110 protein-coding genes and 3 pseudogenes (2 of these 113 cut by a window edge) are annotated in these 111712 nt (G+C 59.3%); 57 read left to right on the top strand and 56 right to left on the bottom strand.

Annotation, left to right across the window (positions count from 1 at the left end; genetic code table 11):
• On the bottom strand, positions 1-222 hold the beginning of the coding sequence (locus HU773_RS05835) for an amino acid ABC transporter substrate-binding protein (protein WP_057437889.1). The gene continues 807 nt to the left of window position 1, outside the view; the window shows 222 of its 1029 coding nt (coding positions 1-222); its start codon is at positions 220-222; its stop codon lies off the left edge, out of view.
• A gap of 151 nt (positions 223-373) precedes the next feature.
• Between HU773_RS05835 and HU773_RS05830 the strand changes: the two are divergent.
• The 3 genes and pseudogenes from HU773_RS05830 (at position 374) to HU773_RS05820 (ending at position 3871) form a co-directional block, all read left to right on the top strand.
• Positions 374-1297: pseudogene (locus HU773_RS05830) on the top strand (LysR substrate-binding domain-containing protein).
• Between the two features lie 1036 nt (positions 1298-2333).
• On the top strand, positions 2334-3602 hold the full coding sequence (locus HU773_RS05825; protein ID WP_186626328.1) for a 2-aminoadipate transaminase: 1269 nt from the start codon (positions 2334-2336) through the stop codon (positions 3600-3602).
• Complete coding sequence (locus HU773_RS05820) at positions 3590-3871, top strand: hypothetical protein (RefSeq protein ID WP_057960587.1); 282 nt, start codon at positions 3590-3592, stop codon at positions 3869-3871. Before HU773_RS05825 ends, HU773_RS05820 begins: the two co-directional genes overlap by 13 nt.
• A 32-nt stretch (positions 3872-3903) precedes the next feature.
• Here the strand turns inward: HU773_RS05820 and HU773_RS05815 are convergent, their stop codons facing one another.
• The 3 genes from HU773_RS05815 to HU773_RS05805 all read right to left on the bottom strand — a co-directional run bounded on the left by HU773_RS05815 (position 3904) and on the right by HU773_RS05805 (position 8712).
• Entirely contained in the window at positions 3904-5937 is a 2034-nt protein-coding gene (locus HU773_RS05815) for a c-type cytochrome (protein ID WP_057960588.1), read from the bottom strand.
• A gap of 164 nt (positions 5938-6101) precedes the next feature.
• Positions 6102-7709 (bottom strand): 5-guanidino-2-oxopentanoate decarboxylase, encoded by a 1608-nt coding sequence (locus tag HU773_RS05810; RefSeq protein WP_186626329.1) that lies wholly within the window; start codon positions 7707-7709, stop codon positions 6102-6104.
• A gap of 118 nt (positions 7710-7827) precedes the next feature.
• Complete coding sequence (locus HU773_RS05805; protein WP_057960590.1) at positions 7828-8712, bottom strand: LysR substrate-binding domain-containing protein; 885 nt, start codon at positions 8710-8712, stop codon at positions 7828-7830.
• 234 nt (positions 8713-8946) lie between these two features.
• Between HU773_RS05805 and HU773_RS05800 the strand changes: the two genes are divergently transcribed.
• The 8 genes from HU773_RS05800 to HU773_RS05765 all read left to right on the top strand — a co-directional run bounded on the left by HU773_RS05800 (position 8947) and on the right by HU773_RS05765 (position 16783).
• Positions 8947-9729 carry an ABC transporter ATP-binding protein gene (locus HU773_RS05800; RefSeq protein WP_186626330.1) on the top strand — a complete coding sequence of 261 codons (783 nt, stop codon included), beginning with the start codon at positions 8947-8949 and terminating at the stop codon, positions 9727-9729.
• 47 nt (positions 9730-9776) lie between these two features.
• A complete protein-coding gene (locus HU773_RS05795; RefSeq protein ID WP_057960591.1) occupies positions 9777-10550 on the top strand; it encodes a transporter substrate-binding domain-containing protein in 774 nt (257 codons plus the stop codon).
• Between the two features lie 18 nt (positions 10551-10568).
• Positions 10569-11282, top strand: coding sequence for an ABC transporter permease (locus tag HU773_RS05790; protein WP_057437878.1), 714 nt, complete (start codon positions 10569-10571; stop codon positions 11280-11282).
• Between the two features lie 12 nt (positions 11283-11294).
• On the top strand, positions 11295-11984 hold the full coding sequence (locus tag HU773_RS05785; protein WP_057437876.1) for an ABC transporter permease: 690 nt from the start codon (positions 11295-11297) through the stop codon (positions 11982-11984).
• A gap of 21 nt (positions 11985-12005) precedes the next feature.
• Positions 12006-13187, top strand: a complete 1182-nt coding sequence (locus HU773_RS05780; protein ID WP_057960592.1) for a pyridoxal phosphate-dependent aminotransferase — start codon at positions 12006-12008, stop codon at positions 13185-13187.
• A 132-nt stretch (positions 13188-13319) separates the two neighbouring features.
• Positions 13320-15056: an amidohydrolase gene (locus HU773_RS05775; RefSeq protein ID WP_120731706.1), complete on the top strand. Its 1737-nt coding sequence runs from the start codon at positions 13320-13322 to the stop codon at positions 15054-15056.
• Complete coding sequence (locus tag HU773_RS05770; protein ID WP_057960594.1) at positions 15053-15970, top strand: CobW family GTP-binding protein; 918 nt, start codon at positions 15053-15055, stop codon at positions 15968-15970. Before HU773_RS05775 ends, HU773_RS05770 begins: the two co-directional genes overlap by 4 nt.
• A gap of 108 nt (positions 15971-16078) precedes the next feature.
• Positions 16079-16783 carry a hypothetical protein gene (locus HU773_RS05765; protein ID WP_128593920.1) on the top strand — a complete coding sequence of 235 codons (705 nt, stop codon included), beginning with the start codon at positions 16079-16081 and terminating at the stop codon, positions 16781-16783.
• 680 nt (positions 16784-17463) lie between these two features.
• On the opposite strand, the gene cyoE is transcribed toward HU773_RS05765, so the two are convergent.
• Genes cyoE through cyoA form a run of 5 tightly spaced genes read right to left on the bottom strand, consistent with a single transcriptional unit; the run spans position 17464 to position 22288 of the window.
• Positions 17464-18351 carry a heme o synthase gene (cyoE, locus tag HU773_RS05760; RefSeq protein WP_029300217.1) on the bottom strand — a complete coding sequence of 296 codons (888 nt, stop codon included), beginning with the start codon at positions 18349-18351 and terminating at the stop codon, positions 17464-17466.
• A gap of 11 nt (positions 18352-18362) precedes the next feature.
• The gene (gene cyoD / locus HU773_RS05755; RefSeq protein WP_029300215.1) at positions 18363-18698 is read right to left on the bottom strand and encodes a cytochrome o ubiquinol oxidase subunit IV; all 336 of its coding nucleotides are present in this window, start codon (positions 18696-18698) and stop codon (positions 18363-18365) included.
• On the bottom strand, positions 18698-19324 hold the full coding sequence (cyoC, locus tag HU773_RS05750) for a cytochrome o ubiquinol oxidase subunit III (RefSeq protein ID WP_038446230.1): 627 nt from the start codon (positions 19322-19324) through the stop codon (positions 18698-18700). Before cyoC ends, cyoD begins: the two co-directional genes overlap by 1 nt.
• A 3-nt stretch (positions 19325-19327) precedes the next feature.
• Entirely contained in the window at positions 19328-21346 is a 2019-nt protein-coding gene (cyoB, locus tag HU773_RS05745; protein ID WP_057444528.1) for a cytochrome o ubiquinol oxidase subunit I, read from the bottom strand.
• Between the two features lie 3 nt (positions 21347-21349).
• Complete coding sequence (cyoA, locus tag HU773_RS05740) at positions 21350-22288, bottom strand: ubiquinol oxidase subunit II (protein WP_029300208.1); 939 nt, start codon at positions 22286-22288, stop codon at positions 21350-21352.
• Between the two features lie 27 nt (positions 22289-22315).
• On the opposite strand from cyoA, the pseudogene HU773_RS27605 reads away from it, so the two are divergent.
• Positions 22316-22530 (top strand): annotated as a pseudogene (locus tag HU773_RS27605) (hypothetical protein).
• A 77-nt stretch (positions 22531-22607) separates the two neighbouring features.
• Here HU773_RS27605 and HU773_RS05735 read toward each other — a convergent pair.
• The 3 genes from HU773_RS05735 to hmpA all read right to left on the bottom strand — a co-directional run bounded on the left by HU773_RS05735 (position 22608) and on the right by hmpA (position 25012).
• On the bottom strand, positions 22608-22928 hold the full coding sequence (locus tag HU773_RS05735; RefSeq protein ID WP_162947692.1) for a hypothetical protein: 321 nt from the start codon (positions 22926-22928) through the stop codon (positions 22608-22610).
• A gap of 155 nt (positions 22929-23083) precedes the next feature.
• Positions 23084-23590 (bottom strand): disulfide bond formation protein B, encoded by a 507-nt coding sequence (locus HU773_RS05730; RefSeq protein WP_057958354.1) that lies wholly within the window; start codon positions 23588-23590, stop codon positions 23084-23086.
• Positions 23591-23830: 240 nt separating this feature from the next.
• Positions 23831-25012 (bottom strand): NO-inducible flavohemoprotein, encoded by a 1182-nt coding sequence (gene hmpA, locus HU773_RS05725; protein ID WP_128593285.1) that lies wholly within the window; start codon positions 25010-25012, stop codon positions 23831-23833.
• A gap of 156 nt (positions 25013-25168) precedes the next feature.
• Between hmpA and norR the strand changes: the two genes are divergently transcribed.
• Complete coding sequence (gene norR / locus HU773_RS05720) at positions 25169-26710, top strand: nitric oxide reductase transcriptional regulator NorR (protein WP_057958352.1); 1542 nt, start codon at positions 25169-25171, stop codon at positions 26708-26710.
• Between the two features lie 57 nt (positions 26711-26767).
• On the opposite strand, the gene HU773_RS05715 is transcribed toward norR, so the two are convergent.
• Positions 26768-27679: a DMT family transporter gene (locus HU773_RS05715; protein ID WP_186625458.1), complete on the bottom strand. Its 912-nt coding sequence runs from the start codon at positions 27677-27679 to the stop codon at positions 26768-26770.
• A 136-nt stretch (positions 27680-27815) separates the two neighbouring features.
• On the opposite strand from HU773_RS05715, the gene HU773_RS05710 reads away from it, so the two are divergent.
• Complete coding sequence (locus HU773_RS05710) at positions 27816-28691, top strand: helix-turn-helix domain-containing protein (protein ID WP_186625457.1); 876 nt, start codon at positions 27816-27818, stop codon at positions 28689-28691.
• A 31-nt stretch (positions 28692-28722) separates the two neighbouring features.
• On the opposite strand, the gene dacB is transcribed toward HU773_RS05710, so the two are convergent.
• From dacB to HU773_RS05670, 8 genes are all read right to left on the bottom strand, one after another.
• Positions 28723-30177, bottom strand: coding sequence for a D-alanyl-D-alanine carboxypeptidase/D-alanyl-D-alanine endopeptidase (gene dacB, locus HU773_RS05705; protein ID WP_120731700.1), 1455 nt, complete (start codon positions 30175-30177; stop codon positions 28723-28725).
• A 69-nt stretch (positions 30178-30246) separates the two neighbouring features.
• Positions 30247-32670 carry a TonB-dependent siderophore receptor gene (locus HU773_RS05700; protein WP_081044176.1) on the bottom strand — a complete coding sequence of 808 codons (2424 nt, stop codon included), beginning with the start codon at positions 32668-32670 and terminating at the stop codon, positions 30247-30249.
• 110 nt (positions 32671-32780) lie between these two features.
• Complete coding sequence (gene ykgO, locus HU773_RS05695) at positions 32781-32930, bottom strand: type B 50S ribosomal protein L36 (protein WP_020297337.1); 150 nt, start codon at positions 32928-32930, stop codon at positions 32781-32783.
• Positions 32931-33032: 102 nt separating this feature from the next.
• Complete coding sequence (locus HU773_RS05690; protein WP_057958349.1) at positions 33033-34010, bottom strand: FecR family protein; 978 nt, start codon at positions 34008-34010, stop codon at positions 33033-33035.
• Positions 34007-34585 (bottom strand): RNA polymerase sigma factor, encoded by a 579-nt coding sequence (locus HU773_RS05685; protein WP_057958348.1) that lies wholly within the window; start codon positions 34583-34585, stop codon positions 34007-34009. The genes HU773_RS05690 and HU773_RS05685 overlap by 4 nt, the downstream gene beginning before the upstream one ends.
• Before the next feature lie 7 nt (positions 34586-34592).
• Entirely contained in the window at positions 34593-34919 is a 327-nt protein-coding gene (locus tag HU773_RS05680) for a DUF3325 domain-containing protein (protein ID WP_057437857.1), read from the bottom strand.
• Complete coding sequence (locus HU773_RS05675; protein WP_186625455.1) at positions 34919-36493, bottom strand: PepSY-associated TM helix domain-containing protein; 1575 nt, start codon at positions 36491-36493, stop codon at positions 34919-34921. Before HU773_RS05675 ends, HU773_RS05680 begins: the two co-directional genes overlap by 1 nt.
• The gene (locus HU773_RS05670; protein ID WP_057958346.1) at positions 36490-36792 is read right to left on the bottom strand and encodes a DUF3649 domain-containing protein; all 303 of its coding nucleotides are present in this window, start codon (positions 36790-36792) and stop codon (positions 36490-36492) included. Before HU773_RS05670 ends, HU773_RS05675 begins: the two co-directional genes overlap by 4 nt.
• A 211-nt stretch (positions 36793-37003) precedes the next feature.
• Here HU773_RS05670 and HU773_RS05665 point away from each other — a divergent pair, with 211 nt between their 5' ends.
• The 3 genes from HU773_RS05665 to fecA all read left to right on the top strand — a co-directional run bounded on the left by HU773_RS05665 (position 37004) and on the right by fecA (position 40869).
• Entirely contained in the window at positions 37004-37492 is a 489-nt protein-coding gene (locus HU773_RS05665; RefSeq protein ID WP_057958345.1) for a sigma-70 family RNA polymerase sigma factor, read from the top strand.
• Positions 37489-38433: a FecR domain-containing protein gene (locus tag HU773_RS05660; RefSeq protein WP_186625453.1), complete on the top strand. Its 945-nt coding sequence runs from the start codon at positions 37489-37491 to the stop codon at positions 38431-38433. The genes HU773_RS05665 and HU773_RS05660 overlap by 4 nt, the downstream gene beginning before the upstream one ends.
• Before the next feature lie 90 nt (positions 38434-38523).
• Positions 38524-40869 (top strand): TonB-dependent Fe(3+) dicitrate receptor FecA, encoded by a 2346-nt coding sequence (fecA, locus tag HU773_RS05655; protein WP_057958343.1) that lies wholly within the window; start codon positions 38524-38526, stop codon positions 40867-40869.
• 123 nt (positions 40870-40992) lie between these two features.
• On the opposite strand, the gene HU773_RS05650 is transcribed toward fecA, so the two are convergent.
• Together HU773_RS05650 and HU773_RS05645 are read right to left on the bottom strand one after the other, a co-directional pair.
• Positions 40993-41400: an HPF/RaiA family ribosome-associated protein gene (locus HU773_RS05650; RefSeq protein WP_057437847.1), complete on the bottom strand. Its 408-nt coding sequence runs from the start codon at positions 41398-41400 to the stop codon at positions 40993-40995.
• A gap of 212 nt (positions 41401-41612) precedes the next feature.
• Positions 41613-42560 carry a LysR substrate-binding domain-containing protein gene (locus HU773_RS05645; RefSeq protein WP_057437845.1) on the bottom strand — a complete coding sequence of 316 codons (948 nt, stop codon included), beginning with the start codon at positions 42558-42560 and terminating at the stop codon, positions 41613-41615.
• Positions 42561-42698: 138 nt separating this feature from the next.
• On the opposite strand from HU773_RS05645, the gene HU773_RS05640 reads away from it, so the two are divergent.
• From HU773_RS05640 to HU773_RS05630, 3 genes are all read left to right on the top strand, one after another.
• On the top strand, positions 42699-44075 hold the full coding sequence (locus HU773_RS05640) for an L-serine ammonia-lyase (RefSeq protein ID WP_057958342.1): 1377 nt from the start codon (positions 42699-42701) through the stop codon (positions 44073-44075).
• 60 nt (positions 44076-44135) lie between these two features.
• On the top strand, positions 44136-45425 hold the full coding sequence (locus tag HU773_RS05635) for a serine/threonine transporter (protein WP_186625451.1): 1290 nt from the start codon (positions 44136-44138) through the stop codon (positions 45423-45425).
• Positions 45426-45694: 269 nt separating this feature from the next.
• On the top strand, positions 45695-46012 hold the full coding sequence (locus HU773_RS05630) for a DUF3509 domain-containing protein (protein WP_057444533.1): 318 nt from the start codon (positions 45695-45697) through the stop codon (positions 46010-46012).
• Between the two features lies 1 nt (position 46013).
• Here HU773_RS05630 and HU773_RS05625 read toward each other — a convergent pair.
• A pseudogene (locus HU773_RS05625) lies at positions 46014-46223 on the bottom strand (phosphate-starvation-inducible PsiE family protein); the annotation flags it as partial.
• A 63-nt stretch (positions 46224-46286) separates the two neighbouring features.
• Between HU773_RS05625 and HU773_RS05620 the strand changes: the two are divergent.
• The 4 genes from HU773_RS05620 (at position 46287) to HU773_RS05605 (ending at position 50813) form a co-directional block, all read left to right on the top strand.
• Positions 46287-48029: a recombinase family protein gene (locus HU773_RS05620; RefSeq protein WP_096143411.1), complete on the top strand. Its 1743-nt coding sequence runs from the start codon at positions 46287-46289 to the stop codon at positions 48027-48029.
• 412 nt (positions 48030-48441) lie between these two features.
• On the top strand, positions 48442-48780 hold the full coding sequence (locus HU773_RS05615) for a hypothetical protein (protein ID WP_020301959.1): 339 nt from the start codon (positions 48442-48444) through the stop codon (positions 48778-48780).
• A gap of 69 nt (positions 48781-48849) precedes the next feature.
• On the top strand, positions 48850-49212 hold the full coding sequence (gene mobC / locus HU773_RS05610; protein WP_096143412.1) for a plasmid mobilization relaxosome protein MobC: 363 nt from the start codon (positions 48850-48852) through the stop codon (positions 49210-49212).
• Positions 49209-50813: a relaxase/mobilization nuclease domain-containing protein gene (locus tag HU773_RS05605; RefSeq protein ID WP_096143413.1), complete on the top strand. Its 1605-nt coding sequence runs from the start codon at positions 49209-49211 to the stop codon at positions 50811-50813. Before mobC ends, HU773_RS05605 begins: the two co-directional genes overlap by 4 nt.
• Positions 50814-51076: 263 nt before the next feature.
• Here HU773_RS05605 and HU773_RS05600 read toward each other — a convergent pair whose 3' ends face one another.
• The 3 genes from HU773_RS05600 to HU773_RS05590 are packed head-to-tail and all read right to left on the bottom strand — an operon-like array spanning position 51077 to position 52922.
• Positions 51077-51565: a hypothetical protein gene (locus HU773_RS05600; protein ID WP_186625450.1), complete on the bottom strand. Its 489-nt coding sequence runs from the start codon at positions 51563-51565 to the stop codon at positions 51077-51079.
• A 17-nt stretch (positions 51566-51582) separates the two neighbouring features.
• Positions 51583-51945, bottom strand: a complete 363-nt coding sequence (locus HU773_RS05595) for a hypothetical protein (protein WP_170949802.1) — start codon at positions 51943-51945, stop codon at positions 51583-51585.
• Positions 51942-52922 carry a RepB family plasmid replication initiator protein gene (locus tag HU773_RS05590; protein WP_096143417.1) on the bottom strand — a complete coding sequence of 327 codons (981 nt, stop codon included), beginning with the start codon at positions 52920-52922 and terminating at the stop codon, positions 51942-51944. Before HU773_RS05590 ends, HU773_RS05595 begins: the two co-directional genes overlap by 4 nt.
• 425 nt (positions 52923-53347) lie before the next feature.
• Here HU773_RS05590 and HU773_RS05585 point away from each other — a divergent pair, with 425 nt between their 5' ends.
• From HU773_RS05585 to HU773_RS05575, 3 genes are all read left to right on the top strand, one after another.
• Entirely contained in the window at positions 53348-53743 is a 396-nt protein-coding gene (locus HU773_RS05585) for a hypothetical protein (protein ID WP_130898288.1), read from the top strand.
• Between the two features lie 14 nt (positions 53744-53757).
• The gene (locus tag HU773_RS05580) at positions 53758-54195 is read left to right on the top strand and encodes a hypothetical protein (protein WP_020301966.1); all 438 of its coding nucleotides are present in this window, start codon (positions 53758-53760) and stop codon (positions 54193-54195) included.
• 341 nt (positions 54196-54536) lie between these two features.
• Positions 54537-55262 carry a hypothetical protein gene (locus tag HU773_RS05575; protein WP_096143418.1) on the top strand — a complete coding sequence of 242 codons (726 nt, stop codon included), beginning with the start codon at positions 54537-54539 and terminating at the stop codon, positions 55260-55262.
• Between the two features lie 268 nt (positions 55263-55530).
• On the opposite strand, the gene HU773_RS05570 is transcribed toward HU773_RS05575, so the two are convergent.
• The 5 genes from HU773_RS05570 to HU773_RS05550 all read right to left on the bottom strand — a co-directional run bounded on the left by HU773_RS05570 (position 55531) and on the right by HU773_RS05550 (position 58310).
• A complete protein-coding gene (locus HU773_RS05570; RefSeq protein WP_096143419.1) occupies positions 55531-55974 on the bottom strand; it encodes a hypothetical protein in 444 nt (147 codons plus the stop codon).
• A 245-nt stretch (positions 55975-56219) separates the two neighbouring features.
• Positions 56220-56657 carry a hypothetical protein gene (locus HU773_RS05565; protein WP_186625449.1) on the bottom strand — a complete coding sequence of 146 codons (438 nt, stop codon included), beginning with the start codon at positions 56655-56657 and terminating at the stop codon, positions 56220-56222.
• A 21-nt stretch (positions 56658-56678) separates the two neighbouring features.
• Entirely contained in the window at positions 56679-57509 is an 831-nt protein-coding gene (locus HU773_RS05560; protein ID WP_096143421.1) for a hypothetical protein, read from the bottom strand.
• Between the two features lies 1 nt (position 57510).
• Positions 57511-57984 carry a phosphate-starvation-inducible protein PsiE gene (locus HU773_RS05555; RefSeq protein ID WP_017848681.1) on the bottom strand — a complete coding sequence of 158 codons (474 nt, stop codon included), beginning with the start codon at positions 57982-57984 and terminating at the stop codon, positions 57511-57513.
• Positions 57985-58022: 38 nt separating this feature from the next.
• Positions 58023-58310 (bottom strand): phosphate-starvation-inducible PsiE family protein, encoded by a 288-nt coding sequence (locus HU773_RS05550; protein ID WP_186625448.1) that lies wholly within the window; start codon positions 58308-58310, stop codon positions 58023-58025.
• A gap of 334 nt (positions 58311-58644) precedes the next feature.
• Here HU773_RS05550 and HU773_RS05545 point away from each other — a divergent pair, with 334 nt between their 5' ends.
• Complete coding sequence (locus tag HU773_RS05545; RefSeq protein ID WP_003188807.1) at positions 58645-58905, top strand: YebG family protein; 261 nt, start codon at positions 58645-58647, stop codon at positions 58903-58905.
• A 32-nt stretch (positions 58906-58937) separates the two neighbouring features.
• Here HU773_RS05545 and HU773_RS05540 read toward each other — a convergent pair whose 3' ends face one another.
• On the bottom strand, positions 58938-59978 hold the full coding sequence (locus tag HU773_RS05540; protein ID WP_057958339.1) for a Leu/Phe/Val dehydrogenase: 1041 nt from the start codon (positions 59976-59978) through the stop codon (positions 58938-58940).
• Between the two features lie 185 nt (positions 59979-60163).
• Here HU773_RS05540 and HU773_RS05535 point away from each other — a divergent pair, with 185 nt between their 5' ends.
• Complete coding sequence (locus HU773_RS05535) at positions 60164-60967, top strand: SirB1 family protein (protein ID WP_057437838.1); 804 nt, start codon at positions 60164-60166, stop codon at positions 60965-60967.
• Positions 60968-61048: 81 nt separating this feature from the next.
• On the opposite strand, the gene HU773_RS05530 is transcribed toward HU773_RS05535, so the two are convergent.
• The 4 genes from HU773_RS05530 to hmgA form a co-directional block, all read right to left on the bottom strand.
• A complete protein-coding gene (locus HU773_RS05530; RefSeq protein WP_186625447.1) occupies positions 61049-62404 on the bottom strand; it encodes an MFS transporter in 1356 nt (451 codons plus the stop codon).
• Between the two features lie 67 nt (positions 62405-62471).
• The gene (gene maiA, locus HU773_RS05525; RefSeq protein ID WP_057958338.1) at positions 62472-63116 is read right to left on the bottom strand and encodes a maleylacetoacetate isomerase; all 645 of its coding nucleotides are present in this window, start codon (positions 63114-63116) and stop codon (positions 62472-62474) included.
• A gap of 12 nt (positions 63117-63128) precedes the next feature.
• On the bottom strand, positions 63129-64427 hold the full coding sequence (gene fahA / locus HU773_RS05520) for a fumarylacetoacetase (RefSeq protein ID WP_057958337.1): 1299 nt from the start codon (positions 64425-64427) through the stop codon (positions 63129-63131).
• Positions 64428-64430: 3 nt separating this feature from the next.
• Positions 64431-65714: a homogentisate 1,2-dioxygenase gene (hmgA, locus tag HU773_RS05515; RefSeq protein WP_057958336.1), complete on the bottom strand. Its 1284-nt coding sequence runs from the start codon at positions 65712-65714 to the stop codon at positions 64431-64433.
• Between the two features lie 119 nt (positions 65715-65833).
• On the opposite strand from hmgA, the gene HU773_RS05510 reads away from it, so the two are divergent.
• On the top strand, positions 65834-66622 hold the full coding sequence (locus tag HU773_RS05510) for an IclR family transcriptional regulator (protein WP_169990150.1): 789 nt from the start codon (positions 65834-65836) through the stop codon (positions 66620-66622).
• Between the two features lie 144 nt (positions 66623-66766).
• On the opposite strand, the gene HU773_RS05505 is transcribed toward HU773_RS05510, so the two are convergent.
• The 8 genes from HU773_RS05505 to HU773_RS05470 all read right to left on the bottom strand — a co-directional run bounded on the left by HU773_RS05505 (position 66767) and on the right by HU773_RS05470 (position 77191).
• Complete coding sequence (locus tag HU773_RS05505; RefSeq protein WP_186625446.1) at positions 66767-69307, bottom strand: LuxR C-terminal-related transcriptional regulator; 2541 nt, start codon at positions 69305-69307, stop codon at positions 66767-66769.
• Positions 69308-69460: 153 nt separating this feature from the next.
• Positions 69461-70828 carry a DUF1329 domain-containing protein gene (locus tag HU773_RS05500; protein ID WP_169990148.1) on the bottom strand — a complete coding sequence of 456 codons (1368 nt, stop codon included), beginning with the start codon at positions 70826-70828 and terminating at the stop codon, positions 69461-69463.
• Positions 70829-70858: 30 nt separating this feature from the next.
• Entirely contained in the window at positions 70859-72649 is a 1791-nt protein-coding gene (locus tag HU773_RS05495) for a DUF1302 domain-containing protein (RefSeq protein WP_186625445.1), read from the bottom strand.
• A gap of 483 nt (positions 72650-73132) precedes the next feature.
• Positions 73133-74044, bottom strand: coding sequence for an SDR family oxidoreductase (locus HU773_RS05490; RefSeq protein ID WP_057958331.1), 912 nt, complete (start codon positions 74042-74044; stop codon positions 73133-73135).
• Between the two features lie 198 nt (positions 74045-74242).
• The gene (locus tag HU773_RS05485; RefSeq protein WP_057958330.1) at positions 74243-75187 is read right to left on the bottom strand and encodes an alpha/beta fold hydrolase; all 945 of its coding nucleotides are present in this window, start codon (positions 75185-75187) and stop codon (positions 74243-74245) included.
• On the bottom strand, positions 75187-75969 hold the full coding sequence (locus HU773_RS05480; protein WP_057958329.1) for a class II aldolase/adducin family protein: 783 nt from the start codon (positions 75967-75969) through the stop codon (positions 75187-75189). The genes HU773_RS05485 and HU773_RS05480 overlap by 1 nt, the downstream gene beginning before the upstream one ends.
• Positions 75970-76122: 153 nt before the next feature.
• The gene (locus tag HU773_RS05475; RefSeq protein WP_057958328.1) at positions 76123-76809 is read right to left on the bottom strand and encodes an LrgB family protein; all 687 of its coding nucleotides are present in this window, start codon (positions 76807-76809) and stop codon (positions 76123-76125) included.
• On the bottom strand, positions 76799-77191 hold the full coding sequence (locus HU773_RS05470) for a CidA/LrgA family protein (RefSeq protein ID WP_120731676.1): 393 nt from the start codon (positions 77189-77191) through the stop codon (positions 76799-76801). The genes HU773_RS05475 and HU773_RS05470 overlap by 11 nt, the downstream gene beginning before the upstream one ends.
• Positions 77192-77283: 92 nt before the next feature.
• Between HU773_RS05470 and HU773_RS05465 the strand changes: the two genes are divergently transcribed.
• Positions 77284-78180 (top strand): LysR family transcriptional regulator, encoded by an 897-nt coding sequence (locus tag HU773_RS05465; protein WP_057437816.1) that lies wholly within the window; start codon positions 77284-77286, stop codon positions 78178-78180.
• Here the strand turns inward: HU773_RS05465 and HU773_RS05460 are convergent.
• The gene (locus tag HU773_RS05460) at positions 78161-78616 is read right to left on the bottom strand and encodes a flavodoxin (protein ID WP_057444540.1); all 456 of its coding nucleotides are present in this window, start codon (positions 78614-78616) and stop codon (positions 78161-78163) included. The two genes, HU773_RS05465 and HU773_RS05460, sit on opposite strands and share 20 nt — an antisense overlap.
• Positions 78617-78719: 103 nt before the next feature.
• Here HU773_RS05460 and HU773_RS05455 point away from each other — a divergent pair, with 103 nt between their 5' ends.
• Complete coding sequence (locus HU773_RS05455) at positions 78720-79187, top strand: PAS domain-containing protein (RefSeq protein ID WP_057437813.1); 468 nt, start codon at positions 78720-78722, stop codon at positions 79185-79187.
• A 58-nt stretch (positions 79188-79245) separates the two neighbouring features.
• Positions 79246-79851, top strand: coding sequence for a hypothetical protein (locus HU773_RS05450; protein WP_115127440.1), 606 nt, complete (start codon positions 79246-79248; stop codon positions 79849-79851).
• 2 nt (positions 79852-79853) lie between these two features.
• Here the strand turns inward: HU773_RS05450 and HU773_RS05445 are convergent, their stop codons facing one another.
• Positions 79854-80813, bottom strand: coding sequence for a MerR family transcriptional regulator (locus HU773_RS05445; protein ID WP_186625444.1), 960 nt, complete (start codon positions 80811-80813; stop codon positions 79854-79856).
• A 213-nt stretch (positions 80814-81026) separates the two neighbouring features.
• Between HU773_RS05445 and HU773_RS05440 the strand changes: the two genes are divergently transcribed.
• From HU773_RS05440 to HU773_RS05420, 5 genes are all read left to right on the top strand, one after another.
• Positions 81027-81587, top strand: a complete 561-nt coding sequence (locus HU773_RS05440) for a putative antibiotic biosynthesis monooxygenase (RefSeq protein WP_057958325.1) — start codon at positions 81027-81029, stop codon at positions 81585-81587.
• A gap of 61 nt (positions 81588-81648) precedes the next feature.
• On the top strand, positions 81649-82356 hold the full coding sequence (gene folM, locus HU773_RS05435; RefSeq protein WP_057437799.1) for a dihydromonapterin reductase: 708 nt from the start codon (positions 81649-81651) through the stop codon (positions 82354-82356).
• 55 nt (positions 82357-82411) lie between these two features.
• Positions 82412-82783, top strand: a complete 372-nt coding sequence (folX, locus tag HU773_RS05430; RefSeq protein ID WP_057437798.1) for a dihydroneopterin triphosphate 2'-epimerase — start codon at positions 82412-82414, stop codon at positions 82781-82783.
• A 23-nt stretch (positions 82784-82806) separates the two neighbouring features.
• A complete protein-coding gene (locus HU773_RS05425; protein ID WP_057437796.1) occupies positions 82807-83103 on the top strand; it encodes a DUF1244 domain-containing protein in 297 nt (98 codons plus the stop codon).
• Positions 83096-83434, top strand: coding sequence for a HopJ type III effector protein (locus tag HU773_RS05420; protein ID WP_120731674.1), 339 nt, complete (start codon positions 83096-83098; stop codon positions 83432-83434). Before HU773_RS05425 ends, HU773_RS05420 begins: the two co-directional genes overlap by 8 nt.
• Before the next feature lie 87 nt (positions 83435-83521).
• Here HU773_RS05420 and trxB read toward each other — a convergent pair whose 3' ends face one another.
• The gene (gene trxB, locus HU773_RS05415) at positions 83522-84484 is read right to left on the bottom strand and encodes a thioredoxin-disulfide reductase (RefSeq protein WP_057958322.1); all 963 of its coding nucleotides are present in this window, start codon (positions 84482-84484) and stop codon (positions 83522-83524) included.
• A gap of 294 nt (positions 84485-84778) precedes the next feature.
• Between trxB and cysZ the strand changes: the two genes are divergently transcribed.
• The 4 genes from cysZ to HU773_RS05395 all read left to right on the top strand — a co-directional run bounded on the left by cysZ (position 84779) and on the right by HU773_RS05395 (position 88354).
• The gene (cysZ, locus tag HU773_RS05410) at positions 84779-85546 is read left to right on the top strand and encodes a sulfate transporter CysZ (protein WP_186625442.1); all 768 of its coding nucleotides are present in this window, start codon (positions 84779-84781) and stop codon (positions 85544-85546) included.
• An 85-nt stretch (positions 85547-85631) separates the two neighbouring features.
• The gene (locus tag HU773_RS05405) at positions 85632-86609 is read left to right on the top strand and encodes a cytochrome-c peroxidase (protein ID WP_162947782.1); all 978 of its coding nucleotides are present in this window, start codon (positions 85632-85634) and stop codon (positions 86607-86609) included.
• A 78-nt stretch (positions 86610-86687) separates the two neighbouring features.
• Positions 86688-87866, top strand: coding sequence for a glycosyltransferase family 4 protein (locus HU773_RS05400; RefSeq protein ID WP_186625440.1), 1179 nt, complete (start codon positions 86688-86690; stop codon positions 87864-87866).
• Between the two features lie 116 nt (positions 87867-87982).
• The gene (locus HU773_RS05395; protein WP_186625437.1) at positions 87983-88354 is read left to right on the top strand and encodes a hypothetical protein; all 372 of its coding nucleotides are present in this window, start codon (positions 87983-87985) and stop codon (positions 88352-88354) included.
• 40 nt (positions 88355-88394) lie between these two features.
• Here the strand turns inward: HU773_RS05395 and HU773_RS05390 are convergent, their stop codons facing one another.
• The 3 genes from HU773_RS05390 to HU773_RS05380 form a co-directional block, all read right to left on the bottom strand.
• Positions 88395-89498, bottom strand: a complete 1104-nt coding sequence (locus tag HU773_RS05390) for an NADH:flavin oxidoreductase (protein WP_057437784.1) — start codon at positions 89496-89498, stop codon at positions 88395-88397.
• Positions 89499-89652: 154 nt separating this feature from the next.
• The gene (locus tag HU773_RS05385) at positions 89653-90135 is read right to left on the bottom strand and encodes a glutathione peroxidase (protein WP_057958318.1); all 483 of its coding nucleotides are present in this window, start codon (positions 90133-90135) and stop codon (positions 89653-89655) included.
• Between the two features lie 136 nt (positions 90136-90271).
• Complete coding sequence (locus tag HU773_RS05380; protein WP_017476012.1) at positions 90272-90757, bottom strand: FKBP-type peptidyl-prolyl cis-trans isomerase; 486 nt, start codon at positions 90755-90757, stop codon at positions 90272-90274.
• Here HU773_RS05380 and HU773_RS05375 point away from each other — a divergent pair.
• The 3 genes from HU773_RS05375 to yihG are packed head-to-tail and all read left to right on the top strand — an operon-like array spanning position 90726 to position 94124.
• Positions 90726-91064, top strand: coding sequence for a DUF3565 domain-containing protein (locus HU773_RS05375; RefSeq protein ID WP_081044174.1), 339 nt, complete (start codon positions 90726-90728; stop codon positions 91062-91064). The two genes, HU773_RS05380 and HU773_RS05375, sit on opposite strands and share 32 nt — an antisense overlap.
• A 60-nt stretch (positions 91065-91124) precedes the next feature.
• Positions 91125-93224: a phosphate acetyltransferase gene (pta, locus tag HU773_RS05370; protein WP_057958317.1), complete on the top strand. Its 2100-nt coding sequence runs from the start codon at positions 91125-91127 to the stop codon at positions 93222-93224.
• Entirely contained in the window at positions 93225-94124 is a 900-nt protein-coding gene (gene yihG / locus HU773_RS05365) for a 1-acylglycerol-3-phosphate O-acyltransferase, YihG family (protein WP_120731668.1), read from the top strand.
• Between the two features lie 167 nt (positions 94125-94291).
• On the opposite strand, the gene cysN is transcribed toward yihG, so the two are convergent.
• The 3 genes from cysN to HU773_RS05350 all read right to left on the bottom strand — a co-directional run bounded on the left by cysN (position 94292) and on the right by HU773_RS05350 (position 98035).
• The gene (cysN, locus tag HU773_RS05360; protein WP_186625435.1) at positions 94292-96190 is read right to left on the bottom strand and encodes a sulfate adenylyltransferase subunit CysN; all 1899 of its coding nucleotides are present in this window, start codon (positions 96188-96190) and stop codon (positions 94292-94294) included.
• 9 nt (positions 96191-96199) lie between these two features.
• Entirely contained in the window at positions 96200-97117 is a 918-nt protein-coding gene (gene cysD / locus HU773_RS05355; protein WP_057437780.1) for a sulfate adenylyltransferase subunit CysD, read from the bottom strand.
• A gap of 159 nt (positions 97118-97276) precedes the next feature.
• Positions 97277-98035, bottom strand: coding sequence for a Nif3-like dinuclear metal center hexameric protein (locus tag HU773_RS05350; RefSeq protein ID WP_057958314.1), 759 nt, complete (start codon positions 98033-98035; stop codon positions 97277-97279).
• Positions 98036-98137: 102 nt separating this feature from the next.
• Here HU773_RS05350 and algW point away from each other — a divergent pair, with 102 nt between their 5' ends.
• The 3 genes from algW to HU773_RS05335 all read left to right on the top strand — a co-directional run bounded on the left by algW (position 98138) and on the right by HU773_RS05335 (position 102208).
• Entirely contained in the window at positions 98138-99292 is a 1155-nt protein-coding gene (algW, locus tag HU773_RS05345; protein WP_057437778.1) for a Do family serine endopeptidase AlgW, read from the top strand.
• 75 nt (positions 99293-99367) lie between these two features.
• Entirely contained in the window at positions 99368-101476 is a 2109-nt protein-coding gene (locus HU773_RS05340) for a TonB-dependent siderophore receptor (protein WP_120731666.1), read from the top strand.
• A gap of 12 nt (positions 101477-101488) precedes the next feature.
• Positions 101489-102208, top strand: a complete 720-nt coding sequence (locus HU773_RS05335) for a DUF4198 domain-containing protein (protein ID WP_057958312.1) — start codon at positions 101489-101491, stop codon at positions 102206-102208.
• Between the two features lie 63 nt (positions 102209-102271).
• On the opposite strand, the gene hemH is transcribed toward HU773_RS05335, so the two are convergent.
• Both hemH and HU773_RS05325 read right to left on the bottom strand, forming a co-directional pair.
• A complete protein-coding gene (hemH, locus tag HU773_RS05330; protein ID WP_057958311.1) occupies positions 102272-103294 on the bottom strand; it encodes a ferrochelatase in 1023 nt (340 codons plus the stop codon).
• Between the two features lie 14 nt (positions 103295-103308).
• Positions 103309-104208, bottom strand: coding sequence for a TIGR01777 family oxidoreductase (locus HU773_RS05325; RefSeq protein ID WP_186625433.1), 900 nt, complete (start codon positions 104206-104208; stop codon positions 103309-103311).
• Positions 104209-104405: 197 nt separating this feature from the next.
• On the opposite strand from HU773_RS05325, the gene HU773_RS05320 reads away from it, so the two are divergent.
• The 9 genes from HU773_RS05320 to HU773_RS05280 form a co-directional block, all read left to right on the top strand.
• Positions 104406-105392 (top strand): NAD(P)/FAD-dependent oxidoreductase, encoded by a 987-nt coding sequence (locus tag HU773_RS05320; RefSeq protein ID WP_057437773.1) that lies wholly within the window; start codon positions 104406-104408, stop codon positions 105390-105392.
• A complete protein-coding gene (locus HU773_RS05315; protein ID WP_057437771.1) occupies positions 105389-105604 on the top strand; it encodes a TIGR02450 family Trp-rich protein in 216 nt (71 codons plus the stop codon). Before HU773_RS05320 ends, HU773_RS05315 begins: the two co-directional genes overlap by 4 nt.
• 122 nt (positions 105605-105726) lie before the next feature.
• The gene (locus tag HU773_RS05310; RefSeq protein ID WP_057958357.1) at positions 105727-106686 is read left to right on the top strand and encodes a YbgA family protein; all 960 of its coding nucleotides are present in this window, start codon (positions 105727-105729) and stop codon (positions 106684-106686) included.
• Between the two features lie 3 nt (positions 106687-106689).
• On the top strand, positions 106690-107625 hold the full coding sequence (locus HU773_RS05305) for a MerR family transcriptional regulator (protein ID WP_057958310.1): 936 nt from the start codon (positions 106690-106692) through the stop codon (positions 107623-107625).
• On the top strand, positions 107625-109070 hold the full coding sequence (gene phrB / locus HU773_RS05300) for a deoxyribodipyrimidine photo-lyase (RefSeq protein ID WP_057958309.1): 1446 nt from the start codon (positions 107625-107627) through the stop codon (positions 109068-109070). The genes HU773_RS05305 and phrB overlap by 1 nt, the downstream gene beginning before the upstream one ends.
• Positions 109063-109485 carry a nuclear transport factor 2 family protein gene (locus HU773_RS05295; protein ID WP_057437765.1) on the top strand — a complete coding sequence of 141 codons (423 nt, stop codon included), beginning with the start codon at positions 109063-109065 and terminating at the stop codon, positions 109483-109485. Before phrB ends, HU773_RS05295 begins: the two co-directional genes overlap by 8 nt.
• Positions 109482-110264, top strand: a complete 783-nt coding sequence (locus HU773_RS05290; protein WP_057958308.1) for an SDR family NAD(P)-dependent oxidoreductase — start codon at positions 109482-109484, stop codon at positions 110262-110264. Before HU773_RS05295 ends, HU773_RS05290 begins: the two co-directional genes overlap by 4 nt.
• Positions 110261-111508 (top strand): NAD(P)/FAD-dependent oxidoreductase, encoded by a 1248-nt coding sequence (locus tag HU773_RS05285; protein WP_186625431.1) that lies wholly within the window; start codon positions 110261-110263, stop codon positions 111506-111508. Before HU773_RS05290 ends, HU773_RS05285 begins: the two co-directional genes overlap by 4 nt.
• On the top strand, positions 111505-111712 hold the 5' end (the start) of the coding sequence (locus HU773_RS05280; protein WP_057958306.1) for a DUF1365 domain-containing protein. Its footprint extends 596 nt past the window's final position; 208 of the gene's 804 nt are visible here — the first part of the coding sequence; it begins with the start codon at positions 111505-111507; its stop codon lies beyond the right edge, outside the window. Before HU773_RS05285 ends, HU773_RS05280 begins: the two co-directional genes overlap by 4 nt.

Genomic DNA, 111712 nt, shown 5'->3' with positions numbered 1-111712 from the left:
AAACACGGCGGCGGCAACGGCATGGCACACATCAACGTCGATGCCGGTCATCTTGCCCTGGGCGTCCGGCACGCCGAAGCCTGGCAAGCCGTCGCTGACCCCACATTGGATAAAGCCCTTTTTCTGGATCGCGTCCAGGGTCGCGCCTGCGTGAGCGGTGCCGGCCAGGCCCAGGACAGTGGCGGCGGTGAGTGCTGCCAGGGTGGATTTCAGATGCTGCATGCAAGGCTCTCCGTGTTGGATTTTATTATTTGGCGCCGCAAACCCGGGCCAGTTTATTTATAGTGTTGCCGGTCAGTATCAACGGCTTTACACCTGGGTCACAAATGACGTTTAGGCAAAGGCTCCTTCCTGTTTGGAATGAACTCCCATGATCTCAAAACGCTTGACCCCTTCGATGACTGCCCTGCAATGCTTCGAAGCCGCTGCCCGGCACCTGAGCTTCACCCGTGCCGCCGAAGAACTGCACCTGACCCAAAGTGCGGTGAGCAAGCAAGTGGCGCAACTGGAGGAAATGCTCTGCCACAAGCTCTTCGAACGCGTGCGCCAGCGTCTGTACCTGTCGCCGGCGGGCTCGCTGTACCTGGCAGAAGTGCACAAGATCCTGACCCAGGTGGATATCTCCAGTCGCTAGGTCCTCACCTACGGTGGTGAAACCGAGGTGCTGCGCATCGCCACCCAACCGACCTTCGGCGACCGCTGGCTGGTGCCCAAGCTCAAGGACTTTGCCGCCCGTCATCCGAATATCCACCTGGATGTGCGCAACGAGCTCGAACCCTTCGACGTGCTGCAGGCCAAGGCCGATATCGCGTTCTTCTTCGGCCAGGGGTCATGGCCGGGGGCCACCTGCATTGAGCTGTTTCGCGAAGCGGTAGTGCCGGTGTGCGCACCGGGGTTTGTCGCCCAGGGCAGCGACGCTTCATCGCAACACACCTTGCTGCAATGCACCTCACGGCCCGAGGCCTGGCACGAGTGGTTCCTGGAACAGGGCCTGCATTCACAGAACAGCTACCACGGACCGCGCTTCGACACGTTCTACATGTGCATACGCGCGGCGCAATCGGGTTACGGCGTGGCACTGGTGCCGCACTACCTGGTGGCTGACGAATTGGCCCAGGGCAGCCTGGTGGTGCCATGGGACTATGCGATGCCCAGCAGTGGCGCGCACTTTATCGCCCATGCCGAGCATGCTGGGGAGATTCCCAAGGTGAAGGCGTTTTTGCAGTGGATGGTGGAGTACACCCACTCTCACTGTGGGGGCGGGCTTGCCTGCGATGGTGGTGTATCAGTCAACTGATGGGCTGCCTGATGCTCCCCCATCGCGGCATAGGTATCTACACACTCTCTTCTGGGTATGTGTACATATCCGTTGCTTCGGTAACGGCGGCTATTGGTTCCGCTCTTACAGCGGGTCACTTTTGGAAAAGAGCCCCAAAAGTAACCAAAAGGGCTCTTGCCCCACCACTCGGCACCTCGCCTAGGCTCGGTGTGCCCGTCATCCGACATTGATTTGGGGGGCCGCCGCGATGGGCCATCCATGGCCCAGCGCGGCTAACCCGGCGTCCTGCCGGGTTACCCCCAAATCAATGTCGGATGACGGCCAGCGTGGTTTAACGGGGCGCCTAAGATCAAAATCACAAGCAAAGCGAGGCGGCCTGACAGCCGACCTGATCGTCGAGATGTACGCATATACCTGTGGGAGCTGGCTTGCCTGCGATGGCGGTGTATCAGCCAATACATTTATCGACTGATACACCGCCATCGCAGGCAAGCCAGCTCCCACAGGGGGAATGCAGCTTCGCGCTCTGGCTCTGCTGTTGCTCTGCTGTTGCTCTGCTTTTGCTCTGCTTTTGATCTGGCTTTTGATCTTGATCTCAGGCGCCCCGTTAAACCACGATGGCCGCAGGCAGGTATTGCGCAGTGGGCACCCCGGCATGGATGCCGGGGTAGCCGCGACACGGCCAGGGATGGCCGATCGCGGCGGGCCCACGGAGCAATGCCTGACTGCGGGCATGCCGAGCCTAGGCGAGGCACCGAGTGGTGGGGCAAGAGCGCTTTGCTTACTTTGGCGCTCTTCCAAAGTGAGCCGCCGTAAGGGCGGAACCCTAAGTGGCCGTGACCGCAGCAACGGATATGTACACATCCCCAACAACCAAATCAACCAACCCATCTGCTGACTGATACACCACCATCGCGGGCAAGCCCACTCCCACCGCAAAGCCATTGCCACATCCCGATTTTTGCGAATGACCCGGCGACTTTATTTCGTTTGCCGGGCCACCGCGCTCGCGGCTTAGATAGGCGCAAACCGCCCCTTTGCGAGCCCGTGATCCATGAGCCACGAAACCATCAGCCAGTCGATTTCCATCGTCCATCCCATCTGCCTGAGCCACGGGCGCAACGCCGAAGTCTGGGACACCGAGGGCAAGCGCTATATCGACTTTGTCGGCGGCATTGGCGTGCTCAACCTCGGCCATTGCCACCCGACTGTGGTCGAGGCGATTCGCGAGCAGGCTACCCGGCTCACCCATTACGCCTTCAATGCCGCGCCGCACGCGCCCTATATCCAGTTGATGGAGCGCCTCAGCGCCTTTATCCCGGTGGCTTACCCGGTCAGCGGCATGCTGACCAACAGCGGCGCCGAAGCCGCCGAGAACGCGCTGAAGATCGTCCGTGGCGCCACCGGCCGCACCGCCGTGATTGCTTTTGACGGCGGCTTCCACGGGCGCACCCTGGCCACCCTCAACCTCAACGGCAAGGTGGCGCCCTACAAGCAAAAAGTCGGCGTGCTACCCGGCCCGGTTTATCACCTGCCCTACCCCAGCGCAGACAATGGCGTGACCACAGACGATGCACTCAAAGCCATGGAGCGCCTGTTCAGCGTCGAAATCGACATCGCCGACGTGGCCTGTTTCATCCTCGAACCGGTGCAGGGCGAAGCCGGTTTCCTGGCCCTCGACATTCCCTTCGCCAGAGCCCTGCGGCGCCTGTGCGATGAACACGGCATTCTGTTGATCGCCGACGAAATCCAATCCGGCTTTGGCCGCACTGGCCAGCGTTTCGCCTTCTCACGCCTGGGCATCGAACCCGACCTGATCCTGCTGGGCAAAAGCATCGCCGGCGGCGTGCCCCTGGGCGCCGTGGTCGGACGCAAGGCCTTGCTGGACAACCTGCCCAAAGGCGGCCTGGGCGGCACCTATTCCGGCAACCCGATCGCCTGCGCGGCCGCCCTGGCCACCCTGGATGTGATGAGCGACGAACACCTGCAAGCCTGGGGCGAACAACAGGAAGCCGCGATCTGCGGGCGCCATGCCGCCTGGCAGGCGAAAAAAATCTCGCCCTACCTCGGCCGCCTGACCGGCGTCGGCGCCATGCGCGGTATCGAGTTGGTCAACCCCGACGGCAGCCCAGCCAGCGCCCAACTCCAACAACTGCTGAACCTGGCCCGCGACGCAGGATTGCTGCTGATGCCCAGCGGCAAGGCCCGGCATATCATCCGCTTACTGGCCCCGCTGACCATCGAGCCGGCGGTGTTGGAGGAAGGCTTGGATATTCTGGAGAAATGCCTGGCACAGCTCGACGCGCCGGCATGTCGCAGATGACCCAGCGGGCTCTGGAGCGAGGCGATGCGGCTGTCACCCTCGGCCTGTCTGTGCTGCAGGTACTGGGTTTGGGACAGGACATAGCCCATATCGCCGCCAAAGGTGGCGATTGGCAACGGATACTGATTGCTCCAGGCAGAACATTGGGCGGCGCACGTCCAATGCGACGGCCACCTGCGGATCGCCAATGGCCGACATTGGCCAACGCCATGGACGTATCTCGTCAAGAACAGGATCGGATGAGCCGGGAATTCAGGCTGGCGCTGTAGGAGCCGACAAGTCGGCCCCTACAGGGTTGAGGTCAGTAACGCGCGTCCACCGGCTTACCGCCGTTCGGCCAGTCCTTCACCTTGTCCGGGAAGTCCGGGCGTGGTTTTTGCGAGAAGTAGGCGGCAACGTCTACCGCTTCCTGGTCCGACAAGCCGCCCTGGCCCAACGGGAATTTCTCGTGGAAGCCGATCGGCATATTGCGTTTGACGAACGCGGCCGCCGTGTAGGTGCGGGCCATGCCAGCGCCGATGTTGAAGGACTGGTCGCCCCACAACGGTGGGTACACCAGGCTGCCGTCGGCACGGGCCAGGCCCTCGCCGTCGCTGCCGTGGCACACCGCGCATTGCTTGGCGTAGACCTGCTCGCCATTGGCCAGGTCGGGCTTGATGGCCGGGTCGATCTTGCCGACACCACGGCCAGGGACTTTATCCTCGGGCTTGGTGTTGTTTTTCATCCAGTCGAAGTACGCCACCATCGCCTGCATATCCGCCGATTGAGGCTGTATTGGCTTGCCGTTCATCGAGCGGCGGAAGCAGCCGTTGATGCGCTCCTCCAGGCTCACCACCTTGCCGGCACGTGGGGCGTAGCTGGGGAAGAAGGCCGACACGCCCACAAACGGCGAGCCATCTGCCACGGTGCCAGCGTTGAGATGGCAACTGGTGCAGTTCAGCGCGTTGCCGACATTGTCTGGCAGCAGTTCCTTGGTTTGCAGGTGCAGGCGCATGCCGCGGACCACTTGATCGGCATTGGATGCTGCCAGCAGGTTGGCCAGGCGCGGCGTCTCGAACGCCGAGGAGTCGGTGCTCACCGGGTTGAGTTGGTCACGCATTTTCTTCACCTGGGCGGTGCTGATCGGCGTGCCTTCGTTGCCCCAGCGTGTGCGCACAAAGGTGAGGATTTCCGCCACTTCGTTGTTCGCAAGCCTGGCAAAGCCCGGCATGGTGTAGACCCGTGGATGGGCGGCGGTCTCGGCGGTTTCCCAACCGGTCAGGGTGATGTGCAGCAACGAGGTCGGGTTGCTGGCAACCACGCCGGTGTTGCCGGCCAATGCCGGGAACAGGCCCTTCACGCCCGCGCCATCGCTGCGGTGGCAATCGCTGCAGAACTGCATATAGCCCAGGCCGCCACGGCTGGTGAACAAGTCCTTGGGCAGTTCGGCCGGGCCTTTGGCGACGGCCGGCATCGGCAGGTCATCCTTGCCCGGTGGCAGGGATTTGAGATAGGTCGCAATGGCCGTCAGGTCAGCATCCGTGAAGTGCTGGGTGCTGTGCCGGATCACGTCCACCATGTTGCCCGATACCGTGGCAAAGCGGTTCTGCCCGGTCTTGAGCAGTTGCACGGTGTCTTGCACCGTCCATAGGTTGCGCAGGCTCAAGGCGCGCCAATGCTCGACGGTTTCCCCGCCCAGGTAATGCTCGCCGCTGCTGCCGGCGTCGCTCATGGCTTTTTCCTGGAAGGCGATACCGCGCGGGGTGTGGCACGAGCCACAGTGGCCGAGGCCCTGGACCAGATAGGCGCCCCGGTTGAGCACGGCATCCCGGGCCGGGTCGGGCTGGAACGGTTGCTTGTCGAGGAACATGAAATTCCACAACGCCAGGCCCCAGCGCTGGTTGAACGGGAAGCCCATGTCGGCTTCGAGGTTGGCCTGTTTCACCGGTTCGACGGCGTGCATCAGGTAGGCGAACAAGGCACGCATGTCCTCTTCGCTCATCTTCGCGTAAGACGGATACGGCATCGCCGGGTACAGGTTCATACCCGCCGGCGTCACGCCTTCGCGCATCACACGGTCGAACTGTTCGAAGGTATAGGCACCAATCCCGGTCTCGCGGTCCGGGGTAATGTTGCTGGAGTAGATGATGCCCATGGGCGTGCTCAGCTCCAGGCCACCCGCCATCTCGGGGCCTTGCTTGGCGGTGTGGCAGGCGATGCAGTCACCTAGTTGGGCAACGTATTTGCCCTGGGCAATCAGTTCGGTATCGGGTTTGGCGGGTTCGTTGGCGTGCAGGGGAAGCGCAAGACACAGCGTCGCCCCCATCCAGGCCAAACGTGACAGAGAAAGGGCCATCGCATTATTCCTTTAATAACCTGGCCGGGGGGTTGGCCCCTGGGTACAGGTTTGTCTGCGTTTTTATGAGGTCATCAGGCGGACAACCGGGGCTTTGTAAGCCCCGGTTTGTTGTAGCGGATTTTCGAGGGGAGCCCGTTGATATGGATCAGGCCGAGGGCGGTTCAGGCGTTTTGCAGGTAGTGCGCGGCGTCGAGCTCGATCATCACCGGTTGACGGCTATCGACCAGGGTTTGCAACAGCGCGTGCAAGGCCTGTGGCGTGTCGGCCGTGTGATAGGCGACGTGGCAGCTGCGGGCCATCGCGGCAAAGTCCGGGGTCAGGATATCCACCCCCAGCGGCACGATTTCCCGGGCCTGCATATAGTCCCGGATCTCGCCGTAGCACTGGTTATTCCACACCACCAGGATCACACCGATGCCGGCCTCACGGGCCGCGATCAGTTCGTTGCTGGCAAACTGCAGGCCGCCATCGCCGACCAGTGCCACCACTGGCCGTTCAGGCTTGGCCAGCTTGGCACCGATCGCCGCTGGCAATCCGTAGCCGAGGGTGCCGTAGCCGGTGCCGGCGTTGAACCAACTGTTGGCCGCCGGCGCTTGGTAGCCCACCGCGCCCTGGTACACCGGCTGGGTCGAGTCGCCGACGATCAGCGGGTCGACCAGGCTGTCGCGCAACAGGTCCAGCAAGCCTTGCAGCCCCTGTTGCTTGGCGTTCCAGCTCTCGCGTTCCAAACGGTTGACGCGCTGCACGCTGTCCTGTGCCCAACGCCCGCTCGGCGCTGGCGGGCTGACCGCAGCCAGTAACGCCTGCAAGCCTTCGCGGGCATCGCCCAGCAGCCCGACATGGGCGCGTTGCACGCCCATGACTTGCATCGGGTCGATATCCAGGCGGATCAGCGGTGCCTTGAATTTCAGTGGGCCAAGGCCGAAGAAGTCGTAGTCGGTTTCTCCCAATTCAGTGCCCACGGCGAGGATCACATCGGCCTCGTCAAACAACGAGCGGCCATGCCTGGACGACTGCACACCATCCAGCAACAGCGGGTGCCCCATGGGCAGCAGGCCACGGGCATTGGTGGTAAGGGCCACCGGCGCTTGCAGGCGTTCGGCCAGTTGCTGCAACACCTCAGCGCAATCACGGGCACCGCCGCCGGCGAGGATCAGCGGCCGCCGCGCTTCATTGAGCAGGCTCAGCGCCGCCCGCAGCGAGGCCGGCGCCGGAGCCGGGGCGCCGGGCAGGCTGCGAGGCATCAGGTTGAGGTCGATGGCCGGCATCTCCAGCACATCCAGGGGGATTTCCAGATGCACCGGGCGCGGGCGCGCGCACTTGAACACCGCGAAGGCGCGGGCCAGCAGTTCCGGCAATTGCTCCGGTGATTGCAGGGTATGGCTGAAGGCACACACACCGGCGACCATCGCCCGCTGGTCCGGCAGCTCGTGCAGATGCCCGTGGCCCAGGCGCAGATGTTCGCGGCGGTTGGTGGTGGAAATCACCAGCATCGGCACCGAGTCGGCATAGGCCTGGCCCATGGCCGTCAGAATATTGGTCATGCCGGGGCCGGTAATGATGAAACACACGCCCGGCTTGCCACTGGCGCGGGCGTAGCCGTCGGCCATAAACCCGGCGCCCTGCTCATGGCGCGGGCTGACATGCCGCAGACGGCTGCCATGCAGGCCGCGATAGAGCTCGACGGTGTGCACACCGGGGATGCCGAACACGGTATCTACCCCATAACCTTCCAGCAGGCGAACCAGGGACTGGGCACAGGTGGTCATTGCTCATTTCCTTCTTATTGTTCTGTGTCGATTGGTCGGACCTTAGGGGGCGCTCCGAGGGCGGACAAGCAAAAAATTTGCCGGCCATTGGCAAAAAAAATTCACGGATTGCCGCGCACTACAGCCCGCCACCCAGCTGCGACTTCACCCACTCGCCAAACGCCTGCACCACCGGGCGCTCGACTTTCTGGTGATCGGCCACCAGGTAATAACCACGGTTGGATTCGATCTCGGTCTCGAACGGCCGCACCAGCAAGCCCCTGGCCAGGGCCTCGCCGCTGATCAGGTTGTCGCCCATGGCGATGCCCTGGCCGGCGATGCACGCCGACTGCACAAAGTGCGCATCGGCAAACACGATGCCACGCTGCACATCCACATTCGGCGCCCCGGCGGCGGCCAGCCATACGCGCCAGTCGGAGTAGTCGATCATATGCAGCAGCGGTGCGCCCGCCAGGTGTTCCGGGTTCTTCAGGCCGCCCATGGTGTTGACCAGGCGCGGGCTGCACACCGGGAAATAACGCAGCGAGACGATCTTCTGCACATGCTGGTTAGGCCAGTCGCCCATGCCGTAGGCGATAAACAGGTCGGCGCCGTGGTCGCTGGTGTCGTCCGGGGTGCGCGGTGATATCAGGTGCAGTTCGACCTGTGGATAAAGTGCCTGGAAGTCGGCGATATGGGTGCACAGCCAATAGGTAGCAAACCCCGCCGGGCTGCTGATACACAGGCGCCCGCTGACCTGCTGGCCATCGAAACGCTGCCCGGCTTCAAGGATATTGGCCAGCAGCCCATGGATATCCCGGGCATAGCGCTCGCCCTGCCAGGTGATGCGGATATTGCGCCCGGTGCGCTCGGTCAGGGCAAACCCCAGGGTCTGTTCCAGGCTCTTGATCTGGTGGCTGATGGCACTGGGGGTGAGGTTCAGCTCGGCGGCTGCCTCGGACACGCTGCCCAGCCGAGCCACCGCGTCCAGCGCCCGCAAGGCGGTCATGGAGGGGTAACGCATGGATGTTCACCTGCTCGAAGATACCCGCACCATAGCCGGAATCAGCCGTCAGACATAGCCACCGGCGAGCGGGACAGTTGAATTAAATTTCAATATCGAGCGAAAAATGCTCGATTGACCTCATGTGGCCAGTGGCTATTCTCGATCCTCATCACTGCATGCCTGTGCAGCTTTGCGCAGGAGCCGGCTCCTGCAGAAAACTGCCTAATCTACAAAAATAAAGAGGGATAACCCTTGAACCCAGTCACCCCGGTGGTCGCCATTGATGCTCTGCACAAGAGCTATGCCGCGCACCATGTTCTCAAAGGCATTTCCCTGCGCGCCAACGAAGGCGATGTGGTGTCGCTGATCGGCTCCAGCGGTTCGGGCAAAAGCACCCTGCTGCGTTGCATCAACCTGCTGGAGATCCCGTGCAGCGGCAGCCTGCGCATCAATGGCGAAGAAGTGCGCCTGAAAAAGGACCGCGCCGGCAACCCGCTGATCGCCGATCCCGACCAGGTGGCACGCCTGCGCACGCAACTGGGCATGGTGTTCCAGAGCTTCAACCTGTGGCCCCACCGCACCGTGCTGGAAAATGTCATCGAAGCACCGATGTATGTGCTGGGTGAAGACCGCAAGGACGCCATCGCCCACGCCGAGCACCTGCTGGAAAAAGTCGGCCTGGCGAGCAAGCGCGATACCTTCCCGGCCTTCCTCTCCGGTGGTCAGCAACAGCGCGTGGCCATCGCCCGCGCCCTGGCCATGCGCCCGCGTGTATTGCTGATGGATGAACCCACCTCGGCCCTCGACCCGGAGTTGGTCGGCGAAGTGCTGAAGGTGATCCAGGGCATCGCCGAAGAAGGCCGCACCATGATCCTCGTCACCCACGAAATGGCGTTTGCCCGGGATGTATCGAGCAAGGTCATGTTTTTGCACCAGGGATTGGTTGAAGAAGAAGGCACGCCCCAGCAAGTCTTCCAGAACCCCACCAGCGAGCGTTGCCGCCAGTTCGTCATGGCCCAGGACAATCGCGTTTGAACTGCCGCTTCCATCCTTCAAAACAATAACTTCGAAAGGGTCAAGCCATGCATAACTCTCTGAAATCCCTCGCCGCCGGCTGCGTGCTCGCCGTGCTTTCCCACAGCGCAGTGGCCGCCGAAAAAATAGTGTTCGGCATCGCCCTGGAACCCTACCCGCCGTTCTCCGAAAAAGCCGGCAATGGCGCCTGGAGCGGTTTCGAACCAGACCTGATCAAGGCCCTGTGCGAACGCCTGCAAGCCCAATGCCCGCTCAAGGAAGTGTCCTGGGACGGTTTGATCCCGGCGCTGCAATCGAGCCAGATCGACGTGATCCTCAACTCCCTGAGCATCACCGAAGAGCGCGAAAAGGTCATCGCCTTTACCGCCCCCTACTACCAGACCCCGGCCATGTGGGTCGCCGACAAAAGCCTGGACCTGGTCACCACCCCCGAAGGTCTAAAGGGCAAGTTGATTGGTGTGCAGGGCTCGACCTCCAACGCCACCTACCTCAAGACCTACTACGCCAAGGGCTCGACCCTGCGCTACTACAACACCCAGGACGACATGACCGCCGACCTGCAAAGCGGGCGCATCGACGTGATGCTGGCCGACGCGCTGACCATCGAGCCGATGCTCAAGTCCAATGCCGGCAGTGGCCTGGCTGACAAGGGCCTGGCGCCCAAAGACCCGTTGTTCGGTTCCGGTATCGGTGCCGCCGTGCGCAAGGGTGACGACCGCCTGCGCGAGCAGCTCAACACCGCGCTGGCGGCAATCAAGGCCGACGGCACCTACGACAAAATTCGCAGCCGCTATTTCAGCGTCGATATTTCCGCGCAATAACGTCCAACGGAACGCGCCATGATTTCTTTGTCCGAACTCACCCAGTTGTTCGTCGCCGACGGCTGGCTCAACGCGCTGCTCCAGGGCGCGGTGGTGACCTTGCAGATTTCCGCCGGGGCTTTTGTGCTGGGCCTGGGCATCGGTTTGCTGGTGGCCATGATCAAGCTCAAGGGCCCACGCTGGATGGTGCGCCTGGCCAACCTGTACACCACGCTGTACCGCGCGGTGCCGGAGCTGCTGCTGATTTTGCTGCTGTATTACGCCGGCACCGACCTGCTGAATATGGCGATGGCCGCCATGGGCCGCGACAGCGTGACGGTCAACGGTTTTATCGCCGCCGTGCTGGTGCTGGGCATCGTTCAGGGCGCGTACTCCGCGGAGATCATTCGCGGCGCGATCCAGGCCATTCCCGTCGGCCAGCTGGAAGCGGCTCGGGCCTTTGGCATCGAGCGCTGGCTGCTGGTGCGCCGGGTGTTGCTGCCGAGCATGTTGCCGTTTGCCATGGCCGGTCTGTCGAACCTGTGGCTGGTGCTGGTCAAGGACAGCGCACTGATCAGCATCGTCGGCTACAGCGAGTTGCTCTCGGTGGGCAAACAGGCGGCCGGCTCCACCAAGCATTACCTGGTGTTCTACCTGGCGGTGGCGGCGGTGTATTTCATCATCACCCTGATTTCCAACGGCGCCTTCCGGGTGTTCGAGCGACGGATCAACCGCTGGATGCCGCAGCACTAAGGAGCGCAGCCGATGGACTTTTCATGGATCAACAGTTTTGGCAACGAGCTGCTGCACGGCCTGGGTATCACCCTGAAGTTGCTGGCCTTGTCCGGGGTGTTTGGCTTTTTGCTGGCGGTGCTGGTGGCCTTGGGGCGCTTGTCGTCCAACCCGCTGATCAGTGGGCCGTTGCGCGCCTATACCGCGGTGTTCCGAGGCACGCCGCTGCTGGTGCAGATCTACATCCTGTATTACGGCGTGGGCAGCGTGTTTGCCAGCTACCCGCTGATTCGCGGCAGCTTCCTCTGGCCGTATTTGCGTGAAGGCTTCTGGTACGTGGCCCTGGCCCTGATTCTGTGTGTCGGCGCGTATGTCGGCGAAGTGCTGCGCGGCGCCCTGCGTGCGGTGCCACGGGGCGAGCTGGAAGCGGCGCGGGCGTTTGGCATGAAGCGCCTGATGGTGCTGCGCCGGGTCTGGTTGCCACGGGCCCTGGAGCTGGTGAAGCCGACCCTGGTGGGCGAGACCGTGTTGCTGCTCAAGGCGACCGCCCTGGCCTCCACCGTGGCCGTCACCGACCTGCTCGGCGCCGCCAACCTGGTGCGGGCGCAGACGCTGCGGGTGTATGAGCCACTGTTGGCCGTGGCGGTGATCTACATTGTCCTGGCGTTCGTGATCGAACACGTCTTCTCGCGCTGGGGCAAAGTCCCGCAGCGCCAGGCTTGAATCAATTTTAGGAGAACAAGGATGCGTTATTCACCGTTTGTCGAGCGCATTAGTGGCGAGTCCGTCAGCGCCTGGGATATTCACTACGCGGCCGTCGAAGCCCGTGGCCGTGGCGAAGATGTGATTGTGTTGAGCGTCGGCGATCCCGACTTCGCCACCGCCAGTGCCATTTGCGAAACCGCCGTCGACGCCCTGCGCGCCGGCGACACTCACTACACCCATGTCCTCGGCCGACCGGCCCTGCGCGAGGCGATTGCGGCCAAGCAAAGCCGTCTGCAAGGCATCGCCGTACACGCCGATAACGTGGCCCTGGTGGCCGGTGCGCAAAACGGCCTGTTCGCCACCTCGCTGTGCCTGTTCAGCCATGGCGACGAAGTGCTGGTGCCGGAGCCGATGTACCTGACCTATGAGGCGTGCATCCACGCTTCCGGGGCGCGCATCGCGACCATCGAGCAACCGGCAGCCAACGGCTTTCGCCTGACCCGCGCGGCCCTGGAAAAAGCCATTACCGCCAAGACCCGGGGCATTGCCCTGGCCACGCCGTGCAACCCCACCGGGAACGTCTACAGCCGTGAAGAGCTGGAGTGGGTGGCCGAAGTCGCCCGTGAGCACGACCTGTGGGTAATTTCCGATGAGGTCTACGGCCAGATCACTTACGACCAGCCGCACCTGAGCATTGCCTCGCTGCCAGGCATGGCCGAGCGCACCGTGGTGCTCAACAGCCTGTCGAAAACCCACGCCATGACCGGCTGGCGCGTGGGCTGGGTGGTGGCGCCGACCGCGTTGGTCGGCCACCTGGATAACCTGCTGCTGTGCATGCTCTATGGCTTGCCCGGGTTTATCCAGGAAGCGGCGATCAAGGCCCTGGAGCTGGATGACGAGGTGGTGAGCGACGCGCGCACGGTGTATCGCCGCCGGCGCGACCTGGTGGTGGCCGGCCTGGGTGGCATCGCCGACCTTGATTGCCGGGTGCCACAGGCCGGCATGTTTATGCTGGTGGACGTGCGCCGCACCGGGCTGTCGAGCATGGACTTTGCCTGGCAGCTGTTCCGCGCCACCGGGGTGTCGGTGCTCGATGCCCAGGCGTTTGGCGCCAGTGCCGAAGGCTTTGTGCGCATCTCCTTTACCGTCGCCGACGACACCCTCAAAGACGCTTGCCAGCGGATTGCCGGGTTTGTCGAGGGCCTGCGCGCCAACCGCTGAGCTTTATGTGGGAGCGAGCGTGCTCGCGATGCGGGCAACTCGGTCCCACAGGCACAACGCGGTGATGCCATCGCAGGCAAGCCAGCTCCCACCCTTTGATCGTCGCCGCTTCTGAATATTGAGGTTTCCCCCGTGACCGCTTCCGACCAATTCACTTCCACCCACTCCGTTGTCGGCGAGCACGCTGACCTGGTGCTGCACCACGGCCGCTTCTACACCCTCGACCCGGCCCAGCCGTGGGCCGACGCGGTGGCGATTCGCGGGGGACGTTTTATCGCAGTCGGTACATTCGCCGACCTGCAACACCTGATCGGCCCGCAGACCCGCCAACATGACCTGCTGGGCGCATTCTGCATGCCCGGCCTGCACGATATGCACACCCATCCCGACCTCGCCCTGGCGCCACGCTACAGCGATGACCTGGATGTGGGCATCGAAGATCCCACCCCCGAACAACTGGCGGCGGCGATCCACGCCTACGCCGATGCCCACCCCGGCGATGGCTGGATCTACGGCCAATACTGGGTGCGCTACACCTTCCGCGAAGCCGGGCTGACCCCAGGGCGCGAATGGCTCGACAGCATCATGCCGGACCGCCCGGTGGCGCTGCTGGACCGTATGTGGGGGACCATGATGGTCAACTCCTGCGCCTTGAAACTGGCCGGCATCGACCGCCACACCGCCGACCCGCGCAACGGCTATATGGAGCGCGACGAACTCAGCGGCGAGCCCAACGGCCTGATGATCGACGGTGCCTACGCGCTGATCCATGCGGCCATGCCGCCGACCCCGGTGGCGGTGCTGCGCCGGGCCTATCGCGACGGCGTGCATTTCCAGAGCTCGCGTGGCGTTACCGCGACCAAGTATGTTCACGTCTGCGAGCGGCGCCTGGACGCCCTCAAGGAGCTGGACGATGCGGGCGAATTGAGCCTGCGCGTGGAAGCCGCGATCAGTTGGCAGGACGATATCTTCCCGGTGCGCCGGCGCTGGGAACTGCTCGGCGGCGAGCGTCACTACTATCGCAGCGCGCGGCTGAACGCCAACGCGGTGAAATTCCACTTCGACGGCACCGTGGAGCCCAAGTCTTCGTACCTGATGACCCCCTGGGCGGCCGACTCCACCTGGCGCGGCAAGCTCAACCTGACCCCGGAACATATCACCGACATGGTGGTGGACATGGACCGCCGTGGCCTGCGGGTGATCGCTCACTGCACCGGCGACGGCGCTTCCGATGTATTCCTTGATGCGGTCGCCGAAGCGCGGCGGGTCAACGGTGACAGCGGCATTCGTCACCAATGCGCCCACAGCACGTTGCTGCATCCGGGCAACCTCAAGCGCTTCAAGGCGCTGAATGTGATCGCCGAATTCTCCCCGGCGGCCTGGTACCCGACGCCGTTTGCCAGCGGCGCCCGCTCCGGTTATGGCGCCGAGCGCCTCAAGCGCATCTACGACTTCAAAGGTGTGCTGGCCGAAGGCGGCCTGGCGGTAATGGGCACCGACTGGCCGGTGGCCTCGATTGACCCGTGGCTGGCCCTGGAAACCATGGTCACCCGGCAGAACCCCTGGAACCAGGAACCGGACTGCTTCGGCGAGCCGATCACCCTGGAACAGGCACTGCAAGTGGCGACCCTCAACGGCGCCCACGCCATGGGCCTGGAGCACTCCACCGGCAGCCTGGAGGTGGGTAAGTGCGCCGACCTGATCGTGATCGACCGCGACCTGTTCGCCCAGCCGGCGCGCAACTACATCCACCAGACCCAGGTGCTGCTGACCCTGGTCGATGGTCGGCCGGTGTACGACCGCCTCAACACCTTTGAAGGCACGGCGCTGCAAGCCGTGTGGCAAGGCCTGCCGCCGGTGATCGAATGAATAGCGAGAGCATTGCAGTCACGGTAGTTTCGGGCTTTCTCGGCGCAGGCAAGACCACCCTGCTCAACCGCATCGCCCAGCAGCCGCAACATGGGCGCATGGCGGTGATCGTCAATGACTTCGGCGAGCTGAACATCGATGCGGCGATCATCGCCGAAGTCACCGACGCCGTGTTCAGCCTGCAGAACGGCTGCATCTGCTGCACTGTGCAAGAGGACCTGCTGGCGCAGCTGGTGAGCCTGAGCCAACTGCGCCCCCGCCTGGACCGTATCGTCATCGAGTGCAGCGGTGTGTCCGACCCGCAACGCATTGTGCAAACCCTGGGTTATCCACAGCTCAAGGCGCACCTGCATCTGGATACGGTGATCACCCTGGTGGACGCCAGCGGCTATGGCGCCCTGGAGGGTGAGTTCGCACGCTTGTCCCGGGCTCAGGTGGCCTGTGCCGACCTGGTGTTGCTGAACAAGGCCGACCTGGTCAGCGCCGCCGAACTGCAAAGCCTGCGCGCAACTATCGGTGCCCGCACACGCGTGATCAGCACCGTGCAGGCGCAGATCCCCGATGCCCTGCTGCTGGGCGAGCGCACCCCGCGCAACGGCTTCACTCCCGTGCCGACGCCGCACCACGAACTGTTCGAAAGCTGGACCTGGCAAGCCACCCAGGCCCTGCCGGCCAAAGCCCTGCGCGATTGGCTGGGGCAACTGCCCAAGGACTTGTTCCGCCTTAAAGGCCTGGTGCATTTACAGGGCAATGAGCAACCCTTCTGGTTGCAACATGTGGGCAACCGCAGCCAGTTCAGCCTGGCCAGCGGCGAGCACGCGCAGGACTCGGCGCAACTGGTGTTTATCGCCCGACGGGATAGCGGGCTGCGGGAAACGCTGGAGGCGCAATTGCAGGAGATGCAGGAACTGTAAGCGCGGATGACGATGAAGGCAGAGTGCCGCCTTGACCTTGCTACCCCGGCCCTTGAAAATGCCCGACGTTTTTCCCGTCTCCCCGCTTACAGAAGTAGTGAAATTTCAATGTCAGATTCCCGTACTGAAGAATCCGTAGTCACTTTGCAGTCCAAAGCTGAATACGAAAACGCCATCAATCTTTCACAGCATGTGCCAGCGGCCAAGAACATCAGTGAAATGGTGCTGGACGCGTTCCACACCTCCAAGGAAAGCGACCAGATCCGCGAATTGCGCGTCGCCATCCGCCAGGCCCACGATGCCTTTGACGATGACCAGGCCTATGACTTGATGGGCCAGCTCAAGCAGCTCAAAGACGCCGAAGCCGCCGACAACGCAGCCCTGGAAGACCTGAGCAGCAAGTTTTCGATCAGCCGAATCCTTTCCAGCTTCAAGGACGACCCCGAGTTCCAGGAACTGGTGTATGGCCTGGCGCTCAAGGTGTTGAACCAGACCCACCAGGCCATCAGCAACCCGAGCGCCGGCAAGGGCAAGGCTGCGCGGGCGAAGAAGGAAGTTGAGGTGTTTGTGATCAGCAAGGACGGGATCAGCGTGACCCTGCCGATGCGCACGCCGCGCTCCAAGCTCAATGTTGACCGCGAGGCGCTGGAGTTTTTGGGCTTTAGTTTTGTGGGTGAAGGGGATGAGGCGGAGCTTGAGAGTGAAAGCTTTGTGGATAACTCCGGTGCCGAGCAGCCTTTGACGCGCAAGAGTATTGTGACGGCGCTGCAACAGCAGACGGCGTTTGATGGGTATAGCATTGCTCAGCAATAGGTCTTGATTGAGTACATATCCGTTTTTTGTAATGGCGGCTATTGGTTCCGCCCTTACAGCGGCTCACTTTTGTAGAGCGCGAAAGTAAGCAAAGCGCTCTTGCCCCACCACTCGGTGCCTCGCCTAGACTCGGCATGCCCCTCATCCGACATTGATTTGGGGGGCCGCCGCATCGCTGTGATGACGGTGTATCAGCCGATAAATCTATTGACTGACCTGCCGCCATCGCAGGCAAGCCAGCTCCCACAGGGGAAGGCAGCTTCGCACCCCGGCTTTGCTGTTGCTGTTGCTGTTGCTGTTGCTGTTGCTCTGCTTTTGATCTGGCTTTTGATCTTGATCCTAGGCGCCCCGTTAAACCACGATGGCCGCAGGCAGGTATTGCGCAGTGGGCACCCCGGCATGGATGCCGGGGTAGCCGCGACACGGCCATGGATGGCCGATCGCGGCGGGCCCACGGAGCAATGCCTGACTGCGGGCATGCCGAGCCTAGGCGAGGCACCGAGTGGTGGGGCAAGAGCCCTTTTGGTTACTTTTGGGGCTCTTTTCCAAAAGTGACCCGCTGTTGAGCGGAACCAATAGCCGCCGTTACCGCAGAAATGGATATGTACCCATACCAACCCCCACCCCACAAAAAAGCCCCGCTCTTCTCTCAAAGGCGGGGCTTTTCATGACATCCCAACTCAGTGGGCGTAAGTCAGCAACAACTCTTTCGGCACCTGGAAATCCAGGGACATCATCACGCTCAAAGCCGTAATGGTGAAGATCGAGAAGACAAACAACTTACGCGCCCAGACAGTGTCATCCACCGCCTTGTAGCCGGTCCAGGCCATGTACAACCAGTACATGCCCATGGCCGCGGCGACGGCGAGGTAGCTCATGCCGGCATACCCACTGAAGGTCAACATCAAGGTCGCCACAAGGAAGGCCAGGATGTACAGCAGGATGTGTTTCTTCGCCACCTGGATGCCACGCTTGACCGGCAATACCGGAATCGAAGCCGCCAGGTAGTCGTTGAAACGGAAGATCGCAATGGCGTAGGAGTGCGGCATCTGCCACAGGCTGAACATCACCAGCAGCACCAGCGCAGCCATGTCGAAGCTATTGGTCACAGCCACATAACCAATCACCGGCGGCATCGCCCCCGACAGGCTGCCCACCAGCGTGCCGTGAACCGACTTGCGCTTGAGGTACAGGCTGTAGAGGCCGACGTAGATGACAAAACCGATCACGGCAAACAACGCCGCCAGCGGATTGGCCACCGTGTACAGCAATGCCACGCCGGCAACACCGAGGACGGTCGCGAAGATCAGTGCCAGTTTCAGGGAGATAAGGCCCTGGACCAGCACGCGATTCTTGGTGCGCTCCATCTTGATATCGATGTCACGGTCGATGCAGTTGTTGAACACGCAACCGGACGCCACAACAAGGGAAGTGCCGATCATTGCAGCCAGGAAGATGGCCAGATCGACATGCCCCTTGGAGGCCAGGAAGAAACCGCCTGCCACAGAAAGCACGTTACCGAAAATGATCCCCGGTTTGGTGATTTGGATAAAGTGCTTAAGCGACATCGGGTCTTACCTCACTTCGCCATCATGTAGGTGTGGATGCTGAACATGATCCACAACGACAGGCCAACCAGCAGCAGGATCACAATGGCCGTGAACACAAACGCAATCACGTTGTTGCGCTGGGCCTGGGAGCGATCCAGGTGCAGGAAGTAATACAGGTGGACAACCACCTGGATCACCGCGAACAACAGCACGATGGCCAGTGTCGTGGCCTTCGGCAAGGTTGGGTACATCACCAGGCCGAACGGGATGATCGTCAGGATCACCGACAGGATGAAGCCGATAGCGTAAGACTTTACGCTGCCGTGGCTCGCATCATGGCTGTCATGGGAGTGTGCATTAGCCATTACAGAGTCCCCATCAAGTAGACAACGGTGAAGACGCAGATCCAGACCACGTCCAGGAAGTGCCAGAACAGGCTCAGGCAGCTCAGGCGGGTCTTGTTGGTCGACGTCAGGCCATGCTTGTTGACCTGGTACATCATGATCGCCATCCAGATCAGACCGGCGGTTACGTGCAGACCGTGGGTACCGACCAGGGTGAAGAACGCCGACAGGAAGCCGCTGCGGCTAGGGCCGTAGCCTTCGGAGATCAGCAGGTGGAACTCGTTGATCTCCATGGCGATAAAGCCAAGGCCGAGCAGGAAGGTCAGGCCCAGCCACTTGAGCACGCCTGCCTTGTTGCCACGGAAGAACGCCAGCATGGCGAAGCCGTAGGTGATCGAACTGAACAGCAGCAAGGCGGTTTCGCCCAGCACGTAATTCAGTTCGAAGATGTCGTGGCCCGACGGGCCACCCGCTACGTTGTTTACCAGTACCGCGTACACCGCGAAGATCGACGCAAACAGGATGCAGTCGGTCATCAGGTAGAGCCAGAAACCGTATACGGTCATCTCGCCCGAGTCGTGGTGATGGTCATCGTGCCCATGGTCATCGACATGGGCGTGTCCAGCATTGGTCACTAAGTTCGACATGGTTTAAGCCTGTTCCAACGAGGTTTCAACACGGTTGGCCGGAATCTTCTTCTCGGCTACCAGGCGAGCGTGCTGCTCGGCTTCGATGCGCTCGATCACGTCGACCGGCACCATGTAGCCTTGATCATCACGCGCCGCGTGGATCACGAAGTAGATCACGGTGCCAGCCAGGCTAGCGATGGCCAGCCACCAGATGTGCCAGATCATCGCGAAACCGAAGACCGTCAACAGCGCGCCCATCACCACGCCAGTGGCGGTGTTGTTCGGCATGTGGATCGGTTCGTAGCGCACAGGTCGCTGGTACGCAGTACCGTTTTCCTTGGCTTCGGTGAACGGGTCGATGGTCTCGGCCTTCGGCAGTACAGCGAAGTTGTAGAACGGCGGTGGCGACGAGGTCGACCATTCCAGGGTGTGTGCATTCCATGGGTCGCCGGAGTCGCAGGCGTTTTGCTTGCGGTCACGGATACTCACGTACAGCTGGATCAGCTGGCAGGCGATGCCGACAGCGATCATCACCGCACCGAACATGGCGACGTACAGGTACGGCACCCACTCAGGGTTGGTAGTGGCGTTCAGACGACGGGTCATGCCCATGAAGCCCAGTGCATAGAGCGGCATGAACGCGACGAAGAAGCCGGTGATCCAGAACCAGAACGCAGCCTTGCCCCAGCCTTCGTGCAGCTTGAAGCCGAACGCTTTCGGGAAGTAGAAGCTGAAACCAGCGATGTAGCCGAATACCGCACCACCGATGATCACGTTGTGGAAGTGCGCGATCACGAACAGGCTGTTGTGCAGCACGAAGTCAGCACCCGGGATGGCCAGCAGTACGCCGGTCATGCCGCCGATGGCGAACGTCACCATGAAGCCCAGGGTCCACAGAACCTGGCTGGTGAAGCGCAGGCGGCCGTGGTAGATGGTGAACAGCCAGTTGAATAGCTTCACCCCCGTAGGGATCGAAATCAGCATCGTCGCCAGGCCGAAGAAGGCGTTGACGCTGGCCCCCGAACCCATGGTGAAGAAGTGGTGCAGCCAGACCATGAAGCCCAGTACGGAGATCGCGCCCGAGGCGTAGACCATCGAGTGGTGACCGAACAGGCGCTTGCCGGTAAAGGTCGAGATCACTTCGGAGAAGATACCGAACGCTGGCAGGATCAGGATGTACACCTCAGGGTGACCCCATGCCCAGAACAGGTTCACGTACATCATTGGATTGCCACCAAGTTCATTGGTGAAAATGTGGAAATCCATGTAACGGTCAAGCGTCAACAGTGCCAGGGTAGCGGTCAGGATCGGGAACGAAGCCACGATCAGAACGTTGGCCCAGGTGCAGGTCCAGGTGAAGATCGGCATGTCCATCAGTTTCATGCCTGGGGTACGCATTTTCAGCACGGTGGCCAGGAAGTTGACCCCCGTCAGCGTCGTACCTAACCCGGATAGCTGTAGCGCCCAGATGTAGTAATCCATCCCCACGCCCGGACTGTATTGCAGCCCCGACAACGGCGGATAGGCAACCCAACCGGTCTTGGCGAATTCGCCGACGCCCAGGGACAGGTTGATCAGCACCACGCCGGAAACCAGCAGCCAGAAGCTCAGGGAGTTGAGGAACGGGAACGCAACGTCACGCGCACCGATCTGCAGCGGCACTGCCAGGTTCATCAGGCCGGTGAAGAAAGGCATCGCCATGAAGATGATCATGATCACACCGTGGGCGGTGAAGATCTGGTCATAGTGTTCAGGCGGCAGGTAGCCAGGCGAACCCTCGGTGGCCATGGCCAACTGGGTACGCATCATGATGGCGTCGGCAAAACCACGCAGCAGCATGACCATGGCGACGATGATGTACATCACGCCGATTTTCTTGTGGTCGACCGACGTCAGCCACTCGGTCCACAGGTAGGTCCACTTCTTGAAGTAGGTGATTGCCGCAAACAGTGCCAGACCACCCAGCGCGATCATGGCGATGGTCACCATCACGATCGGCTCGTGGAATGGGACCGCTTCCCAACTTAATTTACCAAACATCGTTTACTCCTCTGCCCCGGCAGCTGAATGCGAATTTGCGTCCGTCCCTTCCACAGCAGCCACTTCTTTCTTCTCGTGCTTGACCGGCTTGCCTGGTTTCATCCCTTCATACTTGTCGATGATTTTCTGAAACAGGTCCGGCGTGTACGAGGAGTACAGCTCTACAGGGTTGTTCTGGCTTGGCTTGGCAAGGGCTTCGTATTCAGCTTTTTCAAGCTGTTTTGGTGAGCTCTTGGCTTCTTGTACCCAGGCGTTGAAGTCTTCCTGGGTGGTGGCGATTGCTTTGAATTTCATGCCGGTAAAGCCCGCGCCACTGTAGTTGGCGGAGATACCGTCGAGCTCGGCGTTCTGGTTGGCAATCAGGTGCAGCTTGGTCTGCATGCCCGCCATCGCGTAGATCTGACCACCCAGGCCCGGGATGAAGAACGAGTTCATCACCGCATCCGAGGTCACTTTGAAGTTGATCGGGGTGTTGGCCGGGAACACGATCTTGTTGACGGTGGCGATCCCTTGCTCGGGATAGATGAACAGCCACTTCCAGTCCAGCGCGACCACTTCGATAGTGATTGGCGGCACGTCGGATTCCAGCGGACGGTAAGGGTCCAGCTCGTGGGTCGACTTATAGGTGATGTAACCCAGGGCGATAATGATCAGTACAGGTACCAGCCACACCGCGATTTCAATCTTGGTGGAGTGCGACCACTTCGGCGCGTAGGTCGCCTTGGTGTTGGACGCGCGGTATTTCCAGGCGAACGCGAAGGTCATCACGATCACCGGCACCACGACCAACAGCATCAGCAAGGTGGCCGTGATGATCAGGTTACGTTGCTCTACGCCGACCTGACCCACAGGGTCGAGCAGCGTCCAGTTGCAGCCTCCCAGCAATAACATGCCGAAAAGCGGCACTATGCCTAGTAATCGGGTGTACCTGTTTTTACTCATCTCACGACCTCTAAAGCAGCTTGCGCAATGCAGTTGGGTTTTGATCGCCAACACTTCACCCTGCCAAGGGTTGGCATTTCTCTTCGATTGAATAAGGGCCTGCCCGGCGCTTCATGCGCTGATCGACACGTCCAGGTCTGGCGGTGAATTCTTATTCGATTTCGTTGGTCAAAGGCCTTGTTACAGACCAATTCCATTTGGTGCGGATAGTTGAAAGGCTGCCGGCACCTGGGGTCGCATGAAGCATTGTTTCCGCCTCTCGACCGCCCTATTTGCTCAGGGTTGAGCAGCACCGGACACTCAGTGCGGGCGATTGTAGTTAGCTGGCGATGTATAAACCATGACCTATAAAGAAATAATTTTTATCGTTTCCAGCAATAATCCTGCGCCATTGTTGCAAAGGTTCGGGATCGTATCGCGTTTGATTCTCAACAAAAACCCCAAAAAAAGCCGTGTTATTGCCCATTCTGTCGCACCCAGAGACCTCTTCCAGGGTCGCCAAACCCCAGGCAAGCCCGCTAAAAACAAGGCATTCGCCCATCACTGGATGTTCTGTAGAGCACGCCGCGCGCGGGGTCGGCCAGGGTGGAAAATGACAGGCAAAAGCGCCCAACCCATGGTCGATTAAGCGCTGTGCCATGGGGTATGAAATGTCCTGCGGCGCCCTCAGTGTGACAACGTGTCGCACGTTGCGCGCAGCCAATCTTGTCCAGCGTCATGACCCCTTCACAAAATGCCCACACACAAAAACGCCCCTGCCTGCATCAGCAGGACAGGGGCGCTTTGTAGGACGATTTAAGCGTTGTGCTTGCGATTACGGTAAATGCCCAGGGGCACCAGGATCACCGTCAACACAAACGCCACCAGCGCCCACTGGGCCAGGGACAAGCCCAGGACCGGCGGGTACGGGGTACTGCAGAAACCATCGACCTGGAAGCCCAGGGGGAAGATCTTCGCCAGGGGCAGGTCATCGACAATCGGCTGCAGCACATCGACGCCACAACTGATGGTCGGATAGAACTGGGTATACACATGGTGCCCGGCGGCAGCGACACCACCGAGGGCGCTGAGCACGACCAGCACTTCAAAGACCGTGACACTGCGCTGGGTGCGCATGGCCGCGCCAATAAAGGCAAAGAGCGCAATCAGCAACAAGGCATAGCGTTGCAAGATGCACAAAGGGCATGGCGCTTCGCCCAGCACTATCTGCATATAAAGCGCGCCACCGATCAGCGCCAGGCAGATGATGCCCAGCAACACCAGGAAGCGCCGCTCACGGCCCAACCGCATTTCGTCAATCATCCCCGTTTCCCTTTGCCTAATGATGGGTGTGCCAATGGCCGCAAGTTTACACACAGGTGGTGAAAATTTAGCAGTAGGCGTCGCAATCTTAGGCGCAGGCGGGTTAACGACACATTAATGTGGTGGTCTTTCGGGCCTCTTCGCGAGCAAGCCCGCTCCCACATTTGAATGTATTCACAGATCAAATGTGGGAGCGGGCTTGCTCGCGAAGAGGCCAATACGGTGTTGAAGAGCGGCCGCTTATTCCAGCGCCGCCGCCGGCCCGAAGAACTCATACCGGCTCTGCTTCTCAGGTACACCGAGCGCCTTGAGGTGACGCTTGATCGCGCTCATAAAACCCTTCGGCCCCAGGAAGTAGGCATCCACATCACGCTCTTCGGGCAACCACGCCGCCAGTTGCTCCTGGGTCAGCAGCCCGAGGTTGTCCGCCGCCGGGCTGATGCCGTCGTCTTCGGCATAGCAGTAAAAGCGCTGCAGTTGCGGATGGCGCGCAGCCAGGGCATCGACCCAATCGCGGAACGCATGCACGCCGCCATTGCGTGCGCAGTGGATAAAATGCACCGGGCGCTCGGTGGCCAGGGCCGCTTCCAGCATCGGCAAGGTCGGGGTGATGCCCACCCCGCCGCTGATCAGCACCAGGGGTTTGTCGCTGGGCACCAGGGTGAACTCCCCCGATGGCGGGAACAGGTCGATGGTCGCGCCCACGTGCATCTGGTCATGCAGGTAATTGGACACGCGCCCGCCCGCTTCACGCTTGACGCTGATGCGGTACAGGCCCGCATCGGTGCGCGCCGACAATGAATAGTTGCGGCGCACTTCTTCGCCATCGAGGATCAGCTTCAGGCCGATGTATTGGCCGGGCTCGGCGGCGAGGATCGGGCCATTGTCCACCGGGGCAAAGTACAGGGAGACGATTTCACTGCTCTCCTCCACACGCTTGACCAGCAGAAACGCACGCGCCCCGCGCCAGCCGCCAACGGCCTGGGCTTTTTCGTCGTAGATGGCGCTTTCTGCGCCGATCAGAATGTCGGCCAACTGACCATAAGCCGCGCCCCACGCGCTCATCACTTCTAGGGTGGCGATTTCGTCACCCAGCACCTCGGAAATCGCCCGCAGCAGGCAGTTGCCGACAATCGGGTAGTGCTCCGGGAGGATTTGCAGGGCCACGTGCTTGTTGATGATCTTGGCCACCAGGTCGCCCAACTGATCCAGTTGGTCGATATGCCGGGCGTACATCAGCACGCCATTGGCCAGGGCGCGGGGCTGGTCGCCGCTGGCCTGGTGGGCCTGATTGAACAGCGGGCGCACTTCGGGGTACTCGGAGAGCATCATGCGGTAGAAGTGGGTGATCAGGGCTTCGCCACCGCTTTCGAGCAGCGGCACAGTGGACTTGATGATGGCACGGTCTTGAACGCTAAGCATGGGGAGACTCCTGAGCCTTTAAGGCTTCTGAATGATTACCCTGTAGCAATCAGTATTCATGCCAACTAACAAACCATTATTTATCAACAACTTAAATTAAACATAGTCAATATGACTTCCTACACCTTATAGTCATTAGGACTACAAGGAGTCATTATGACTGCACATTCCCTGCTCACCACCCTGCTGCCACTGGTGGCTGACCTGTCCCGTGAACTGCCGGAAGGCGAGCGTTACCGACGCCTGCTGCAAGCCATGCGCACCCTGCTGCCCTGCGATGCCGCCGCGCTGTTGCGCCTGGACGGCGAATGGCTGGTACCCCTGGCCGTGGACGGCCTGAGCCCGGATACCCTGGGCCGGCGCTTCAAGATCAGCGAACACCCGCGCTTTGCCGTGCTGCTGAGCAGCCCCGGCCCGACCCGCTTTGACAGTGACAGCGAACTGCCCGACCCCTACGACGGCCTGGTCGATGGCTTGCACGGGCATCTGGAGGTCCACGACTGCATGGGCTGCCCGCTGTTTGTCGACGACCATCCCTGGGGCCTGCTGACCCTGGATGCCCTGGACACCGAGCGGTTTGACCGGGTCGAACTGGACGCCTTGCAGGCCTTCGCCAGCCTCGCCGCCGCCACGGTCAATGTGGCCGAACGCATGGAGCACCTGGCCCTGCGCGCCGAAGACGAACACCAGCGTGCGGAAATCTATCGCCAGGCCAGCGGCCAGCAGCACAAGGAAATGATCGGCCAGAGCAAGACCCACAAGCGCCTGGTGGAAGAAATCAAACTGGTGGGCGGCAGCGACCTGACCGTGTTGATTACCGGTGAAACCGGGGTCGGCAAGGAGCTGGTGGCCCAGGCCATCCACGCTGCCTCGCCCCGCGCGGAGAAGCCGCTGATCAGCCTCAACTGCGCCGCCCTCCCGGAAACCCTGGTGGAAAGCGAGCTGTTCGGCCACGTGCGCGGCGCGTTTACCGGCGCGCTGAACGAGCGTCGGGGCAAGTTTGAATTGGCCAACGGTGGCACCCTGTTCCTCGACGAAGTGGGAGAGTTGTCACTGACGGTCCAGGCCAAGCTGTTACGCGTCCTGCAAAGCGGGCAGTTGCAGCGGCTGGGTTCGGATAAGGAGCATCAAGTGGACGTGCGCCTGATCGCCGCCACTAACCGCGACCTGGCCGCCGAGGTGCGCAACGGCCGCTACCGCGCCGACTTCTATCACCGCTTGAGCGTGTACCCCCTGCAAGTGCCGGCCCTGCGTGAACGCGGGCGCGACGTGTTGTTGCTGGCCGGATTTTTCCTTGAACAGAACCGTTCACGCATGGGCCTGGGCAGCCTGCGCCTGACCAGCGATGCCCAGGCGGCATTATTGGCTTATGGGTGGCCCGGGAATGTGCGCGAGCTGGAACACCTGATCGGCCGCAGCGCATTGAAGGCCCTGGGCAATTGTCGCGAGCGACCGAAGATCCTCAGCCTCAGTGCCAAGGACCTGGACTTGCCCAATGACTCTGCGCCCTTGATAGAAGAGCCTGGCGAAATCCCCGTGGTGACTGGCGATCTGCGCCAGGCCACCGAGCACTACCAAAGGCAAGTGATCAGCGCCTGCCTGGAGCGCCACCAGCACAACTGGGCCAGCGCCGCCCGCGAACTGGGCCTGGACCGCGCCAACCTGGGGCGCATGGCCAAGCGCCTGGGCCTGAAGTAACGCGGATCACACTGTGGGAGCTGGCCTGCCAGCTCCCACATTAGATCTTCTTGCACATTAGGTTTGCTTCGGTTGCAAAAGCGGGCTCACAGGCGCGACCGCCCTGGGCTTACGAAACACCAGCACATTCCCCAGCATCACCAATACCAACCCGGCCAGCGCCGGGGCGCTCCATTGGTAGCCTTCGAACAGCGCCGAGACGTTCAATGCCACCACCGGGAATAGCACCGTGCAATACGCCGCCCGCTCCGGGCCCATGCGGCCGACCAGGGTCAGGTACGCGGTAAAGCCAATCACCGAACCGGGGATCACCAAGTACAGCAGCGAGCCGATATAGCGGGTGTTCCACTCCATCTCAAACGGAATGCCCTGGACCACGCAGTACAGCGCCAGTATCGACGCGCCATAGGCCATGCCCCAGGCGTTGGTGGTCAACGGCCTGAGCCCGGCTTTCTGTTGCAGGCTCGACAGCATATTGCCTGCCGAGAAACACAGGGTGCCCAGCAGCGCCAGGCCCAGGCCCAACAGTGTTTCGGGGCTGGCGGTATGCCCGACCAGTTCAGGCCAGAACAGCAGCCCCAGCCCCAGCAACCCAAGGCCGCCGCCCAGCAATACATTGCGCGCAACTTTCTGGCCAAAGAACACCCGCGCATTCAACGCATTCCACAGTGTCGCGGTGGAGAACACCACGGCCACCAGGCCACTGGGGATCCACTGGCTGGCCGTGAGGAAGCACATGAAGTTCACACAAAACAGGCACAAGCCCTGGGCCAGGCAGATCAGGTGACCCCGACGATTCATCACCTGCAATTTGCGGCTGAGCAACAGCAGCCCAAACAGCACCAGTGCCGCCAGGCCGAAGCGATAGACGATCGAGACCGGAATTTCCACCACGCCCAATTGCCACTTGAGGGCAATCCAGGTGGTGCCCCAGATCAGCACGGTCAGTAAATACAGGGATAGGTTCATGGCGCACTCCGGTGGTTGAGCCACAGTTTCACCCCGCCTTGCTGCTGGGCACTTGCAGATTCTTGCGCTTTTGTCGGGCCGAGGGATCACAGCGCCAGCCACCGGGAGTAGGATGCAAGGCGTCGGAGAGAACCCCATGTCTGTACTGGAAAACCTGCAAGTCTTCAAAGCCCTGAACAGCTCGCCCAACGCTCGCCTGGAGCTGTCTGCCGAGCTTGGGGACGGCTTGTCTGCAGCTTTGTGGAGCAACCACCACGACGCCCAGGATTACCAGGCGCCCAGCCATCACACCTTGTCTTGCTATGTGGCCGGCGGCACCGGCACTTTCCGGCGCAACCAGCCCGGCACCAAGGGCGGCCCCGACAAGCTGTGCATCCTGCCCGCCGAGCATCAGTCGGCCTGGGTGATCAATGGTGAAATCCGCCTGGCCCATGTGTACTTCAGCCCCGAGCAATTTGCCCTGGGTTGCGTCACCCTGCTGGACCGTGAACCCCGCGCCCTGCAACTGCGCGAAAGCACCTTTCTGGAAGACGAACCGCAAGCGCGACGTTTTCATCAACTGATCCGCCTCAATTGGCAGGAACCGGCAGAACGCTTGCTGACCAGCAGCCTGGCCTTTGAAATGCTCAACCATACCCTGCTCAGCCAGGTCGGCCTGCGTGAGGGGTTGCGACTCAAGGGCGGCCTGGCGGCGCACCAGCGCCGGCAGTTGGTGGAGTACATCGACCAGCAACTGGCCGAGCCGATCAGCCTTGGGCAACTGGCGGGGCTGTGCGCCTTGTCGGAATACCACTTCGCGCGGATGTTTCGCACAAGCTTTGGCCTGCCGCCCCATCAATATGTACTGGCCCGCCGCCTGTCCCGGGCCCAGGCCCTGTTGCGCAGCGGCTCACTGCCGCTGGGGGAAATTGCCCTGGCGTGTGGGTTTTCCAGCGCCAGCCACTTTACCAACCGGTTTCGCCAGGCAATGGGAGCGACACCGGGGGAATACCGGCAGGCGTTCCAGCCCTAGAGGCCTTACACAAAACCAATGCGTTCGGGTTTCAATCGAGGCTTTGTGCCAGGACCACGGCCAGTCGATCTTCCAGCGCCTTGATCCGGCTCCCCTGCACCACATAGTTGTTGGTCAGCATCGAAAACACCAACCGCCGCCCACCCGCATCGGTGATGTAGCCCGTCAACGAAGACACCCCACCCATCGACCCCGTCTTGGCCTGCAGGTTGTTTTGCGCCGCTGTCCCGCGCAGGCGGTAACGCAGGCTGCCGCCGTCCAGGCGGTCCGGGTTGCCGGCGATGGGCAGCGCGTCGTACCAGGCGTTGAACCACGGCTGCTTGCTAATGGCCAGCAACAGGTCGGTGAAGTTCTGCGCCGACACCAGATTACGTCGCGACAAACCCGAGCCATCCACCTGGCTTAATGTTGCCGGGTCCAGGCCCTGGCGCTTGATAAAGTCGGCCACCGCCGCAACCCCGGCCGCCGCCGTGCCGGCATTCGCCTGCTGGCGCCCCATGGCCTTGAGCAGCGCTTCGGCCATGCTGTTATTGGACAGTTTGAGCAAGGGCCTGATCAGCTCCTGCAACGGTGCCGACTGGTGTGTTGCCAGGACAGTGGCGGTCGCCGGACTCACACCACCGATCACCCGCCGCCCCTGCACGCTGATCCCCTGCTCCGCCAAGGCCTGGGCAAACAGATTGGCCACCAGTTGCGTCGGCTCCCACACGCTGACCCATTGGCGGCTTTGCTTGCCCGGCGGTAACGCGCCGCTCAGGCGCAGCAGGTTGCTGCCATGCTGGCGATTGAGCCCATAGCTATTGCCTGGGCCGCTGACGGCCAGGTTGCTGAGCTGTACATAGTCGGTGGGCGGACTCAGGGTGACACTCACCAACTGGCCGACCGTTGTGGGCGCCTTGGCCGTGACGATCAAGGTGCCCGCATCAAAATCAGCATTGGGTGACACGGTCAGCGCGGAAATCTGCGCGCCGTAATACTTGTCTTCGTCGTCATGGGCCCAATCCACACCCAGGCGCTCGGCGTCGAACCAGCTGTCATCGAACACCATATCGCCCTGGACCTGCCGGATGCCCTGGGCGGCGAGGCTCGCCGCCAGCGCCTGGTAATCCGCCCACTGGATCGTCGGGTCACCCAGCCCCCGCAGGTACAGGTTGCCCAGCAGGCGCGTGCCCTGTTGGCTGCCATTGCTCAGCAACTGCGTAGAAAACCGATACTGCGGGCCCAGTACATCCATGGCCGCCGCAGTGGTCAGCAGTTTCAGGCTGGAGGCCGGCACCAGCCGCGTGCGTGGGTTGTGCTGGTACAGCGTGTTGCCGCTGCGAGCATCACGCACCATCAGCGAAACACTGGCACCCGCCAAGGCAGGATCAGCCAGCAATTGGTCCAGCGCCTGTTCGCCGGTTTTCGAAGGCGTGGCACAGCCACCCAATAACAGGCTCACGCCCACCAGCATGGCGCTGGTGTGTATCCATCGTCCCAACTGCATCAAACCGTCCCGGCAATCATCAAAGAGCGCAACGCTAGCAGCTCAGGCCGCCAGCGTCATCGCCGACGGTCAGAACTCCAGGGTGCTGGACAACGACACCTGGCGCGCATCGCCCATGGACACAAACAAGCGGCTGACGGCCGAGGTGTAGTAGGTACGGTCAAACAGGTTCTTCACATTGAGCTGGAACTTGACCTTCTGCCCGTCAACCTTGGTGTCATAGGTGGCAAACGCATCGGCCACGGTGTAGCCCGGCAGGTCGAAGCTGTTGAGGGCATCGCCAGCCCGCTCGCCCACATAACGCGCACCGGCACCGACGCGCAGTTGGTCGCCGCCGACGATAGTGCCGAAGTCGTACACGGCTGAAACAGAGCCGGAGTTTTTCGCCACGTTCTGCAGGCCCTTGCCTTTGTAGGTCGGGTCTTCGGTGACCTCGGCATCGGTGTAGGCATAGCTGCCGATCAGGCTCCACTGGTCGGTCAACTGCCCACTCAGGTCCATTTCCAGGCCCCGGGAGCGCACCTTGCCGGCGACGCTGTAGATCGAGGTCGCGCCCTCGGTGATCGACACCAGCACGTTGCGTTTTTGGATATCAAACAAGGCCACGTTAGCGGTAATACGCCCCGGCATATCGAGCTTGGCCCCCAGCTCCCAGGATTTGGACTGTTCCGGGGCGATGCTGCCGTCGATCACCATTTTGTTGTCCAGCGGCGCAATGGTGGAGTTGGGTTTGAACGATTCGGTGTAGCTGCCATAGAACGACAGCTCATCGGTGTAGCGATACACCAGGCCGGCACGAGGTACCCACTTCTGGCCGTTGCTGTTGGTGTTGGCCGTGAACGGGCGGCCCTTGCCGGCGTATTGGTCGTATGCTTGGAAGCGCGCACCGCCGACCAGGATCCACTGGTCGGTGAGGTGAATGGCGTCCTGGAAAAACACCGAATCGCTGCGCAGCAGGTCGGTCTGGTTGCTGTCCGGCGCGCTGACGTTGGTGCCCGCCACTTCGCGGCCGTACACCGGGTCGTTGTAGTTGAACACGCTGCGGCTGGCCTGGCGGATCAGGTCGGCGCGGTAGATTTTGCGGTACTCGTCATCCAGGCCGAATACCAGGTCATGGCGCATGCCGGCCACGTCCACCTTGCCTTCAAGGCTCACAGTGGTGAAGCGGTCGGTGGTCAGCGCGCCTTGGGTGCCGTCCATGTTGCGCGTCAAGGTGCCATTGGCATTGACCTTAGTCACGCGCACCTGGCTGGCGTCGTAGGTTTCGCGGTTCCAGCTGTAGCCGAAGTGGGCCGTCCAGTCGTCGTTCAGGTCGTGGTCGACTTGGACGCGATACAGGTCCGAGCGGCCTTCCATATTGTTGAAGGGCTCATCCAGGCGGCGCGTGGCAGGGATGTTAAGCGGGTGATTGGTCTTGGGGTCGATGGCCGTGCCACGGTCGAACGGCGAGAGAAATTCGCGGTGCTCGTAGGCCAGCAGCACCTGGGTGGTGTCGCCGTACCAGGCTAGGGACGGCGCGATCAGGCTTTCGCGATAGGTGCCGAAGTTGCGCCAGTAGTCCTCATCCTGATGGTCGACGATCAAGCGGTAAGCCAGGCCGCTGTCGCCCAACGGGCCGGTGGTGTCGAGGTTGCCGCCGCTGCCGTTCTTGCCGCTGCCATAGGTCGAGCCACGCACGGTCAAGGCGGTGGATTGGGTCAGTTCGGGTTTCTTGCTGACAATGTTGATCACCCCGCCCGGGTCCTGAATGCCATACAGCAACGACGCCGGGCCCTTGAGCACTTCGACGCGCTCGGCGGTTTCGTTCAGCGCCCGGCCTTGCACCACGGGCATGCCGTCGCGCATGACCGAGCCATTGCGGTTGTCGCCAAAGCCACGCAGCATCACCGCATCCTGGGTGCTGCCCAAGGTGTTGGTCTGGGTGATGCCGCTGATGTTGGCCAAGGCATCATCGAGGTTGCGCGGCACCTGGTCGCGCATCACCTGGGCCGGCACCATGTTCACGGTTTGCGGGGTTTCCAGCAGCAAGCCCTGGGAGCGCATCACCGAGCTGGTGGGCGGTGGCTGGTAGCTGGTGGTTTGCTGCTGGTTGACACCGCTGATGGTGGTGGCGCCGAGGTTGACCGCGCCTTCGCTAGGCAGCGGTTCCAGGGCCAGGGTGCGGGCGTCGATCTGGCGGAAGGTCAAGCCGGAGTTGCCCAGCAGGCGCTGCAGAGCCTGGGCGGCACTCATCTGCCCACTGACGGCCGGGGCGTTGAGGGTGTAGGGGGCTTCGTCGGTGTAGACCACGCTGATGCCGGTCACCCGGCTGAAATCGCTCAGGGCCTGGGGCAACGGCTTGGCCGGCAGCGCAAAGCTGAAGACTGCGCTCTGCTCCTGCGCCGCTTGCGCCAGGCTCAGGGGTTGTAATGCCAGGCCTGAAGCGGCCAGAAGGGAGGCTCCCAGCCACTGTTTAACCGAACCGCCTACCGCCGCTTTTGCCCTGGACTTCATGCTTGAGAACCCGTGTAGAAAACGCTGTTAATGCGAATTGATCGCAGTTTCAAGCACTACACGGATGGCGTGGGGTTTTACCTCAGGTGAAATTGAAAATAATTTCAACATCAGCCTTTATTCTTGTTTTTCGCCCCGCCCTGCCGGGCCTTGAAGCGGGGGTTGGATTTGCAGATCACATAGATCCGCCCCCGGCGCTTGACGATCTGGCAGTCGCGATGACGGTTCTTGGCTTCTTTGAGGGAGGACAGGACTTTCATAGGGTGGCTCCTTTGCATGAATGTAATAACATATCATAAATGCAAATAAGAATAATTATCAACTTTCTCTTCAGGCGTTCACGATTCCTGTGGGGCTGGTTTTTAGCGGACCACGATCAACCGCCCCAACACACTGTGCTGCTCAAAGCCCAGCACCGCTTGCAATGCCTTGAGCACCGCCTCGGGGTCTTTGCTCGGAAAGCTGCCGCTGACCCGGCGGGCGCCGAGTTCGTCATTGAACAGCAGGATGCGGCCGGGGTAGTAACGGCCCAGGTCCTTGACCACATCGGCCAGCGGGGTCTTGTAGTAGTTGAGCCAGCCATCGCGCCAGCCCAGGCGCGATTCACTGTCCACCGCATGCCGCTCATCAGCCACACCCTCGGCGTAGGCCACTTGCTGGCCGGCCGTCAGTATTTGCTGAGGACCCTGGGCCGACGGCGTAACCCCTACCCGCCCCGACAGCACCGTCACCTGGGCGCCCGCCGGTTGCAGGCGCACTTCAAATTGGGTGCCCAGCACCCGCACTTCGCCGCTGTCGGCGTGCACCACAAAGGCTTGCCCGGTGTGGGCCACGCTGAAGAAACCGGCACCGCGACGCAATTGGATATGCCGCTCACCGTGACTGAAATCCACGGCAATCGCGCTGTCGGCATCCAGGGTGACTTGGCTTTGATCAGCCAGGGTCACGGTTTTGACTTCACCCGGCGCACTGACGTAATCGGCGCCCAGGTCATCGACCCAGCGCTGCGGCTGCCACCCCGCGCCCAGCGACACCATCAGCACCAGGCACGCCGCCACTGCCAGCGCTGCAGACCAGCGGCGCATGCGCGAGCCTTTCGCACCGTCCATGGCCTTGAGGTAACGCTGCAAGGCCAACGCGTCTTCGTCAGCCAGAGTGCTCGCCGGGACTTCGCTCAGTTCCCACAGCACCTGGGCCTGGGCATACGCTTCGACATGGGCCGGGTCGGCACGCAACCAGTGGCTGAAGGTAGCCTGGTCGCCACTGCTCGGCGCATCGTGCAGCAGGCTGAGCCAGGCCAGGGCGGCCTGTTCCTGGGCGGGTGTCGGGGTGACGTTCACGGTGCTTTCCCTGGCGAGCGTGGCGGATGGGCTTGCCGAAGGCTGGCTTTGCAGGCCTCGAGGGCGCGCATCATATGTTTTTCCACGGCACTTTGGGACAGGCCCATGGCCTTGGCGATTTCTGCGTATTTGCGCCCGTGGATGCGGTTGAGCAAAAAGATCTGCCGCGTACGCTCCGGCAAGCTGCGCAGCGCCGCTTCGACATGGCGCAGATCGTTGCCCGCTTCCAGCGCGGCCTGGGGCTCGGAACTGTGATGGTCGTGCTGCTCCGGCATCCAGCCTTCAGTGCCGCGCACCCGCGCGTTTTCGCTGCGCAGGTGGTCGATGGCGATATTGCCGGCGCAGCGCAGCAGGTAGGTGCTGAGTTCTTCGACCTGCACCAGGGGCCGGCGCCAGAAACGCAGAAACAGATCCTGTACCAGGTCCGCTGCCGTCGCCCGGCAGCCTACGCGGCGGCTGACCAACGCCTCCATCTGTGAACGCTGGGACAAAAATACCTGCAGGAAATGTGCGCGCCCGCCCGACGCTTCTGCGTGGGGCTGATCCTGGGACTCGGGCGGCGTGGTGATCATCAAAAGGCGCTCAGAGGGTCGCGAAAGCCGCAACGGGGCTGACCAGCAGGCCGACGCCTGCGAGAACCAGGGCCAGCCTTGGCCGATACGGCAACAGCAGCACCAGCAACAGCCCACTGAGCATCAGCACCGCGCACCAGTCCACCAGGCCCCGGCTCCAGCCGGCCATGTGTACCGCCGGCCAGATCGACAGCCCCAGCAACAACCAACCGCCCACGCGCAACCCCAGGCGCCGTCGTGGCGAAGGTTTGCTGTGCAGCAACTCGCCATGGTGACGGTCCAGGGACAGGCACAGTGCAACAAAGCCCGCATAGCACAGCAACAAGGCCAGCAACATCAGTGCACCTCGCTTTTGAGGGTCAGTGGGCGGGCGCGCTCGGCCCGGGGCTGGGCGGCGCTGCGGTGCTGCATTTTCCAGGCAGCCCAGGCCAGGAACAGGCCGCTGCCCAGGCAGGTCAGGTCAAAGCCGGCCATGGCCCAATCACCCTTGGCCACTGACACGCCCAGATGCTCGGAGGTGGTCAGCGCATTGAGCAGCGGCACCGCCATAAACAGCACGGCGCCCAGGCCCAGTTGCTCGATCCAGGCACGGCGGCCACGACGCAACATGGCATGGAGCAGGGTCAGGCCCCAGGCGATAAAGAAACTCTGCACTTCCCAGTCCGAGCGTTCGGCGAAGCTCACAGGCAGCAGGCGATTGGCCCAGAAAAACGCGGCAATGGCGATGACCAGCCCGGACATGCTGGCAATATTCAGCACTTCCACCAGGCGCAATTCAAACGGCATCACCCCGGTCTTTACATGCTTGAGCTGACGCTTGCCCAGCCAGATCACCAGGCCGGTGCCAATCATCGCCGTGCCCGCCAGGCCGCAGATAAAGTACAACCAGCGCAGCAGCGGGCCGGCGAAGTGCCCCATGTGCAGGCCGTAGAAACTGCCACCGATTGCCATCGGCAGCGACTGCTCGGCACTGACCCGCAGCAGTTCGCCGGTGGAGCCATTAAAGGACACGGTGCTGCCGAAATCATGCACCACCCGGTCAGAACCGGCGCGGGAGACATTGACTGCGGCATTCACATCGCCGGGGTTGTTCACCGCCAGCCGCCCCACGTGCCCACCGTCCCACTGCGCCCGTGCCTGTTCTACCAGCGGCGCCAAGGGCAGCAGCTTGCCCGGCTGGCCGAGGGCCGGTGCGTTGTTGGTGGCCGGGAACAGTTCATTGAAGAAGGCGCGGGTATCGCCGTCATAGGACGCAAGGATGCTGGCGGGCATGACCATGGTCATGAAGATCACCAGGCTGCTGTAGGTGATCATCAGGTGGAACGGCAGCACCAGCACGCCCACCGCGTTGTGCCCATCGAGCCAGGAGCGCTGGCCCTTGCGCGGGCGGAAGGTGAAGAAGTCCTTGAAGATTTTCTTGTGGGTGATGATCCCGGTGATCAGCGCGACGAACATCACCATCGCCGCAATGGTCGACAACCAGCGACCCCACGGGTGAGGCATCTGCAACTGGAAGTGGAACCGGTAGAAGAACTCGCCGCCCATGGTTTCCCGGGCCTGGAGTTGCTCGCCGGAGACCGGGTCGAGCATTTTCTCAATGAAATTGCCGCGCCGGCCAGGGTCGACCTTGTCTTGCCACATCACCGACAAACCGGGGTCGCGGCTGTTGGGCAGGCCGATAAACCAACGCGCCGCCGTGGGGGCGTGCTGTTCCAGATAGCTTTGCGCCACGGCCACACTGCGCGCATCGTCCACCGCATGGGCGGGCACTTCCGGCTGCATCCAGTGGGTGATTTCGCCCTTGAAGTAAGCCAGGGTGCCGGTGAGGAAAATCGCGAACAGCAACCAGCCGAAAATCAACCCGGCCCAGGTGTGCAACCAGGCCATGGCCTGACGGAAACCCTCTTTCATGGGCGCGCCATCCAATAGGCCAGGCCTGCCAGGGTGGCCAGTATCGCGCAGGGCACCAGCACGCCAAACCAGGCGCGGGCGGCACTGCGGCAGGCAAAACACCAGATCACTGCCAGCAGGTAGAACACAAAGGAACTGAGCATGCCGCTGACCACCGCATCGGCGCGGGAGATTGGCAGCCACAAGGTCAGGCACACGCTGGCCAGGGACGCCAGCACATAGCCACCGACCACAGCCGCCAGCAGCCGCGACGTCACGCCGAGACGATAGGAAACAGGAAGTGATGCTTTGCTTTTCATGCCAGTGGCACCTGGTTTATCAGGGGCGGGAGTTTAATGATAATTATTCTTATAAGCAAAAGAGAACGGATGAAGCCAACACCCACAGGGTCTTGTGGCGACTTTAAAACGGCTATCGGTCCTGTGCTAATTGCCGAATGCCACCTGGCCACTCTACAATGCGAACAATTCTCGTTATCTAAAGCATGCAGATGCTGCCGGAGTGTTCGCGTTGCGGCCGTCCAATACCGTCGAAGTCCTGTATCACGACCATCACCACTGGCTGACCGGCTGGTTGCGACGCAAGCTCGGCTGCCCGCACAGCGCCGCCGACCTGGCCCAGGACACGTTCATCCGGGTGTTAAGCGCCCGCGAAACCCCGACGTTGATCGAGCCCCGCGCCTTCCTCACCACCATCGCCAAGCGCGTGCTGTTCAACCACTACCGCCGCCAGGACCTGGAGCGCGCCTACCTCGACGCCCTGGCGCAAATGCCTGAACTTGCTGCGCCATCGGAAGAAGCGCGGGCGATCATCCTGCAAACCCTGATGGAGCTGGACCAACTGCTCGACGGTTTGCCCGTGCTGGTCAAACGCGCCTTCCTGCTGGCCCAGCTCGATGGCCTGACCTACGCGCAAATCGCTGCCGAACTGGGGATTTCCATCGCCACCGTCAAACGTCATCTGAACAAAGCAGCCATGCGCTGCTATTTCGCCCTATGAACCCCACCACACACTTCTCGACCCAGGTCGCCGAACAGGCGGTGCAGTGGCTGATGCAAATGCAGCAAGGCCCGCTCAACCCGCGCCAACAGGCCAAATGGCAACACTGGCTGGAGGCCCACAGCGAGCATCAACGGGCGTGGGAGCATATTCAGCGGGTCAACCAACGCTTGCGCGGCATGCCCTCGCCCCTGGCCCATGCGGCGTTGAACGCACCGCAATCCAGCAGCCGGCGCCAGGCCCTGAAACTGCTGCTGATCCTCGGCGTCGGCTCGGCGGCTACGTGGGGCTTGCGCCAGCAGCACTTGATCCCGCCGCTGACCGCCGACTACCGCAGCCCCCTCGGCCAGCGCCGCAAGGTACAACTGGCCAACGGCAGCCAGCTGCAACTCAATACTGCCAGTGCGGTGGATGTGCAATTCGATGGCCCACAGCGCCTGATCCGCCTGCTCGAAGGCGAGATATTGCTGCGCACCAGCACCCCGTTGCAGATCATCACCGGCCAGGGCGTCGTCAGCACCCAGGCGGCACAGGTGAATGTGCGTCAGTTCAACGATCACACCCAGGTCGCGGTGCTGGATGGCCAGGTGGAGATTGCACCCAGGTCCTACAACGGCCTGCCCCTGCCCCTGGAAAAATCCCACCAGGTCAACCTCACCCGCAAAGGTTGGGATACCCCGCGTCTCACCGATGCCAACACGGGTGCCTGGGCCGACGGCATGCTGGTGGCATCGCACATGCGCCTGGCAGATTTCCTCGAGGAACTGAGCCGTTATCGCCGTGGCCAATTGCAGTGTGATCCGCAGGTGGCCAACCTGCTGATCTCCGGCAGCTACCCGCTGGACGACAGCGAGCGCATCCTCGACCTGCTGCAAATCAGCCTGCCGGTTAAAGTGCGGCGGTTTACCCGCTATTGGGTCAGCGTCGAAGCCCGCGCCTGAATTATTTTCGACACCCGTGAGCCGTTTTCCGTACCTCGCGTGACAGAGAGGGAAAGCCACCCTGTTTCCCACCTCTGAGGAACGTTCTTCATGCCCCAGCAACCGACTCGCCTGACGCCACTTGCCCGTACGCTGCGCCACTTGCTGCTGGGCGCCAGCCTCAGTTTCAGCGCCCTGCCTTACGCCCTGGCGGCCGAGGCCAAGCCTTATCACATCGCCCCGGCGTCTCTGGAAGCGGCATTGAATCAATTTGGGCGTGAGGCTGGCGTGCTGATTTCGTTTGGCTCCGAAGTGACTGCCGGCGCGCAAAGCCAGGGCCTGCGGGGCAACTACACCACCGAGCAAGGTTTGAACGCATTGCTCAAGGGCACCGGCCTGCAAGCCCGCGCCGAAGGTGACAATGCCTATAGCCTGCAACCCCTGAACGCGCCGGCCCCCCTGGAGCTGGGCACCTCCAATGTGGTGGGCGACTGGCTCGGCGATGCGGCGCAGATCAATGTCTTCGAACACCCCGGCGCCCGTGATGTGATCCGTCGTGAAGAATTCGAGCGCCAGGGCGCAACCCAGGCCCGTGACGTGCTCAACCGTATTCCCGGGGTCAACGCGCCGGAAAACAACGGCACCGGCAGCCACGACATGGCGCTGAACTTCGGCATTCGCGGGCTCAACCCGCGCCTGGCGTCGCGCTCGACGGTATTGATGGACGGCATTCCGGTGCCTTTCGCGCCGTATGGCCAGCCGCAGCTGTCGTTCGCGCCCATCAGCATGGGCAACATGGATGCCGTGGACGTGGTGCGCGGCGGTGGCGCGGTACGCTACGGGCCGCAGAACGTCGGCGGTGTGGTCAACTTCGTGACTCGGGCAATTCCCGATGCACCGACGGTCAAGGGCGGCCTGCAGACCGAGACCAGCCCGTCTTCCAGCCACGATGGCTTCAAGACCACCGGCAACCTGCTGGCCGGCGGCACCGCCGACAATGGCCTGGGCGGCGCGCTGCTGTATTCCGGCACCCGCGGCGGTGACTGGCGTGAACACAGCGACACCCAAATCGACGACCTGATCCTCAAGGGCCACTACCAGCTGGACGAAGCCAACAGCTTCAATGCCATGGCCCAGTACTACGAGGGTCAGGCCGATATGCCCGGTGGCTTGAGCACGGCGGCCTACAAGGCCGACCCGTATCAATCCACCCGGCCCTACGACAAGTTCTGGGGCCGCCGTACGATGTTCAACGTAGGCTATCGCTACCAGGAAGATCGCCGGGAATTCACCGTCAACAGCTTCTTTACCAAGACCTTGCGCAGCGGTTATCTGGACCAGGGCAGCTTCCTTTCGCTGTCGCCGCGCGAATACTGGGTACGCGGCCTGGAAACCCGCCTGGCCCAAGGCTTCGACCTCGGCCCGAGCAGCCACGAGGTGGGCGTGGGCTACCGCTACATCAACGAGGCCGGGCATGAATTGCGCTACCGCACGCCGATCAGCGCCAACCAGCAACTGCCCAACACCGACAGCCGCAACGACCGCGACACCCGGGGTGGCACCGAAGCCAACGCGTTCTTTATCGACGACCGGATCGATATCGGCAAATGGACCGTGACCCCGGGCATCCGCTACGAGATGATCAAGTCCCAGCAGACCAACAACCTGACCGACGTCAAATACAAGGGTGACTACAACACCGCCCTGCCGGCGTTGAACGTGCTGTATCACCTGACCGACGACTGGAACCTGTACGCCAACACCGAAGGTTCCTTCGGCAGCGTGCAGTACAGCCAGATGCCCAACCGTGTGAGCAGCGGTGCGGTCAAGCCAGAAAAGGCCCGCACCTGGGAAGTCGGCACGCGCTACGACAATGGCGCGCTGCGCGCAGAAATCGGCGCGTTCCTGATCAACTTCGACAACCAGTACGAAAGCAACCAGACCAACGACTCGGTGATCGCCCGGGGCGAAACGCGGCACCAGGGTATCGAGTCCAGCGTCAATTACGCCCTCGACGGCTTGAGCCCGGCGCTGGCTGGCTTTGATGTGTACGCCAGCTACGCCTATGTCGATGCAACCATCCGCGAAGACGGCCCGAACAAAGGCAACCGCGTGCCCTTCTCGTCCAAGCACAAAGGTACCCTGGGCGTGGGCTACACCGAAGGTCAATGGAAGTTGAACCTGGACAGCACCTACCAGAGCAGCCAATTCGCCGATAACGCCAACACCCAGGCCGAAAGCGTGGATGGCAGCAATGGGCGCATCCCCGGCTACATGCTGTTCAGCAGCCGCGCGGCATACGACTTCGGCCCGCAGTTGTCGGATCTGAATGTGGCGGTGGGGGTGAAAAACATCTTCAACACCCAGTACTTCACCCGTTCGTTTGACGATAACAACAAGGGCAAATACGTGGGAGAACCGCGCACCGTGTATGTGCAGACCTCAGTCGCGTTCTGACGGGCCGGCAAAGATCCTGAATACACTGCTGGCCAGCTCCGACATTTGATACCTATCAGCCACAAAAAAAACGGGCCTGCATCTGCAGGCCCGTTTTGTATGGGGTTGAAAAACAGTCAGCAATCAGCTGTTAAGCGCAGCCTGTTCGTTTTCCAGGAATTCCTCTTCAAGCCCGGCTTCATCGACTTGGTTGTTGGGCGTGCGTTTCTCTGCACGCGGCTTGCCTTGCAGTCTGCCGAACAGATGTTCCAGCGCGTTATCCAGCTTGGTGGCCGCCCCGTCGATCGCTTGTTCCAGGGTGTCGGCTTTATGGATGACCGAAATCGGTTGATGACCCTTTGGCCGCGCTTCCAGGCGGCAACTCAAATCATGGGGGCCCGGCTTATCGCCGTTCTCATCCCGCAGGTAGACCTCGACGCGGGTCAGGTCTTCTTCATAACGTTCGAGCGTGCTCTCAATGGTAGTACGTACCCACTCCTCCAGTCGGATGCTGCTTTCAATATGGTTGTCGCTGTTGACTTGGATTTGCATAGTGTTTCCCTTATTTCAGCTAGCTCGCCAGAGATCACCACTGCAACACCGATGCGGTGAAACCATGACCTCTTAACTACACAATTGAGCACCTGAAGGAACAATTCAACCCCTATGCAAAGATAAATCCCACATTACAAATTAAGCCTGACAGCCGCCCAAAGCGCTGTTATCGTCGGGAGTTGGGTATCCCCACCTACCTGCGTAATTCCTCACAATTGCCCCTCTCCCAAGGGGTGCAATCCGCGAAAAATCCCCGCCTCTTCCACCAGCCAGTCATGCACCGCACGCACGCCGGGATGGTTCAGTGCGCCTGGCGCATACAGCAGCACGTAGCGCTTGTGATTCGGTACCGCAAGGCCGAATGGCACTATCAGGGTGCCGCGCTCCAATTCGTCATTGAGCAGGGTGCGCCGGGCAATCGCCACGCCCATGCCGGCAATCGCCGCCTCGATGGTCAGGTGGTTGCGGTTAAAGGTGTGCCCACGTCGCACGTCGGCGTCGGGATAGCCGATCGCATTCAGGTAAAACTCCCACTCGGCGTATTCATAACTCCCACGCCAGGCCGTGATGTCGTGCAACAGCGGGAAGTGGGCCAGGTCGGCCGGACCGTGCAGCGGCGGCCGCCCGCGCAACAGGCTTGGCGCGCACACCGGGAATATCTGCTCGTCGAGCAAGGCTGTGGATAACAAACCGGGATAACTGCCGTCGTTGAGGTCGATGGCCAGGTCAAAGTCGCCTTCGTGCAGGGCAATGCTGCTGTCCTCGGCCACCAACCGTAACTGGATATCCGGGAAACGCTGCTGCAGACGCGGCAAACGCGGCGTCAACCATTTGCCCAGAAAGGACGGAATCGAGCGCAGCCGCAGGGTGCCGCTGATCATCCCCGCATCCAGGCGCTGCAACTCGGCATCAATGCTGCCGTAGGCCTCGCTTACCGTGGTCGCCAGCCGCTGCCCTTCGGCACTCAACTCCACGCCACGCGCCCGGCGATGGAACAGGCGAAAGCCCAGACGCTCCTCCAATTGGCGAATCTGCTGGCTGACTGCCCCAGGGGTGATGTGCAGTTCTTCGGCGCAACGGGTAAAGGATAAATGCCGTGCAGCGCAGGCAAATACGTGCAACCAGACATAGGTCTGGGCATGCAGGGGGCGAGCCATAGAGTTTAGTCCTGCTAAAGGGTGTCTTAGGATAATTCGTTGGTCAGTGCCGATCTAGAGGCTCAGTATCGCGCCTCTTCCGCTTGTCCTACAAAACATGGCAGCGATTTCCTACTCCATAGCTTGTAAGGCTTTAGCATGGCTATCAGCGTTTTTGATCTATTCAAGGTGGGCATCGGCCCATCCAGCTCCCATACCGTGGGCCCTATGCGGGCTGCGGCAACCTTCGCCCAGTCCCTCACCGACCAACAATTGCTGGAGCACACCCAACGCGTGGAAGTGCGCCTGTACGGCTCGCTGTCTGCCACCGGCGTGGGCCACGCCACCGATCGCGCGTGTGTGATGGGGTTGATGGGCGAATGGCCAGATCGGGTTGCCCCCACCTCGATCGGGCCGCGTATCCAGCAGTTGCGCGAATCCTCCAGGTTGATGCTTGCAGGCCAAAAAGAAATTGCCTTCAACTGGCAGCACGATCTCCTGCTGCTGGAAGAAAGCCTGCCCTACCACCCCAACGCCATGTCCCTGCATGCCTACGGGGCAAACGGCCTGTTGAGCGAACAGACCTACTACTCGGTGGGCGGCGGTTTCATCATCGAGGCGGCCGAGGCCGAGTCGGGTATTGCTCCCACCAGCGATGTAGAACTGCCCTACGACTTTTCCAGCGCCGTCGAACTGCTGGCCCTGTGCAACAAGCATGGCCTGCGTGTCTCTGAATTGATGATGGCCAACGAACGCGCCTGGCGTAGCGATGAAGAAATCCGTAGTGGCCTGCTGCATATCTGGTCGGTAATGCGCGAGTGCGTCGAGCAAGGCCTGCGTGATGAAGGCATCTTGCCCGGCGGCCTGGATGTGCCGCGCCGCGCCGCAAAACTGCACCGCAGCCTACTGGAAATCGGCAAACCGAATGTGATCACCTCGACCTTGTCGGCCATGGAGTGGGTCAACCTGTTCGCCCTCGCCGTCAACGAAGAAAACGCCGCCGGTGGGCGCATGGTCACCGCACCGACCAATGGTGCAGCCGGGATCATTCCGGCAGTGCTGCACTACTACATGAAGTTCAATGCCGACGCGTCCGACGATGATGTAGTCAACTTCTTCCTGGCCGCAGCCGCCGTCGGCATCCTGTGCAAGAAAAACGCCTCGATCTCCGGCGCTGAAGTCGGCTGCCAGGGCGAAGTCGGTTCGGCCTGCGCCATGGCCGCTGCGGGCCTGGCGGATATTCTCGGCGCCACCCCCGAGCAACTGGAAAACGCCGCCGAAATCGGCCTGGAGCACAACCTCGGCCTGACCTGCGACCCCGTCGGCGGCCTGGTCCAGGTGCCCTGCATCGAGCGCAACGCCATCGCCGCCGTCAAAGCCATCAACGCCACGCAAATGGCCCTGCGCGGCGACGGCAAACACTTCATTTCCCTCGACCGGGTGATCCGCACCATGCGCGATACCGGCGCCGATATGCATGACAAATACAAAGAAACTTCACGGGGCGGCCTGGCGGTCAGCTGGGTGGAGTGCTGAGGAGCACTGCTACCTGCCCCCTACGTGAGCCCGCGCAAAAATAATAATGAGGCAATAACGATGACCGATGTACGTACACCTGCTGCCGAAAACCCCGCTGCTGTCACGCAAACCGTAACGACCGGCTGGAGCAAACACGACACCACCTGGATGCTGGGCCTCTACGGTACCGCCATCGGTGCTGGCACTCTGTTTCTGCCGATCAACGCCGGGGTCGGCGGCTTCTGGCCGCTGATCGTACTGGCGCTGCTGGCCTTCCCCATGACCTTCTTCGCCCACCGTGGGCTGACGCACTTTGTGCTGTCGGGCAAATCCGGCGACATCACTGACGTGGTGGAAGAACATTTCGGCGTCGGTGCCGGCAAGCTGATCACCCTGCTGTACTTCTTCGCCATCTTCCCGATCCTGCTGGTGTACAGCGTTGCGCTGACCAACACCCTCGGCAGTTTCATGGAACACCAACTGCACATGACTGCGCCGCCACGGGCGATCCTGTCTCTGGTGCTGATCCTCGGCCTGATGGCCATTGTGCGATGCGGCCAGGGTGTGATCGTCAAGGCCATGAGCGTGTTGGTCTACCCGTTCGTCGCCGCCTTGCTGCTGTTGGCCGTGAGCCTGATCCCCAACTGGAACGGCGCGTTCTTCGCCTCCGCCAGTGAGGGCATGCCCCTGCCGGTGTTCTTCAAGACCCTGTGGCTGGCGATTCCGGTGATGGTGTTTTCGTTTAACCATTCGCCGATCATCTCGGCCTTTGCGGTGGACCAGAAACGCGTGTACGGCGCCCAAGCCGAACGCAAGAGCAGCGGCATCCTGGCCACGGCCCACGGCATGATGGTGCTGACGGTGATGTTCTTCTGCTTCAGTTGCGTACTGGCGCTGTCACCGGCTGATCTTGCCGCCGCCAAGGCGCAGAACATTTCGATCCTGTCCTACCTGGCCAACCACTTCCAGACCCCGGTCATCGCCTACGCGGCGCCGTTGATCGCGCTGGTGGCCATCACCAAATCCTTCCTCGGCCACTACATCGGCGCCAGCGAAGGCTTCCAGGGCCTGATCGTCAAAACCCTGCGCGGGCGCAACCGCACCTTGTCGGCGCGCTGGCTGGAACGCTGCACCGCGGTGTTCATGATCCTCAGTTGCTGGGCCGTGGCCACGTTCAACCCAAGCATCCTGGGCATGATCGAAACCCTCGGCGGGCCGATCATCGCGTGCTTGCTGTTCCTGATGCCGATGTACGCAATCCGCCGCGTGCCATCGCTGCGCCAGTATTCGGGCCAGGTGTCGAATGTGTTTGTGGTGTTGGTGGGGCTGATTGCGCTGTCGGCGGTCATTTTCTCGCTGGTGCCCTGAAACAGCTCACTGCACAGATCAACCTGTGGGAACGGGCATGCCCGCGATAGCGCTGCATCAGTCACTGAATGGTTGGCTGATCCACCGCAATCGCGGGCAAGCCCGCTCCCACAGGGGCAGTTCGTCGTCAGAAAGATAGCTGTACGGCACGCCCCTTGCTGTACACCCACTGAAGGAAAACGGAGCTTGCGACCGGTGGTCAGGCAACACGAACCAATCGCCATACCGGTCGTCAATCAGTGCATGTTCTTATCAGGCGGTAACGCACCATGGACAATCCTTTTCAACTGATCACCGACACGTTCGCCCCTCAATACCGGGTCAACCTGAGCATCCAGCGCCTGGACGGCAGCATCATGCTGACCCTCTCCGACGACAGCGGCGTGGTCGCCAAACGCATGATCAGCGCCGAACAGCGCAACGACCCGCAACGCCTCAAACGCCTGGTGCAAAGTGTGCAATTCGGCATTGCCATTGAACAAGGGCACAGCGCCATGGAGATTTTGGCAGTGATGACCGACGGCGACAGTCACAAACTGCTGCAGCGCCCGCCGAGCAACCGGCCGCCCATCGCGGCCGGGCTCTGACTCAGGATTCGGACTTTTCCTTGACCGATGGGTAGCGCGACGAAGCAAAACGCACCACCAGGATGGCGAACGCCAACAACAGAATCCCGCCACACAAGTAAATGATGCCCAGGTCCGGGGCATTGTGGTGGGACACGTCGCCGATCAGCAGGCGGGTCAACGCCGTGATCGCCACGTAGAGCAGGAAGCGGATGGGCATGTGGTTGGTCTTGACCTAGTGCCTGTTACTCACACATGCCACCGGGTAGACTTCCACCATTGCTGAGGATGATCTATGCCTACTGGATACGCCTACATTCGCTATTCGACCCGTCGCCAAGGTGCAGACGACAAGGACAGCGTAACCCGTCAAAAAGCGAGCATACGAGCTATTGCGGCCCGTCACGGGGTCGAGGTTCCCGAAGAAAATTTCTTCTATGAAAACGGCGTTTCTGCCTATACGGGTGAGAACTCAAAGACTGGCAAACTAAAAGACCTCATCGATCAAATCGAAAATTTGAGCATTGCCCCCGGTGATTTCGTCTTCGTTGAGAGCATTGACCGATTAAGTCGCCAAAGGCTTTTGCAAGCAAAAGACCTTGTTTATGGGATTTTGAAAAAAGGCGTGATCCTTGTAACTACAATGGATGGTTACATTTACAAGTTGCATGAAGATCAAGCCGACATAATGAAGCAAGATATTATGCTTACGGTTATTTCTTCCCGTGCTCACGAAGAAAGCTTGACTAAAAGTAACCGTAGAAAATCTGCTTGGAAAAAAGCGAAAACAGAAGCAGAAGAAACAGGAATTGTATTCAATAAAAACCGCTTGCCTTATGGCGTCATTTTTGATGAAAAGACGAACACTCTTGTAATTGACAAGAAAGCACAAGAAGAAATCGAATTTATTCTAGAAAATCTAAAACGCGAAGGCGTTACGTCTACGATTAAGAAAGCTAATGCCTTTGCGGCTATCAACTGGACACAGGCCCGCGTTAAAGACATATTCGATACAAAATACGTCTTGGGCTACTTTATGTCTCAAACGAAAATCGATGGGAAAATGGTTTTAGATAAACACATCGAAAATTATTACCCAAAAATTGTTTCCGCCTCATTATTTCTTGAAGCAAAAGAAGCAATGAGCAATCGAAAGGTTAAAAAACACCAAGGAAGAGTTACACAGAATAATGCAAACATCTTTCGTCACTCTTGCTTTTGTGAGCGTTGCGGAAAATCTCTTGTTTTTATGAACAACTATAACAGCAAAGGAAGTCGTTATTTTTACATGACATGCCAACAAAATATTGAAAATGGAAATTGCAAAAACCGCTTTCGATATGACCTAGCTGTTAAATTGTTTCTTGATACAATGCAAGAATTCGACAGACTAAATAGAAAATCCGTATCACTCGAACCCATCGACGTAACTCAATACGCCAGCCTCGACGAAGCGACATTGAAAGAAATCGAAGAAATGAACATGTCTTTATCCGTGATTATTGATGGTTCTTCGGGAGCCTTCAAGCTAGCCAAAAAATTTGTTGAACTGTCAAAATCAAATAAAGTTGAAGACACCAAAACACGGCAAAAACTCAAAAAATTACGAGATCGTCAAAGCGATCTTGAAGTCAGTGTTGAAAACCTAAACAAATCCGTGGGAACCATTAAAAGCGGCATCATTCCTAGTGCAATTTTAAATCGCCTTTCAAAAGAAGAAGTAGAACTAAACGAAATAAAAGAAGAAATTGAAAAACTTGCCATCTCAAAAAACAAAAGCAAAGTTCAGGAACTTGAATTCACTAATCTGGATAAGACAATCGACTTTTTGAAAACAGAAGAAGGTCGATTGAACATCATTAACTTCCTAACTTCCAACAACATACGTTTTAGCTTCGAATATATCAGCGACACCCTAAATTCAACCGCTTACGTTAATAATGAGCGAATAGGTCAATTAAGCACCCAGAATGATAACAAATCGGCCCCGCTTGGAATTTATGGCTTTGATAATTTAGGCAATGTATTCACTCAGTAAAAATCTAACCATCAAACGTATTAAAGAGGCTGTCATTTATTTGATGGCCTTTTTTATGAAGTCTAAAAATCAAACGGTAAAAGAATACATAAAAGGTCTGATCATCAAACGTATTATGTCGGACACTTTTAAAATTTGTCGGACACTTTTTTGTCATACAGATTTGTCGGACACTATTGAAAACATTAAAATATATGATACAACTTTTATATGAAGTCTAGAAAGAACGGCAAGCAATGGAAACGTCCGACATTTAACTTCGTTAAATTGTCGGCCATAAAAAACACTTCGTGCTTTTTTATTCCGTTTCCTTCTTGATTTTCGCACTTCGTTTGAAAATGGTAAGGCAAAAGCAAGTCCCTGTAATGCCTTCGGACATTACAGAAAAATAAACTTAAACATGAGGGAAATTATGAAAGACAAAAAAGACACTAACGTATTCGACTTTGATGCACACAAATCTAAGAAGCCAAATAGCTCAGCAGGTGAAGATCTAGATCAACTATACAAACTAATTAAAGGACTTAATGAGGGATGCGTATTCAATTTGAAAGAAGGGATAGTAGAAGAAATATTATTAGGTAGTGACGACCATGAAAAAATCAAGTTTATCACTTATCTTCTTGGCGAGGTTTTTACACACGACCTGATAAAAGACGAAATCAAATTACAATGTATGGGTGCCTTCACCTATGGATTAAATGTAATTATTCATGGTGATCTTGAAGGTGATGACGTTTCGGAAAGCTAATAATCCACCAACGAACAACAGGCCCCGGCCTTTGTTCACCAAATTAAAAACACATCGATCAGGAGGAACATGGCACAAGATAAAGTATCAATAAGAATTTCAAAAGAAGACATGCAAAAATTCAACGAACTCGCTTTTAGTCTTTCAATGACTAAAACAGCAGTAATCAAAAAAATCGTTAACGATGGCTTTGCTCAAACTGTCGAAATCACCAACGACGATCTTCTCGCTTCTTTTTCAAAAATCGAAAAAATGCTCGAAAGCATTGGGAACAATGTTAACCAGATGGCGAGGAAGGTGAACGCTGGCGGCAGGTTCACAGAGCAAGACAGTAAAACACTTGAACAAGTATCTGACCGCTTTGAAAAGCTCTATGACTTCGTTGCAACTAAAACAAAAAAAGCAGTAATCAAAAAAAGAGGTTCAAAATGATCAGGGACGTAAAAAGCAAACTCCCTGACAATGCGGCGACCACTCGCACAATGAATTATATTTTAGAAAAAGCTGATTTGGTTGGCGGTAGTGAAGAAAAATTTGACAACACCAGCATGGAAGAATATGCGGAATTCGGGGCGAAGAAATTCAGGCAGGTTAACAACAAGTATCAATCTAAAACTGGCCGAACTCAGGAAATAGAAGCAGTACATGAAATCATCAGCTTTCACACTGATGATAAAGTTTCGCCTGAAATGGCCCGTGATTTGGCTTTAACCGTTTGGCGTAACGTTCTTGATTTAGATAATCGAAAACACCGTTGGGCAGTTCATACTGACACCGATGAAATTCACGTTCATCTTGTATGGAATAAAAGAGACAACAAAGGAAACCTTTACACTAAGCATAATGATTTTGCTTTCTTTGAAAAAGCTTGTCAGGAAATCGAAGAAGAATACGGGTTAAAAGTCGTTGAAAACAGAAAGTCTTTAAATCCCGGAATGCCTACAAGTCCAAAACCATCGAACGAATATAGGCTTGAAAATCGCGGCATTAAATCCGAGAAGAAAAAATTTAAAGAGGTTGTAAACGCTGTGACTGAAATGGCCATGACAGCCGGTGAGTTCCTTGAGTTCCTCCATGCTGACGGCTTCACCTTGATCACCAACGGCAACAATGCGTACTCAATGGAGAAAGACGGCCAGATCTTCAAAGCCTCTGAGGTTGGAGCTTCTTACAAAGCTCTTAAAGCCCGTTTTGGCGACGATCCCCAGTTCTCCGACACGCTTGCACGTCTTGGAGTAAAAACGGCTCCTATACGTGAAATGGGCAGCATTGGCGGCGATTTTCATGATGAGCAATCAAGCATCACCGAAAAAAGGATCAAGAAATCTAATCGCGTCCTAGATACTCGCTTCGATACCCCTGATGGTCATGATTTCTATTATAAAGGGACGAACAAGAAAGCTTTTGAATACAGCGATGGAACGGCCACTTTCAACACCACCAGCCCAATGGCGATTAAAGCGGGCTTGCAGAAGCTCACAGAGAGCGGCAAACCCCAAACCCTGCACTTAACAGGAACGCACGATTTTAAGCGTAGTGCGTGGCTACAATTCCAGATGATGGGACTAGACCAAAAAGGGTATTCATTAAGTGGTTTTACACCTAACGCCAACGATAAAGCAGAGCTTGAAAAATTGAAGCTTGAAAATCTAGCGTTTAAGAAGCCGATTGAAGCGATTAGCGTTACATCTTCACCGACTAATAAGCCAGCTAAAAAGCCACATCCTACAACACCTGTTAAAAAAGCGGTGGATCATCTTGAAGATCCTAAATCAAAAAGCTTTATACCTCCTGTAAATGCTGACGATGATACGAAAGCCAAAAGGCTTGGAAAAACCGGGGCCGTTGGTATAGCCGATGGACTTGTTAAGACTGCTGATGTATTCGCAGTGCATGATGCCGCAGGTTCGATGAATGAAAAACTTTCTGAGATGCGTGTTCTTGCTGCACAAGCTAAAAACAGTCAAAGCAGTTCCGAAAACGAAGCTTATCAAAACGAAAAAAGAAGAAGGCAGCAGTTAAGACCAGATTAAAAAAACGCCTTATGGCGTTTGTTTTTTCTTAGATTTCATCATGAACATTCACCAACTTGGATCGTTGCTTATTTCAAATCAATTTCAAGTAAAGCAACTCTAATTTTAACGCCCTAATGCGGTGATAGCGGTCGAACATTGCGGATTTTCTTTCATCGCTTTGGATCATCTGGTCATTCTTGTAAGCGTCGAATTCTTTTTGTAATGAATATATTCTAATGCTGAAATGTTCAAGCATTGCTCTGCAATATTCTTCTTTCATATTATCCCCCCGTTGATTTATTTTGTTTGTCGAAATCAAAAGCACATACATTGTTTTTTTCGTCGTATGTTTCATATACATTAAATGACTGTTTTGCTTCACCCATAAACGCCGAATTTTTGCATAGCTCCGGCTTTCCAATATTGAGATAACATTGGCCTTTATAGACCATCATTCCGAAATCTCGACCATACTTAATAGGGACGGTTATAACTCCATCGTTACTCATCATTTCAATTTCATGATTATCCGCAAGTGACTGAACTGCGACCCTCGTTTCATCGCCCGACGAACAAACACAAATTTTGAATTGTTCATCTATCTTTTTAATAGCATCGTGAGATTTAAAACCGTGCAACATTAGCGAAGCGTAATCCTTGTTTCTTTGCTCTCTGCATTTGCTATCGCTCCACCATGCAGGGTCATCAGCAAAAGAAGCGTTGACTGATAATAAAAGCGTTAAAGCGGTGATTAAATTTCTTACATTCATTTGCCCTCTGATCGATGTTAAACCGTTGGCGGTTTTGGGTTCATTTTTGGTGCTGGATTGTTAACAACTCCTTTCATCATTTCGATCATATCTTCCATGGCGTAGTGGTAATCAAGCTCACTTATTAACTCACCAGTAAACGGATTGAAAACTAGACCACCCTTGATCTTATTTTCGATCAGTTCACTATTTTCAATAGATGTTTGTGCTAGCGATAACAATTGATACAAAGCTTTAATGTCCTTTATTTCGCCCAATTTTGCAGATATAGACGATCTAATCACGTCGCTTTTTATTAGGTGAATAAGTGCCTCAATTCTCATTATCAAAGCTTCTACTATAAAGCCGGGCAATTGCGGTTTCTGTTCTTCTTTTTTCATTTCCATTCTTCGTCCCCATCATCTGTTAATTCATTTGGTGCTTTTGGCCCTTCAATTTCTTCGTAAAAATCTTCACTCAACTCACGATCAAAATCGTCTGAATTCGACCCTTTAACGGCTTTCTTTTCGATGCTTGCCGCTTTCTTTTTTTCAGCAATTGCCTTTTTTTCTTTAAACTCTTTGTAGAGCGACTTATAACTGTAGTCGACTAAAAATCTTGTAGTTACTCGATTAGTTTTATCTTCTTTAAAACCTTCAATTAGGCCCATTTCTTGGAGTGCTTCATTGGCCTTTCTTATTTTCATTATGAACGTTTTACAAGGCATTTTATCGCTGATGCGGAAACGTTCTTTTAACATGTCAACGCTGAAATAGTTTGTTTTGTTGCGTCTATTACAAACGTACAACACATAAAGAATTCGCTGATATTCATTAGTTAATAAGCTCAGCATCTTCGTGTCGATCTCGTACAACTCTTTTAGGCTACCAAAAAAATCAATAAAACGTTTTGATACTTCAATCTTTCCGCCTTTTTTAGTCAGCTCGCCGGTAATGAAGTTTAGAAAAACAGTTTTCGTTCCATCTTCTGTTTCTTCTTCATATTCAATATTGATCTTATTGAGCTTTCTAATTGACTGCTTGAAGATCGAAAAATACATTGTTCTATGTGATGTTTTAACATCAAAGTCATTCATTATTTCATCAAGAGTAAATTCAAATTCATTGCTTTTGCTGCTGTATACTTTTCGCAAAATAAAAAGAAATACTTCAAAATCATTGAATATAGTCAGCGACGTTGAAGCAATATGAATGTTTTTAGCATTGTGGTTTTTAGCTATTTCAAAGCCTCTCGGCTCTTTGTGAGCGTTTATTGTGTTGAACAATGGAAGAGCTAGGAAAACGCGTGGAACTGATACATAACCTTTGAGGTTGAACACCTCTTTTTCTTTACCGCTTTCCTTTAAAATGTATTTCATGGTTATTTTTCACCCTTGTTATACTTATAATTAACCACAAAAAAAACTAATTACAAGATTAAGGCAGTAAAAAAATAACAAATGCTGTTAACCGTATTATCATGCTTTGAGATTATCCATATTTTAAAAGATAAACCACTTTAAAAAATAAGGAGCGTTAACCGAAAGGGGGTAAATAAATAAGGAGCGTTAACTGGGGTTTTTAAGATTTCCTTATTCTTGCGGGCTTATTCGAACGTTTTCACAAAAGAAAAGATATTTACTTCGTAAATCTATATATAAGATGTAGGGCAGAACGTCAAAAACTCATCTGGTGGATCTAAAATCAAAAACCTTTCTGGTAAGAGCTTAGGCCCTTTATTTTGACATTTTCAAGGATTGATTTTAAAATCCATTTTCCATAACCATGTGCAATGGACAATATTTTGAAAATTGGTGAGATTTTTGTAAATACACAACTTATCCATAGTGCTTTAAGTGATGAGTGGTGGAGAGGATCGAAGGCCGACAAGCCATCAGACTGTCTTTATTTTGATCGATATTGCATCGACATATTGGAGATTAAGAAGCCGGTTGATCTTGGCTTATTCGGCGTTGAAGCAGCTTTGAAGGCAGCATTAAAGCCCTATGTCCTTTATGTCATTCTTTACACCCTTCAACTTGAAGCGTCTGAAATTGAAGATCAAGAAAACCTTGAACATGGTCGTAGTTCCATCGCTGAATTGGTTGATGCCAATTGGCAAGAATTTTACGAGCGTATCAATATAGAGTTCAGCCGTTTTCTGGTTTATTTGTCCTCCGATGATCAATCTTATTCTTGAAGGAAAAAAGAAAAATGTCGAAATTGCTTGACCTACTCGCACAGCAAAAACAGCTTGAAGAACAAATCAAGAACCTAAGAGAAAATGAAGAAGAAGCAAAAGTCATCGAATTTGTTGAAGAGCTTGAAACCCTTCGCGACAAATACGGCTATTCAGTGGCTGAATTTGTTGATGTGGTGCATTCCCTTCACCAAATCAAAACCCCCGCTAAAACACCTAAAAGCGTGAGCGAGGACGTACCAAAGGCACCCAAGGAGCCTAGCGATAAATGGAAAGTGCAGATTGACGGCGTTGAATTTATCTTGAAGAAGGCGAAGCAAGGCATTGCCAGTCAAGCAATGAAAGATAAAGGATTTAAAACCTACGCTTTGTTTTTGGCTGACCTGATGCAGAAAAACGAGGTTGATACGTTCGAAGCTTTGATCGACAAACTCAAAGCCGAAAAGATCTAAAATCTAGCGACACCATGAAGCCCCCTAACCGGGGCTTTTTTGTGCCTGATGATGTTAGGCCCTTTATTTTGACAATTTATTTTTCAATAAAATATCGACAATTTTATTTTGGAATATCTTGCAAGTTTTTGAGTTTTGTCATTTTTGTGATGGTTGTATTTTGGCTTAGACAAGCCATTAATTGCGTGTCAATAGTAAGTTGAAAATATATTTAAGGTCGAATATTATTTAAAAATAAGATTAGACAATAAAGCCCATTCATGAAAATAGTGCGGCCCTTTAATTTGACATTATCTTTTTCTGTGTTCTAATTTTAAGTAACAAAACAGAAAAGGAGATTTATGAATAATACTAAATTTAACCCGATCGAATTAGGTAGCCAAGCTTTTTGCATGAGTGCGACTTTTGGTAAAGATAAAACGTTTCAACACGGTCATGCAAAAGCGGTTATTGGTGTTCATGTAGTTGATATAAGCACAAAACACCTATTGATCACAGATAACAAATCTACGTTGTCTAATGTGCAATATTTATTGAAAGACTATTTCGCATCTTCTCAATATCAAGACGCTACCCATAAGAAATTTCACATCATTGATCTTGATCAGTATGATTACGATGCGGCATCTATAAAGCTCACTAGGACACATAAATTTAAGCCGGTTTCATCTTTGTCCAAATGCCAGAAGCTTACGAGAATAATAACCCGTAAAACACCGTCATCAAACGGCATAGAGATTGATCCAGTATTGAGAATGGCTTTTGAAGGAATGTTAGAGCCTGACGACTTTTTCAAATTTCAAGAAGTCCGCACAGAGTTTAGGGTTTCGATTTCACTTGTAAAAAATAGAAAGTTGATCAAAAAAATGACTGTCAATATTGGCTATTTCACGTTGATCGTTGGTTCAAAGCCATATGACTATCAAGAAGAAGACAGCAAGCAGAAAAAGGCCACTAGGCCATCATTATCTAATCCGGTTTATAAAGATGATGGTATTGAGTTTATGGCTACATTTAACGACCGTAAAAAGGACTATCGAGATATGGTCGATATCATGAAAATTTAAAAATCTTGATTTAAAGGGAAAAAACAAAAAAAGGCTCATTCATGGGCTTTTTACGTTTTCCGTGGTCCGTTTTAAGAGATCATTCATCTTGATCAAATCGGATTTTTAAATTTCAAATGTCAATAACCCGTTTTTAGGAAATAACACGACAATAGATTATTGAAATTCCCCATTTTTACGGCATTTACTTTATTAGGTGTTAGGCCCTTTATTTTGACTTTTCAAGCAAAGCGACCACCAGAATAGGCGAGCCGCTGCACGCCTTGTTTTAGTATCGATTGCAAATAGTCTGTGTGCCTATTTGATTGCAATAAGTGGTTTTGTTCTGTTCCTGTTGATTTTGCAGGTTTTGCCACGCTTGTGCTTCCTGTGCGGCCTGCTGATTTTGTGCCTCGATCTGATTTTTTCTTTGCATGATATTCATCGCCAATGTGTTGCAATCACCTTGCGACGGGTTGACCGAATCCGCTATCTGCTTAGCTCGACCCATGAAATAATTTTGGTCGAATTGCCAAGTATTGAGATTTGCCATCGAATATTGCTGACCACGGGCACCTGTATCTGGTGGCATGTTTCCGCTAGCAACGCATTTATGGATACCTATCAATTGAGTAGCAAATGCAGTGTATTGGCTGTCAGAAAGCGGTGGCTTTTGCGTAACGCAACCACTCAGCAGTGATCCAACAACCAGCACAAAAATTATTTTTTTCATTCGCCATCCTTAGAGATCGTGAGTGGTGGCCCTGCAATGGCACCTTGCGTTGATTCTACCCAACCCTACGGATGCAGTGCCATACACCGCGTATTCCGGCGTTTTCTCGCACCGGTACAAGTCCCGGCACTCCAAACCACCTCGATCAAAAAACATGCCGTTTTACGGGCGTTCAGCGACCGGGAAACCCGCTTTTGACGTTGGACCTTTCGTAGAAGACATGCGGACGTGCCAATCAGCTATCGCTAACCAAAATTAAACCAATAATCTATTTTTTCATCTGTGAGGTGATTTTTTGCCATCTCATTCCATTTTTTGCAGCTACTCACCCACTGAGCACCCTCGAATTCTTTACGTTCTGCCAATTTGGCAAACGTTTGACTATCCTTTTCTATTGAGAGCTGTTCGAGCATCGCCTTTCTTTTTTTCCATCCTTCAGGATCGATACGTTTTAAGATAATAAAATTTTCAATAAGTGCCTTCAGACAGACAATCAATGCCTGTTCACGGACTTTACCCTCTCTCAATTTATCGATCTGACCTAGGAAATCAGTAACAATCTCATCTGAACCCAGATCGATATCCAACCCCGGCATATACGAAACAAGAAAAGCTACATCTGTTTGTTGAACTGGTGGCAGATTTTTAAACCAGTTGAGAATTTCGTCCAAAGGAGAATTCATATATTACCTCGACTAATAAAATTAATTATGCCCAACAATAGTCACTGGAAACTGTCTTTTGTGTTCACTCAAATGCTGCAGCACATAATCACGAAAAAGAAGGCTCTGTGCTTTGTGGTATATACTTTTTACGGGTTGGTTAGACGACATAAAAAGAATTGTGTTGAGTGTTCTTTCAATGCGTTCTAATGCCAAACCAATGTTATTTATGTTTAAAGCCGTTGGCATATCAAACCAAAGAATTTGGCCTTCTACATTTTTCTTCGCTGCCGAAATCCCCAAGTCATAGCTCAAATCCAAAGTCTCAATAATGACTGATATACAGTTATTAAAACTTTGGTAGTCATCTAACATCTCGCTTATTTTATCGTATTTGTGTAAGCAATCTATTAGGTCTTTTGGCCTAGCGTTTGGGTTGTCCTCGTTTATATTGAGAGCATACTGCATCGTTGATGGGCTATTCATATGAAATATGGAGCTATAAACACGCTCACGCTGGGGAAAAACTATTTCATTATCATAGTGGCTTTCGATTTCTGAAAGCTTTTCAAAAAATAGTTTTCTGTGCCTTTCGTATTCCTCAAATGTCTGTAAAGCCAATTGTCGGTTTATGAGTTCGTTATTTTTCCCTTGTTGATATACGAGAAAAATTAGTGTCCCCATTGTTCCCACAGCGGCAATATAGGTAAATATTCCACTCAATAATGACCCAAATGCTCCCCAGTCATCAGGCTTATGCGATATGTTGCCAAGATTTTCCCTGTAAAGCCAAAAGGTAACCGCCGCAGGCAATAGAAACAAAACGAAAAAAGCGACGGCAATCCCCAGCCAAATCCAAATCCTTTTGGTCATTTTACTTCTCTGTGTAGTTTTCGCCGATGACTTCACCCGTCGCGTCAATAGCTTTGCTGGACGGAAATTTATAGGACGCAAATCGAACAGCAACGACTGACAAAGCTAAGAAAAATATCCCGCCGCACAGGTAAAGCAGACCAATATCTGGTGCCTTATGATGTGATACATCACCAATGAGATAGCGAGTTAAAGCGGTAATTGCAATATAAAGTAGAAATCGAATTGGGAGATGATTGGTTTTAAAATAGATACCTACCATCGCACCCAGTTCTAGATAGATGAACAACAGCAAAATGTCATCTACGCTTGCTGTGCCCTTTCCTACCATTTCGACAAATGCCATCACCGAAGCACACGCGGTAGCGGCACCGATGGCGAACAGCCCCAAATAATGGAAACCTTCGACTAAAAAATTGCCAATCGAATTGGCTTGCTTGTGCATTCGTTCCCGACTGTGCTCTATCCACTTCATACGATGTCTCCCCTGAAAATCTAATGATGCCAGAGAACCTAAGCCAAAATACGGCTAGGTTGTGTTAGTATTGGCTTGTTGGTCTTGAAGTAGATCCCCACCATGGCGCCCAGCTCCAGGTAGATAAACAGCAGCAGGATGTCATCAACGCTGATGCCGCCTTTTTGCAACATGTCGATAAAGGTCATTATTGCCGCATAGGCGGTGATTGCACCGATACCAAAAAGCGCCAGATAGTGAAATGCCTCCACTGCCAGGTTGCCCAGGGAATCTGCACTCGCGTGCAGGCTTTTGCGCACTTTGTCGGCCCACTTCATTTCTGTCATTACTCACCACCACTGTTTAAAAAATAGCCAACTATTTGCCATTGCCTAAGCCATGCTTCGGCTCGGGGGGGGATAATGCCCGTTTGGCATGACGATTTCTCTGCATGCAGAAAGAAGGCCAGAGATTGCAGAATGAGATGATGGTGGAATGACATGAGACACTTATCTTGCCGTTGGGGTTTACGACTGCGGCACTCCGACACCTGACAAACCCCATTTCCCAACTACATTAAAAAGCTGCTACCCAAACCCCATGGATTGGCTTATCCTTTTAGCTGTATATAAATACAGTAGTCGCAATAGACAACTATCGTGAAGGCATGTGAGGTGGTGAATGGCCGTCGAAGTGGTATACCGCAGCAGCCGAGATCTGGAGCGTTTGTTCATGGATAAAGCCGAAGCTGACCGTCATGACAAGATGCTTGAACTCGCTGAGTTGCTCGCAGAAGTGTTGCAAAAAGCCGTGCCGTCCCTGAGCGAGCAGCAGGTGGAGGAAGCCGGGATCTACATGGCGAAGAATCGCGATGTGTTTGCCAAGGCGTTCAAGAGCCAGCCGGATGCGTTGTCCGAGTTGCTGAACCCGGCGGCGGAATAAAGCCCGAATTGAACAGGCCCTGAATCATTGATTCAGGGCCTTTTTAATAAGGGCTCGGCGTACAGCAGCCGTTCGGCCAGCTCATCGGCCACTCGGGCAGGTGAGCGTTTTTCGGCCTGGGCGTGGCCGAAGATTTCGGTCAGGCGGGTGCCGATGTTGGACAGGTGCGCGGTGATGGTCGCCAGGTCCGCGCCGTTGTGCTTGAGGGCGACATAGATCAGGCCGCCGGAGTTGATCACGTAGTCCGGTGCGTAGAGGATCCCACGCGCCTCCAATTGGTCGGCCACTTGCAGGTGGGTCAGTTGCGCGCTGGCGGAGCCGGCCACGGCGGCGCAGCGCAGTTGGGCGACGCTCTGGCGGTTGAGGACGGCGCCCAGGCCGCACGGCGCGAGAATGTCGCACGGGGTGCTGAGCAAGGCTTCGTTGGCAATCGGGTGCGCGCCCAGTTGCTCCATGGCCAGTTGCACTTTGCCAGGGTCGATATCGCTCACCAGCAATTCGGCGCCAGCGGCGTGCAGTTGTTCGGCCAGGGCGTAGCCGACGTTGCCCAGGCCCTGGATTGCCACACGCAGGCCTTCCAGGTTGTCGCTGCCCAGGCGGGCCATGGCGGCGGTGCGGATGCCGGCGAATACGCCCATGGCCGCATGGGGTGACGGGTCGCCGGCGGCGGTGGTGCTGGTGACAAAGCGCGTGTGCTGGGCGATGCAGTCCATGTCGGCCACAGAGGTGCCGCTGTCGATGGCGGTGATATAGCGGCCATCGAGCTGCTCGATACACCGGCCGAAAGCTTCGAACAGCGCGGCGCGGCTTTCCACATGGGCCGGGCGGATGATCACCGCGTTGCCACCGCCCACCGGCAGACCGGCCAGCGCGGCCTTGTAACTCATGCCTTGGGCCAGGCGCGCGGCATCGGCCACGGCGCTTTCATCGTCGGGGTAGGCCAGGTAGCGACAGCCACCCAGGGCCGGCCCCAAGCGACTGCTGTGGATGGCAATGACCGCCTTCAACCCGGTCACCGGGTCAACGCTCAGGTGCAGGGATTCAAGGCGGGTGCTGTGCATGAGAGCAAACATCGTCAAGCTCCCGAATCACTTCTTGTAGTCGCCAAGTATAGGCTGCCGGAAAAAGGTTGCCGGAGCGTGCAGGAATAAGCAGCCCGCAATTACAGGCTTTGCGACATATCCAGGTAGGCCGGTTCTCAAGAAGCTGGACGAAAGTTCTTGGCAAGGCTAAAACGGGACATCCGACGGAGAATGCAATGAATCCCCGCCAAGCCTTTTTCGAATGCCTGCACCGCTCGCCTCCGGCGCTGTTTGAAGCCGCGTTATGGATCGCTGCCGAGCACGACCCTGCCGTGGACCCGCAGGCGATCCTGGCTGACTTCACGGTGCTGCAACAGCAAGTCAGCCTCGGCATGCCGCTGCTGCCGGCCGATGAGCTGGGCCAGCCGTTGCTGCGGATAATGAATGACCTGGGGTTCGCCCAGGATGACTTCACCCCCTTGCGCCCCGCCGCCGCCCTGCTGGACAAGGTCTTACAGCGCCGCCGCGGACAACCCCTGGCCCTGGGCCTGATCGCCCTGGAGTTGGCGCGGCGCCTGGAGATCCCTATGGTGGGGGTCAATTTCCCGGGGCACTTCCTGCTGCGGGTAAGCGGTGCCGATCATTTGCTCGACCCCTGCGGCGGGCGGCGGCTGTACCCCAACGACTGCCGCGAACTGCTGCAACGCCAGTACGGCCCCAATCTCAAGCTGCAAGCCGAACACCTGCGCAGCGCCGAGCCGCGACTGATCCTGCAGCGGCTGTCGCGCAACCTGCGGCAACTGCACCTGACCAATGACCATCACCTCGCGGCGCTGATCGACGCCGAGCGCGTGCTGGAGCTGGGCGACGCCAGCGCCGCCGACTATCTGGCGCGGGCCAGTCTGTACAAGCACCTGGATTGCCCGAATGCCGAGCGCTTCGATCTTGAGCATGCGCTGTTGCTCAGTGAAGACCCGGTGCAGCGGCTGCGCCTGACGGAGCGGCTGGGGCATTTGCCGCCTGGGGCGGTGGTGCATTGACGGGGGCTGACCTTGAACCGCGTCGCCCCCATCGCAGCCTCGCTGGGGCTCGACAGCTCCCACAAGTAAGGGGGTTGCCCCTCAGGATTCAAGCGGGTGCTGAAGGATCTCAACCGGCGCCTTGGCCTCGGGCGAGCGCACCTGAATGATCAACAACGCGGCGATCACCGCCGGAATCGCGCAGAAGAAGAAAATCTGCTGCACCGGCACGTGCATCGCCAGCAGCATGCTGCCAAACAACGGCCCCAGGATCGAACCAAACCGCCCGACACCCAGTGCCCAGCCGGTGCCCGTGGCACGTACATGGGCCGGGTAGAAGTTGCTGGCAAATGCATTGAGGGTCAACTGGCCGCCGATGATGCAAAAGCCCGCCGCAAACACAAACGCCACCAGGTAACGCGGGTTGTCATGGTTGAGCCCCAGCAGAACCGTGCACACCGCCGCTGCCGCCAACACACCGGAAAGCAGGCGTACTTTGCTTTTCAGGCGGTCGGCAAACCAGGCCATGCCAATCGCGCCCAAGGTGCCGGCGAACAGGAACATCGAGGTCACCAGGTTGGCTTTGTTCAAGGCCATGCCACTTTCCAGCAGCAGTGACGGCAACCAACTGATCATGAAATACAGCAGGATCAGGCTGACAAAAAAGGTCGACCAGATCAGCAGCGTCGGCCGTGCATAGCCATTACGAAACAACTCCACGACAGTCAGTTTGCTGCCTTGCTCCTGGCGATTCTGTTCTTCGCTGGCCGCCGGTGCCTGCCAACCGGGCAGCATGCGCGCCGTGACTTTCTGCAGGCGCGTATAGGGCGGTGCATCGCGCAACAAACGCGGCAAGGATTCAGGCAGCAGCCATACCAGAAAGGGAAACAGCAGCAACGGCGTCACGCCACCGGCGAGGAACACCGCCTGCCAGCCAAAGCTGTCGATAAACCCCGCCGCGACAAAACCACCTGCTGCCCCACCGAACGAGAACCCGCAGGCCGCCAGCGTCACCATCAACGTGCGCATACGCGGTGGCGAATATTCCGACATCAAGGCCATGGCGCTGGGCATCGCGCCGCCCATGCCAATGCCGCAGATAAAGCGCGCGGCCATCAGGGTATTCAGGGAATTGGCGAATACCATCAGCACCGTGAGGCTGGCGTAGATCAGTACGCAGGCGAGCAGGATGCGGCGCACGCCGAAACGGTCGGCCAGGGGCGTCACAGCCAGGGAGCCCAAGGTCAGCCCCAGCAGGTTGGCACTGAACACCGGGCCGAAGGCGGCCTTTTCCAGGCCCCAGTCCTGGGCCAGGGCCGGGACCACGTAACCCAACACCTGGGCGTCGTAACCATCGGTGACCAGCAACAACGCTAACAACAGGAGAATCAACCACTGGTAGCGCGACACCGGACGGGCGTCGAGTGCCGCGCGAAAGCTGGCAATCTGATTGTGCATCGCAAGGACCTTTTTATTTTTATGGGGTATCACTTGTGGGAGCTGGCAAGTCAGCTCCCACATGGATCTAGGGGGTGTCAGGGGTGTCAGGTTGGTTGGAGGGGTGGGCCTGGATGAAGGCGGGGTGTTTGGCCGCCAATGCCGCGACACGCTGGATTCGCGGGTAACCCTCCAGCGCCACCTTGAAGCGCTCTGCCGCATACAACTGCGGGATCAGAAACGCATCCGCCAGCCCTGGCTGGTCACCGAAGCAATAGCCCTGGTCACCGATCAATTGCTCCACCGCGCCCAGGCCCTGGCTGATCCAGTGCCCGATCCACTCCAGCAATTGCGCCTCGTCATGCCCCCACTGACGCAGCAGGTTCTGAGTGCTGGAGTTGTGCAGCGGGTGGATGTCACAACCGATGATCGACGCCACTGCACGCTGATGGGCGCGGGCCGCCAGGTCCTTGGCGAGCAGCGGTACCTGTGGATAACGTTCGTCCAGGTATTCGATGATCGCCAGCGACTGGATCAACAGTTCGCCCTCGTCGGTACGCAACGCCGGGACACGGCCCTGGGGGTTGATCGCCAGGTACTCGGGCTGGCGGTTGGCGCCGCCCTTGGGCACCAGCAGGTTGACCGGCAGCGCGGTAAAGTCCAGGCCCTTGAGCGCCAGGGCGATGCGCACCCGATAAGACGCCGTGGAACGATAGTAGGTATAGAGCTCCATCCCCTCGCCCCCTTAGCGCGCGGCGACCACAGTGCCACGGCATTCGCCGAAACCAATGGAGGCAAACCCCTCACGCTGGCAGCGGGCGCGCAGGATGATTTCATCGCCGTCTTCAAGGAACTTGCGCACTTCGCCGGAGGCCAGTTCGATCGGCTTTTTGCCGCCTTCGGTGATTTCCAGCAGGCTGCCGAACTGACCGGCCTCGGGCCCCGACAGGGTGCCCGAACCAAACAGGTCGCCGGCCTGCAGCTGGCAGCCGTTGACGCTGTGGTGCGCGACCATTTGCGCCACGGTCCAGTACATGTGCTGGGTGTTGCTCAGGGTCAGGCGATGGGGCGCCAGGTTCTGCTCGCGCATCGCGGCGGTGGTCAGCAGCACTTCCAGTTCGATATCAAAGCCGCCAGCGGCCTGATCACGGGGGTCCAGCAGGTACGGCAGCGGTTGTGGATCGCCGGCCGGGCGTGCGGGCTGGGCCTTGCGGAACGGTTCCAGGGCTTCGGCCGTGACCACCCAGGGCGAGATGCTGGTGATAAAGCTTTTCGACAGGAACGGCCCCAGTGGCTGGTATTCCCAGGCCTGGATATCGCGGGCCGACCAGTCGTTGAGCAGGCAGAAGCCAGCGATATGCTCGGCGGCATCGCCAATGGCAATCGAGTCGCCCATGGCATTGCCCTGGCCGATCCAGATGCCCAGTTCCAGCTCGTAGTCCAGGCGTGCGCACGGGCCGAAGGTCGGTTCGGTCTGGCCGGCTGGCAGGGTCTGGCCCTTGGGCCGGCGCACCTCGGTGCCGGAGGTACGGATGGTCGAGGCGCGGCCGTGATAACCAATCGGCACGTACTTGTAGTTGGGCAGCAAGGGGTTGTCCGGGCGGAACAGTTTGCCGACGTTCTGCGCGTGTTCGATGCCGACGTAGAAGTCGGTGTAATCGTTGATTTTCGCCGGCAGGTGCATCTGGCAATCGGCGGCCAGTGGCAACACCTGGGCGCCCAGGGCTTGCAGCTGGGCTTGCTGGCTGCTGCCCTCGGCGAGCAGTTCCAGCAGGCGTTCGCGCAGTGCCACCCGTGGGCCGCGGCCCAGTTCGAAGAAGGCGTTCAGTTGGCCGTCCGCCATAGCGTCGATGGCGCGGCGCGCTTCACCGTCAAACAGGTCACGGGCCGCTTGCAGATCAAAAATGTGCTCGCCGATCGCCACGCCACTGCGCGGTGCCGAACCGTTGTGGCTGAAGATGCCCAGGGGCAGGTTCTGCAGGGGGAAATCCGTGTGACCGTTGGCCGAGGCCACCCAACTGCGGGTGAGAGTGGACTGCGTCATGGCTTATCTCCGATTCGGGTTGAAGGTTGCCGGCAGCGTGGCCCAGCAAGCGTCGTAAGTGTTTTGCAATTGCGGGCAATCCAGGGCGAAGCGGGTCGGGCGCAGCACCTGGCTGGTCTCGAACATAAAGGCCATGGTGTTATCAATTTTGTGCGGCGCCAGGTCGACGGCGATGGCCTTGGTGCAGGTCTCGCCATCCGGGCCGTGGGCGCTCATGCAACTGTGCAGCGACGCGCCGCCGGGCAGGAAGCCTTCGGCCTTGGCGTCATAGGCACCCTGGATCAGGCCCATGTATTCGTTCATCAGGTTGCGGTGGAACCAGGGTGGACGGAAGGTGTTCTCGGCCACCATCCAGCGCGGCGGGAAGATCACGAAATCGAGGTTGGCCAGGCCGTGAACGCTGGTGGGCGAGGTCAACACGGTAAAGATCGACGGGTCCGGGTGATCGAAGCTCACCGTGCCGATGGTGTTGAAGCGGCGCAGGTCATATTTGTACGGCACGTTATTGCCATGCCAGGCCACCACGTTCAGCGGCGAGTGGTCGAGGGTGCAGCCCCACAGCTCGCCGAGGAACTTCTGCACCAGGGGCGTGGGTTGCGAAAGATGTTCGTAGTGGGCGACCGGGGTCAGGAAGTCCCGGGGGTTGGCCAGGCCATTGCTGCCAATCGGCCCCAGGTCCGGCAGGCGCAGCGGCGCGCCGTGGTTTTCGGCGACGTAGCCGCGAGCCTGGGCATCCAGCAGCTCGATGCGAAATTTCAGGCCCCGTGGCAACACGACGATTTCCAGCGGCTCGACCTCCAGCACCCCCAGTTCGGTGGCGATGCGCAGGCGGCCATGCTCGGGAACGATCAACAGTTCGCCGTCGGCATTAAAGAACACCCGCTCCATGGAGCAGTTGGCACGGTAGTGATAGATGCTGATGCCGGAGGGCTTCTCGGCGCCGGCGTTGGCCACCATGCCGACCAGGCCGTCGATAAAGTCGGTGGGTTCTGCAGGTATATCCAGCGGGTTCCAGCGCAGGCGGTTGGGCGTGACCTCGCCCAGCGGGCCGCCGGCCAGTTGCCGGTCCAGCTTGATGAATGCCGGGTGATTGGCCGACGGCTGGATGCGATACATCCAGGTGCGCCGGGCTTCGCTGCGCACCATGGTGAACGCGGTGCCGGAGAACAGTTCGGTGTACAGCCCGTAGGGCGCTTTTTGCGGGGAGTTCTGGCCGACCGGCAGTGCACCTGGCAAGGCTTCGCTGGCGAATTCATTGCCAAAGCCCGATTGATAATCGAGGGTCATGGATCGTCCTCAGTAAGGAAGTTGTTTTTATCGTAATCCAGTTACGCATAACGTAATTTGCTCCGTATCGACCGTCAAGCTATAAAGACCGCCATTCGTCTTTCGGACACACGCTCTCCATGGAAAAGCCGCCCGCCCCCCGCGACACCGGTAAACAGAAAGTCCGCTCGGCCGAAGTCGGCACCGACATCCTCAAGGCCCTGGCCGAACTGTCGCCGGCCACATCCCTGTCGCGCCTGGCCGAGCACGTGCAGATGCCGGCCAGTAAGGTCCACCGCTACTTGCAGGCCCTGATTGCCTCGGGGTTTGCCGAACAGAACGCGGCCACCAACCATTACGGCCTGGGCCGCGAGGCCTTGCGCGTGGGGCTGGCGGCGCTGGGCAGCATAGACGTACTGAAAGTCGCCACCCTGCCCCTGGCGCAGCTGCGCGACGAGTTGAATGAAACCTGCTTTCTCGCGGTATGGGGCAACCACGGCGCGACCGTGGTGCATATCGAACCGGCGGTGCGTGCGGTCACGGTGGTGACGCAATTGGGCTCGGTGCTGCCGCTGCTCAGCTCCTCGACGGGGCTGGTGTTCAGCGCGTTTTTGCCAGAGCGCGAAACCGTTGACCTGCGCGCGCAGGAGATCCAGGCCGGCATCGCCCATGCGCTGGCGGACGACCAGGCGTATGTGCAGGCCTGTGAACAGATTCGCCAGCGTGGCCTGCACTTTGTGCATGGTTTGCTGATGCCGGGGGTCGATGCGCTGTCGGCGCCGGTATTCAATGCGCTGGGGCAGGTGGTGGCGGTGATGACGGTGGTGGGGCCGACCTCGTTGTTCCATGCCGATGAAGATGGACCGGCGGCCCGGCAATTGCTGGCAGCGAGCCAGGCGGTGAGTTGGCGGATGGGTTATCAACCCTGATCCACCAATCCTGAATGCACACAGGCTAATGTGGGAGCTGGCTTGCCTGCGATGGCGGTGGGTCAGTTGATACATTCTGCGACTGATACACCGCCATCGCAGGCAAGCCAGCTCCCACCTGTTGATCGGCGTTGCTGGGAGTAATCAGGCCATCAGGCCCAGGCTCTTGGCCTTGGCCACCGCCTGGGTGCGCCGCTCCACCCCCAATTTGCTGTGAATCCGCCGTGCATGGGTCTTCACCGTGTGCAGCGAGATAAACAACAGGTCGGCAATTTCCAGATTGGAGTTGCCCAGCGCGATCAGTTGCAACACTTCCAGCTCCCGTTGGCTCAACGGGTTTTCCCCCGGCGCCGCCACTGCCTCCTGAGGTTCAAGCCCCAATTCACTGAGCAACCCCGGCTGGCGCAGGCGCAGTTCACGCACCGCCTGCTGCACCTGACAGCGCGCCGCCAGGGCCAGACCGGTTTGCAGCGCACGCACTGCCAGCGCTTTCTCCCCCAGTTGCCAGGCCACCTCGCCCAGCACCAACTGCAACTCCACTTCCAGGCACTGCATGCCAGACTCGCGGGCGCTGTCGAGCAAGGCGGTGAGCCGCTGGATGGGGTGCTCGGCACGGCGCAATTTGACCTGGGCCAGCACCAGCAGGTACTCCAGCCGGGGGATCAACTCCAGGGTCGCCGGCGGCGCCTGCTTGGCGTGGGGGCCGTGATAATGGCGCAGCACCCGGCTGACCGCTTCCAGGGTCAGTTCGGCCCGCCCCTGCTGCAGCCAGAAATGCCCGCTGAGCAACAGCAGCACCGCCCGGTACACCGTGTCGGGCACCTGTCGGCGCTGCATCAGGCGCTCGGCGTCGCGCAGTTGGATAAACGCCTGGGCATAGTCGCCGCGGTTGGCCGCCAGCATTGCCAACCCGAGGAAGCCATACAGCACGCGCTTGTCCTGGCTATGCAGGCACATGCCCAGGCCGGCTTCGAGGCATTCGGTGGCCAGGGCGTCATGCCCCTGGCGCAGTGCCAGATGCCCTCGGCGCAAGGCAATCCGGCCCATCAGCGGCCCGGTCTTGAGACGCTGCTGGATCAACATGGCCTGCACGCCTTCCAGCAGGCTCTGGGCCCGGTACGGTGCGCCCCGCTGCTCCAGCAGTTGCGCATGATCCAGCTCCAGTAGCGCCTCCAGCAGCAGCGAACCATGGGCCCGCGCCAGGCACAGCGCCTCGCGGTTGAGGGCCTGGGCCACGTCCAGTTCGCCGCGCAACAGCGCTTGCTGGGTCAGCCCGGACAGGCACATCAGGCGCGACGTCCAGGCGCTGTCCGGCAGATCATTCAACGCATCGAGAAAGTGCGCGCGGGCCCGCACCGCTTCGCCCCCCAGATGCAACAACCACCCCCACTGCGCCTGCCAGCGCGCCAGCAGATGCCGTTGCAAGGCGGCCGTGGGTTGCGGGGTGAAACGTGCCAGTTGATCAACACATTGCGCGGCCTGCTCGAAACGCCCGGCAAACAGCAAGGCGGCGGTGACCAGCCCCACCCGTTGCGCCGAACCGAGCATCAACTCGTCACCGTGCTGCTCATGCAGGCGCAACAACAACACAGCGTTTTGCTGACGGAACAGGTCTTCGAAACTGAAGTGCTCCAGCAGGCTGACCGCCGCTTCGTACTCCTCGGCCAACAGCGCCTGCTCGAACGCCGCCTGCCAATCCTGGGCCGCACTGAACCATTGGCAGGCGCGCCGGTGCCAGGAGCGCCGGGCCGGCCAGGGTTCGTCGCGCAGCAACTGGGCCAGGGGGGTGAAGACCTGCAGCCAGTCCGGCGAGTCTTCCCAGGGCTCGATAAACGCCCCCAGGGCCTGAAGTTCACGCAGGTAGTCGGCGCCATCGCCAAAGCCAAACAGGTGTTCGCATAACCCCTGGTTAAAACGTGGCAAGTGCGCCAGTACGCGCCAGGCCTCCTCCAGCTCTTCAGGCAGGGTGCTGAACAGCTCGTGCTGCAGATAGTCGAGCAGGGTCTGGGAACGCCCATGCCAGGCGCCGCTGTCGGGATGGCTGTCGCCTTCCAGCAGGGCAATACGCACGCCAGCGCACCAACCGGCGCTGAATTGCAGGACCTTGTCGGCAGTCTGCCCGGCTGCGGCGTGATGCTCGAGCAGTTGCTGGACCTCGCGCTGATCGAACGCCAACTCGGTGCCGCCGCACTCCCACAATTCATCATCGAGCAGCAGCCGCGGCCAATTGCAGGCCGGTCGACGCCGCGCCCCCAGCCACCAGACCAAGGCCGGGCTGCTGGCCGTCAGCACCCGGTCGAGCAAGGCATCCAGGGCCGGTGCCGACACCCGGCAATAGTCATCGAGAAACAGCCAGGCCGGCGCTTGCCAGCGGCTCAGGTCCAGCAGCAAGCTGGCTTCATCGACAAACGCCAGGCCCAGGCTCTGGGCCAGGCGCTGGCAGAAATCCAGCGGGGCCAAAGCCGCGCCATTGAGCGGCAACCAATACACCTGGCAGCTCGCCGGGGCCTGCAGGGCACATTCGGCCAACAACGCACTCTTGCCGCTGCCGGCCGGCGCGCACAGCAACCGGACCCGCGCCTCGGTACCCCGCAACGGCTCGGCCAGGCGTGGGCGCAGCAAATGGTGGGAAGACAGACGTGGCATGAATCCAGGACGATCCAGGCGACGAGTCATGGCGGTCATTACAGCGTCCCTTTTTTATTGTTATGCGGCGTGCGGACTACCGTAGTCCTGTCAATGGGCGTTGTTGAAGAAGTATTCAGCGGGCTGATTGCCGAGCATAAAAAAGCCGGGCTTCATGTGAGCCCGGCACAGGATTGGGTTTACAACCTCAGGTCAGCGTACGCCCGAGGCGCGCAAGGCCGCCGGGGTGTAGTCCGCTGCCTTGGCGTTGAAGCCGAACACAAAGCTGCTCTTCTCCTCGTTCTTCATGCCCAGGGCGATGTAGCGCCCGGCGATGATGTCGTACAGGGTCTCGACCGTGTAGGCCGGGGTCTGGTGGTTGTAGTAGAACTGCGCATGGCCTTCGGCAACACGCCACAGTTGGCCACGGCCGTCATAGTGATCCACCAGCGCCACTTGCCAGCTGTCTTCGTCGATGTACATGTGGCGCTTGGCATAGATGTGCCGTTCGTTGGGCTTGACCGTGCCGACCACTTCCCAGACCCGGTGCAGTTCATAGCGGGTCAGGTCCTGGTTGATGTGGCCGGCCTTGATGATGTCGTCGTACTTGAGGGATGGCGAGTCGAGCTTGTAGGCGTTGTAGGGAATGTACATTTCCTTCTTGCCCACCAGCTTCCAGTCGTAGCGGTCTGGCGCGCCGGAGAACATGTCGAAGTTATCCGAGGTGCGCAGGCCGTCGGACGCGGTGCCCGGCCCGTCATAGGCCACTTGCGGTGCACGGCGCACGCGGCGTTGACCGGCGTTGTAGATCCACGCCAGGCGCGGTTCCTTCACCTGGTCGAGGGTTTCGTGCACCAGCAGCACGTTACCCGCCAGGCGGGCGGGCGCGGTGACCGACTGCTTGAAGAAGGTCAGCACGTTGGCGCCCTTGGTCGGGTCCATGTCCGGGATCAGTTGCGGCACCGCCACTTCTTCTTCGAAGCGGATCGGCGTGTAGCTGCCGTTGGTCTGCGGTGTGGCCTGGGTGATGATGCGCCGCAGGTTGCCGCCGTGGTAACGGGTGATGTGGTTCCACAACACCTCGACGCCATTCTTCGGAATCGGGAAGGCGTAATAGCGGTTACCGGTGAAGTTTTCCAGGCCGTTGCCGTCGTTGATCGACTTGACGTTGAGCGCGCTGCGCTTGATCGACTCGTAGATATCGTCGGGCAGGTTGACCGTGCGGTGAGTGGTGTAGACCGGGATTTTGTAGGTCTCGGGATAACGCTTGAACATCGCCACCTGGCCGTCCGAGAGTTTGTCCTTGTACTTGTCGACCGTGGCCGCAGTGATCACGAACAGCGGTTTTTCATTGGCAAACGGGTCGGCCAAAAAGCCCTTGCTGTCCACCGCACCGGCGTTTTTCGGGATACCGCCGGTCCAGGCCGGGATCGAGCCATCGGCGTTACCGGCCTTCTCCGCGCCCACCGGGGTCAAGGTGGTCCCCAGCTTGGCGGCTTCTTGGGGTGACACCGCGGCCATCACGTTGGCGGCCAACAGGCTGAGGGCCAGCACACCGCACTGCAAAATCGTCTTACGCATGGTTGTTGTCCTTGTTCTTTTTTAGCCGAATCAGAAGTTCACGCCGAAGCTGAGGGCGAGGAAGTCACGGTCGGTCAGGGTGTTGTAGTCACCGCCAAAAAAGTCGGTGTAGCTCAGGCTCGCGGTGTAGGTGTTGCGGTAGTCCGCATCGACCCCGACGCTGAGCGCCCTGGCCCCTTCGTTGAACAGGCCGTTGGGGCCGTAGCCCTTGACGTCATGGGACCAGGACAGGTTGGGCTTGAGGTTGATCCCGGCGATCACGTTGTTGTAGTCGAGGATCGCCCGGGCGCGATAACCCCAGGAGGTCGCGGTGACGAAGCCGTCGGTGTCACCGCCAAAGCCGTATTGGCCATAGACCGAATCGCGGCCGTAGCGCAGCTTGGTTTTGTTCTCCAGCCCGCCGACCCGCACGATGGCCGCCTCGCCCACCACGGTCAGGCGCTCGGCGCCCAGCACCTGGTCGAAAAACTGGGTCATGGTGGTCTGGAACTGGGTAATTTCCTTGCGCCGGTAGCCGATGTTGTCGGCGCCAAATGAGCTGCTGATTGGCGACGCGGCGTTACCGGCGATGGGGTTGACCAGGGCCAGGGTCAGGTCAGTGGTGTTGAGTTGCACGGGGGCGTTGGGGCGGTAGCTGATTTCCCCGGTCCAGGCCGTGCCGGTGGGCAGGGTCGTGGAAAAGCTGGCGCCGTACAGGCGGATATCTTCGGGGTAATCCAGGTAGTACTGGCCGCGCCCGAGCATCACGCTCTGCGCCAGGCCGGCGCCACTGCCGGGGGCAATGCCGTTGGCGGTATTGATGATATTGCCGATGGTCGCCAGGTTGGTGTTGGCCGTGAGGGTGCCCACCGTCGGCGTGCGGCTGTGGTAGTTCATGAAGTACAGGCCGTACTCGGTGTCATCGCCCAACCAGCGCAAGGCCATGCCGAACTGCCCGGAATCCCGGGCGTCACGGTCGGCGGCGCGGCGTACGATCACCCCTTCATTGGTTACGCCAAAGCCCTGGCCGAACGCGGCAGCGACCGGTTGCAGCGGGCGGATCGCCGGGCTGCCAACGGTGTAGTTGTCGGTGCAGCCATCGGCCGCCACATCGCCACCAAAGTAGGTGCCGCAGTTATCCAGCACGGTCTGGTCCCATTCCAACTGGTAGAAACCTTCCACGGTCAGTTGGTTGGTCAGGCCCTGGGAGGCGAACAGCATGTTGACTGGAATCAGGCCTTCCTTGATCTCGGCGCCCGGCCGGCGGAAAGCCGAGACGTCAATGGGGTTGATGCTGTTGATGGAGTTGCCGATGAAGGTACTTTCGCCCCAACTGACCACCTGTTTACCGGCGCGCACGGTGCCCGGCAGGTTGCCCAGGGAATAGTTGTGATAGACGAAGGCATCGAGGATCTGCGCACCGCTGGATTTGGAGCCTTCCTTGCGGTTGTGGTCGCTGATCGGCTTGAACTCGCGGTCTTCGTCCTTGAGTTCGAAGTCGTACCAGTATTTGCCCCGCACAAACACACCGGTATCGCCGTACTTGAGTTCCAGGTCGTGCAGGCCCTTGAAGATTTTCGAGAAGGTTTCGCCCTTCTTGAAGTTCAAGCGCCCGTCATCCCCGGTGGAGGCCTGGCCACTGCCGCCGTTGACCGTCCCCACCAGCTTGCGGTCGGCATCGCGCATGCCCCAACTGGCCCCGACCGACAGCGATGAATCGAATTGCCCCTCGATCTCGCCGATATTGAATGAAACAGCCTGCGCCTGAACGCAGCAGCCCAAAGCAACCGCAGCGGCCAGCGCCTGTGGCCTGAAGATGGCGCGCATTGTTGTTTTTGTCATGCGTCTTCCCCGGTGGTGTGACAGAAGGCCCCACCCTACTGCCCGCCAGCAGGAGCGATAAGCGCACCAAGGAGGTATTCGTTGTGTCGCTCGAAAGGATTAGCGCAGGCTCTAGCGTGGGTATCGGTGGGGCTATGGACGCAGTGGATGGAACGCCATCAAGAGAATGGATACCCCCGCCCGGCAGGGGCGCCACTGTTGTTGTTTTGGTAACAGTCCTTGTCCTGAATCAGTGTTTTTCATTCTGTTACAACGGACTATTCTTGCCGGGCGTTCAAGGCAAACCGCCTGCTTCACGAAAGCCAGTTTTGGATGGATTGAAGCTTATTTTCAGTCTGTTAACGGTGTTCACTGACGTTGATTTGTAGCTCCTTGATCCAACGTCTTACTTCGGCCGCTGCTTTTGCAGCGGCCTTTTTTATGCCTGAAAAAAAGCGGGGCGCTCTCAGCGCCCCGCAGGATTAAATGTTTTTCAGGTAACGATCACAGGCTGTACTTCTGCAGGTTGTCCATCATCTCTTTCAAGGCTTCGATATTGTCCTTGGGATGGGCCGCCCCTTCAAAGTCGCAGATCTGCTGCCAGTGCGCCGCCACATCCTCTGGCGAGAAGCCAGCCTCAGGATCAAAGCCTACGCCCAGGCTGCGTTCCCAGCGGGTCTTGCCGATCCAGCCGCCGCCCACTTCAAACAGCCCCGAGGTTTCCTGGCAGGCCTCGCTGCCCAGGTACACCACCAGCGGGCTGACCAGCTCGGGCTTGAGTCGCTCGAACACCTGCGGCGGAATCAACCCTTCAGTCATGCGCGTGCCGCCAGTGGGCGCGATGGCGTTGACCAGGATGTTGTGCTTGCGCCCTTCCAACGCCAGGGTGCGGGTCAGGCCATACAGGCCCAGCTTGGCCATGCCGTAGTTGGACTGGCCGAAGTTGCCGTAGATGCCTGAAGTGGACGCGGTGAAAATCACCCGGCCGTAGCCTTGCTCGCGCATATGCGGCCAGGCGGCGCGGGTCACTTTGTAGGCGCCTTCGACGTGCACGCGGTACACCAGGTCCCAGTCGCTGTCCTCCATCTTGTGGAAGGTCTTGTCCCGCAGGATCCCGGCGTTGTTCACCACCACGTCGATGCGGCCAAACACGTCGAGGGCGTGTTGCACGATCTTTTCGCCGTCGGTCACCGAATCGTGATTGGCCTCGGCAATGCCGCCGGCCTCACGAATCTCGGCCACTACGCGGTCGGCCGCCGAGGCGTTGGCGCCTTCGCCCTGAGTCGAGCCGCCAAGGTCGTTGACCAGTACCTTGGCCCCGTGCCTGGCGAACAGCAGCGCATGGGCACGGCCCAAACCACCCCCGGCCCCGGTGACGATCACGACTTTATCTTGGAACTGCACAGACTCACTCATAGGGAACTCCAGCGAAGACAGTGGACGATGGCTTGAGTGTCAGGCACCGGGCTTGTGGTCACAATAAATACGGGCGGGGGTGAATGGTGCGCAATAAGGCACGGGGATGATTGAACTGATGCAGGAGATAGCTTGTGTGGGAGCTGGCTTATGTGGGAGCTGGCTTGCCTGCGATTGCATCACCTCGGTACAACTGATTTACCGAGGTGTACCCATCGCAGGCAAGCCAGCTCCTACACAAGCCAGTTCCCATAGCGGGTCTTTGCTGTTGCCGATGCCGTCGCGAAATACCAGGTAATGCTTGAGCACCTGCACCGGCGCCTCGATCTGCGGGTAGTGGCCGATATTGGCCAGCAACACCGTGTCGGCGTCCGGTATCAACTCGCGGTAACGCGCGACCATGTGCGCGCCGGAGACCGGATCGACTTCGCCATCGATCACCCGCAACGGCACTTCGCCGCGCTGCATGGCCGCCACCCAGCGCTCACGCTGGCGACGGCGCTGGGGAATGTAGGCGATGAGTTTGTGCAGGATCCGCGGGCCGTCGTTGTTTTCGATCAGGCTCCAGAAATCATCCAGGGCACTTTCGCTGGGACGGGTGTCGGGGCCGAAGATCTGCTTGAAGCTGTCGGCCAGGGCGTTGCGCCCGAATGCGCGACCGATCATCCACCCCAGGGGGCTGAGCAAGAGTTTTTGCACCAGCGCCGCGCGGTGGGTCTCGGGGAACAGCCCGCCATTGAGAAATACACAACTGGCCAGTTGAAAGCGACCTTCGTAGTGCCGGGCGAGCAGTTCCTGGGCCACGCTGTCGCCGTAGTCATGGGCCATGACATGCACCGGCTGTTGAATCCGCAGATGGGCCAGCAGCGCCTGTTGCAGGTCGGCCTGTTCCAGCAGGCAATAAGTGTGGTCCAGGGGCTTGGCCGAGTCGCCGAAGCCGAGCATGTCGCAGGCGATCACCTGATAACGCTGGGCCAGGGGCTGCCAGAGGTAATGCCAGTCCCAACTGGCGCTGGGGAAACCGTGGATCAGCAGCAAGGGCTCGCCCTGCCCGGCCACCCAATAACGCAGGGTCTGCCCGCGAAAGACAAAACTCTGCCCGCGCTTGCGCCAGGCGCTCAGGGGGATCTCGGCCAGTGGCATCAGAGTCGGTATCCTGGGTCTTGTTGGTCCAGCTTGCGCAACAATGCCGGCCAGGCCAGCGCGCCGCCCATGCCTTGGGCGCTCTTGGTCACGCCCGCAATCATCGCCTTGGCCCCCGCCAGAATCTGCGGCTCGATGGCGATCAATTCCGCACCGCCGTTTTGCGCCAGCACCTGGATATCGCAGGCGCGCTGGAAGGTGAACATCATCAGGAACGTATCGGCGATGGTCGCACCGCAGGTCAACAGGCCATGGTTGTGCAGCATCAGGAAATTGTTCGGCCCCAGGTCGGCCTGCAGGCGGGCCTTTTCCTCGTGGTTCAGCGCTACGCCTTCGTAGGCGTGATAGGCCAGGCTCGACAGCACGAACAGCGATTGCTGGCTGATGGGCAGCACGCCCTGCTTCTGCGCCGACACGGCCACGCCGGCCGCCGTGTGGGTGTGCAGCACGCAGACCACGTCGTGGCGTACTTCGTGTACCGCGCTGTGGATGGTGTAGCCGGCCGGGTTGATCTCGTAGGGGCTGTCCATCAACTTGTTGCCGGCCTGGTCGACCTTGACCAGGCTGGAGGCGGTGATTTCGTGGAACATCAGCCCGAACGGGTTGATCAGGAAGTCTTCGGTGCCCGGCACCTTGGCCGAGATATGGGTGAAAATCAGATCATCCCAGCCATGCAGGGCTACCAGGCGATAGCAGGCGGCCAGGTCGATACGGGCCTGCCATTCGGCGGCGCTGACCTGGTCTTTCACACTCTGTGTCGATTGAACGGGGGCTAGGCTCACGGCAATGACCTCGACGCGGTGGTGTTCTTATTATTTTTTTAGGGTGATGGGCCAGTCTAGTCAGACCTCGGGGCAGCCGTAGTTGCGTTGGCAGCCAGCTTGATGACCGAGCGAGTCAACTACGAGGATAGTTCATATTTGTACAACAAGGTGTCAGAGAAGCGACGCCAATAAAGGCGCGGCAAACAGGTTGAGCAAACCGGTCAGGACCATCACCAGTCCGGCCACCGAGCCCTCCTCGCCCCCCACTTCATGGGCACGGCTGACGCCCGCACCGTGGGCGCCCACGCCAAACAACGCGCCCCGCGCCAGGGCACTGCGCAGCGGCAACCACTTGAGCAGTACCCCACCGAGCATGGCGCCGAACACACCGGTGAACATCACAAATACTGCCGTCAGCTCCGGTACACCGCCCAAGTCATGGGCCAGGGGCATGGCAAAGGGCGTGGTGATCGAGCGTGGCACCAACGACATCGTGACCGAACTGTCCAGGGCCAGGGCCTTGGCCAGGCCAAATGAGGTGCCAATGGATGCCGCGCTACCCGCCAGCATCCCCAGCAGCAACGCCGACCAGTGCCGCATCAATAACTGGCGCTGCTGCCAGATCGGAATGGCGAACGCCACCGTGACCGGCCCCAGTACCAGCATCAGCCAATGGGTGTCGGTGGAGTACTCGGCATAGGCGGTGTTCAGTGGCACGGCCACCGCCAGCAGCAGCGCGGGCACCAGAATCAGTGGCGACAGCAGGTAGCGCCCGGTACGCCGATAGATCCAGCGGCTGAAACCATAGGCCACCAGGGTCAGGGCCAGCCAGAACAGCGGCATCAGTTCAAGCTTCATGGCGCAACTTCCAGCGGCAGACCAGTTCGACGGTAAACGCCGTGACCAGCATCACCATCAGGGTACTGAGGGCGATCACCAGCATGATCCGCCAGCCGTCATGGCGCATCAGGCCGCCGTAATCGAGCAGGCTCATCAGCGCCGGGATAAAGAACAGCAGCATCTCTGCCATCAGCAGGCCAGCGCCCAATTGCAGGGCCGCCGGTTTGATCAGGCCGCTGGCGAACACCAGCAACAGCAAGCCCAGGCCAATCACCCCGCCAGGGATCGGCCAGGCCAGCCACACGGCCACTTGGCAGCCCAGCAAGTAAATCGCCAGCAATACCAGCAACTCAACCAGCAGCCGGCCCAGATGTTTGAAGGTTAAGCGTTTAGTAGACATAGGTTCCTCGCAGGCCTTCATTTTAAAGAGCCGCGTGGCATACCCGAAGCGAATTGTTAGACTGCAAGCCATTCCAAATAGGAATTACCGCAATGGAATTCAAACAACTGCGCAGCTTTATCGAAGTGGTCCACCGTGGCGGGTTTACCCAGGCCGGGAAAACCTTGCATATCAGCCAGTCCGCCGTGAGCAAGCAAGTGGCGCAACTGGAGCAAAGCCTGGGCACGCCGCTGCTCGACCGCATTGGCTCCCAGGTGCGCCTGACCGCCGCCGGGCAGGTGGTGCTGCAACGGGCCGAAGCCATGTTGCGCCTGCAAACCGAGCTGCTGAGCGAGCTGGACGACTTGAATCAACTCACCCGTGGCGAGTTGCGCATGGGCCTGCCGCAGTTGGGGGGCGACACCCTGTTTGCCGGGCTGTTTGCCGAATATCGCCGGCGCTACCCCAATGTCAGCATCCAATTGCTCGAGGGCGGCAGCCGCAATATTGAGCAGGCAATCCTCGCGGGTGAGCTGGACGTCGGCGGCAGCCTGCTGCCCACCGATCCGGCTTTCGCCTGGCAAGCTTTCTGTGATGAACCGCTGGATGCGCTGCTGCCCGTGGACCACCCACTGGCGCAGCACACAGAGATTGGCCTGGAGGAGTTGGCCGACACGCCATTTTTGATGTACCAGCGCAGCTTTGTGCTCAATGACCGGCTACTCCAGGCCTGCCAGCAACTGGGCTTCACACCCCGGGAAAGTGGGCGCAGTGGCCAGGCGGACTTTCTGGTGGCACTGGTGGCCGCCGGCCAGGGCGTGGTGCTTCTGCCCAGCGTGGTCGCACGTGGGCTGGAACGTCCCGGCGTGGTGCGCCTGACACTCAGGGCACCGCAATTCCTACGTTGGGATATTGCCTTTATCTGGCGCAAGGGCGCCTATCTGTCGAAAGCCGCCCTGGCCTGGCTGGCGCTGCTGCGCGAATACCCGATCAGCCGCGCAGTGCGCTGACCAACTCTGCCAGCCATGGCTCCGCGTCAGCTTCCGGGGTGACGCTTTCGCTGGCATCCAGGCGCAGCATTGGCAGGACTTCGCGCACGCCCAATTCGCCGAACAACTCACGCATCTGCTCGCCGCCGCCACAGAAGGTGTCGCCGTAGCTGGCGTCGCCCAGGCCGATCACCGCGCCAGGCAAACCGCGCCAGGCGGCGGGCAGTTGGTCGCGGATCATCGAATACAGCGGCATCAGGTTGTCCGGCAGTTCGCCCATGCCGGTGGTGGAGGTGACGGCCAGAAAGGCGTCCGGGGCGAAGGCCTGCACATCGGCCAGGGTCGCCCGCGGGTTATGCCAGGCCTCGAAACCGGCTGCATTGAGGATACCCATGGCGTGGCGGGCAACTTCTTCTGCCGTGCCATAGACCGAGCCGGAAAGGATGGCGACTTTCATCAATCTGATCCTGTAGTTGAGTGAAAACCTGGGATATTAACAGTTGGCAGCCGGGTGGGTTGCCCTACACTAAGAAATCCACAAACACGCTATGGATCGCTCAATGATCAACGCCAAGCTCATGCAAATGGTGGTCAATGCCTCCAACGACGGGATTGTCGTGGCGGAACGGGAAGGCAAGGACAAACCGCTGATTTACGTGAACCCCGCCTTCGAACGCATGACCGGCTACAACCTAGACGACGTCCTTTATCAGGATTGCCGCTTCCTGCAATCGGGTGACCGCGACCAGCCGGCCCTGATGGCCATTCGCGAAGCCCTGGACAGTGGCGGCGCATGCCGGGAAATCCTGCGCAACTACCGCAAGGACGGCACGCATTTCTGGAATGAACTGTCATTATCGACGGTTTATAACCAGGCCGATCAGCAGACTTACTTCGTCGGCGTGCAGAAAGATGTCACGGTTCAGGTCAAGGCCCAGCAGCGTGTGACCCAGCTGGAAGCCCAGGTAGCAGCACTTACGGCCGAGTTGGCAACGCTCCGGGCGACGAGCGGATCTAACAAACTTTAGAAAATATGGTCTTTAGGGTGATAATCAGTTTAATCACGCATTTCCTTGAGCCACATCAATGCAACGCGACGCGCTTTTGACCCAGGACGAGCTGGATTTCATCCAGAACATGCACCACAACCCGCAGCTGAATGTGCGGGATGTGTCGTCGAGCCTGACGGTCAACGGTGGCGCGCAGATCCGCGACCTGCTTACGCGCCTCGCGGCCCATGAGCAGGTGACGATCCAGGCGCAGTTCGATAACCAGCAAATGACCTTTCCACTGCAACTGGTGGAAGACGAGTTCCATGCCGTGCACTTGCGTCTTGGGGTGCCGAGTATTTTCGAGGATGGGCCGATGATCCGGCCCTGGCGCCTGGTGCTTGAAGAGCCGGTCGCCCTGGAAAACGTCAGGGGTCAGCCGGGAGCGTTGTGGGTGCATGAAGTGTCGTTCAAGGGCCTGCTGGTGCAGTGTCGCGGCCGCAGCAAACCACCGCGCACGTTCTCGATGTGGTTCAGCCCCTCCGGCTACGAACGGATTGCCGTGCGTGGCACGTTAGAGCGCGAAACGGCTCGCGGCCTGTTTGCCTACCGCTTGAGCCAGGGTGATGCGGATGAAACCGAGCGCCTGCGCCAGTTCATCCTGCAACAGCATCGCCTGGCCCACCCCGAAGTGCATGCCTGATCTCAGGTATCCAGGGTTCCACTGAGAAACTGCTGCAAGCGTCGCTGCATCAACCGCCCCTCATTGCCCAGGCAACCGATGGCAGTACCGGCCAGTTGCTTGTCGGCCATGTCCGAGGCATCACCGGCCAATAGCAGCGGGCATTCCAGGGTCAGGGCCAAGCGCTCCAGCCGATTGGGCAAATCGTGGGTCGGTGAGTGGTTGGAGAACAGCACCAGCGCCTGCGGCCGGGTCTTCTCGCAGACCAGCGTCAACTCATCCAGGGGATGCCCCAAGCTCAACACGTGAACGGCCAGTTCATCACCACTGAGCATCAGCCCCGCCACCAGCAACTCCAGTTCTCGGCACTCCCCGGCAATGGCCGCCAGCAATACCTGTGGCGTACGGCCGGCACGGGCCATCTGCAGGCGCTGGGAAATCCGCGCCCGCAGGAAACTGTCGAAAAACAGCCATTCGCTGGCCTGGCCGAAACGCCCCTGGTGACGCAACAACTGTTGCCAAAGGGGCATCAGGATGTCCTGGAACACCACCGCAACGGGGTATGCCGCAAAAATCTGCCCGTACAGGCGTTCCAGTTGCAGCTCATCAAAAGCGCCGATGGCAAGTTGCAACTGCTGCTGCCACTGAGTCGACTCGTGTTCTGCGTCGCCTTCCTGCAACTGGCGCACGAAAGAGGCCTGCGAATCGTCGCGCGCGAGGATCTTGCCAACTTTGCTGACCGCCACGCCACGCTCGATCCAATCCAGAATGCGATGGACGGTCTCAATATCCTTCTGCGTGTACAGGCGATGCCCGCTTTCGGTGCGTACCGGTTGGATCAAACCATAACGCCGCTCCCACGCTCGGAGCGTGACCGGGTTGATACCCGTCAATCTCGCAACTTCGCGAATCGGGAACAACTCATCTGCCGCACAGTGGGCGCTTGGTGCAATACCTTGGGATGGTGCTGTGATTACAGGCATCGGCTGACCAAAACTATACAAAGTTGGATCCCATTTAACGCTTTTATACCTGTCTTTTTCAAGGGAATTGCCCAGCCGTCCAATGTCGCTGGCGTATTTCGTCAAATCAGGAATAATCCTTGCCTGTTTTTTCTGCGTCGCCGCTCTACCCCGCGGTTTCGCCAGGGACGCCACCTACCCGGTACAGCGCTCCCACACATTCGGAGATACACAATGTCTACCCTCCCCGTCACCTTGATGGTCGCGCGCCGCGCTGCCCAAGGTCGCTATCAAGACATGATGAGCTGGCTGCGTGAAGGCGAGCAACTGGCCACTGACTTTCCCGGTTACCTGGGCTCCGGCGTGCTTGCCCCGCCTGCCGACGGTGGCGAATTCCAGATCATCTTCCGCTTCGCCGACGAGCAGACCCTGCACGCCTGGGAATTCTCGGCCTCGCGCAGCGCCTGGCTGAGCCGTGGCAGCGAGTTGTTTGCCGACCCTATGGAGCATCGGGTCAGCGGCATGGAGGGCTGGTTTGGTGCCGTAGGCCAACGCCCGCCGCGCTGGAAACAGGCCGTGGCGATCTGGCTGGCGTTTTTCCCGGTGTCGCTGCTGTTCAACTTTGGCCTTGAGCCCTTGCTGGCCGAACTGGGCCTGTTCAGCCGCGTGCTGGTCAGCACCCTGGCCCTGACGCCGTTGATGGTCTATCTGTTCATTCCGCTGTCGACCCATTTGCTGGCAGGCTGGCTCAATCCTGCGCCGCCACGGGTAAAACCTGCCGAAGCAACCGTTTGAGCCGATCCGCAACAGGCCGGTCGCTGGTATAGTTTTAGCTTGCCCGCGACTCGAGCTTCCCATGACTTCTCCCGCTCCGATCCTGATCACCGGCGCCGGCCAACGTGTCGGCTTGCACTGCGCCCTGCGCCTGCTGGACGACAACCAGCCGGTGATCTTCAGCTATCGCAGTGAGCGTCCCGGCGTGCAGGCCCTGCGCGAACGTGGGGCGATTGGCGTGTTTGCCGACTTCTCCTCTGAGGCCGGCATCCTGGCATTTATCAGCGAACTCAAGAGCCATACCGATAGCCTGCGGGCGATTATCCACAATGCCTCGACCTGGGCCGCAGAAACACCTGGCGACGAAGCCCACGCCTTTATTGATATGTTCAGCGTGCACATGCTTGCGCCGTACCTGATCAACCTGCATTGTGCTGACTTGTTGCGCTGCTCGACGCTGGCCGACATTGTGCACATCAGCGACGACGTGACCCGCAAGGGTAGCCGCCAGCATATCGCCTACTGCGCCACCAAGGCCGGGCTCGACAGCCTGACCCTGTCCTTCGCCGCCCAATACGCGCCCCGGATCAAGGTCAATGGCATCTCGCCGGCCATGGTGATGTTCAACGACGGCGACGACGCGGCCTATCGCGCCAAGGTCCTGGCCAAGTCTGCATTGGGTATCGAACCCGGGCCTGAGGTGATTTACCAGAGCGTGCGTTACCTGCTGGACAACCCTTATGTCACTGGCACCACCCTGACCGTCAATGGCGGGCGGCATGTCAAGTAAACCCGAACACCAGCCGCCTGGGGTTCCTGCAACTGATTGGACGGAGCAAGTAGCAATGCCACAACTTCAACCAGGTATGGCGCGCATCCGGGTCAAGGACCTGTGTCTGCGCACCTTTATTGGCATCAACGAGGAGGAGATCCTCAACAAGCAGGATGTGTTGATCAACCTGACCATCCTGTATGCCGCACAAGACGCGGTGCGCGATAACGACATTGACCACGCCTTGAACTACCGCACCATCACCAAGGCCATCATCGCCCACGTCGAAGGCAACCGCTTTGCCCTGCTCGAACGCCTGACCCAGGAACTGCTGGACCTGGTGATGAGCAATGAGTCGGTGCTGTATGCCGAAGTCGAAGTCGACAAGCCCCATGCGCTGCGTTTTGCCGAGTCGGTGTCGATCACCCTGGCGGCCAGCCGTTAACCCCCTGAATCTGCGTGAACCCCATGACTGATCAACAACGCCTGGAACTCGAAGCCGCCGCCTTCCGCCGGCTGGTCGCACACCTGGACAGCCGCAAGGACGTGCAGAACATCGACCTGATGAACCTCGCCGGGTTCTGCCGCAACTGCCTGTCCAAGTGGTACAAGGCCGAAGCCGACGAACGCCAGATCGAGGTCAGCCTCGATGACGCCCGCGAAGTGGTCTACGGCATGCCGTACGCCGAGTGGAAAGCCCAATACCAGCAAGAAGCCAGCGCCGAACAACAAGCGGCGTTTGCCAAAGGAAAACCCCATGACTGACCTGAACACCCTGCGCGCCAGCCTCAACAGCGGCGTACACGTCTTTGCCGACACCCTGGCGTTTATCGCTGCTGGCTACGACTACCAGCCCCAGGCCTTCACCAACGGTGGTGTAGAAAACGCCGCCGGGCAAAACGAGGGCTCGTGCAAGACCCTGGGCCTGGCGCTGCTGGAAGGCTTGAGCGACCAAGAGGCCCTGCTGGCGTTTGGTGAGCACTATCGTTCGGTGCTGGCGACGCCTGAGGGCACAGATCACGGCAATATCCGCGCGTTGATCGAGCATGGGTTGGCGGGTGTGAAGTTCGGCGCCCAGCCCTTGAGCCGGCGCTGATCGGGTTAACACGTCTGTACTCTGGCGTTGCTTGAATCGCGCCCATAAAAAAACCGGCCTCGCAGCCGGTTTTTTCATTGCAACGGTTTAGAAAGCAGCGTCTTTCAAGCCGTCGAGGTAACGCTCGGCATCCAGGGCCGCCATGCAGCCGGCGCCGGCCGAGGTGATGGCCTGGCGGTAGACGTGGTCAGCCACGTCGCCAGCGGCAAAGATGCCTTCGATGTTGGTCGCGGTAGCATTGCCTTCACGGCCGCCCTGCACCACCAGGTAACCGTCTTTGGCGGTCAGCTTGCCTTCGAACAGCGAGGTGTTCGGAGTGTGGCCGATGGCGATGAACACGCCGTCGACTTTCAGCTCGTCGAAGCTGCCGTCGTTGTTTTTCAGGCGCGCACCGGTCACACCCATGTTGTCGCCCAGGACTTCATCCAGGGTGGCGTTGAGCTTGAGGATGATCTTGCCTTCGGCAACCCGCGCGTGCAGCTTGTCGATCAGGATCTTCTCGGCGCGGAAGGTTTCGCGGCGGTGAACCAGGGTCACGGTGCTGGCGATGTTGGCCAGGTACAGTGCTTCTTCGACAGCGGTGTTACCACCACCGACCACAGCCACCGGCTTGTTGCGGTAGAAGAACCCGTCGCAGGTCGCGCAGGCGGAAACGCCTTTGCCCATGAACGCTTCTTCCGATGGCAGCCCCAGGTAACGGGCGCTGGCGCCGGTGGCGATGATCAGCGCGTCACAGGTGTAGACGCCACTGTCGCCGGTCAGGCTGTAGGGCTTTTTCGAGAAGTCCACGGCATTGATATGGTCGAAGACGATTTCGGTCTCGAAACGCTCGGCGTGCTCTTTCATGCGCTCCATCAACACCGGGCCGGTCAGGCCGTGGACGTCGCCCGGCCAGTTGTCGACTTCAGTGGTGGTGGTCAACTGACCACCCGCCTGCATGCCGGTGATCAGCAACGGCTTGAGGTTGGCCCGGGCCGCGTAGACCGCAGCGCTGTAACCGGCAGGGCCGGAACCGAGAATAATCACTCGCGAATGACGGGTATCAGACATGACTCACTCCTATCGACCGCCCGGACTACAGAGCGGCTGGAATAAAAAAGGACCGCGAAGCACTTGGGGAAGGCTTTTTAACTCGCAGGCCCTAAAAATAATGGGTGCAGCGTATAGAGGGGGGCAAGATTAAGGAAATACGGATTAACAATCCAGCTCATAGGCGGTCTCTATGCCGTGGCACCTATTAATCAACATGTTTGTTACCGTTAATGTCGGCTTGCTGACCGTGCTTTCACCCTACCGGCAAAGCCGGTAAGGTCGGCGCGTTTACCCTTTTGCCCGGAGTTTTCCATGCCCGCCCCCGTTCTGTCAGGCCCACAATACCTGCGTGAAGGCCTGAAACTGGTCTTGAGCCCAGGCCTGCGCCTGTTCGTCCTGCTGCCCCTGGCGATCAACCTGATACTGTTCGTCGGGTTGATTTATTTTGCTGGCCATCAGTTCAGCCTGTGGGTCGACACCTTGATGCCGACACTGCCCAGCTGGCTGAGCTTCCTCAGCTACATCCTGTGGCCGCTGTTTGTGCTGCTGGTGGCCTTTATGGTGTTTTTCAGCTTCACCATGCTCGCCAATATCATCGCCGCGCCCTTCAATGGCTTCCTCGCGGAAAAAGTCGAAGTGGTGGTGCGCGGTACCGATGATTTCCCCGCCTTCAGCTGGGCCGAGCTGTTCGCCATGGTCCCGCGCACCCTGGCCCGGGAAATGCGCAAGCTGGGCTACTTCCTGCCCCGGGCCATCGGCCTGTTTATCCTGTCCTTCATCCCCGTGGTCAACCTGATTGCCGCACCGCTGTGGCTGCTGTTCGGGGTGTGGATGATGGCGATCCAATACATCGACTACCCGGCCGACAACCACAAACTGGGCTGGAACGAAATGCTCGCCTGGCTGCGCCAGAAGCGCTGGCAGAGCATGAGCTTCGGCGGGATTGTTTACCTGGTGTTGCTGGTGCCGGTGGTCAACCTGCTGATGATGCCGGCGGCGGTGGCCGGGGCCACGTTGTTCTGGGTGCGTGAGCGCGGCGCCGAAACGATGCTGGCGCAAAGCCCTAACCTGTTCGATTGACCTGGATCATGGCGATTTGCCCACACAGAGCACATGGTTATTAAAACTATAAGCCTGTGGGGAGCACACCGTGTACAGACCGTTAATGCTGATGTTCGGATTGATGTTGGGCGGCGAGGCCTGGGGGGCCGCCGCCGCCAATGAACCCATCCTGCCGGTGCAACCGGCGAAGATCACCGATGCCAACAAGGTCGAGTTGGGCAAGCAATTGTTCTTCGACCCGCGCTTGTCCAAGTCCGGTTTTATTTCCTGCAACTCGTGCCACAACCTGAGCATGGGCGGCAGCGACAACCTGCCCACCTCCATCGGCCATAACTGGCACCAGGGCCCGATCAACTCGCCGACGGTGCTCAACTCGAGCATGAGCGTCGCGCAGTTCTGGGACGGGCGCGCGGCGACTCTGCAGGAGCAGGCCGGCGGCCCAATCGCCAACCCCGGCGAGATGGGCTTTACCCACGACCTGGCGGTGGACGTACTGCGCTCGATCCCGCAATACCAGGCGGCGTTCAAGAAGGTGTATGGCGATGACGGCATCAAGTTCGACGATGTGACCAATGCCATTGCGGCCTTCGAAGAAACCCTGGTCACCCCCAACGCCCCATTCGACCGTTGGTTGCTGGGCGATAAAAAAGCCATCAGCGCCACTGCGGCGCAGGGCTACCAGCTGTTCAAGAGCATCGGCTGTGTGGCGTGCCATAACGGCGAAGCGGTCGGTGGCAGCACCTTCCAGAAAATGGGCATGGTCGAACCCTATGCCACCCAGAACCCGGCCCAGGGCGTGGCGGGCCTGACCGGCAAGGATCAGGACCGGATGATGTTCAAGGTACCGACCTTGCGTAACGTCGCCCTGACCTACCCCTACTTCCACGACGGTGCCTACTGGAACCTCAGCGAAGCCGTGGACGTGATGGCCCGCCTGCAACTGGGGCGCAAGTTGAGCACCGATGAGGTCAGCCAGATTGTCGCATTCCTCGACACCCTGACCGGCGACCAGCCGGACTTCAAGCTGCCGATCCTGCCACCGTCCTCGGCCAAGACCCCGCGTCCTGCGCCGTTCAACTAAGCCAGTACCGGGCCTGTCGTCATAAATCCGTCATTGCGATGACACAATGACGACATGGCCCGCGCCGACACTGGCTGCATGACGACAGCTTCCCTGAATATCACCCTGATCACCGAAACCTTTCCACCGGAAATCAACGGCGTGGCCAACACCCTTGGCCGCCTGTGTGACGGCCTGCGCGCCCGTGGGCATCAGGTGGAGTTGGTGCGCCCGCGCCAGGGTGGCGACTCGAGCCGCCTCAGCGACGACGGCCTACTGTTGTGTCGCGGCTGGCCTCTGCCAGGGTATCCCGGCCTGCAATGGGGCCAGTCCTCGATGCACAAACTGCTGCGGCGCTGGAAACGCCAGCGTCCGGACGTGCTGTACATTGCCACCGAAGGCCCGCTGGGCTTGTCGGCCTTGCGCGCGGCACGGCGCCTGGGGATCAGCGTGGTCAGCGGTTTCCATACCAACTTCCAGCAGTATTCCAGCCAGTACGGCCTAAGCATGCTCAGCCGCATCCTGACCCACTACCTGCGCTGGTTCCACAACCGTTCCAGCCTGACCCTGGTGCCCAGCGTCAGCCAACGCCTGGAACTGGAACGCCGCCACTTCGAGCGCCTGGACCTGTTGTCGCGCGGGGTCGACAGCCAACTGTTCCACCCGGCCAGGCGTGACAACACCTTGCGTGGGCAGTGGGGCCTGGGCAATGACGATATTGCGATTTTGCATGTCGGACGCCTGGCGCCAGAGAAAAACCTCGGCTTGCTCAAACGCTGCTTCGAGGGGTTGCAAGCCACTTATCCACAGCGTCGTTTGAAGCTGATCGTGGTCGGTGACGGGCCACAGCGGGAGACACTGGCAAAGAGCCTCCCCGAGGCGATTTTCTGCGGCACGCAACGCGGCGAGGAACTGGCCCGGCACTATGCGTCAGGGGACTTGTTTCTGTTCCCCAGCCTCACCGAGACCTTTGGCAACGTGGTACTGGAAGCCATGGCCTCCGGATTGGGCGTGGTGGCCTACGACCAGGCGGCCGCCACCCAGCATATCCGCCATGGCTACAGTGGTGCCGTGGCGATGCCGGGTGATGAGGATGCATTTTGCGATGCCGCCAGTTGGTTACTGGAAGAACCCGAGAGTCTGCGCCGGATGCGCCTGAATGCCCGCCAACATGCCAGTCGCCAGGGCTGGCCGGCAATTATCGAGCAGTTCGAGCACCAACTGCGCAGCGTGTGCGGTGAGGAACCTGTCGATACAGGCAGCTCGCGCCTGGTGTGATGTATATCCAGTTACTTTAGACATGGAACCATCAGCTCTCTAGCGCCATACAGATAGGGCTGCAGATTCAGGCTCTTGAAGGTCTGCGCAGACAATCATGCGATGGAGTCTTAACCATGTTAATCAACACCAACCCTTTACCGACCTCAGCCCTCCCCCCGAACAACGGCCAGAAGGATCCCGCGCAGTATGATCATTTATGGCAAAAGCACGGCAGAGACATCGAACCCTTCACCGCCGACGAGCAGAAACTGCTGAACAGTGACCGATTCAATCGACTCACACATGAGGCAGACCTCCCTGATCAAACAGCCGTGCAGGAAAAAGCGCAGCGCAATCAACTTCGGCGGCAGTTGGGGATATCGTCGCAAGAGCCCTCACACTCACCCAGCCAAGTCAGCTCGGGTCAGCCTAAGGCAGAGTCCCGCCCCTTTGAGCAGCTTACTTCCGCCCCAAGGGTGGATAGCCCGCCCTTCAGCCGCAGCTAAAGCATGGGGATGAGCCGGGCCAGCCGGCTCATCCTGAGCGTCACACCAAGGTCATCAGCGCTTCACGACTGAACGGCAAGATATCGCCCTCACGGCCTTCACGGACCTTCAACGCCCAATCCGGGTCGACCAGCAGCGCACGACCAACGGCCACCAGGTCGAACTCATCGTTATTCAGGCGCTCCAGCAGTTTTTCCAGGCTCGCCGGCTGCGCCACTTTGTCAGTATTGACCATGAACTGCAGGAACTCGCCATCCAGGCCCACGCTGCCCACAGTGATGGTCGGTTTGCCAGTGAGCTTGCGGGTCCAGCCCGCCAGGTTCAGCTCGGAGCCTTCAAACTCCGGTTCCCAGAAACGCCGTGTGGAGCAGTGGAAAATATCCACACCCGCGTCCGACAACGGCTTGAGAAACTCACCCAGTGCCTCGGGCGTTTGCACCAGGCGCGCGGTGTAATCCTGCTGCTTCCATTGGGAGAAACGGAAAATGATCGGGAACTCGGGACCTACCGCCGCCCGCACGGCCTGAATCAACTCGATGGCGAACCGGGAGCGATTGGCCAGGCTGCCGCCATATTCATCGGTACGCTGGTTGCTGCCTTCCCAGAAGAACTGGTCGACCAGGTAACCGTGGGCACCGTGGATCTCCACGCCGTCCATACCGATGCTCTGGGCATCCTTGGCGGCCTGGGCGAAGGCAGCAATCACCGCCTGGATATCCTGGACCGTCATGCCGTGGACCACCACGTTGCCGTCCTTGAGTTTTTCCATCGGGCCATAGGCCGGCACGCTGGCATCGGGTTCTGTGCCTATGCGCCGCACGCTGCCAACGTGCCACAGTTGCGGGACGATCTTGCCGCCCTCGGCATGCACCGCGTCGACCACTTTCTTCCAGCCGGCCAATGCCGCTTCACCGTAGAAATGCGGGACATTCGGATAGCCGTTGGAAGCCTGGTGGCCCACCACCGTGCCCTCTGTGATGATCAGGCCAACGCCGGCCGCCGCGCGACGGCGGTAGTACTCGATGACTTTGGAATTGGGTACGCCACCGGGAGAGAACGAACGGGTCATCGGCGCCATGACCACGCGGGTCGGCAATTGCAGTGCACCGAGCTGGAAAGGTTTGAACAAGGCTTGGACAGGCATGGCAGCACTCCGCATGAAAGGGGTTTTATGATGCGGATAATATGGAGTGCAGACCGCACTGGATAGCACTATTGATTGCGGTGATTAAGGTGCAAAAGCGGGAGGATACATCGACTTGTGGCAAAGGGGCGTGCCCCCTCACCACAGCGCCAAATCAGGCCAGGGCCTTTTCGATGGCCTGGATAACACTCGGATCATCAGGCGCGGTACGTGGGGAAAAACGCGCCAGCACCCGCCCATCCTTGCCCAGCAGGAATTTCTCGAAGTTCCAGGTGATATCCCCTGGAAACTCCGCGCCCTCACCTGCCAGCAAGCGATACAACTGATGACGATCGGGACCGTTGACCTCCAGCTTGCTGCCCAGGGGAAAGCTCACGCCATAGTTGAGGCTGCAAAACGCCTGGATCTCGTCTTCGGTCCCGGGCTCCTGGCCTGCAAATTGATTGCACGGCAGGCCCAGCACGGTGAAACCCTGGCCCTTGTACTGCTGATAAAGTTTTTCCAGCGCCGCATACTGCGGGGTCAGTCCACACTTGGAGGCGACATTGACCACCAGCACGACTTGCCCCTTATAGGGCGTCAGAGGCAGCTCCTGACCATCCAGGGCTGTGAGTTTAAGGTCGTGGAAAGCACTCATGACGAACTCCAGATTTCCCATATTCTGTGTAACGGCCATTCGAGATTACAGCCGCCCAGCCGGCAAGAATAGCCGCCAATCAAAAAAGGCGCCCGAAGGCGCCTTTCTTTTCAACTGACTGGACGTGGCCCGTCAATCAATGGTGGTGACCACCTTCGCCGTGTACGTGGCCGTGGGCAACTTCTTCCTGGGAAGCGTCGCGGATGGCAACGATCTTGACCTGGAAGTTCAGGCGCTGGCCTGCCAGCGGGTGGTTGCCGTCGACGGTGACATCGTCGCCGTCCAGGTCGCGGATGGTCACGATCTGCATTTGGCCGTCCGGAGCGGAGGCGTGGAACTGCATGCCCACTTCCAGTTCGTCGACGCCTTCGAACATGCTGCGGCTCAGGGTGCTGACCAGTTCGGCCGAGTACTCGCCGTAGGCATCTTCAGGTTCTACGGCAACGGTCAGTTCATCACCAACCTCTTTGCCTTCCAGGGCCTTTTCCAGGCCCGGGATGATGTTACCCGCGCCTTGCAGGTAGACCAGCGGCGCGCCGCCGGCGGAGCTGTCGATGACCTCACCAGCGTCGTTGGTCAGGGTATAGTCAATGGAGACAGCCTTGTTGGCGGCGATCGGCATGGGGCGAGACCTTTTGCATAAGAATGAAGAACGGACAAGTCTAAACAAGGATTTGCCCGAAAGCGAACACAACCCGGACAGACGGAGTCGATCCAGTGACTCGACGGTCGTCGGATTTCATCAGGACGCAGACGGCCACTGGGTCGCCGCGCTGTCCTGCGGCCATACGCAGCACCTGCGCCACCAGCCGCCCTGGCAATCCAGGGGCTGGGTGATTGATCCGGCGCAACGCCTGGCAAAAATAGGCCAGCCCTTTGCCTGTGGCTGGTGTGCGCAGCGCCCGGATAACGATACCCTTGGCAACTGATTCCCGGTCGGCGCGCAGCCATAGCGCACCACCGAAGCCATGCACCTTCAGAGAATTCGCATGCAGACTTTTTTTATCGCGCCCACCGATTTTGGTGTGGGTCTGACCTCCATCAGCCTTGGGCTGGTGCGTACCCTTGAGCGGGCCGGGCTGAAAGTCGGCTTTTTCAAACCGATTGCCCAGCCGCACCCCGGCGATACCGGGCCTGAGCGTTCCACCGAGCTGGTGGCGCGTACCCACGGCCTGAAACCGCCGCAACCCCTGGGGTTGGCCCATGTCGAGCGGATGCTCGGCGATGGCCAGCTCGATGAGTTGCTCGAAGAAATCATCACCCTGTACCAGCAGGCCGCCGTGGGCAAGGACGTGCTGATTGTCGAGGGCATGGTGCCGACCCGCAGCGCCAGCTATGCCGCACGGGTCAACCTGCACCTGGCGAAAAGCCTGGATGCCGAAGTCATCCTCGTCTCGGCCCCGGAAAACGAAGTGCTGACAGAGCTGTCCGGCCGCGTGGAATTGCAGGCGCAACTGTTCGGCGGCCCGAAAGACCCGAAAGTGCTGGGCGTGATTCTGAACAAGGTGCAGACCGACGAAAGCATGGAAGTCTTCGCCGCGCGCCTCAAGGAGCATTCGCCGTTACTGCGCAGTGGCGATTTCCGCTTGCTGGGCTGTATCCCGTTCCAGCCCGAGCTCAATGCCCCGCGCACTCGCGACGTGGCCGACCTGATGGGCGCACAAGTGCTCAATGCGGGTGACTATGAAACCCGGCGCATGAGCAAAATCATCATCTGCGCCCGCACCATGCGCAACACCGTGGAGTTGCTCAAGCCCGGCGTGCTGGTAGTGACGCCGGGGGATCGCGACGACATCATCCTCGCCGTCAGCCTGGCCGCGATCAATGGCGTGCCCCTGGCCGGCCTGCTGCTGACCAGCGACACCCTGCCCGACCCACGGATCATGGATCTGTGCCGTGGTGCGTTCCAGGCCGGGCTGCCGGTGCTGTCGGTGAGCACCGGCTCCTACGACACCGCCAACCAACTCAACAGCCTGAACAAGGAAATCCCGATTGATGACCGCGAACGTGCGGAGATCATCACCGATTTCGTCGCCAGCCACCTGGACGCGCGCTGGCTGCACCAGCGTTGCGGTACGCCACGGGAGATGCGCCTGTCACCGGCGGTGTTCCGCTACCAGTTGATCCAGCGTGCCCAGGCCGCCAACAAGCGCATTGTGCTGCCCGAGGGCAGCGAGCCGCTGACCGTGCAAGCCGCCGCCATCTGCCAGGCCCGGGGCATTGCCCGCTGTGTGCTGCTGGCCAAGCCGGCTGACGTCGAAGCCGTGGCCCGCGCCCACGGCATCGAGTTGCCCGAAGGCCTGGAGATTCTTGACCCGGACCTGATTCGCGAGCGCTATGTCGAGCCGATGGTGGCCCTGCGCAAGAGCAAAAGCCTCAACGCGCCGATGGCCGAGCAGCAACTGGAAGACACCGTGGTGATCGCCACCATGATGCTGGCGCTGGATGAAGTGGACGGCCTGGTCTCCGGGGTCATCCACTCCACCGCCAATACCATCCGCCCGGCCCTGCAACTGATCAAGACCGCGCCGGGCTGCACCCTGGTGTCGTCGGTGTTTTTCATGCTGTTCCCTGAACAAGTACTGGTCTACGGCGACTGCGTGATGAACCCGCACCCCAGCGCCGCGGAACTCGCGGAAATCGCCCTGCAGAGCGCCGACTCGGCCGCCGCCTTCGGTATCACCCCGCGCGTGGCGATGATCAGCTACTCCAGTGGTGACTCGGCCAGTGGCGAAGAAGTGGAGAAAGTCCGCGAGGCCACCCTGCTGGCCCACGAACAACAAAGCTCGCTGCTGATCGACGGCCCCTTGCAGTACGATGCCGCCGCCAACGAAAACGTCGCCCGGCAACTGGCACCCAACAGCCTGGTGGCGGGCAAGGCCACGGTCTTTGTGTTTCCCGACCTCAACACCGGCAACACCACCCACAAAGCCGTGCAGCGCAGTGCCGATTGCGTCAGCCTCGGCCCGATGCTGCAAGGCCTGCGCAAACCTGTGAACGACCTGCCCCGTGGGGCCCAGGTGGACGATATCGTCTACACCATCGCCCTGACCGCGATTCAAGCCGCCAACCGACCTATGGATGCCTAAATGCTGGACTTTCTGCCTGCCCCCCTGCGTGGGGTCATTGCCTCGCTGCTGCTGGCGTTGAACACCATCCTGCTGTGTTCATTCCTGTTTATCGTCGCGCTGTTCAAGGCGCTGCCGTTCGCCAAGCGCTTCAGCGAGTGGTTGATGAACCACACCCATGAAGCATGGATCAGCAATAACAAGGCCTGGATGAACCTGGTGCGCCGCACCCGCTGGCACCTCAAGGGCCTGGAAGGCCTGGACTACCAGCACTCATACCTGGTGACCAGCAACCACCAGAGCTGGGTCGATATCATGGTGTTGCAGTACGTGCTCAATCGACGGATCCGCCCACTGAAGTTTTTCCTCAAGCAGGAGCTGATCTGGGTACCGGTGATTGGCCTCGCGTGGTGGGCGCTGGGCTTCCCCTTCATGAAGCGTTACACCAAGGCCTACCTGGAGAAACACCCGGAGAAGAAAGGCAAGGATCTGGAAACCACCCGCAAGACCTGTGCGAAATTTCGCGACAACCCGGTGGGTATTTTCAACTTTGCCGAAGGCACGCGGTTTACCCCTGGCAAACATGCCCAGCAACAATCGCCGTTCCGCTACCTGCTCAAGCCCAAGGCCGGCGGCATTGCGTTTGTACTGGATGCCATGGGCGAGCAACTGAAGTCACTGGTCAATGTGACTATCCACTACCCAGGCGGGCGCCCGGGGTTCTGGGACTTGTTGTGCGGCAATGTAAAAGACGTGGTGGTGCAGTTTGAAGAGGTGCAGATCCCGGCCGAGTTCATTGGCAAGAATTATGAGCAGGATGGGGAGTATCGTTTGGCGTTCCAGGGCTGGATCAACCAGTTGTGGGAAGACAAGGATGCCCTGTTGAGCCGGCTTCACATCGAGTACCCAGGCAATCGGTGATCACCATGTGTGGCTTGCCTGCGATAGCGGTCTGTCAGATGTAAGTGCATTGCCTGAACCACTGCCATCGCAGGCAAGCCAGCTCCCACACTGACTGTGTCAACCTGAAGAATGTGAAAAGCCCGCCACCGAGTGATCGGTGGCGGGCTTTTTTGTGGCGGCGAGGTTTAGATCGCGCCGCGCTGGCGCAACAGCTCCAGCACTTGCTTGACGCTGTCGTCCAGCGACAGGGCCTGGGTGTCGAGCACCAGGTCGGCATTCAACGGCACGTCGTACGGGAACGACTCACCAGGGATGTTATCCCCACCCGCAGCATACAGGCCTTGCGGGTCACGCTCGGCACACACCAGCGGCGAGGCCTGCACGTACACGGTCAGCAAACGATCACTGCCGATCAACGCCTTGGCCTGTTCACGGCCCTCGGCATCCGGCGCCACGAAGGCCGCCAGGGTCAGCAGGCCGGCTTCGTTGAACTGACGCGCCACGTGAGCAGCACGCCGCCAGTTCTCGGTACGCCCGGCTCGGTCCTGTGGCAGACCTTTATTGAGGTCATGGCGCAGGTTCTGGCCATCGAGTACGAACACCGCACGGCCCATGTCGAACAATTTACGCTCAACTGCATAGGCCAAGGTGCTCTTGCCTGCGCCCGACAGGCCGCTGAACAACACGGTGGCCGGCTGCTGGCCGAAACGCTGGGCGCGCTCTTCGGTGGCCACGTGGGCCAACTTGCCGTGCTGCGCCGCGCCGCCATGGCTGACCGGTGGTGCGATGATCATGCCCGCGGCCACAGTGCCGTTGGTCAGGCGATCAATTACGATAAAGGCGCCGGTGGTGCGGTTGCTGGCGTAACCGTCCAGGGCAATGGCCGCGTCGAGGCTGACCTTGACCCGACCGATCTCGTTCAGTTGCAAGGCACTGGCGGGGCCTTCTTCCAAGGTGTTCACATCCACACGATGCACGATGCTGGTGATGGAACCCGGCACGTAGCTGGTAGCGCGCTTGATGTCGTATTTCTTGCCCGGCAGCATCGGCTCCTCGGCCATCCACACCAGCATGGCGTCGAAGGCGTCGGTCACTTGCGGCACGTTGTCGGCATGCACCAGCAGGTCGCCACGGGAGATGTCGATCTCGTCTTCCATGGTCAGGGTCACGGCCTGGCCTGGGCCTGCGTGCTCCAGTTCACCTTCGAAGGTGACGATGGATTTGATGCGGCTGCTCTTGCCCGACGGCAACACCACCACTTCGTCGCCCTTGTGCACGATGCCGCTGGCCAGGGTACCGGCGAAACCACGGAAGTTCAGGTTCGGGCGGTTGACGTACTGCACCGGGAAACGCAGGTCGGTGTAGTTGCGGTCGTTGGCGATCTCGACGGTTTCGAGGATCTCCATCAGCGACTGGCCGGTGTACCACGGCGAACGCTCGCTCTTGTTCACCACGTTGTCGCCCTTGAGCGCCGACATCGGCACAAAGGCCATGGTGCTCGGCTTGAACGCAATGCCCTCGGCAAACTTCAGGTAGTCGGCCTTGATCGACTCGAAGATGCTCTCGTCGAAACCGTTGAGGTCCATCTTGTTGATCGCGATGACGATGTGCTTGATGCCCAACAGCGAGGCGATAAAGCTGTGGCGACGGGTCTGGGTCTGCACGCCGTAGCGCGCATCCACCAGGATGATCGCCAGGTCACAGGTGGACGCACCGGTGGCCATGTTGCGGGTGTACTGCTCATGGCCGGGGGTGTCGGCAATGATGAATTTGCGCTTGGCGGTGGAGAAATAGCGGTAGGCCACATCAATGGTGATGCCCTGCTCACGCTCGGCCTGCAGGCCGTCGACCAGCAAAGCCAGGTCGATATCGTCACCGGTGGTGCCGACTTTCTTCGAATCGCGGGTGATGGCTTCCAGATGGTCTTCGTAGATCATCTTGGAGTCGTGCAGCAGGCGCCCGATCAGGGTGCTCTTGCCGTCGTCGACGTTGCCACAGGTCAGAAAGCGCAGCATTTCCTTGCGTTCGTGCTGGCCCAGGTAGGCGAGGATGTCCTCGCTGATCAAATCAGATTGATGCGACATGACAGCCCCTTAGAAATAACCTTGACGTTTTTTATCTTCCATCGAGCCTGCACCATCGTGGTCGATGACACGGCCCTGGCGCTCGGAAGTTCGCGTCAGGAGCATTTCCTGGATGATGTCCGTCAGCGTCTCGGCTTCGGACTCCACCGCGCCCGTCAACGGGTAGCAGCCAAGGGTACGGAAACGGACTTTCTTTTTGACGATGCGGGCTTTGTCCTCGTCGGACAGGTGCTCGAGGATGCGCTCGTCGTCGATCATGATCAGCGTGCCGTTCTTCTCGATCACTTCACGTTCGGCGGCGAAGTACAGCGGCACGATGGGAATGCCTTCCAGATAGATGTACTGCCAGATATCCAGCTCGGTCCAGTTGGACAGCGGGAACACGCGGATCGACTCGCCCTTGTTGACGTTGCCGTTGTAGACGTTCCACAGCTCCGGGCGCTGGTTTTTCGGGTCCCAGCGGTGCTTGCTGTCGCGGAACGAGTACACGCGCTCTTTGGCGCGGGATTTCTCTTCATCGCGACGGGCGCCGCCGAAGGCTGCGTCGAAACCATGCTGGTCCAAGGCTTGTTTCAGGCCTTCGGTCTTCATGATGTCGGTGTGCTTGGCGCTGCCGTGGGTGAACGGGTTGATGCCCTGCGCCACACCGTCCGGGTTGACGTGAGTGATCAGCTCCAGGCCCAGTTCCTCGACCATGCGGTCGCGAAACTTGTACATTTCCTGGAATTTCCACTGGGTGTCCACATGCATCACCGGAAACGGCAGCTTGCCCGGGAAGAATGCCTTGCGCGCCAGATGCAGCATCACGGCGGAGTCTTTGCCGATGGAGTAGAGCATCACGGGGTTGTCGAACTCGGCGGCAACCTCACGGATGATGTGGATGCTCTCCGCCTCCAGCTGTTTCAGATGCGTCAGTTTGTCGACCATGGCTACTCACGGAAAAACGATCTTATGGACGGCCTGCGGGCCGTGTTCGAGCGAGGCATGCTAGCACAGCACCTACTTCTAATCAGGGAGCTGGCTAGATCGAAACGGTATATGGATATACCGCTCGGTTTGCCTGCAATGAAGGGCCTGTGGGGAGGCTCAGATCGGGTTGGGGCAGTCGATAAACAGGTGCTCGAGGGCAAAGCGCCGGGCCAGGTAATCGCCCAGGGCCTGCACGCCATAACGCTCGGTGGCATGATGGCCGGCGGCGATAAAGCTGATGTCGTTTTCCCGGGCACTGTGGAAGGTCTGTTCCGAAGCTTCGCCGCTGAGGTACAAATCCACCCCGGCCAGCACGGCCTGGTCGATGTAGCCCTGGCCGCCGCCGGTGCACCAGCCCACGCGGCGGATCATCGCGCTGCCTTCGATCAGCAGCGGCTCGCGGCCCATGGCTTCCTGCACACGGCGGGCGAAATCCCGTGCCGACAGGGGCTCGGCCAAGGAGCCGACCAGGCCGACGACCTTGAGGTTGTCCGGGTCCAGCGGGCCTTCGACGGTGATGTCCAACTGGCGGGCCAACTGCACGTTGTTGCCCACGTCCGGGTGCAGGTCCAGCGGCAGGTGGTAGGCCAGGAGGCTGATGTCGTGCTTGAGCAGGGTCTTGAGGCGGCGCTGTTTCATGCCGGTGATGCACGGGCTCTCGCCTTTCCAGAAATAACCGTGATGCACCAGCACCAGGTCGGCCTTGGCCTCCACCGCCGCGTCGAGCAGCGCTTGGCTGGCAGTCACGCCACTGACAATGCGCAACACCTGCGGCCGGCCTTCGACCTGCAGGCCATTGGGGCAGTAATCGGCAATTTTCGCGCTGTTCAAGTAGCGATCCGCTTCTTCAACCAGGGTGCTCAGGGCGACGGCCATAAAAGACTCCTAAATATCCCGTTCAGAGGCGCTCGCGGCCTCGTATAATGCGCGACATTATGGGCGCTCCCGCGCCCCCTGCAACCTGTCAGGACTTACTTGATGCTCAAGGCGCTGCGTTTTTTTGGATGGCCATTGTTGGCCGGCGTGCTGATCGCGATGCTGATTATTCAGCGTTATCCGCAATGGGTCGGCCTGCCAAGCCTGGACGTCAACCTGCAACAGGCACCGCAAACCAGCGCGGTGCAACAAGGCCCGGTGACCTACGCCGATGCGGTGGTGGTCGCTGCGCCCGCAGTGGTCAACCTATACACCACCAAAGTCATCAATAAACCGGCGCACCCGCTGTTTGAAGACCCACAGTTCCGGCGGTTCTTCGGTGACAATTCGCCCAAGCAGCGCCGCATGGAGTCGAGCCTCGGCTCCGGGGTGATCATGAGCCCCGAAGGCTACATCCTGACCAACAACCATGTAAGCACCGGGGCCGACCAGATTGTCGTGGCCCTGCGCGATGGCCGCGAAACCCTGGCGCGGGTAGTGGGCAGCGACCCGGAAACCGACCTTGCGGTCCTGAAGATCGACCTGAAGAACCTGCCCTCCATCACCATCGGCCGCTCCGAAAGCCTGCGGGTCGGTGATGTGGCCTTGGCGATCGGCAACCCGTTCGGCGTCGGCCAGACCGTGACCATGGGCATCATCAGCGCCACCGGGCGTAATCAGTTGGGCCTTAACAGCTACGAAGACTTTATCCAGACCGACGCGGCGATCAACCCGGGCAACTCCGGCGGCGCGCTGGTGGACGCCAATGGCAACCTGACCGGCATCAACACGGCGATTTTTTCCAAGTCCGGCGGCTCCCAGGGCATCGGTTTTGCGATCCCGGTGAAGCTGGCGATGGAAGTGATGAAGTCGATCATCGAGCACGGCCAGGTGATCCGTGGCTGGCTGGGGATTGAAGTGCAACCGCTGACCAAGGAGCTGTCGGAGTCGTTTGGCCTGACCGGGCGCCCAGGCATCGTGATTGCCGGCATCCTGCGCGGCGGCCCGGCGGAGAAAGCCGGGATGCAGGTGGGCGATGTGATCCTCAGCATCGACGGTGAACCGGCGGGCGATGGTCGCCGTTCGATGAACCAGGTGGCGCGGATCAAACCGACGGAAAAGGTCGCGATCCAGGTGATGCGCAACGGCAAAGAGATCAAGCTGCTGGCCGAAGTGGGCCTGCGCCCGCCGCCCGCCCCGGTGAAAGAGCAGGAATAAAGGACGATCCTTAAAGAGATACACTCTCAATAGTCATGTTATATTATTTCAATATTGATATTGGAATGTTAGACCATGACGTCTCGAAAGTTTGCGCCCCTGGCCGGTCTCGCCCTGGGATTGCTGGTGGACCCGGTGTTTGCAGAAGACACCAACACGCTTGAACTGGGCACCACCAGCATCACCGGCGAGGCGTATGAATCCGCTACCGGCCCGGTCACGGGTTACCGTGCGACCCGCTCGGCCAGCGCGACCAAGACCGACACCGCCCTGCGGGATATCCCACAGTCAATCAGCGTAATCCCCACCACAGTGCTCAAGGACCTGGGCAGCAACAACGTCGAGCGCGCCCTGGAGTTTGCCGGCGGGGTGTCCAAGCAGAACAACTTCGGTGGCCTGACCCTTTACGAATACAGTATTCGCGGCTTCACCACCTCGGCGTTCTACCAGGATGGTTTCAGCGCCAACCGTGGCTACCCGAGCACGCCGGACACGGCCAATATCGAACGTATCGAAGTGCTCAAGGGCCCCGCCGCCAGCCTCTATGGCCGTGGCGATCCCGGCGGCACCGTGAATATCGTCACCAAAAAGCCCCAAGCCGAAGCCTTTACCACCCTGCAGACCAGCGCCGGCAGTTGGGACCGCTACCGCACCGCCGTCGATATCAACACCCCGCTGGACAGCGAAGGCAATGTGCTGTCGCGGGTCAATCTGGCAGTGGAAGACAACCACAGCTTTCGTGACCACGTGCAGAGCAAGCGGGTGTTTGTCGCCCCATCGTTCAGTTGGCAACTGGACCCGGACACCAGCCTGTTGGTGGAAAGTGAGTTCGTGCGCCACAGCTCAACGTTCGACCGGGGCATCGTCGCGCCGAATGACCGCTGGAGCGGCATGTCCCGCTCGACCTTCCTCGGCGAGCCCAACGACGGCGATATCGACAACCACAACAACCGCCTGCAAGCCACCCTCGAGCATCACTTGAACGATGCCTGGAAGCTGCGCCTGGCCAGCCATTACAAACAAGGCAGCCTCTGGGGCCACGCCTCGGAAAGCCGCCCGCTGAATGCCGATGGGCATACCGTCAACCGCCGTTACCGCGAACGCTCCACGGGTTGGCACGACAGCATCACCCAGTTGGAGCTGCGCGGTCTGTTCGATATCGGCAGTTGGCAGCATGAATTGCTGATCGGCACCGAGTACGAGGACTACCGCAAGAAAGAACGGGTGACCGCCATCACCGGCAGCTACCCGATTGATATCTACCAACCGGTCTATGGCCAGCCCAAGCCCAATGGCAAGCCCACGGGCACTGATTTTTTCACCCAGGTGAAAAGCCAGGCGCTGAACCTGCAAGACCAGATCGTATTTACCGACCGCCTGCGCGGCCTGGTGGGCGTGCGCCTGGAGCACGTCGAGCAAAGCTCAGAGGACTTCACCCGCAACGGCGCCAAGAGCCAGAAAACCCACGATGTCATGACCCAGCGGGCCGGCCTGCTGTATCAACTGACCCCGCAGGTGGGGCTGTTTGCCAACGCCAGTACCTCGTTCAAGCCGCAAAGTGACCTGGACGCAGCCGGTAAATTCCTCGAGCCCGAAGAAGGTGTTGGTTATGAAGTCGGTATCAAGACAGAGCTGTTCGACGACCGCCTGAGCGCCACCGTCGCCGCCTTCCATATCAATAAAGAAAACACCCTGGCCACCGACCCGGCCACCGACCTCAAGCGCGCCATTGGCAAGGCCCGCAGCCAGGGGGTTGACCTGCAACTGAGCGGGCAATTGACTGACGCTGTGCGGGTGATTGGTGCCCTGGCCTACATCGATGCGCAAGTGACCAAGGGTGACAAAGAAATCCCCACCGGCAGCCGCGTCCCTGGCGTGGCCAAGCGCAGTGGCAGCCTGTTGGGCGTGTATGAGTTCCAGGATGGCGCCCTGCGGGGCTCGGATCTGGGCGCGGCCTTTACCTACGTCGGCGACCGCTCGGGCGAGGCCGGTAAAAGCTTCGAGTTGCCGGCCTACCACACGGTCGACCTGCTGGCCCATTACAAGGCCAGCGACAACCTCACCGTGGGCCTGAACCTCAACAACCTGTTCGATGAAAAGTACTACGAGCGCTCCTACAGCAACTACTGGGTAACCCCCGGAGAGCCGCGCAACTTCACCGTCAGCCTGACCCTCAATCTGTAAAAGGACCTCACCATGCAAGCGCTCAAATCATTGGCCGTGCTCGGCCTGCTGTTCGCCACCCAGGTATCGGCCCACGGTCTGTGGACCGAGCAACGCCGGGGGCATATCGAGGTGGTCTATGGCCACGGTGCCGAAGACGAAGCCTTCAAGGCCAGGAAAGTCAGCGGCGCCTGGGCCTATGACGCCAGTGGCCGGATGATCCCGGTGACCGTACAACGCCTGGACGACCAGGCGCGCCTGCAACCGCTCAAATCTCCTGCGGTGCTGGCCGTGGCGTTTGATAACGGCCTGTGGACGCAAACCCCAGACAAGAAATGGGTGAACAAGGGCCACAGCCAGGTGCCGGGCGCCGTCGAAACGACCCAGGCCCTGAAGTACAGCCTGGCGATCTATCAGGCCGGGGCAAAACTGCCCAAGCTGGATCAGTTGAGGATGGTGATCGTGCCCGAAGTCGACCCGCTGACCGTCGGCCCAGGCCAATCGCTGCCTGTACGGGTGCTGATCGACGGCAAGCCCGCCGCCGGAATCAAGTTGATTGGCGACTACCGCAGCGCGCCGAACACCTTGAGTACCGAGACCGACAAGGATGGCCGGGCCCAGGTACTGGTGCGCAATGAAGCGCTGAATGTGATTGCGGCGCAGGCACAAGTGCCGGTCAAAGATAACGGCGAGGTCCACATCCGCGCGCTGTTCAGCTCACTGACCTTTCTTGGCCAGCCCCATCACGAGTAAAGCCCGCTGAAGCCATGTGGGAACTGGCTTGTATGGGAGCCAGCTCCCACACAAGCCGCCACATTAGAGGCTGACGGGCGCTCTTTCGCACAAGGTGTTAAGTGCCGCCGCCCACTGCGGATCATCATTGAGGCACGGCACCAGCACTAACTCCTCGCCCCCGGCTTCGCGGAACTGTTCCAGGCCGCGATCACCGATCTCCTCCAGGGTCTCGATGCAATCGGCGACAAACGCCGGGCACATCACCAGCAACTTCTTCACCCCCTGCTGAGCCAGAGCCTCCAGGCGGGCCTCGGTGTAGGGTTCGATCCACTTCGCCCGGCCCAGGCGCGACTGGAACGCTACCGACCATTTACCCTCAGGCAGGCCCATGCGCGCGGCAAAGTCGCGGGCGACGCTGAAGCATTGCCCGCGATAACAGGTGGTACGCACCTCAGGCGACGCATTGGCGCAGCAGTCGCCCGCACCGTCCAGGGAATGCCCGGGGTTGAGTTTATTCAGATGGCGTTCCGGCAGGCCATGGAAGCTGAACAGCAGGTGATCGTAATCCTGCTGCAAATGCGGCCTGGCACTGGCCACCAGGGCATCGAGGTATTCCGGCTGGTCGTAGAACGGTTGCAGGATCGAGAACTGCAGGTCGAGTTTCTTCTCGCGCACCACCCGCCGCGCTTCTTCGATCACCGTGGTCACGGTGCTGTCGGCAAACTGTGGATACAACGGCGCCAGCGTGACCTTATGGATGCCCTGGCCGGCCAGGCGGGTCAGCACGCTTTCAATCGACGGTTCGCCATAACGCATCGCCAGTTCCACCGGGCCATGGGTCCATTGGCTGGTCATCTGCTGCTGCAGGCGGCGACTGAGGACCACCAGCGGCGAGCCTTCGTCCCACCAGATCGAGGCGTAGGCGTGGGCCGACTGCTCGGGACGCTTGATCAGGATCAGCGACACCAGCAAGCGCCGCACCGGCCATGGCAGGTCGATCACATACGGGTCCATCAAGAACTGATTGAGGTAGCTGCGCACATCGGCCACCGAAGTGGACGCCGGCGAGCCCAGGTTGACCAGTAACAACGCGTGATCCGTCATGCAACATCCTATCTCTAGAGGCGGCTGGACAAGTCGTCCAGGGCCGCGTGCAACTCAGTGAACTGAAAAGTGAAACCGGCGGCCAACAACCGCTCGGGTAGCGCCTTCTGCCCGCCCAGCAACAGGCCGGACAACTCGCCCAAACCCACCCGCAAGGCAAACGCCGGCATCGGCATAAACGCCGGGCGGTGCAGCACCTGGCCCAGGGTCTTGGCAAACTCGCGGTTACGCACCGGCTGGGGCGCGCAGGCATTATAAGGACCGCTGGCGTCAGGTTTGTGTAGAAGAAAATCAATCAGGGCGATTTGATCCTTGATATGCACCCACGGCATCCACTGCCGACCGTTACCGATAGGCCCGCCCAGCGCCAGTTTAAAGGGCAGTAACAACCGCGACAAAAAGCCGCCCTCGGCCGCTAGCACCAGGCCAGTACGCACCAGCACCACCCGCAGGCCGAAGGCCTCGGCGCGCTGGGCGGTTTCTTCCCAGGCAATGCACAACTGGCTGGGAAAATCGTCCAGCACCGGGCCGCTGGCTTCGGTCAGCTCGCGCTCACCGCCATCGCCATACCAGCCCACCGCCGACCCGGAAATCAACATCGCAGGTTTTACCGCCAGGCCTTCAAGCCAGGCCAGCAAGGTTTCCGTCAGGCTGATCCGACTGCTCCACAGCAATGCCTTGCGTTTATGGGTCCAGAGCCGGTCGGCGATCGGCGCGCCGGCCAGGTTGATAACAGCATCCACCGGCTGCGTTACATCCTGCAAACGGGCAACGCCCTTCACCTGCGCACCGCACAGGGTGGCGACCTGCGCGGGATTGCGGCTCCATACCGTCAACTGATGCCCCTGGGCGCTCCAGTACTGGCAAAGCTGGCGGCCGATCAGACCGGTACCGCCGGTCAGCAAAATATGCATGAGATCTTCCTCCTGTAACGTTGGCCGGGCATCGCTGGTCTATTTTATAAGCAGGGATCTTTTTAATCGGGCGCGACCTACGTTTAACCATAGGCCACGCCACACGTTAAGGCATGCCGAAACTTATACCAAAAAACAATATTGTACAGCTATTGGTGTCGGCGTAGTCTGTACCCAAAGGTAAAACGAGGCCTCCCATGACTGTTCCCATCGCGATCATCGGTACCGGCATCGCCGGACTTTCGGCCGCCCGAGCGTTAAAAGATGCCGGGCACGCTGTACAACTCTTCGATAAAAGCCGCGGCAGTGGCGGGCGCATGTCCAGCAAGCGCAGCGAGGCCGGCACACTGGACCTTGGCGCGCAGTACTTCACCGCCCGCGACCGACGCTTCGTCGATGAAGTACAACGCTGGCAAGCCAATGGCTGGGTTGCCGAGTGGGAACCGCAACTCTACAACTGCCAATCCGGCCAACTGAGCCCTTCTCCCGATGAGCAGACCCGCTGGGTCGGCACCCCGCGCATGAGCGCCATCACCCGCGCACTGCTGGACGACCTGCCGGTGGAGTTCGGCTGCCGTATCACCGAAGTGTTCCAGGGCCAGCAACACTGGAACCTGCTGGACGCCGACGGTGGCAACCATGGCCCCTTCAGCCACGTAATCATTGCCACCCCGGCGCACCAGGCCACGGCCCTGCTGGCCGCGGCGCCGAAACTGGCGAGCACGGCAGCCGGGGTAAAAATGGACCCGACCTGGGCCATTGCCCTGGCCTTCGACACGCCGCTGGATACGCCGATGGAAGGCTGCTTCGTACAAGACAGCCCCCTCGACTGGCTGGCCCGCAACCGCAGCAAACCAGGGCGTGACGCCACGCCAGATACCTGGATCCTGCACGCCACCAGTGCCTGGAGCAAACAGCACCTGGACCTGCCCAAGGAAGCCATCATCGAATTGCTGCACGGCGCCTTTGCCGAATTGCTGCATTGCAGCATGCCGGCGCCCTCCTTCAGCCTCGCCCACCGCTGGCTGTACGCCCGACCGGCGGGCAGCCATGAATGGGGAGTACTGGCGGATGCCGACCTGGGCCTGTACGTATGTGGCGACTGGTGCCTGTCAGGCAGGGTCGAAGGCGCGTGGCTCAGCGGCCAGGAAGCCGCGCGGCGCTTGCTCGGACACCTGCAATGAACCGCATCAATCCAACAAAACTGTTGCTCTCCAAATGGACAGCAACCCACCCGCGAAACAAGGAAAAACATTTCCTGGTCACCGAGTTGTTTCGCGATGAAGAAGACAACGTACTGGAGATTGAACTGCAAGCCGTCTTGACCCGGCGCGGAGAACGCCTGACCTGGCAGAGCCTGCAAGATGCCGAGCGCTGGAAAATGGGCTGGCAATAACCTCATCAAAAAACTTGTACAAACTATTTGACTTGTACAGTGCAAAACCTATGATGAGATTAGTTGTACAGAAAACATAAACTGTACAGGAATCTTGTCGAGGCTTTGCCATGTCCTGCAACGTGTCCGTCACCGGCAAACCAAAAATCGCCATCAGCGCCTGCCTGCTCGGCGAAAACGTGCGCTTCAACGGCGGGCACAAACAATCCCCCTTGTGCAGCCAGACACTCAGTGACTATTTCGACTTCGTGCCACTGTGCCCCGAAGTCGCTATTGGCCTGGGCATCCCCCGTGAGCCGATTCGCCTGGTGGGCGACCCACTCCAGCCGCAAGCCGTGGGCACAGTCCACCGCGAACTGAATGTGACCGGCGCACTGGATGAGTACGGCCAGCGCATGGCCGCCGAACATACGGACCTGTGCGGCTATATCTTCATGCAGAAATCACCGTCCTGCGGCCTGGAACGGGTCAAGGTCTACCGCGACAACGGCACCCCGGCCGAGGGCGGTGGGCGCGGCATCTATGCCCAGGCATTCTGCGCACGCCATCCCAACCTGCCGGTGGAGGAAGATGGCCGCCTGCACGACCCGGTGCTGCGGGAAAATTTCCTGACCCGGGTCTTTGTCTATGCCACATGGCAACAATTGCTGGCGCAGGGTCTGACCCGTCACCAGCTGCTGGCCTTCCACTCGCGCTATAAATACCTGCTGATGGCCCATAGTCCGGCCCACTACAAAAGCCTGGGCAACCTGCTGGGCAGCATGAGCAAGGACTGTGACCTGCCAGTGCTGGCCGCCGAGTATTTCAGCGAGCTGATGACGGCCCTGAAAAAGTGCGCCACCCGTGGCACCCATTCCAATGTGTTGCAGCACATCAGCGGTTACCTCAAGCAGGCCCTGAGCGCCGCAGACAAACAGGAAATGCAGGCGCTGATCAGCCAATACCGGCAAGGCATCGTGCCGCTGGTCGTGCCGCTGACCTTGCTCAAGCATCACTTTCGCCAACACCCGGACCGCTACATCGCGCAGCAGGCCTACCTGCAACCGCATCCGGAAAATCTCAGCCTGCGTAATGCGATCTAACCCATGAATGTTTCCCCGCAACCCCCTGCCCAACCCGTCGAAGATGTGGCCCTGGCCCTGGAACAAGGCTGGCTGCCGATTCGCGAAGTGGCCCGCCAGACCGGGGTCAACGCGGTGACCCTGCGCGCCTGGGAACGGCGTTACGGCCTGATCGTGCCGCAGCGTACGCCCAAGGGCCATCGGCTGTTCAACGCCGACCATGTGCAGCGCATCCAGACTATCCTGACGTGGCTCAACCGAGGCGTACCGGTAAGCCAGGTCAAGCAGTTGATCGACAACGCCCAGCCGGTGGACGACAGCGTCGAAAACGAATGGCAGAACCTGCGCCAGACCTTGATCCAGGCCATCGGTCAACTGGCCGAGCGCCGGGTCGACGACGTGTTCAACCAGGCCATGGCCCTTTACCCACCGCGTACCCTGTGCGAGCAACTGCTGTTGCCACTGTTCAAGGAGCTGGAGCAGCGCTGGCAAGGCCAGTTCGGCGCGCAGACGGAGCGGGTGTTTTTCCATTCCTGGCTGCGCAGCAAGTTCGGCGCACGGATGTATCACAACAACCGCCAGCTCAACGGCCCGCCATTGTTGCTGATCAACCATTCCGACCTGCCGCTCGAACCGCACCTGTGGCTGAGCGCCTGGCTGGCCAGCAGCGCCGATTGCCCGGTGGAAGTTTTCGACTGGCCGTTGCCTACCGGCGAACTGGCCCTGGCCGTCGAGCACCTGCAACCGCGCGCCGTGCTGCTGTACTCGAGCAAGGCCCTCCATTTAGCGACCTTGCCGAAACTGCTGAGCGGCACCCACTGCCCGATCCTGATTGCCGGACCAACGGTGTGCATCCATCAAGCCGAGTTATCCGTATTAACTCAGGACACCCCTCAATTGGTGCTGGCCGAAGACCCCTTGTCGGCCCATCAGCTCCTGATCCAGCGTGGGCTTCTCTAATGCATCTGATCTGGCTGCGCAGCGACCTGCGCCTGCATGACAACACCGCCCTCGCTGCCGCCTGCCAGCGCGGCCCGACAGCGGCGGTGTACCTGATTACCGCCGATCAGTGGCTGGCCCATGACGATGCGCCGTGCAAGGTGGACTTCTGGCTGCGCAACCTCAAGGCCCTGAGCCTGGCCCTGGGAGAGCTGAATATTCCCCTGCTGATCCGCCATGCCGACACTTGGGACCAGGTGCCACAGGTACTGGTGCAGGTGTGCCAGGCCCTGTCAGTCGAGAGCGTGCACACCAACGAAGAATACGGGATCCACGAAAGCCGGCGCGATGCCGCCGTGGCCCAGGCTCTGGAAGCACACGGGGTAGGGTTTCACAGCTATCTGGACCAACTGCTGTTCCAGCCTGGCAGCGTATTGACCAAGACCGGCACTTACTTCCAGGTGTTCAGCCAGTTTCGCAAGGTCTGTTACAACCGCCTGCACAGTGCCCTGCCGCGCCGGGTGGCGACGCCCAAGGCGCAGGCCGCGCTGCCGTTCGCCAGTGATGCAGTTCCCGAGCAGGTCAAGGGATTTGCCCCGCCCAGCGACACCCTGCGCGCCCTTTGGCCGGCCGGTGAAGACGAGGCGCAGCGACGCCTTGCCCAGTTTGCCGACGCACAAATCAGCTATTACAAGGATGAACGCGACTTCCCGGCCAAGCCCGGCACCAGCCAACTGTCTGCGTACCTCGCCGCCGGCGTGATTTCGCCACGCCAGTGCCTGCATGCGGCGCTGCAAAGTAACCAGGGTGAATTCGAAAGCGGCGACATCGGCGCAATCACCTGGATCAACGAATTGCTGTGGCGCGAGTTCTACAAACATATCCTGGTGGGTTACCCACGGGTGTCGCGCCATCGTGCCTTTCGCCCGGAAACCGAAGCTGTGGCCTGGCGCCACGCTCCCGCTGATCTGGCCGCCTGGCAAGAGGCACGCACCGGCCTGCCGATCATTGATGCCGCGATGCGCCAGCTCTTGGAAACCGGCTGGATGCATAACCGCCTGCGCATGGTGGTGGCGATGTTTCTGACCAAGAACCTGCTGATCGACTGGCGCGAAGGCGAGCGCTTTTTTATGCGCCACTTGATCGACGGCGATCTGGCGGCCAATAACGGCGGCTGGCAATGGAGTTCGTCCACCGGCACCGACTCGGCACCGTACTTCCGGATTTTCAGCCCGTTGAGCCAGTCCGAGAAATTCGATGGCGAAGGGCGTTTTATCAAGCAGTGGCTGCCACAACTGGCGGGATTGAACAAAAAGGAAGTGCACAACCCCGACGCTGTCGGCGGGCTGTTTGGCGTGGCCGACTACCCACGGCCCATCGTCGATCTGAAGTCTTCCCGCGAGCGGGCGCTGGCGGCCTTTCGTGCCCTGCCCTCACGCCAGGCGGCAGGGGGTGTGTATGAGTGATTTCCTGCGCCAGTTCGCCGAGTCCTTCGCCACCCTGGACAAACACAACCTGCACCGGCTCGACAGCCTGTACAGCCAGGACATAGCGTTTACCGATCCACTGCACCAGGTCCACGGCATCAGCGCGCTGAAGGCGTACTTTGCCGAGCTTTACAGCAACGTCGACCCATTGCATTTTGACTTCCACGGTTTCGACCACGTGGCCGAAGGCGAAGGTTACCTGCGCTGGACCATGAGCTTTTGCCACCCGCGGTTGGCGGGCGGCCAACAGATTCAGGTGCAAGGCTGCTCTCACCTGTTATGGCACGACAAGGTTTACCGGCACCGCGATTACTTTGATGCCGGAGCGCTGCTTTACGAACACCTGCCGGTACTCGGCCGGTTGATCCGTTGGTTGAAAGGGAGAATGGCATGAGCCTGACATCGCCACGCCGTTATTGGCTGACCGGGGCAAGCAGTGGTATCGGTGCGGCCCTGGCCGAAGAGTTGCTCGGCAGTGGGGCGCAGGTCGCGCTGAGTGCGCGCACCAAGGCGCCGCTGGAGCAACTTGCGCAACGTTACCCCGGGCAAGTGCTGGTGGTCCCCGGTGACTTGACCAACAGCCAGGTGGTCCGGGAAATCGGCGAGCACATCATGCAAACCTGGGGTGCCCTGGACACCGTGATCCTGAATGCCGGTACCTGCGAATATGTGGATGCCAAGCAGTTCGACGCGTCGATTATCGAACACGTGGTGCGCACCAACCTGCTGGCCAGCAGTTATTGCATCGAAGCCGCATTGCCGCTGCTGCGCGCCGGGTCAACCCCGCATCTGGTGGGCGTCGCCAGTGCCGTCACCTACCTGCCGATGCCCCGCGCAGAAGCCTACGGTGCGTCCAAGGCGGGCCTACGCTATTTGTTTGAATCGCTGCGCATCGACCTGTCTCCCGAAGGCATTGATGTCACGGTGGTCAGCCCCGGCTTCGTCGATACGCCGTTGACCGAACGCAACGACTTCCCGATGCCCTTGAGCTGGCCGGCCGACAAGGCGGCGCGGCATATTTTCGGCAAACTGGAAAAACGCCCACTGGAAATCGCCTTCCCGGCACTGTTTATTGCCACCCTCTGGCCGCTGTCGAAACTGCCGAACCGCGCGCAACTGATCATCGGCAAGCGCATGCTGCGCAGCCCACCGCCACAAAAGGACGACCTGTGAAGATCGCCATTATCGGCAGTGGGATTTCCGGGCTGACCAGTGCCTACCTGCTCAGTCGCCGCCACGACATCACCCTGTTCGAAGCCGCCGACCGGATTGGCGGCCATACCCATACGGTAGACGTGACCGTCGATGACAGACATTACGCGGTGGACACCGGCTTTATTGTGTTCAACGACTGGACCTACCCCAACTTCATCCGTTTGCTGAGGCAGATCGGCGTGCCGTTCAAACCGACCGAAATGAGCTTCTCGGTCTGTGCCCCAGAGGAAAACCTCGAGTACAACGGCAATAACCTCAACAGCCTGTTCGCCCAGCGCAGCAATATCCTGTCCCCCGGCTTCTGGGGGATGTTGCGCGATATCCTGCGCTTCAATCGCCAGGCGCCGCTGGATTTGCAGGAGCAACGCATCAGCGCACAGACGACCCTGGGCGAATACCTGCAGGCGGGCAACTACGGCCCACGCTTTATCCGGCACTACATCGTGCCCATGGGCGCGGCGATCTGGTCGATGCCCCTGGCGGACATGCTGGGGTTTCCGCTGCAGTTCTTCGTGCGCTTCTTCAAGAACCACGGCCTGCTGTCGGTGAACAATCGGCCGCAGTGGTGTGTGATCGAGGGCGGTTCCAGCCGTTATATCGAGCCCCTGACCGATTCGTTTCGCCAACAGATCCGCCTCAACTGCCCGGTGCAAAAAGTCGAGCGCACACTGGAAGGTGTGGTCATCCACAGTGCCGATGGCCGCGAAATTTTCGACAAGGTCGTCTTCGCCTGCCACAGCGACCAGGCCCTGGCCCTGCTGAACGACCCGAGCCAGGCTGAGCAGCAAATTCTTGGGGCAATAACCTACGCCGACAACGACGTGGCCCTGCACACCGACACCCGCTTGCTGCCCGATCGCCCACTGGCCTGGGCCAGCTGGAACTATCGACTGGACGCCAGTATGCACAAGCCAGCGGCCGTCACCTACGCCATGAACATCCTGCAAGGCATCGACAGCCCCACCACCTTTTGCGTGAGCCTCAATCAGACAGCAATTATCAACCCGCTGAAAATCCTTGCGCGCTACACCTATGCCCATCCCCAATACAGCCTGGCGGCAGTGGCGGCGCAAGCGCGCTGGGAAGAACTGCATGGCGCCCAGCACACCTATTATTGTGGGGCCTACTGGGCCAACGGCTTTCATGAAGACGGCGTGGTCAGTGCCCTGCGCGTGGCCCAGGCCTTCGGGGAAACCCTGTGAACAGCGCCCTCTACAGTGGCTGGATCGCCCATCGGCGATTTACCGCCAAGGGGCATGCGTTTCGCTATCGCATCGGCCTGCTGTACCTGGACCTCAGCGAACAGGAGCAGGTGCTGGGGCTGTCGCCGTTCGCCGGCCGTGGCCGCTTCGCGCCGTTTTCATTGCGCCAGCAGGACTACCTGCCTGAATTGACCCGCGACGGCA

This window comes from Pseudomonas shahriarae (assembly GCF_014268455.2).
In the GTDB taxonomy this organism is placed as follows: domain Bacteria; phylum Pseudomonadota; class Gammaproteobacteria; order Pseudomonadales; family Pseudomonadaceae; genus Aquipseudomonas; species Aquipseudomonas shahriarae.
This window is presented reverse-complemented; position numbering and strand designations above follow the sequence as displayed.

What these genes read in the sequence shown, in the direction of transcription:
- HU773_RS05825 (WP_186626328.1), top strand. Translation starts at nt 2,334, where the DNA reads ATGAGCCACGAAACCATCAGCCAGTCGATTTCCATCGTCCATCCCATC.
- HU773_RS05820 (WP_057960587.1), top strand. Translation starts at nt 3,590, where the DNA reads ATGTCGCAGATGACCCAGCGGGCTCTGGAGCGAGGCGATGCGGCTGTC.
- HU773_RS05815 (WP_057960588.1), bottom strand. Translation starts at nt 5,937, where the DNA reads ATGGCCCTTTCTCTGTCACGTTTGGCCTGGATGGGGGCGACGCTGTGT.
- HU773_RS05810 (WP_186626329.1), bottom strand. Translation starts at nt 7,709, where the DNA reads ATGACCACCTGTGCCCAGTCCCTGGTTCGCCTGCTGGAAGGTTATGGG.
- HU773_RS05805 (WP_057960590.1), bottom strand. Translation starts at nt 8,712, where the DNA reads ATGCGTTACCCCTCCATGACCGCCTTGCGGGCGCTGGACGCGGTGGCT.
- HU773_RS05795 (WP_057960591.1), top strand. Translation starts at nt 9,777, where the DNA reads ATGCATAACTCTCTGAAATCCCTCGCCGCCGGCTGCGTGCTCGCCGTG.
- HU773_RS05790 (WP_057437878.1), top strand. Translation starts at nt 10,569, where the DNA reads ATGATTTCTTTGTCCGAACTCACCCAGTTGTTCGTCGCCGACGGCTGG.
- HU773_RS05785 (WP_057437876.1), top strand. Translation starts at nt 11,295, where the DNA reads ATGGACTTTTCATGGATCAACAGTTTTGGCAACGAGCTGCTGCACGGC.
- HU773_RS05780 (WP_057960592.1), top strand. Translation starts at nt 12,006, where the DNA reads ATGCGTTATTCACCGTTTGTCGAGCGCATTAGTGGCGAGTCCGTCAGC.
- HU773_RS05770 (WP_057960594.1), top strand. Translation starts at nt 15,053, where the DNA reads ATGAATAGCGAGAGCATTGCAGTCACGGTAGTTTCGGGCTTTCTCGGC.
- HU773_RS05765 (WP_128593920.1), top strand. Translation starts at nt 16,079, where the DNA reads ATGTCAGATTCCCGTACTGAAGAATCCGTAGTCACTTTGCAGTCCAAA.
- cyoE (WP_029300217.1), bottom strand. Translation starts at nt 18,351, where the DNA reads ATGTCGCTTAAGCACTTTATCCAAATCACCAAACCGGGGATCATTTTC.
- cyoD (WP_029300215.1), bottom strand. Translation starts at nt 18,698, where the DNA reads ATGGCTAATGCACACTCCCATGACAGCCATGATGCGAGCCACGGCAGC.
- cyoC (WP_038446230.1), bottom strand. Translation starts at nt 19,324, where the DNA reads ATGTCGAACTTAGTGACCAATGCTGGACACGCCCATGTCGATGACCAT.
- cyoB (WP_057444528.1), bottom strand. Translation starts at nt 21,346, where the DNA reads ATGTTTGGTAAATTAAGTTGGGAAGCGGTCCCATTCCACGAGCCGATC.
- cyoA (WP_029300208.1), bottom strand. Translation starts at nt 22,288, where the DNA reads ATGAGTAAAAACAGGTACACCCGATTACTAGGCATAGTGCCGCTTTTC.
- HU773_RS05735 (WP_162947692.1), bottom strand. Translation starts at nt 22,928, where the DNA reads ATGGCACAGCGCTTAATCGACCATGGGTTGGGCGCTTTTGCCTGTCAT.
- HU773_RS05730 (WP_057958354.1), bottom strand. Translation starts at nt 23,590, where the DNA reads ATGATTGACGAAATGCGGTTGGGCCGTGAGCGGCGCTTCCTGGTGTTG.
- hmpA (WP_128593285.1), bottom strand. Translation starts at nt 25,012, where the DNA reads ATGCTTAGCGTTCAAGACCGTGCCATCATCAAGTCCACTGTGCCGCTG.
- norR (WP_057958352.1), top strand. Translation starts at nt 25,169, where the DNA reads ATGACTGCACATTCCCTGCTCACCACCCTGCTGCCACTGGTGGCTGAC.
- HU773_RS05715 (WP_186625458.1), bottom strand. Translation starts at nt 27,679, where the DNA reads ATGAACCTATCCCTGTATTTACTGACCGTGCTGATCTGGGGCACCACC.
- HU773_RS05710 (WP_186625457.1), top strand. Translation starts at nt 27,816, where the DNA reads ATGTCTGTACTGGAAAACCTGCAAGTCTTCAAAGCCCTGAACAGCTCG.
- dacB (WP_120731700.1), bottom strand. Translation starts at nt 30,177, where the DNA reads ATGCAGTTGGGACGATGGATACACACCAGCGCCATGCTGGTGGGCGTG.
- HU773_RS05700 (WP_081044176.1), bottom strand. Translation starts at nt 32,670, where the DNA reads ATGAAGTCCAGGGCAAAAGCGGCGGTAGGCGGTTCGGTTAAACAGTGG.
- ykgO (WP_020297337.1), bottom strand. Translation starts at nt 32,930, where the DNA reads ATGAAAGTCCTGTCCTCCCTCAAAGAAGCCAAGAACCGTCATCGCGAC.
- HU773_RS05680 (WP_057437857.1), bottom strand. Translation starts at nt 34,919, where the DNA reads ATGTTGCTGGCCTTGTTGCTGTGCTATGCGGGCTTTGTTGCACTGTGC.
- HU773_RS05675 (WP_186625455.1), bottom strand. Translation starts at nt 36,493, where the DNA reads ATGAAAGAGGGTTTCCGTCAGGCCATGGCCTGGTTGCACACCTGGGCC.
- HU773_RS05670 (WP_057958346.1), bottom strand. Translation starts at nt 36,792, where the DNA reads ATGAAAAGCAAAGCATCACTTCCTGTTTCCTATCGTCTCGGCGTGACG.
- HU773_RS05660 (WP_186625453.1), top strand. Translation starts at nt 37,489, where the DNA reads ATGAACCCCACCACACACTTCTCGACCCAGGTCGCCGAACAGGCGGTG.
- fecA (WP_057958343.1), top strand. Translation starts at nt 38,524, where the DNA reads ATGCCCCAGCAACCGACTCGCCTGACGCCACTTGCCCGTACGCTGCGC.
- HU773_RS05650 (WP_057437847.1), bottom strand. Translation starts at nt 41,400, where the DNA reads ATGCAAATCCAAGTCAACAGCGACAACCATATTGAAAGCAGCATCCGA.
- HU773_RS05645 (WP_057437845.1), bottom strand. Translation starts at nt 42,560, where the DNA reads ATGGCTCGCCCCCTGCATGCCCAGACCTATGTCTGGTTGCACGTATTT.
- HU773_RS05640 (WP_057958342.1), top strand. Translation starts at nt 42,699, where the DNA reads ATGGCTATCAGCGTTTTTGATCTATTCAAGGTGGGCATCGGCCCATCC.
- HU773_RS05635 (WP_186625451.1), top strand. Translation starts at nt 44,136, where the DNA reads ATGACCGATGTACGTACACCTGCTGCCGAAAACCCCGCTGCTGTCACG.
- HU773_RS05630 (WP_057444533.1), top strand. Translation starts at nt 45,695, where the DNA reads ATGGACAATCCTTTTCAACTGATCACCGACACGTTCGCCCCTCAATAC.
- HU773_RS05620 (WP_096143411.1), top strand. Translation starts at nt 46,287, where the DNA reads ATGCCTACTGGATACGCCTACATTCGCTATTCGACCCGTCGCCAAGGT.
- HU773_RS05615 (WP_020301959.1), top strand. Translation starts at nt 48,442, where the DNA reads ATGAAAGACAAAAAAGACACTAACGTATTCGACTTTGATGCACACAAA.
- mobC (WP_096143412.1), top strand. Translation starts at nt 48,850, where the DNA reads ATGGCACAAGATAAAGTATCAATAAGAATTTCAAAAGAAGACATGCAA.
- HU773_RS05605 (WP_096143413.1), top strand. Translation starts at nt 49,209, where the DNA reads ATGATCAGGGACGTAAAAAGCAAACTCCCTGACAATGCGGCGACCACT.
- HU773_RS05600 (WP_186625450.1), bottom strand. Translation starts at nt 51,565, where the DNA reads ATGAATGTAAGAAATTTAATCACCGCTTTAACGCTTTTATTATCAGTC.
- HU773_RS05595 (WP_170949802.1), bottom strand. Translation starts at nt 51,945, where the DNA reads ATGAAAAAAGAAGAACAGAAACCGCAATTGCCCGGCTTTATAGTAGAA.
- HU773_RS05590 (WP_096143417.1), bottom strand. Translation starts at nt 52,922, where the DNA reads ATGAAATACATTTTAAAGGAAAGCGGTAAAGAAAAAGAGGTGTTCAAC.
- HU773_RS05580 (WP_020301966.1), top strand. Translation starts at nt 53,758, where the DNA reads ATGTCGAAATTGCTTGACCTACTCGCACAGCAAAAACAGCTTGAAGAA.
- HU773_RS05575 (WP_096143418.1), top strand. Translation starts at nt 54,537, where the DNA reads ATGAATAATACTAAATTTAACCCGATCGAATTAGGTAGCCAAGCTTTT.
- HU773_RS05570 (WP_096143419.1), bottom strand. Translation starts at nt 55,974, where the DNA reads ATGAAAAAAATAATTTTTGTGCTGGTTGTTGGATCACTGCTGAGTGGT.
- HU773_RS05565 (WP_186625449.1), bottom strand. Translation starts at nt 56,657, where the DNA reads ATGAATTCTCCTTTGGACGAAATTCTCAACTGGTTTAAAAATCTGCCA.
- HU773_RS05560 (WP_096143421.1), bottom strand. Translation starts at nt 57,509, where the DNA reads ATGACCAAAAGGATTTGGATTTGGCTGGGGATTGCCGTCGCTTTTTTC.
- HU773_RS05555 (WP_017848681.1), bottom strand. Translation starts at nt 57,984, where the DNA reads ATGAAGTGGATAGAGCACAGTCGGGAACGAATGCACAAGCAAGCCAAT.
- HU773_RS05550 (WP_186625448.1), bottom strand. Translation starts at nt 58,310, where the DNA reads ATGACAGAAATGAAGTGGGCCGACAAAGTGCGCAAAAGCCTGCACGCG.
- HU773_RS05545 (WP_003188807.1), top strand. Translation starts at nt 58,645, where the DNA reads ATGGCCGTCGAAGTGGTATACCGCAGCAGCCGAGATCTGGAGCGTTTG.
- HU773_RS05540 (WP_057958339.1), bottom strand. Translation starts at nt 59,978, where the DNA reads ATGTTTGCTCTCATGCACAGCACCCGCCTTGAATCCCTGCACCTGAGC.
- HU773_RS05535 (WP_057437838.1), top strand. Translation starts at nt 60,164, where the DNA reads ATGAATCCCCGCCAAGCCTTTTTCGAATGCCTGCACCGCTCGCCTCCG.
- HU773_RS05530 (WP_186625447.1), bottom strand. Translation starts at nt 62,404, where the DNA reads ATGCACAATCAGATTGCCAGCTTTCGCGCGGCACTCGACGCCCGTCCG.
- maiA (WP_057958338.1), bottom strand. Translation starts at nt 63,116, where the DNA reads ATGGAGCTCTATACCTACTATCGTTCCACGGCGTCTTATCGGGTGCGC.
- fahA (WP_057958337.1), bottom strand. Translation starts at nt 64,427, where the DNA reads ATGACGCAGTCCACTCTCACCCGCAGTTGGGTGGCCTCGGCCAACGGT.
- hmgA (WP_057958336.1), bottom strand. Translation starts at nt 65,714, where the DNA reads ATGACCCTCGATTATCAATCGGGCTTTGGCAATGAATTCGCCAGCGAA.
- HU773_RS05510 (WP_169990150.1), top strand. Translation starts at nt 65,834, where the DNA reads ATGGAAAAGCCGCCCGCCCCCCGCGACACCGGTAAACAGAAAGTCCGC.
- HU773_RS05505 (WP_186625446.1), bottom strand. Translation starts at nt 69,307, where the DNA reads ATGACCGCCATGACTCGTCGCCTGGATCGTCCTGGATTCATGCCACGT.
- HU773_RS05500 (WP_169990148.1), bottom strand. Translation starts at nt 70,828, where the DNA reads ATGCGTAAGACGATTTTGCAGTGCGGTGTGCTGGCCCTCAGCCTGTTG.
- HU773_RS05495 (WP_186625445.1), bottom strand. Translation starts at nt 72,649, where the DNA reads ATGACAAAAACAACAATGCGCGCCATCTTCAGGCCACAGGCGCTGGCC.
- HU773_RS05490 (WP_057958331.1), bottom strand. Translation starts at nt 74,044, where the DNA reads ATGAGTGAGTCTGTGCAGTTCCAAGATAAAGTCGTGATCGTCACCGGG.
- HU773_RS05485 (WP_057958330.1), bottom strand. Translation starts at nt 75,187, where the DNA reads ATGCCACTGGCCGAGATCCCCCTGAGCGCCTGGCGCAAGCGCGGGCAG.
- HU773_RS05475 (WP_057958328.1), bottom strand. Translation starts at nt 76,809, where the DNA reads ATGAAGCTTGAACTGATGCCGCTGTTCTGGCTGGCCCTGACCCTGGTG.
- HU773_RS05470 (WP_120731676.1), bottom strand. Translation starts at nt 77,191, where the DNA reads ATGTCTACTAAACGCTTAACCTTCAAACATCTGGGCCGGCTGCTGGTT.
- HU773_RS05465 (WP_057437816.1), top strand. Translation starts at nt 77,284, where the DNA reads ATGGAATTCAAACAACTGCGCAGCTTTATCGAAGTGGTCCACCGTGGC.
- HU773_RS05460 (WP_057444540.1), bottom strand. Translation starts at nt 78,616, where the DNA reads ATGAAAGTCGCCATCCTTTCCGGCTCGGTCTATGGCACGGCAGAAGAA.
- HU773_RS05455 (WP_057437813.1), top strand. Translation starts at nt 78,720, where the DNA reads ATGATCAACGCCAAGCTCATGCAAATGGTGGTCAATGCCTCCAACGAC.
- HU773_RS05450 (WP_115127440.1), top strand. Translation starts at nt 79,246, where the DNA reads ATGCAACGCGACGCGCTTTTGACCCAGGACGAGCTGGATTTCATCCAG.
- HU773_RS05445 (WP_186625444.1), bottom strand. Translation starts at nt 80,813, where the DNA reads ATGCCTGTAATCACAGCACCATCCCAAGGTATTGCACCAAGCGCCCAC.
- HU773_RS05440 (WP_057958325.1), top strand. Translation starts at nt 81,027, where the DNA reads ATGTCTACCCTCCCCGTCACCTTGATGGTCGCGCGCCGCGCTGCCCAA.
- folM (WP_057437799.1), top strand. Translation starts at nt 81,649, where the DNA reads ATGACTTCTCCCGCTCCGATCCTGATCACCGGCGCCGGCCAACGTGTC.
- folX (WP_057437798.1), top strand. Translation starts at nt 82,412, where the DNA reads ATGCCACAACTTCAACCAGGTATGGCGCGCATCCGGGTCAAGGACCTG.
- HU773_RS05425 (WP_057437796.1), top strand. Translation starts at nt 82,807, where the DNA reads ATGACTGATCAACAACGCCTGGAACTCGAAGCCGCCGCCTTCCGCCGG.
- HU773_RS05420 (WP_120731674.1), top strand. Translation starts at nt 83,096, where the DNA reads ATGACTGACCTGAACACCCTGCGCGCCAGCCTCAACAGCGGCGTACAC.
- trxB (WP_057958322.1), bottom strand. Translation starts at nt 84,484, where the DNA reads ATGTCTGATACCCGTCATTCGCGAGTGATTATTCTCGGTTCCGGCCCT.
- cysZ (WP_186625442.1), top strand. Translation starts at nt 84,779, where the DNA reads ATGCCCGCCCCCGTTCTGTCAGGCCCACAATACCTGCGTGAAGGCCTG.
- HU773_RS05405 (WP_162947782.1), top strand. Translation starts at nt 85,632, where the DNA reads ATGCTGATGTTCGGATTGATGTTGGGCGGCGAGGCCTGGGGGGCCGCC.
- HU773_RS05400 (WP_186625440.1), top strand. Translation starts at nt 86,688, where the DNA reads ATGACGACAGCTTCCCTGAATATCACCCTGATCACCGAAACCTTTCCA.
- HU773_RS05395 (WP_186625437.1), top strand. Translation starts at nt 87,983, where the DNA reads ATGTTAATCAACACCAACCCTTTACCGACCTCAGCCCTCCCCCCGAAC.
- HU773_RS05390 (WP_057437784.1), bottom strand. Translation starts at nt 89,498, where the DNA reads ATGCCTGTCCAAGCCTTGTTCAAACCTTTCCAGCTCGGTGCACTGCAA.
- HU773_RS05385 (WP_057958318.1), bottom strand. Translation starts at nt 90,135, where the DNA reads ATGAGTGCTTTCCACGACCTTAAACTCACAGCCCTGGATGGTCAGGAG.
- HU773_RS05375 (WP_081044174.1), top strand. Translation starts at nt 90,726, where the DNA reads ATGGAGACAGCCTTGTTGGCGGCGATCGGCATGGGGCGAGACCTTTTG.
- HU773_RS05380 (WP_017476012.1), bottom strand. Translation starts at nt 90,757, where the DNA reads ATGCCGATCGCCGCCAACAAGGCTGTCTCCATTGACTATACCCTGACC.
- pta (WP_057958317.1), top strand. Translation starts at nt 91,125, where the DNA reads ATGCAGACTTTTTTTATCGCGCCCACCGATTTTGGTGTGGGTCTGACC.
- yihG (WP_120731668.1), top strand. Translation starts at nt 93,225, where the DNA reads ATGCTGGACTTTCTGCCTGCCCCCCTGCGTGGGGTCATTGCCTCGCTG.
- cysN (WP_186625435.1), bottom strand. Translation starts at nt 96,190, where the DNA reads ATGTCGCATCAATCTGATTTGATCAGCGAGGACATCCTCGCCTACCTG.
- cysD (WP_057437780.1), bottom strand. Translation starts at nt 97,117, where the DNA reads ATGGTCGACAAACTGACGCATCTGAAACAGCTGGAGGCGGAGAGCATC.
- HU773_RS05350 (WP_057958314.1), bottom strand. Translation starts at nt 98,035, where the DNA reads ATGGCCGTCGCCCTGAGCACCCTGGTTGAAGAAGCGGATCGCTACTTG.
- algW (WP_057437778.1), top strand. Translation starts at nt 98,138, where the DNA reads ATGCTCAAGGCGCTGCGTTTTTTTGGATGGCCATTGTTGGCCGGCGTG.
- HU773_RS05340 (WP_120731666.1), top strand. Translation starts at nt 99,368, where the DNA reads ATGACGTCTCGAAAGTTTGCGCCCCTGGCCGGTCTCGCCCTGGGATTG.
- HU773_RS05335 (WP_057958312.1), top strand. Translation starts at nt 101,489, where the DNA reads ATGCAAGCGCTCAAATCATTGGCCGTGCTCGGCCTGCTGTTCGCCACC.
- hemH (WP_057958311.1), bottom strand. Translation starts at nt 103,294, where the DNA reads ATGACGGATCACGCGTTGTTACTGGTCAACCTGGGCTCGCCGGCGTCC.
- HU773_RS05325 (WP_186625433.1), bottom strand. Translation starts at nt 104,208, where the DNA reads ATGCATATTTTGCTGACCGGCGGTACCGGTCTGATCGGCCGCCAGCTT.
- HU773_RS05320 (WP_057437773.1), top strand. Translation starts at nt 104,406, where the DNA reads ATGACTGTTCCCATCGCGATCATCGGTACCGGCATCGCCGGACTTTCG.
- HU773_RS05315 (WP_057437771.1), top strand. Translation starts at nt 105,389, where the DNA reads ATGAACCGCATCAATCCAACAAAACTGTTGCTCTCCAAATGGACAGCA.
- HU773_RS05305 (WP_057958310.1), top strand. Translation starts at nt 106,690, where the DNA reads ATGAATGTTTCCCCGCAACCCCCTGCCCAACCCGTCGAAGATGTGGCC.
- phrB (WP_057958309.1), top strand. Translation starts at nt 107,625, where the DNA reads ATGCATCTGATCTGGCTGCGCAGCGACCTGCGCCTGCATGACAACACC.
- HU773_RS05295 (WP_057437765.1), top strand. Translation starts at nt 109,063, where the DNA reads ATGAGTGATTTCCTGCGCCAGTTCGCCGAGTCCTTCGCCACCCTGGAC.
- HU773_RS05290 (WP_057958308.1), top strand. Translation starts at nt 109,482, where the DNA reads ATGAGCCTGACATCGCCACGCCGTTATTGGCTGACCGGGGCAAGCAGT.